Below are 115,343 nucleotides of genomic sequence, written 5' to 3'. Positions count from 1 at the left end.
TCCATGGTTTCAAAATGCTGAAAGTATGCATCTTCTGCTTTTTTCTTTGCTTCTAAATTTTTATTTTCTTTGTATAAAATCATACTTTCATTTAAAATTTGTTTGATTGCTTGGGCTTCTTTTTGATAATCAATCTCTCTAGCATAAACAATAGTACAAAATAAAAAAATTATCAACAAGCTTATTTTTTTAAACACTATTTTACTCCGAAATGATATTCATTTTTAAAATCATAGTCGCAAGTATAGTACTAGCTTTCTTAAATTTAGATAAACATTATCATTATTTATTTCATAATAAATCAGATAAAAATACTACAAAATGCTACTTTTAGCTACAAAATAAGCTAAAAAATTATTATTTTTAAGAGTATTGTTTATTTTTTATTTGTTTTAATCATAAAAATAAGTTTTTCTTTGCTAATATGTGGTGGTTTTAAAAATTCAAGGAGTTTTTGTGCTAGTAATTACCCATGAAAAACCAAGCAAGCTCAAAAAAATGTTAAAAAATTTAGGTTTTTGGGTGATTATAGGAATAATAGCTGGTATTAGCCTTGGTTTATTAGATAAAGAACTTGCACTAGCTAGTAAAATCGGGGTAGATTATTTTATACAAGCTTTAAAATTTTTAATAGGGCCTATTATATTTTTGACTATTGTTTTAGGAGTTGTTAGCCTTGAAAGTCTAAAGCAAGTTGGAAGTATAGGTGCTAAAGCTTTATTATACTTTGAAGTAGTGAGTACTTTTGCTTTAGCTATTGGTATTTTTATGGCAAATATCATGGGACCTGGAAAAGGAATGAATCTTGATCCAAGCACCTTAGATAAAGATAGTGTAGCTCAATTTGTCAATAACAATATAGAAATAAGCGCACAAAATGAAATTTTACATATTTTAAAAGACGCTATACCTACTGATATCATCGCTGCTTTTAGCGAGGGAAAAACCTTGCAAATCTTAGTTATAGCCCTAGCTTGTGCTTTTATTATTTCACTTATGAGAATTGATGAGAGAAAAGCTATACAAAAAACCTTAGAAATAATGCAAAGTTTTGTTTTTAAAATCCTAGAAATCATTATGTATTTTTCTCCTATTGCTGCTTTTTCTGCGATGGCTTTTTTAGTGGCAAAATATGGACTTGATTCTTTGTTAAATTTAGGATATTTACTTGTTGTTATGCTACTTGCTTCTTTGCTCTTTATCTTTGGAGTTTTAGGACTTATTTGTTTTATTGCCAAAGTAAATATTTTTAAATTTATGCGTTTTATTTCAAGAGAAGTTTTGATAGTTTTTGCCACAAGTTCTAGCGAATCAGCATTAGCTCCACTTATGAGAAAGCTTGAAAAAGCAGGAATTTCAAAAGCCACTGTGGGTTTGGTATTGCCAACTGGTTATAGTTTTAATCTTGATTGTACTAATATTTATTTGGCTATGAGTTTGATTTTCCTTGCACAAGCTTTTAATGTAGAGCTTTCTTTAACGCATGAAATTAGCATTTTAATCGTACTAATGATAGCTTCAAAAGGTGCTGTTGGTGTAACTGGTTCAGGTTTTATCATACTAGGAAGTACGCTGGCAGCTTTATCTAATATGCATATTGCAGAAGCTAACAATGGCTTAGGAGCAAGTTTAGGCGAGGTTTTACCAGTAGCTGCTATTTCTATACTCTTGGGTGTGGATAAGTTTATGTCTGAAATTCGTGCAGTAGGAAATTTATGCGGTAATAGCGTAGCAGCTTTAATCGTAGCTATTTGGGATAAACAAATAGACTGGGAAAAGTTTCGCTACGCTCTTGATAATCCTAAAGAATTTACTAATGCGGGTTTTGATTAAAAAACCTCTTTTTGTATTTTTTCTACATATTTTTCTCTTAGTTTTTGGGTATAAAAGCCTACTTTACCATCATTAATCACCTTGCTATCTGCTTTTATAACACCTAAAATCAAAAAAGTAGCCGCAGAAATAAATACCTCATCAGCCTCATATACTTCTTTCATACTAAAAGCTCTTTGATCTACTTTAAGATCAAGTTCTTTGGCAAATTTCAAGATATTTTTACGGCGAATTCCTGGTAAGATTTCATTAGAAAATGGCTTAGTAATTAAAGTTTTATCTTTTATAATAAAAGCTGAACTACTAGAAGCTTCCGTTACTAAAGCATTTTCTACCATAAAAGCTTCAAAAACCTTAGCTTTTATAGCTTCTTCTTTTGCAAGACATTGAGCCAATAAAGAAATTGATTTTATATCCCTTCTTTTCCATCTTAAATCAGCTGTTGAAATAACACTTACCCCATTTTTAGCATACTCATGCTCAATCACCTTGCATTCAAAAGCAAAAGCCATAATAGTAGGTTTTAATCCCTTCAAAAGAGCAAAATTTCTACTAGCAACCCCTCTAGTAACTTGCATATAAAGCCCACCTTCTTTAAGAGAGTTTTTAATGATTAATTGCTCTAAAATATTTTCAAATTCTTCTTTTGTATAAGGAATTTGTAGTTCAATTTGAGCCAAACTACGCTCAAAACGCTCCCAAAATTCTTCTTTGTCAGCTATTTTTGCATTTACCACAGGAACTACTTCATAAATTCCATCTCCAAAGATAAAACCTCTATCAAAAACACTCACTTTAGCTTCACTAGCTTTTACAAACTCATCATTTAAAAACACCACTTCCATTTCTTGCATAAGTCCTCCTTTTAATCAAATAAATCAACAATATCTTTTGGCAAATCAAGCTGATTAGAATAATAAAAATACTTAGCTAAAACTAAAATTCCTATATAAAATTCTATCTTTTCATCCAAAAATTGCTCTATGTAAGCATGGGCATTTTGAATGATTTCTTTTGCTCTATGCGGATTAATTAAATAATAATCAAGCAAAGCTTCTACATTTTCATAATCATCATCAATCAAAGCAAAGTGCTCATTTGGAACTAGCTTTCCTTCCATAAACCAAGTTTCATAGCGCATTTTTGGTGCCAAAACTAAAGAATTTGTTCTCATCGCCCACTTTAAGTTGCTTGCTACATCATTGCCTTCTAAAGAAAGTAAAAATTTAAACTGAGTTTGATAGGCTCTACTGATTTTAAAATTTAAATTTTTAATCCATTTTTCGGCTTGAATTTTTCTACCACCAACATGAGCAATATCGCAACGAGGATTATCAAAATACTTTTCAAAAAATTTAATACGATGAGGCTGATAAATCGCACCTCTAAAAAAAAGCAAGTCTTTTTTATCTTCAAATTGATTTTTATCCTGTATAAAATCAAAATGTCTGTTTTTATCTAATTTTAAAATGATATTATTAAAACCATTTTCAACCGGTCTTGATTTAGCTATACTTGGATATTTAAGATTATAACTAATATCCCCAAGACCTTTAACCCATAAAAAATCATCATCAAAATACTTACTGATTGCATAAGCATCATAAGCATAAGAAGTTTTTTTAAAAGGAAATTTTCCTATTTTTTCATAATTTTCAAATTTTTTTATATCAAAAAAATCATTTTGCAGATTATAATAATTCAAGCGAGTAATAATATTATCTATATTTTTTAATTTTAAAATTTCTTTTAAAATATTTTGCAATTGATTTTGATAAATTTTTCTAGGTATAAAACTCTTAGCTATGCCTTTTACATTCATCATAAATCTAGAATCTGCCATTTTTCTTCCATTTTGATATTAAAATAATATAAATTTTAACACAAGAATTTATTTACAAGACTTAAAATTTAGTTTAATTAAAAACAAAAATGTTAAAATCACAAAAATCACATACTAATTGGGTAAAAAATGAAAATACAAGAATTTATTTTAAAATTTATTTTTAAAGTTTCAAACCAACCAGTCAATCTAAAAGACCTGCTTGAAGCTAATGCTTTATTAAATGAAGGTATGATGGTCGATCCAGCAAAGTTAAATTTTAAATTTAGGGTTTTTAATTCTTACCTTATTTATACTCTTTTTTGTATTGCGATTTTAGTTCCTATGCTTATCATTAGTCATTATTTTTTAACAATTATTGATTTTCATATTAGTATTTTAAGCGCTGTTTTTGTAACCGCTTGTGTTTTTATTGGCTATGATATTTTTAAAATTTACACTAGAAAAGTAATAAGTAAAAGATTATTAAAAAAAGCTTGGGCTTTGCATTTTCCATATTTTGCTTATGAAAAATATTCAAAAATAGCAGAAAATATTTATAACCAAGCCATTAAAGAAGAAATCCCAAAAAACCAACTCGAGCAATATGTTTTAGAAAAAATCATTCAAACACAAGATTAATCTAAAAAGTCTAAAACTTGATTTTGAAAATATAGCACCTCAAGTTGTCTTTGAAGCTCTTTGTTTTCCTCATCTAAAACAAGTTCTTGCGATCTTAAATCCGCTATATCTCTACTTACATAATAAATTTGATTTCTAATATAAATTTGCGGGAAAAATATCAATAAAGCAAATGCTATCATCAAACCTGCATATATTAAATTTTTAGGACTTAAATTTTTACTCTCCTCACTTACTATACTATCTAAAAGTTCATATTTATCTTCCTGATTATACTCTTGGTTTTCTTCAAGTCTTACTTTTTCTTCTAAAATTTTTTGTTCTTGTTTGGCTAGTTTTTCTTTTTCTTTTAATTCCTCTTGGGCTTTTCTTAGTTTTTCTTGTTCGATTTTTTTTTGCTCTTTTAGTTCTTGTTTGAGTTTAGCTTTTTCTTTTCTTTTTTCTTTTAAATCTTGAAATTTTGAAGTGACAAAAACATTGCTTTGAGTAAGAATTTTAGATATTTGAATAGGATCTTTATTTTCTTGTTTTTTTTCTATTTTTCTTACTTCTTGAGTTGATTTGTTACTTTTAAGCGTTTTAGAATTTGCAATATTTTTTTTATCGAATTTTTCTTTTTGCTTTTTGAAAAAATTAAATTGTAATTTAAAAGGCTTTTTTTCTTCTAATTTAACATTAATCAAATCTTCTTTTAAATAAATAGCAGATTGCTTCTTAGGTTTTTCTTCATACTCTTCATCAAAATCTGTAAATTTAGGTCTTTTTTTACGTTGTATTCTATTTTTTAGTATACGATCGCTCTCATTAAAATTTTGCTCATATTCTTCATAAGGCCTACCTTCTTTAATAGCCCTGGAATATTTCAACATTTTTTCACGTATATTTTGCTTTTCTTTTAAAAAATCATCTTCAACCATTATTTACCTAAAATAAAAAATTCTCATTTTTGCACAACTTGATCTGCTATTATAGCTTATTTCTTCTTTGGAGGCACTTATAGCTTTTTTACTTAAAATTTTCCCAAGACTATGTCCTTTGCCACATTCGCATTTTATGGCTCTTTCATCACAAATGCAGTCTTTTTCCCATCTTTTAAAAGTATTTTTTACTATCCTATCTTCCAAAGAATGAAAACTAATAATGGCTAATTTACAATCTTTTAATTTTGCTTTTTCTATGTTTTTAAGCAAGGATTTTAATTCGCCAAGCTCATTATTTACTTCTATGCGTAAAGCTTGAAATACAAGTAAAGCTAAAGACACATTGCGTCCTTTTAGCTTAGCATTTCCTATGATTTGACTTAATTCTTTTGCGCTTGTAATCTCTTTTTGACTTCTTGCATTGATGATTTTTTGAGCAAGCATTGAAGCAACCGGTGTTAAATCTCCATAGTCTTTAAAAATTTGCTCCAAAGCTTCCTTGCTATAAGAATTAACTATTTCTTTAGCGCTTAAAGGATTATTTTGATCCATTCTCATATCTAAAAAATCAGAATTTAGCGAAAAACCCCTATCATTTTTATCAAGCTGTAAAGAAGATACACCGATATCAGCTAAAATTCCTCTTAAGTTTTGCGTTGAAATTTGAGTTAAAATATCTTTAAAACCTATATGGTTAAAACTTATCCTATCTTGAAAATTTTTTAAAAACTCTTTAGAAAAATTTAAAGCTTCTAAATCTTTATCACAAGCAATTAATCTTAATTTTTCATGAGCTTGTAATAATGCCTTAGAATGCCCTCCATAACCCAAAGTGCAATCCAAAAAATCTCCACTATCAAAATCATCAAAAGCATTTAAAACTTCTTGTAATAAAACAGGAATATGTGGACTTTGCAAAATAAACCTTTTAATTTTTTTAGTATAATATCTTAGCAAAGTTTAAAACAAGGTTTTTAATGAATAAAGAAAATATCATTTCTCAAATCAAAATACTTTCTACTTCAATGTTTAAAAAAAATTTTTTTGGAATTTGCCACGGATCGGTTTCAGCAAAACTATCCCAAAGCTCTTTTATTATAAATAAAAATGACACTTTTTTAAATCAACTAGATGAAAAAAGTTTAAGTATTTTAAAATTTGCAAAAAATTATAGCTGGGATGAGGCAAGCAGCGATAGTGAAATCCATAAAAGTATATATGAGAATATACCTGAAGCTAAATTTATATGTTTTGCCTGCCCAACCTATACCTTATCTATGAGTTTAAATCATGATTTTATAACACCTCAAGATTATTTTGGTGAAATTTTTCTAGAAGAAATTCGAGTTTATAATCCTAAAAATTATGAAGATTGGGAGGATAGATCACAAACTGAAATTTATCGTTATATGTTAGAACAAAAACAAAATTTTGTTGTTGTAAAGGGCTATGGTATATTTGCCTATGGTAGAACAAGTTATGAATTAGGTAAAATTATAGATTTAATTGAAAATTCTTGCAAAATTATCCATTTAGCGGAAACAAATTTATCATAATAATTTAAAATTAATCTTTTATTAATCACAAATTATTTATAATTTATAGTTTAATTTATTTAATCAGATTGGGGTAAAAATGCTCACTTGGATGCAGCATCATAAAAAATACTTAGTTGTAACTATTTGGATTAGCGTTATTGCTTTTGTTGGAGCAGGTTTTGTTGGTTGGGGGAGTTATGATTTTAACACCGATAGATCTAGTTCTGTTGCAAAGGTAGGCGATGAAAAAATAAGTTATGATGAGTTTAATCTTAAATATTCTCAATTATTTGGCTATTATTCTCAGCTAAACAATGGCAATTACACACAAGAACAAGCACAAAAAGATGGCTTAGATACCCAAGCCATTAATGAACTTATACAAGAAAAATTACTACTTTCTTATGCTAAAACCTTGGGTTTAAATGTGAGCGAGGAAGAAATTGCTTATGATTTAGCACATCAAAAAATCTTTCATAATGCTTCAGGTGTTTTTGACAAAAATTTATACTATAATCTGCTTGCAAGAAACAACTATACACCAAAAACTTATGAAAAAATCATTCACGATGAGTTATTACTTAAAAAAATCAATACTATTTTAAATTTACAAATCAAACCCAATGAACTTGATATGTTTGGCGCAAGTTTTTTAATGCAAGATAGTTTAAAAGTTCAAGCTATAAAACTTGATAATAAAAACATAACAATGGATGAAAAAGAGTTAAAACAAACTTGGGAGAAAAATAAAGAGCTTTATAAGACGCAAAAAAGTTACGAGCTTGCAACTTATTTTTTAAACCCTGATATAATCAAAATTGATGACAAAGAAATCCAAGCTTACTATGAAGAAAATAAAAATGACTATAAAGATTTTGCAGGGAAAATTCTAAGTCTAGAACAAAGCAAAGATAAAGTTATAAAAGATTTAAAACTTTCTAAACTTAAACTTAAAGCCAATGAAAGCTATGTGGCTTTGAGAAAGAACGAGCTTAGTTTTGATAAAAATATCACAATCAGCGATGCTGATATTTACTATCCTTTAGAAAATATACAAAAAGCTAAAGAAAATGATTTTATTAAGCCTTTTAAATTTGAAAACGGCTATATGATTGCAAAAATTATAAAAATAAATCCTATACAAACTATGACTTTTGAGCAAGCTAAAAACGAAGTAAGTAAACTTTACATTAAAGAAAAAACTAAAGTCTTATTAGAAGAAAAAGCAAAACTCGCCCTAGATAATTTCCAAGGTATAGACATAGGTACTTATAGCCGTGACTCAAGCAAAAATGCAAAAGTGGGTAATATGATGAATGATACTGAATTTAGCGAGTTTTTAATGCATGTATTTGACTCAAACAAAGCTAAATCTTATGTATTATTTGATGATAAAGCAATAGTTTATGAGATCACAAAACAAACTTTAGAAAATAAAAACAAAGAAGAAATTTACAAATTTATCATAGAGCAAAGCGCTAAACAAACTAAACAAGCTTTACTTAAGGAAGAATTATTAAAAAAACTTATAGAATTATATCCAATTCAACGCTATTATAAAGGAAATACAAATTGAATATTTTAGGAATTGATTTAGGCTCAATACAAACTTGCGCCATATTAGCACAAAAAAGCGAAGAAGGACTAAAAGTCATTGGTTTTGGAAAATCAAAATCAAATGGTATAAAAAAAGGAGCAATTACTAATATAGAACTTGCTTCAAAATCCATAGAAGAAGCAGTAGCTGATGCACAAATGATGTCAGGCGTGCATTATGATAAAGTAATTGTATCTATTTCAGGTGCTTATGCAAAAAGTGTAGATAGTATAGGTGTAGTTAATATACCAAATCATGAAATAGGCATTAAAGAAATTCACAGAGCAGTAAGCACAGCAAAGCATACTGCAAATATACCTAGTGGATATGAAATCATTCATGTATTACCTTATAATTTTAAAGTAAATGATCTTGAACATGTAGAAGATCCTTTGGGAATGAGTGGAAATCGCCTTGAAGTTTCTACGCATATTGTAATCTCACAAGAAGTGCATATTAAAAATCTAAAAAAAGCTGTGGAGCTTGCTGATCTTAGAGTAGATAACATCGTTCTTTCAGGATATGCTTCTTCTATTGCTTGCTTTGATGATAGTGAAAAAGAATTAGGCGCTATTTTAATCGATATGGGTGGAGCAGTTTGCGATATGGTCATTCATGCGGGTAATTCTATACGATATAATGAATGCTTACAAATTGGCTCAGTAAATATCACCAATGATTTATCCATAGCTTTACATACCCCGCCAAAAGAAGCAGAAAAACTAAAATTAAATTATGCATCTTTAGCGCAAAATGAAAACTCAATTATACAAATTCCATACATGGGTGATGAAAAAAGAAAAAATGAAGTTTCAGTAGAAGTCATATCCAATGTAATTTATGCAAGAATTGAAGAAACTATTATTATTTTAGCTAAAATGCTAAGCGATAATGCTTGTGCAAATCAAGCAGGAGCAGGTATAGTATTAACAGGTGGAATGACAAAATTTGCAGGACTTGACAAGCTTGCTTCAGCTTATTTTGATAATAAAGCTGTTAGAATAGCGACTGCAAAAAAAGATACTATGGATGGTTTTAAAGAAATTTTTGAAGATGCAGAAAATAGCTGTGCTATAGGTCTTTGTTTATATGGTGGTGGGCATTTTACTCCTTATGAATTAGATTCTAATGAGAAACTAAGATACAAAGGAGAGCCTGAATTTATCAATAAACAAATCAAACAAAATCTTACCATAGATGAAAACGAAGAAGAAAATAAAGATTTTGAAGAAATTTTTCAAGATCAAAAAGAATTTGAAGATGAAAAAACAAAATTAGCAAAAATAGAAACAAAGAAAGATAAAAAAACGAATTTAATGCATAAATTTTGGAATAAATTAATAAACCAGTTCTAATAGGAGACACAATGAGCGAATATCTAGTGGAAGAAATGCAACACGCAAAAGGTGCAAAAATAAAAGTCATAGGCTGCGGTGGCGGTGGCGGTAACATGATAGATCATATGGTAAATATGGGTTTACATGATCTTGATCTTATTTCAGCTAATACTGATGCACAAGCTATAGCTAAATCTTTAGCAAAAACTAGAATTCAACTAGGTGAGAAAAAAACCAAAGGTTTGGGTGCTGGAATGCAACCAGAAATTGGGGCAGAAAGCGCAAGAGAAAGTTTTGAAGAAGTAAAAGCTGCTTTAAGTCAAAGCGACATAGTATTTATTTCAGCAGGACTTGGTGGTGGAACTGGTACAGGCGCAGCTCCTGTTGTAGCACAAGCTGCTAAAGAAGTAGGTGCGCTAACTGTTTCAGTTGTAACTATGCCTTTTGCATTTGAAGGAAAACAAAGAAAAAAATTAGCAGAAGCTGGTTTAGCTGAATTAAAAAAAGAAAGTGATTCTATCATTGTAATCCAAAACGAAAAACTTCTTAGTATACTCCCAAAAAAAGCAGGTATAAAAGAAGCATTTAAACTAGTTGATGATATTTTAGCTAGAGCTGTTAGGGGTATGGTGTCTATCCTTTTAGAAGATGGCGATATTAATGTTGACTTTGCTGATGTTAGAACTGTTATGAGCCACAGAGGTTTAGCACTAATGGGCGTGGGTCATGGAGAAGGTGAAAATGCTATCATGGATGCATTATCAAGTGCTATAGAATCTCCATTATTAGACGGCATGACTATGAAAGGCGTTAAAGGCGTAATCATCCATTATAAAATTGGTCCTGAATGCTCATTGATAGAAATTTCACAAGCTACTCAAAGCATTAGCGATATAGCAGATGAAAACGCAAAAGTAATCTTTGGTGCAACGACTGATGAGAGTATGGGTGATCGCGTTGAAGTTACTATCATTGCTACAGGTTTTGAAGATAAAGCTGAAATAGAAAGTGCTAAAGAACAAGAAGAAAGTAAAAAAAATAGCTATATGAATTTACGTAAGGCTAGCGGTGGATTTGATGAAGAAGTGATTTCTCAGCTTGATGTTCCTGCTTTCTTGCGTCGCCAAATGGATTAATTTTTTAGTAAAAATCCTTATATGAATTCTTCATTATTATGTGATTTTTACGAACTAAGTATGGCTTATGCTTATTTTAAACAAAATATGCATAAGCAAATTGTTTATTTTGAAGTTTTTTTTAGAAAAGCTCCTGATAATGCTTCTTATGCTGTTTTTTGTGGATTAGAACAAATCATAAATCATATTAATCATTTTTCTTTCTCTAAAGATGACATAATTTTTTTAAAAAATACTAAAAAATTTGATGATGAATTTTTAAACTACCTTTCAACTTTAAAATTTAGTGGAGATATACTAAGTGTTAAAGAAGGTAAATGTATTTTTGCTAATACACCTTTAATGATTATCAAAGCACCTATAATAGAAGCTTTATTATTAGAAACTTTCATACTTTTAACCCTAAATCATCAATGTCTAATTGCTACTAAGGCTAGTAGAATTGCTCAAATTGCAAAAGAAAAATTGCTTTTAGAATTTGGCTCTCGTAGAGCTCATGGAGAAAGTGCGGCTTTAAATGGCGCTAGAGCTGCTTTTATAGGTGGTTTTCATGCAAGTGCTTGTACTTTAGCTGGGAAAAAATTTAACATTCCTATTAATGGAACCATGTCTCATGCTTGGGTGCAAATGTTTGATGATGAGCTAAGTGCTTTTAGGGTATATTGTCAAATTTATAAAGATAATATAAGTCTTTTGATTGATACTTATGATTATAAAAAAGGCATTGAAAATGCTATTTTAGTTTTTAATGAGTTAAATGCACAAGATTCTATGCAAAATTATTCTATCCGTATTGATTCAGGAGATTTGCTGAAAATCTCTAAATATATTAGAAAAAAACTAGATCTTGCTAACTTAAAAAAATGCAAAATCATAGCTAGCAATGCTTTAGATGAGTTTATCATAGAAAAATTGCTAAAAAACAAAGCTCCAATCGATGCTTTTGGCATTGGAGAAAAGCTTATTACTTCGGCAAGTTCGCCTATTTTTGGAGCTGTTTATAAGCTTGTTGCATTAGAAAAAAACAATCAAATCATCCCTAAAATAAAAATCAGCGCAAGCTCAAGCAAAACAACCCTACCACATTTTAAAAAACTTATAAGGTATTATAAAAACAATAAAGCAAGTTTTGATATTTTATATACACATGATGAAAGTATTAAAAATTACCAAGGTTATACATATAAAAATTTACATGAGCTTATTTTTAAAGATGGAAAATTAATCTATGGGCTTCCTAACTTGAAAAATATTCAAGAGTATCATAAAAAAAGTGTTGATAGTTTAAATTTTAAACTAAAAAAACTTCAAAATCCGAGTATTTATAAAGTAAAAATTTCTAAAAAGTTACAAAATATGCAAAAAACTTACTTAGAAAAAGATTAATCTTTTTCTCTAAGTTTTACCTCATCTTCTACTTCAAGTAAAAATCTATCTACAAGCTCATCTTCTTTTAATTTTGCCACTACTTCGCCATGTCTTATAACTAAACCTTGATTTTTTCCAAAAGCAATAGCCACATCAGCACCCTTAGCCTCGCCCAAGGCATTTACAACACAACCCATAACACTTATATTTAATGGTTCTTTTATATGTTTAGTTTTTTCTTCCACTATTTTAATCGCTTTAATCAAATCACTTTGAATTCTTCCACAAGTTGGGCATGAGATGATATTTACTCCACTCTTTTGCACTCCACTATCTTGCAAAATCGCTCTTGCTACTTTAATCTCTTCTTCAAGCTCCCCTGTCATAGAAACTCTCATTGTATCGCCTATGCCTTTTAAAAGCAAATTTCCTAAGGCAATCGAGCTTTTAACCGTGCTATGAAATTTAGTTCCTGCTTCAGTAACTCCTAAATGAAATGGATAATCACAAAGTGGTCTTAGAGCTTCATAAGCTTTTATGGTATTTTGCACATCTGAAGTTTTCATAGAAATTTTAATGTCAAAAAAGTCTAAATCTTCTAGTAATTTTATATTATATAAAGCGCTCCCAAGCATAGCCTCTATATTATAACCATACTTATCGCTAAATTGCTTTTCTATAGAGCCATGATTTACCCCTATTCTAATAGGAATTTTTCTTTGTTTACAAGCTTGCACCACTTCTTTGATATTTTCTTTTGAGCCTATATTTCCTGGGTTAATTCTCACCCCATCGATAAATTCAGCACAAAAGACTGCTAGCTTATGATTAAAATGTATATCCACTATTAAAGGCAAGGGGCTTTTTGCTTTGATTTCTTTTAAAGCTCTTGCATCTGCCATATCCAAACAGGCTAAACGCACTATATTTGCACCAGCAAAATAAAGTCTGTTAAGCTGCTCTAAACAACCTTCAATATCTCTTGTTTTAGTAAAAAGCATAGATTGCACTGAAATAGGAGCATCTCCACCTATTAAAACATCACCTACTTTTATTTGTCTTGTTTTGTACCTTGTCATTAAAATCACTCTAAAAATATTTTTAGAGTATTATAGCCCAAAAATGGGCTATATCATTAATCTTTTTTATTTTTATTAAGAGATTTATATTTTATATCTGTATCTCTTGTTAAAAGGGTAAAAATTTGATTTGTCAAATCTTGAGTAAGTTTTTTAGCTTCCATTTGATTTTGCAATGAAAAATCAACTAAAATTTGCTTTGCTTTGTTCTTATCTTTTTTATAAAGACTTAAATATTCTTTTTCCATAGCTTCTTGTTTTAAAGATGTGTCTTTTTCAAATTTAGCATAAGCATTTTTTACGATAGGAGCATATTTATTATAATCACTCATTACAAGAGTTTGCAACTTGCGATAAATCCAATAAATTGATTTATCATCAGCTTCATTTGTTCCTTGTTGATATCCTGCAATAAACTCATCATTACCAAAATAATAAGGCAAATACACACTCAAATCAGCCATTCCTATTGCGACATAATTTAACCTACCTATTTCTTTAGGAAGCCACGGTCTAACTTGCATAATGTGAGATTCATAAGTTCTAAACACACTCACAACACGGTAAATGTTTTCATTTTCATTGAAATTTGCATATGGATCATATTTTGTTCCATCATAGTGCGATCTTAAAGCCTTTTTTAAATCATCCACACTAAGTTTTTGCTCAGGTTGTAAAAACACATTAAAATTAGCACCATTTTTTACATCTTGATTTAAAGATGGATTAAACATTTTTTGTATCCACCACACTCTAGGATAATTATAAGTTAAATCTCTATCATCATTTCTTGTATAAACTTTAAAAAAATCAAAATCCTTATCCACTTTAGGATTATACGCTTTATGTATTATGGCAAAATTTATTAAATTTTTAGAATGCAAGGTATTTTCATCGTTGAATTTTAGTTGTTTTAGCCTACCTTGGTTCGCACTAACAAAATACGAATTATTAGGAATTTTTACAGCCATCCACTGATGTGCTGTGGCACTTTCTAAATACCAAATTTCTTTAGAATCCACAAAAGCTACTCCAAAACCCTCAGCTGCTCCTTGTTTTTCTATAATATCACCCAATAATAAAACACCTTCTTTTGCACTTTTAATTCTTGGAAGCAAAACATCCAAAATATCATCTTCGCTAATGCCATTTTTCTCATTATAAGGATCAAATTTTAAAAGTTCATCTTTTGCATAAATTGATTCAGTAGCGCTTATCCCAACACCCATTTCATTAAAACCAGTAGCACCGTGTAATTTACTTTTCCAATTAGCTATAGTGCTATATTGAAAAGATTTAGTAGGTAAAGGGTAAGTAAAATCATTCATTCCTTGATGTGCTTTAGTGCTATAAATACCTTTTTGATTTTCAACTCTTGGATGGATTAGAAAAACTTGTGCCTTATCTGCTTTACTATCAGCACTTCTTGCAACCAACATAGAACCATCTTTACTTGCTTCATTTGGTACTAAAATAGTAGTGCAAGCTAAAGCATTATTAAACAAAGCACCAAAAAGTACACAATCTGCAAGAAAACTAAACTTTTTCATTTTCTCTCCTTTAAATTTAAGAAATTAAAAAAGTATATTCTTATCAAAATAAATTTAAAATTAAAAATAAAATATTGTTTTTATTATAAAATAATAATTATTTATAAATAAATACATTTTTCAAGAAAAATCAACTGGATCTATATCGCAAGTAATATTTTTAAAATTTAAAGCAAAATGCTCAAATTTTACAAGCTCTTGATGGGTATTAGCACGCAATAATACATAAAAACGCCATTTTTTATTTAGCATTTCAATACCACAAGCACCATGGCCTACTAATTGCACTTGTTTTAATTCTTGAACTTTATTAGCTATAAATTCACATAAATTTAAAGCTTTGTTTTTATTCTCATCTTCAATAATTAGCCTTAAAAGTCTTTTAAATGGAGGGTAAAGCCCGCTCCTAGCATTTAATTCATCTTTTAAAAAACTATCATAATCTTGTATATATTTTTCAAAAAAAGATCTATTTTTAGTTTGTAAAAGCACCCTACCCTCACCCTTTCGACCTGCACGACCTGCTACTTGCATAGCAAGAGCCAAAGTCTCTTCTAAGGCTTTAAAATTAGGTCTAAATAAGTACTCATCAAGACCCAAAATCACACTCAAATCCACGTTGTGATAATCATGTCCTTTAGCAAGCATGGAAGTACCTACTAAAATATCAATTTTTTCTTGGTTAAAATCTTTTAAAATCATATCAAGCTTTTTTACACTACTAATCTCATCACTATCAAATCTTTTTATGATAGGATTAAACTCAGCTAATTCTTTTTCTAAAAGCTCACAAAGCTCTGCTGTGCCCATTTTTTTAGCTTCAAGCATAACTCCATTGCAAGTTGGGCAGGTTTGATCGATTTCTTTAGTGAAATTACAATAATGGCATTTTAATGCATTTTTATTTTTGTGCAAACTCAAAGCAATAGAACAAAAAGGGCATTTAATGGTATTAGCGCATTCTTTGCATAAAATTTGTCTAAAATTTGCCCTTGTAGGTAAAAATACCACGGCTTGCTTTTTATTTCTTAAGCTAATTTTTAATTCTAAAAGCAATTTTGACGAGACACTAAGCTCGCTCTCATCATATAAAAACTGCTTTTTGCTTTCAAAAAAGGTTCCTTTAAGTCTAAAACAAGGATGTTTATAAAAACTTACAACACTTGGGGTAGCTGAACCCAAAAGAACTTTTATATGCATTTTTTTTGCTACAAATAAAGCTAAATCTCTTGCATTGATTTTTGGATTATTAGAAGCTTTATAAGAATTATCATGCTCTTCATCAATAATAATCAAACCCAAATTCTTAAAAGGTAAAAACAAAGCCGATCTAGCTCCCACCACTAAAAGAGCTTTTGAATTTGCTAAATTTTGCAAATATTCTTGCTTTTTTTTCTTAGTAATTTTAGAATGCCACAAGAAAAAATGCTCGCCAAAATACACTTTTAATCTTTTTTGCATTTGTGGAGTTAGAGCGATTTCTGGCATTAAAAGCAAAACCTGCTTTCCTTGCTCTAGATATTCTTTTATCAAGCTAATATAAATTTCAGTTTTACCACTTCCTGTATCACCAAATAGCAAACTAGTTTGTTTAGTTTTTATAAATTCCAAAGCCTCTTGTTGGTTTTTACTTAAACTAGGTACTTTTTCTATATGAATTTTTTCATTTTTATACTCTTTAATGCTTTCAAACATACCTAAAACAAAAGCTATTTTACTAGCATAATAATAAGCAATAAATTGAGCAAGTTCGTATTGATATTGCGTTAGTTTAAAACCTGTTTTTTCCTTTATGGCTTGGGTTTTAAAATCAGGCTTTGAACATTTTTGTAAAATTATAGCTTTGAGATTTTTTTTCCTTGCAAGATCAACTATTACCTCATCTAAAATTTCAAATTCTTCTTCACTTTCATAAGTTAAGGTATCTAAATAATATCCTTTAATAGCAAGTTGATAAAAATTCAAAACCCATAATCCTTACAATTTAAACTCACACATTCTAAAAAAACTTTTTCACTATTATAAGAAAAATCTATGTAATTTTTAGAATTTATAAAAAATCTATATTGAGTATTTGCTATTTTCATCCACGATTTTTTAGATGAAATGATTGGTTTATCTAAAACGCTGTAAGTGCATTGTTTTGTATTTTTATGATTTTGAGAATGAGAACATACAAATAATTTTTGATTTTCGCTATTTATCAAAGCTTCATCTAAAATTGCTGGAAAATCCTTACTTTCTTTAAATAAAAACTGATTTCTAAGTAAAGACAAAGAAGCATTGATAAGCTCCACCTCACTTTTTACTTGAATGAGTTTAGCATCGTTTTTTCCAAAAGAAAAATACGGATAAGCAATTACGCTAAGAATAGCAATAATCATCATACAAAAAACAAGCTCTATCAAAGTAAAAGCTTTTTTTATTTGCATTTATTTTATTTCTTCATCGATAGTATTGATAAGTTTATTGAGTTCTTTTTTTAAGATATAGTTTTCGTAGCTAAGTTTTACAAAAGCATTAATGAAATTTGCAAGCTCTATCTTGCCTGTACCTCCAGAAATTAAAGCAATTTCATCTTCAAGATGATTTGCAAATTCATTACTGCATGTTACAACAAAGTCTTTTGCATAGACATTAATTGTAACTTTTCTTTGGTTATTGTTTGCCAAGAACTGCCTCTATTTTTTTGATCACATCTTCGCTTTCAATATTTTTATTTTTAAGCTCTTCTTCTAAACGTGCGATTTGATTGTTTTTAGCTTCATTTTGTGCTTTTACACTTACTAATTCATTTCTTAAATTTTCATTGATTTCACATACTTCATTATATTTAGCCAAAAGCTCATTTACTTTATCTGTCATTGTGTTGATTATTCTTTCATCATACATATTTTCTTGCCTTTATTGATTTTATATTTAGAGTATTTTAAACACATAATTGTAACAAAAAAAAATTTAATTTTGCATAGCTTTTTGTTTTAAAATTTAAATTTTTACAAAAAATTTTGTGTAAAATTAGCAAAAATACAAGTTAGGAAAATTTATGTTTGAACTTACTAGTGATTTTAAGCCAAGTCCTGATCAAAAACAAGCCATTGATGGTATAGTAAAAAGCATTAAAGCGGGCAATAAATACCAAACCTTGCTAGGTGTTACAGGCAGTGGAAAAACTTTCACTATGGCAAATATCATTAAAAACTTAAACATGCCTACTCTTATCATGAGTCACAATAAAAGCTTATGCGCGCAACTTTATAGTGAATTTAAAGGTTTTTTTGCAAATAATCATGTGGAGTATTTTATAAGCTATTATGATTATTATCAGCCAGAAGCTTATATACCAAGAACGGATGTTTTTATAGAAAAAGATAGTTCCACTAATGAAGATTTAGAAAGATTAAGACTTAGTGCAAGTGCTTCGCTTTTAAGTTATGATGATGTTATTTGTATAGCTAGTGTTTCAGCAAATTATGGTTTGGGAAATCCAAGTGAGTATGTAGGTATGGTTTTAATTTTAGAACTAAATATGCAAATTTCACAAAAAGAACTTTTAAAAAAACTTGTAGATATGGGCTATAAACGCAATGATAATTTCTTTGATAGGGCTGATTTTAGAGTAAATGGAGATATAGTAGATATATATCCAGCTTATTACGAGGATGAAGCTATTAGGCTTGAGTTTTTTGGCGATGAGCTTGAGGCGATGTATCATTATAATGTCTTAGAAAATAAAAAAGGTAAAGATTTAAAAAAATTCATACTTTACCCAACCAGTCAATTTAGCGTAGGTGAGACTAGGCTTAAAGAGGCTATAAAAGGCATAAAAGCTGAATTAAATGAACGCCTTGCTTATTTTGAAAATGAAAATAAACTCGTAGAAGCACAAAGGTTAAAACAAAGAGTAGAATTTGACCTTGAAATGCTTCAAAGCACTGGAATGTGTAAAGGAGTTGAAAATTATGCTTTGCATTTAACAGGGCTTAAAAGCGGCGATACACCTTATACGCTTTTTGATTATTTTGCTATTAAAAACCAAGACTTTTTAGTCATTGTAGATGAATCTCATGTATCTTTACCACAATTTCGTGGGATGTTTGCAGGTGATAGAAGTAGAAAGCAAACTTTGGTTGATTATGGTTTTCGCTTGCCAAGTGCCTTAGATAATAGACCTTTGATGTTTGATGAATTTATTAATAAAAATTGTAAATTTTTATTTGTTTCAGCTACACCTGCACCTTTAGAATTAGAATTAAGCAAAGAAAATATTTTTTATCAAATCATGCGTCCAACAGGGCTTTTAGATCCTAAAATAGAAATCAAAGATAGTGAAAATCAAGTAGAAATTTTATACGATGAAGCTAAAAAAGTTATAGAGCGCAATGAAAGAGTTTTAATAACCGTTTTAACTAAAAAAATGGCTGAAGAGCTTAGTAAATACTACTTAGAACTTGGCTTAAAAGTAAAATACATGCACTCAGAAATTGATGCAATAGAGCGTAATGAAATCATCCGTGGTTTAAGAAGTGGTGCTTTTGATATTTTAATCGGGATTAATCTTTTAAGAGAAGGACTTGATTTACCAGAAGTTTCTCTTATAGCTATTATGGATGCAGATAAAGAAGGCTTTTTAAGAAGTACCACTGCACTCATTCAAACGATGGGACGTGCTGCTAGAAATGTCAATGGAAAAGTATTACTTTTTGCTAAAAAAGTCACAAAATCTATGCAAGAAGCTATCGATACTACCAATGAAAGAAGGACTTTACAAGAAGCTTATAATAAAAAACACAACATTACACCAACCTCAGTAAAAAGAAATATAGAAGAAAGTTTAAAACATGAACTTGAGCAAGGAGAAATTTATCGCAAAGGTAAAGAACTTGAAAAAATGCCTGCAAAAGAACGTGCTAAAATAGTAAAAGAATTAAGAAAACAAATGTTAGAAGCTGCTAAAAATCTTGAATTTGAAAAAGCAGCAATGCTTAGAGATGAGATTAATAAATTAAGAACTTTATAAACTCTTACTATTTAAGATTATTTTCATAATATTTTTAATAAACTAAAAATAAATAATAAATTTAAAGTGAAACTATGCTCAAATTTATTTTGCTTGCCATGTCAATATTTTCTTTCTATGCATGCTCTAATCCAAATGACAAATTTGATGCAATGGGGATTTTTGAAAGTGATGAGATAATTGTCTCTAGTGAAATACAGGGAAAAATTTTAGAATTTAATATCCAAGAAGGACAAAAACTACAAAAAGACCAGATAATAGGAAAAATAGATAGTGTTTCTTTGGAGTTAAAAAAGAAAGAACTTTATCATATTATTGGAGCATTAAAACTACAAAAACTAGATATAAAAAACCAACTCTCACCTTTATTTCAGCAACTCAAAGATACCTTGGTAGATAAAAAACGCTATTATACACTTTTGAAAAATGAGGCAATTTCTCAAAAAGAATACGATGATATTAATGCAAAATATTCATTATTAGAAAAAGAGATCGATGCTAAAAAAGAAAATCTAACTCTTAAAAACGCTTCTATAGATGAACAAATTCAAACCGCATTGACTCAAATTGCTATCTTAGAAGATAGTATTGCTAAAAGCTTTATAATATCTCCTATTTATGGCACTGTTTTAGAAAAGTATGCTTTCGCTGGAGAATTAAGTAAAAATCAAGCGTTATTTAAAATAGCAGATTTATCAAACTTATATCTTAAAGCTTATATCATCAATCAAGATTACAACAAAATAAAGCTTAAAGATAAGGTTAAAATAATTTCTGACACGGGCAAAAGCTATCAAGGTGTTATATCTTATATTTCACAAAAAGCTGAATTTACACCAAAGACCATCATGAGTAAAGACGAGAGAGAAAATCTTGTTTATATGATCAAAATAAATGTCAAAAATGATGGTTATTTAAAAATCGGAACCTATGCCGAAGTACATTTTTACCATGATTGAAGTTAAAAATCTTTACAAAAGTTACAATAATAAGAAAGTTCTAAGTGATATTAATTTTAATCTAAATGATGGTGAAATTTTAGGCATTATTGGAGCAGATGGATCTGGCAAAAGTACTTTGTTAAAAATTTTAAGCACTCTTGTATTGCCCGATACAACAAAAACTAAAATTTATGGATATGATCTAGTAAAAGACTATCAACAAATTAGAAAAATAATAGCCTATATGAGTCCTTGTTTTAGTCTCTATGGTGATCTTAGTATAGATGAAAATATAGATTTTTTTGCCAAAATTCACTCTTGCAATTGGAAAGAAAATTTACAAGAAATATTACTTATATATCAGCAATTACAACAAGTAAAAAATAGAAAAGCAAGCGCTCTTTCTGGAGGAATGAAGCAAAAGCTAGCTCTATGCTGTGCTCTCATTCACAAACCAAAACTTTTAATACTAGATGAACCTACAACTGGAGTGGATCCTTGTTCAAGAAAAGATTTTTGGGATATATTATTGTCTTTAAACAAAAGTATTATCATAACAAGTTCTTATATGGATGAAATTGCAAGATCAGATAAAATCGCTTTTATACAAAATGGTAAATTTATAAGATTAGACAAGCCAAAAACACTATGTGAAAATATTCAATCAGGAATTTATGCTCTAGAAGGAATAAAAATCAAAAACATTATGACAATTTTAAAAAATGATGATAATGTAAAAAATTTTTATGCTTTTAAAGAAAATATTCATATTGTTTTTAAAGAACATACTAATACTTCTAAATGGTTATCTATAATAGAAAAAAAATGCAATCAAAAACTTTCCTTATATAAAACCAATGCAAATCTTGAAGATTGTTTTATGGAATTAAACCATGGATAGTGTTATAAAAACTTCTAATCTTTGTAAATATTTTGGAACCTTTAAAGCAGTAGATGATCTAAATTTTGAAGTTCACAAAGGAGAAATATTTGCCTTTTTAGGAGCCAATGGAGCAGGAAAAACCACTGCTATAAAAATGCTTTGTGGTTTGAGTTTACCAACAAGTGGAAATGCTTTTATTGGCGGATATGATGTATATAGAGATAGTGAAAAAATCAAACAAAATATAGGTTATATGAGTCAAAAATTTTCGCTTTATGAGGATCTAAGTGTTTTTGAAAATATAGAATTATTTGGCACAATATATGGTTTAAGCACTAAAACAATAAGAGAAAACGGAGACTCATTATTAAATTTTTTAAATATATATGCTTATAAAAACAAGATTGTAAAAGATCTATCTTTAGGTTTTAAACAAAAGCTAGCCTTTTGCGTAGCAACTTTACACAAGCCAAAGATTATTTTTTTAGATGAACCCACAAGTGGTGTAGATCCAAAAACAAGAAGGGATTTTTGGGAACTTATTTACAAAGCAAGCAATGAAAATATTTCTATTTTTATCACAACACACTATATGGATGAAGCAGAATATTGCGATAGAGCAAGTATTATGATAGATGGCAAAATCAAAATTTTAGATACTCCCAAAAATTTAAAAAGAACATATAATGCTAAAGATATACAAGAAGTATTTTTTCAATTAGCAAAAGAAGCAAAAAGATCTTAATATGAATATTTTTCTAGCTATTGTTAAAAAAGAGAGTTTGCATATTATAAGAGATAAAAGGACTATGTTGATAGTATTTTTCATGCCTATAGTGCAAATTTTACTCTTTGGTTTTGCACTTAGCATGGAAGTAAACCATATAAAATTTAGCATTTTAAATTTATCAAAAGATAATACTAGTAAACAAATATCTCAAACACTAATAAATAATCCTTATTTTGAATTTATACAAACTTACCACGACATTAAACAAATGCAAGATGATTTTAAAAACTCTAAAATAGATATGACTCTTATATTTGATCATAATTTTGCAAAAAATCAAATAATTCAAATTACAATTGATGCAAGTGATCCTAATAGGGCTAGCATTATCAATGCTTATATTGAAAATATTTTATTAGAACAATTTGATATGCAAAATTTCAATATACGTTTTTTATATAATCCTAGTTCTAAAAGTCAATATGTATTTATACCTGGGCTAATGGGTATGATTTTAATGTTAATTTGCGCGATGATGACTAGCATATCCATAGTGCGCGAAAAAGAAAATCAAACCATGCAAATGCTACTTAGTGCCCCAATAAGACCTTTTATAATTATATTTGCAAAAATGTTACCGTATTTTTTTATTTCTAATATTAGCTTATTTATTATTTTGTTGTTATCGGTTTTTGTTTTAAATATACATATTCAAGGAAATCTTTTTATCTTGCTTTGTTTTTGTATGTTATACATTTTTCTAGCTTTAAGCATAGGGCTTTTTGTATCATGTATAACAAAAACACAAGCAAGCGCTATGTTAATATGTGGAATGGTATTTTTAATCCCTATAATTTTACTTTCAGGTATGATATTTCCCACTGAAAGCATGCCAAAAATTCTAGAATTTTTCACCCATTTGATCCCTGCAAAATGGTTTATCATAGGCATTAAAAAAATTATGTTTATGGATGTTAGTTTAAGCTTTTTATTAAAAGAACTTATTATTTTATTGTCGATGAGTTTTATTTTCCTATTTGCAAGCATTACAAAATTTAAAGATAGGATTGAATAATGCTGTTAAAAGCTTTATTAAAAAAGGAATTTTTACAATTTAAACGTAATAAATTTTTACCACGATTGGTTTTGATTTATCCTTTAGTTCTAATACTTATTATGCCATGGGCAACAAATCTTGAAGTTAAAAATATCAATATAGCAGTAATTGACTGGGATAAAAGCCAGAGTACTAAAAATATAATAAATACTATTGCTAATAACAAATATTTTGACAAAATATACACATTTTCCACATACCAAGATGCTAAAAAATGTATAGAAAAAAACATTTGTGATGCAATATTAGAATTTAACTCAAATTTTGAGCACGATTTTTTCAAAGAAAACAAATTAAATTTATCTCTTTATATTAATGCTATAAATGGAGTAAAAGCCAATATAAGCTTAATCTATATAAATAAAATCATCACTTCAAGCTTAAATTTAAAACAAGACAAAATTAATATCTTAAGCAATTTCAAATTTAATCCAAATCTTAATTACCAACATTATATGATTCCTGCTTTAAGCACTATAGTACTCACTTTACTTTGTGGTTTTTTACCCGCAATTAACATTGTAAGTGAAAAAGAAAAGGGAAATATTGAACAAATAAATGTTAGTCCTATTTCTAAATTTAATTTTATACTAGCCAAGCTCATTATGTACTGGATAATTGGTATAGTTGCCTTTAGTATATGTCTTTTGGTTTCATTTTTTATTTATGATTTGTATCCTAAAAGCAATGTATTGCTACTATGCGCTGTGGTGTTTATTTATATTTTGGCTATTTCTGGATTTGGGATCATCATTTCTAACTATTCCAATACCATAGCACAAGCTATGTTTGTAATTTTTTTCTTCATGATGATTTTTATATTAATGAGTGGACTTTTTACTTCTATACTTTCTATGCCAAAGTGGGCTTATGCTTTAAGCCATCTAAATCCATTAAAATACTTTATAGAATCTTTAAGAATGATTTTTCTAAAAGAAGTTGATATAACAAATTTATATTCTAATTTTATAATACTTGGTATATTTGCGATTATATTTAACTGTTTTGCTATAATAAGTTACAAAAAAAGAAGCTAAAAGCCTTAAAAAGGCTTTTATTTATTTGCTCTTTCTATATATTCTCCACGCACAGTATCAACGCGAATTACTTCCCCTTCTAATACATGGAAAGGAATTTGCACCACTGCGCCTGTTTCTAAAGTAGCTGGTTTTTTGTTTGAACCTTGAGTATCACCTTTGAAATTTGGCGCTGTTTCGATAATTTTAAGCTCCATTACTTGAGGTACTTCCACACCAATTGCTTTTCCATTGTGGAATAAAACATCCACCATGGTTCCATCAAGCATCCATTTTTTAGCTTCACCCACATCTTCATCACTAATTGCAACTTGCTCATAAGTTTGAGTATCCATAAATTGACAATTTTCACCATCATCATATAGATATTGCATTTGTTTTTCTTCTAAATTTGGAGATTCACATTTATCTCCTGCATGGAAAGTTTTTTCTAAAACCTTACCATCGATAAAAGATTTAATTTTAATACGTACAAAAGCAGGACCTTTTCCTGGTTTTACGTGTTGATATTCTACGATTTTAAAAGGAATACCATCAATTTCTATTTTTAAACCTTTTTTTAAATCTCCCATTCCATAAGAAGCCATATATTTTCCTTAATTTTAAAATTAAAAAATAATTGTAACAATTAAGGCTTATAAAAAGCCTTAAATTTCTGCATATTCTGCAAAAATACAAGCATCAACTGCTCTTAATTCCTCAAGCAAAGCTTTTGAAATTTTTGCATCAAGCAAAATCACAGCTAAAGCTTTTCCAAAACCATTTCTACCAAGTCTAAAATCAGCTATATTGACATTATTTTTAGCTAAAATTCCGCTAACATTAGCAATAACTCCTGGTATGTCATTGTTATTTAAAATTATCATTTTCCCTTTTGGTTTAAAATCTACATCAAAACCATTTAACTCTACTATCCTTTGTTCATTTTCACCAAAAATAGTCCCTGAGATAGAAAGGTTAGAATTATCTGTAATTACCTTTATGGTGATTTTGTTACTATAACCACTACTTGGTAAAATACAAGAAGAAAGTTCCACACCCTTGTCTTTAGCTACAAAATGTGCGTTGATATAATTAATATTTTCACCTAAAATTCCTCTTAAAACACTCACTGTTGCAAAAGTTAGCAAAGACTCATTATACTCACTAATTTGTCCTTCACTTTCAAGTTTAATAGCTTTAATAGGAGTTTTATCAAGCTGAGCAGCCAAAAAGCCCATTTTAGAAATAAGCTCAATATAAGGTGCTACAAAACTTGGCAAATCTTCAGTTTTAATTGGTAAATTTAAAGCATTAGGATAAGAAATTCCTCTTGCAGCATTTAAAGCTTGCTCGCATGCTTGGATAGCTATATTTTCTTGACTTTCTAAAGTATTTGCACCAAGATGAGAAGTAACAGAAACATTTTCAAAGTCTAAAAATGGATGATTAGTTGCAGGTTCTTTATTAAACACATCGATACCAAGCCAAGCTATTTTACCACTTTTTAATCCTTCACACAAAGCATCTTCATTATAAAGACCACCTCTAGCACAATTTATCAATCTTACGCCATCTTTCATTTTAGAAATTTCTTCAAAAGAAATCATATCTGTTGTTTCTTTTGTTTTTGGTGTATGTACAGTAATAAAATCACTTTGAGTTAAAATTGTATCTAAAGAATTCACGCACTCAATACCCAAATCAGTCATTTTAGAAGCTACCACATAAGGATCATAAGCTACAACTTTCATACCAAAAGCTTTTGCGCGTACAGCTACTCTTGAACCTATATTACCAAAACCTATAACCCCTAAAGTTTTGTTCATAAGTTCAACACCATACCACTTTTCTCTTTCCCATCTTCTTTGTATTTTTAAAAAATTATGAGCATTTACAAAAGATCTTGCAGAGCATAATAGATGATTCATAGTAAGTTCAACTGCTGCTATGGTATTAGCCGTTGGCACATTCATAACTATAATGCCTTTTTTAGAACATTCATCTATATCAACATTATCAACTCCAACACCTGCTCTAACTAAAGCTTTTAAATTAGAACATGCATTGATAAATTTCAAATCCACATCTGTTGAACTTCTAGTAATAGCCACATCTACATCACTTAATTTTGTTAAAAGCTCATCTTTAGGTAAATGCGCTGCTTCAATAAGTTCTACATCATCAGCTTTTCTTAAAAGCTCCACACCTTTGTCTAATATTGCATCACATACAATAATTTTTTTCATAACCAAACCTCCTTTAATTTTGCATTTATGTTGTAAATTTTTAATTTGTCGATCAGTGCGTTTAAAACTTTTTCATTATTTGTATCTAAATAAATTGCCACTTCATCTTTGCTTTGTGTTAAAGTGTATTTGATAAAAAAAGAATGCAAAGTTTGCTTTAAACAAAACATAGAATAAACATCGTTTTTGTTTACATCGAGCATATAAAATTTTTGTTTTGGTTTTACTACAGAATCATCCATATTAAAACTCATATAAAATTCATTCGCTGCTGGAGAAAAATCATTAACTTTAAGATTTGAAAGTTTATCTTGCCAAGTTTGTGGTAATTCTTTTTTTATCTCATCAAAAGAATATTTAACATTTTGTGAGATAGGTAAATTTCCAACACTTACATATCTCACCATAAAAACAAAAGCAACAATCAAAACTAGGCTTAAAAAGCCTAAAATACCATAAAGGGTATATTTTTTCATTTGTTATTATGAAAGTTGATCTTTGATAATATCACCTAAAGTTACTTTATCATTATCATTGATTTCGTTTAACGCTTCTCTTTCTTTCATTCTTGCAAGACTTTTTACGCTTAAACGAATTCTATTTTTCTTTTCATCAATGAAAACAATTAAAGCTTCTATTGTATCGCCTACTTTTAAACTTGAAAAATCAATATTACCCAAATCTTCTTTGTGAATTAGCGCATCAACGCCCTCTTCAAGCTCAACAAAAATTCCAAAATCCTTAATATCTCTAATTTTTCCTGAGATAATATCATTTACTTGGTGTTTTTGTGCATAAACCTGCACAGGACTTTTTTGCAATTCTTTAGTACTTAAAGAAATTTTTTGATTTTCTTTGTCAAGCTTGATGATTTTAACTTCTATAACATCACCAACTTTATACATATCTTTGCATTTATCGTTTCTATTCCATGAAGCATCTTCATTATGCAACAAACCTTCTAAGTTTGCAATTTTTACAAAGGCACCAAAATTAGTCACAGAAGTAACACTACCTTTTACCACATCACCTACTTTATGTGATTTTAAAAACTCATCAAAAGGTTTTGCTAATAAATTTTTTAAAGAAACTCTAAGTCTTCTTTCTTTAGCATTAATCTCAATTACTTCTACATCAAGCTCTTGGCCTTCACTAATATAATCTTTTGGATTTTTAGCATTTTTATCCCAAGAAATTTCACTTATATGTAAAAATCCTTCTATATCATTTCCCAAATCAACAAAAGCACCATATGGCTCTATATTTGAAACTGTAACCTTAATAGTGTCACCAACCTCTAAACCATCTTTAATTTCATCCCAAGGATCAGGCATAGCAAGTTTGATAGATAAAGAAAGATGTTTTTTATCTTTATCATATTTAATCACTTTTACAGGAACCTTATCACCCTCATTATACAATGAACTAGGATTTACTGGCCCTTTGTAAGAAATTTCACTATAGTGAACCAAACCATCAACACCGCCTACATCAACAAACATACCATAGGTAGTGATTTTTTTAACAATACCTTCTATAATTTCTTCTTGATTTAACACATTTGAGATAATCTCTTTGCGTTTTTTTCTTTCTTCATCTACTATTTTTTTTCTAGAAACTACTATGCTTTGAGCTTCTTTATCAATTTTGATGATTTTAACTTTGAAAGTTTTATTGATGATGTTATTTGAATCTTTAAAGCTACTTTGTGATTTTGGCAAGAAAAATTCTACTCCATTTTCATCCACAGCTACAAAACCGCCTCTATTTTTACCAATGATTTTTACATCAATCATACTTTCATCATCTTTATAATTATCAATAAATTCTTTAACTTTTTGCTTTCTTAAAGCTTTTTTATGAGAAAGTAAAGATCTGCCACCGCGAGAACCCACTATAGCAACTTCTAATGTATCGCCTTCTTTGAAGATAAATTCGCCTTTGTCGTTTTGAATTTCTTCTATTGCCAAAATACCTTCTGATTTTTGCCCTACATTTACAAATACTTCATCGCCTTTAATCGCGACAATTATACCCTGTGTAGTTGCCTCCTCATCAGACTTGAAAGATTCCTCGAGCATTTGCTCAAAATCTTCTTCTATAATAATATCCTCTAGTCTGTTTTGAACTTTTTTGTTCACCTCGCTCATCGTGGTCCTTTGTTTTAAATTTTAATTCTTGATTATAGTATTGTTTTCTTTAAACTTAGTTAATTTTGGTGTATTCTTTGATTTTTTCCAAAACCAAGTCAATTACCCAATCCGGTGTAGAAGCACCTGCACTAATACCGCATTTTTCTTTGCCACTAAACCATTCTTTTTGAATTTCCTTTTCATTTTCGATTAAATAGCTATCCTTGCAGTAATTTTTTGCTATTAAAAAAAGTTGCTTAGTATTAGCTGAATTTTTTCCTCCAACTATTATCATTACATCACTTTTTTTGGCAAGTTCATTGATTGCTTCTTGATTTTTAAAAGTCGCATCACATATGGTATTAAAAACGCGCACTTCCTTAACCCTAAGCATTAAAAAATTCACAATTTCCATAAATTTTTCTATCTTTTTTGTAGTTTGTGATACTACTGCGATTTTAGAAGGTAATTTAATATCAAATAATTCTTTTTCATCAAGAACCACATAAGCTTTAGTGCTTACATAACTTCTAACCCCTTTTACTTCAGGATGATTTTCATCTCCAAAAATCACAACTTCATAACCTTCATTGCTCATTTGCTCACAAATTTTTTGAGGTTTAGTTACAAAAGGACAAGTTGCATCAAAAATTTCTATATCTTTTTGCTTTAATTTTTCTAAATCTTGCTTTGTAATACCATGGGTTCTAATGATAGCTTTTTTTTCTGTGCTTAATTCATTAATATCATTTAATGTTTTAACATTATAATTTTTCCAAAGTCTTGTGATTTCTTCATTATTATGGATTAAAGGTCCTATAGTAGCTGCATCTTTAATCTGCTCGGCTTTTTTAATAGCTCTTTTTACTCCAAAACAAAATCCATAACTTTTTGCTAATTCAATCTCCAAATTTAGCTCCTATTTGCTTTAAAATCTCAATAAAATTTGGAAAAGAAGTTTTGATGCATTCACTATCATCTACTTCCATTCCACATCTTAAACCTAAAATTAAAAAACTCATCGCGATTCTATGATCTCCAAAGCTTTCTATTTTAGCACTTTTAACTTCGCCACCTTCTACTTCAAAACCATCTTCTAATTCTTTTACTTTTATGCCACATTTTTGCAAATTTAATACAATTGATTTGATTCTATCACTTTCTTTTACGCGTAATTCTTTAGCATTTTTTATAATGCTTTTTCCTTTTGCACAAGCAAAAGCTATGGCCAAAGCTGGAATTTCATCAATCAGCCATGCGATATTTTCACTCACACTTACTGCCTTTAAAGGCGCACTTTCAACACAAATTTCTCCAATACTTTCAAAATCTTCATTGGTAATATTATAGGTGATCTTTGCACCCATTTTTTCTAAAATTTTAAAGGCTTCAATGCGTGTTTTATTTAACAAAACATTTTTTAAAACTACTTTTGAATGAGGTAAAATACAAGCAGCTAAGGCAAAGTAAAAGGCTGATGATGGATCATTTGGCACACATACTTCAAATGCTTTTAATTTTTCTTTTAAAGGATTGATTTTGATAAAAGTTTTATCCTCATTTAAATACTCAATGCAAGCCCCCATTTTATTAAGTATAATCTCACTATGATCTCTTGAAAGCTCAATTTCTTTAAAATAACTTTCTTTTTTGGCAAATAAAGCTGCTAAGATTAAAGCTGATTTTACCTGAGCTGAAGCAATATTACTACTAAAATCAAAACCATCTAACTTAGCCCCTTGTATACAAATAGGCGCTAAATTTGCATTAGTTCTTCCATAAATTTTAGCTCCTAAACTCATCAAAGGCTCACTTACACGTCTCATCGGCCTAGCATTTAAATAACAATCCCCGCTAAGTACAAAAAATTCATCTTCAATAGCGCTTAAAAGACCTATCAAAAGTCTCATAGCTGTACCTGAATTGCCACAATCTAAAACACAATTTGGAGATTTTATATATTTTGGAGCTTTAATGCAAATTAATTCATCATTTTCTTCAATCTCAGCTCCCAAAGCTTGAATGATTGCTAAAGTATGTAAAGTATCTTGGGCTTTTAAATAATTTTTAATCTTACAAGTTCCTTGGGTAAGCAAAGAAAAGATAGCAAAGCGATGAGATATAGACTTATCAGAAGCTATATATTCAAGCTCTGCTGTAAAAGAATCAATAGGACTGATTTTCATCGAAGTTTTAAACCATGCTCATCATCTAAAGCTTTGATGATTTTATCAATATACTCAAGGATAATATTATCTTCTAAGGTTTTTTCAAAATCTCTAAATACTAAATTAATAGTCAAGCTATAAAAATCGCCTAAATTCTCATCTGTATATAAATCTACTACTCTAAAACTTTCTAATCTTTCAATATCTAATTTAGCAATAGTGTGTTTGATTTTTTCATATTCAAAACCCTTAGGTATAACTATACTTAAGTCCCTACTCATAGATGGAAATTTAGAATAAGCTTTAGCGGTTTTAAAGTCTTGTTTTAAGCCTTCTAAATCAAGCTCACAAATATAAGTTTTAACCAGATCTCTTTTATTTTCTATACTTAAATGCACTCTACCTATAAACCCTATACGCTTGCCATTTTTATATACATTTGCTTGCTCATATGGACTTAAAAATGCGTATTCTGATTTTTGCAAACTAAACTCACCTATAATGCTCTTTAATTCTGCTAAAAAAGTATAAAAATCTACCAAAATAGGCTTGGCCTTATTTGTGATTTTAGCTTCTTCTTTGTAGCCACTAAAGATCATCGCAAATTTAGCATGCTCATTTGAAAACTCATCAAAAACACTACCACATTCAAAAAGTTTGATTTTCTTTTTTGAATTTCTTAGATTAAAGCTTGCTGCATTTAAAAGGTGATTTATCAAAGTGCTTCTTAAAGTATTAAGTTCATTGGTGATAGGATTAATAAGCTTATTTTTAATGCATTTAAATCCTAATTGACTTAATTCTTCTTCATTATCTAAAACATAATGCACACTTTCAAAATACCCATTACTACTTGCTTTTAATCTTAAATTTTTAAGCTCTTGATAATCAAAATATACTTGATTTAGGCGATTTTTTTCTTTAAATTCTAAAGCTTTTGATGGGATATTATCAATGCCAACAATTCTTACTATCTCTTCACTAATATCAGCTATATTTGCTATATCACTGCGATGAAGTGGGATTTTGATATTAAATTGTTCATCATTTACTACACTTATTTCAAAGCCTAGTTTTTTAAGAATTTTTACTAAATTATTTTTATCTATAGGCATACCAATGATTTTATCAATCTCTGCACCAAAAATACCAATAATATTTGCTTCATTTTCTTTAAAAACTTGTTGACTTCCAGAAAAAACACTCATCGCGCTAATTTTCAAGCACTCATTAAATAAATACTCCATTCCCAAAGAAAGCTTAGGCTCACTACCTCTTAAAGAACGATATATAGTGTCATTTTTCTTTTTATAAAAGGCCATTGCATTTGCTATAGTTTTAGGATGAGTATAGCTTGCTTCTATAATGATGATTTTGCTCTCATCATTGATTTTAAATTTATCTTCTTGCTCTATACCCGCTAAAGCAATCAACTCATCTTTATAATAAACTCCATATTCTCCATGTTCTTGAGTTTTAATTTCTAAAACAATCTTTTCATCGATTTGACAATCTTGACAAAGCTTATGAAAATCATAAGCACAAAAAATCACTCCACTTGCATGAGTTGCATATGTTAAAAGATTTTCTATATTATTATTTTTATATGCTTCAACCAAGGCAAGGCGAATTTGTATCGTAATATTTAGCTTAAATTCTTCTTTAATCTCTAATGCTTTATAAGTAAAAAAGCCTTCAACATCGCTTTGATTTTTAACACTTAGTATTCTTCCTATACCTACGCTATTTTCACTTTCTTTTAAAGGATTTAATTCTTTTAAATTTAAATCAAGTGCTGCGCTTAAATCTCTAGCAACACCATATAAGCTCAAGCAATCTCCACGATTTGGAGTAAGTTCAATTTCAATTAATTCATCATTAAAAAGTTCATAATCATTTAAAGCTTTTCCTAGAACTAATTCCCCCATGCTTTCATCTAAAACCATAATGCCTTCATTGCTTTTTCCAAAACCAAGCTCACTAGAAGAGCAAATCATACCCATAGATTCAACCCCTCTAAGTTTGGCAGGTTTTATCTCAAGTCCATTTGGAAGCACTGCACCCACTAAAGATACGGCTACAAATTGATCTTTATCAACATTTTTTGCACCACAAACAATTTGTAAAATTTCATTCCCAACATCTACTTTGCAAATATTCAATTTATCTGAATTTTCATGTTTAACTTTTTCTAAAACCTTACCTATTACAACTTTTTGGGGAGCTTTGACACTTTTAAAACTATCAACTTCTAATCCTATAGAATTTAAAGTATTTACTATAGTTTGCGTCGATATTTCACTTAAATCAATCCATTCATTTAACCAATTTCTACTAATAATCATCTAAATTGCTCCAATAATCTTAAATCACCTTCAAACATAGAACGCAAATCAGGAATTTTATGTAAAAGCATAGCAAAACGCTCCACACCCAAACCAAAAGCATAGCCACTTACATTTTTATAACCAACAAATTTATAAACATTAGGATCAACAACACCGCATCCTAAAACTTCAAGCCATCCTGTTTGCTTACAAACCCTACATCCACAACCTTTACAAAATACACAAGAAATATCTACTTCAGCAGATGGCTCTGTAAAAGGAAAAAAGCTAGGTCTAAAACGCACTTTTACATCACCAAACATATGTTTTAAAAAATGTTCTAGCATATCTTTTAAATTTGCAAAATTTACCTTATCACCCTCTTCTACCACAAGTCCTTCCACTTGATGGAACATAGGTGTATGGGTAATATCAAAGTCTCTTCTAAAAACTGCACCTGGTGCTATCATTCTAATAGGTGGTTTTTGAGATAGCATAGTTCTAATTTGAACTGGAGAAGTTTGGGATCTAAGCAAGGTTTTATCTTCAAAATAAAAAGTATCTTGCATATCTCTTGCAGGATGATTTTGTGGTAAATTTAATGCTTCAAAATTATGAAAATCATCCTCAATCAAAGGCCCTTTTTCTATGCTGAAATTTAAAGCTGTAAAATATTCTATGATTTTATCCATAGTTTGCATGATTGGGTGCAAAGCACCTGCATTTGAAGTTTCATCAAAAAAGCTAAAATCTTGCACATCTTGTTTCATTTTTTCATTTAAAGCTTTTTCTTCTAATTCTTTTAATTTTATTTGATAAGCTTCATTAAATTCATCTCTTGCTTTATTTAAACCATTAGCAAATTCTTTTTTTTCTTCACCTTGCAAATCTTTTAACTTTGCAAATTCCAAAGTCAAAATACCTTTTTTTCCTAAAACACTTACTTTTATATTTTCAAGTTCTGCTAGAGTACTTGCAGAAGCAATTTTTTCTATCATATCTTGCAATTTTAGCTCCAACTAAATTTTTTTTAAACATTCTAATGTAAAATTATTTAAAATTAGCAAAAATAACAAAAAAAAGGACTATTAAATGAGAGAAAAAACCGTATTTGAACTAATCATAGAAGGAAAAATCCCTGCTAATAAAGTTTTAGAAAGTGAAAAATTTTTAGCCTTTCATGATATTAATCCTAAAGCACCTATTCATATTTTAATCATTCCAAAAGAACATTTTGAAAACTTTCAAGAATTAAGACCTGAATTAATGAGTGAAATGACACAATTTATTCAAGAACTAGCTATTCTTTTAGGGCTTGATAAAAGCGGGTATAGATTAATCACAAATTGTGGAAAAAATAGCGGGCAAGAAGTCTTTCATTTACATTTTCATATGTTAGGTGGATTTGAGCTTCCAAAAAATAAAGAAACCCAAATCAATCCTGAATCACTATTCTAAAAAGAGCTTAACTCTTTTTAGATAGCAGGACCAGCTAATTTAAATTCTGCTCCTTCTTTTACATCTTCATAGCGTTTAAAATTTTCTATAAACATTTTTGCAAGCTTTAATTTGGTTTCCTCATAAGCTTTTTTATCTTCCCAAGTATTAATAGGATTTAATAGCTTGCTTTCTACACCTGCTAATTCTTTTGGAACTGCAAGATTAAATAAATCATAATTTTCAAACTCACAATTTTGTATACTACCATCTAAAATCGCATTAATGCAAGCTCTAGTAACTTTAATGCTCATTCTTTTGCCTACACCATAAGCTCCACCGCTCCAACCGGTATTTACTAGATAAACATTCACATTATGCTTGCTGATTTTTTCGCCCAAAAGTTTTGCATAAACAGTTGGGTGTAATGGCAAAAACACTTCTCCAAAACAAGCTGAAAAAGTCGCAACAGGTTCGGTAATGCCTCTTTCAGTACCTGCTACTTTAGCAGTATAACCACTTAGAAAATAATACATTGCTTGTTCTTTACTAAGCTTACTAACCGGAGGTAAAACACCAAAAGCATCCGCTGAAAGGAAAATAATATTACTAGGATGACCTGCACTAAGACTTGGCTCGTGATTTAAAATATGTTCTATCGGATAAGAAACTCTAGTATTTTCAGTTTTAGAACCATCATTAAAATCAACGCTTAAATCATCTTTTAAAACTACATTTTCTAAAAGTGCATTTTGCTTTATAGCTCCATAAATTTCTGGCTCACTTTGAGGGTCAAGGTTAATACATTTTGCATAACAACCTCCTTCAAAATTAAACACACCCTCATCATCCCAACCATGCTCATCATCGCCTATTAATTTTCTTTTTGGATCGGTTGAAAGAGTAGTTTTACCTGTACCGCTAAGTCCAAAGAAAAGCGCCACATCACCTTTTTCTCCAACATTAGCACTACAATGCATAGGAAGTTTATTTTCTAGCGGAAGCCAGTAATTCATCATAGAAAAAATTCCTTTTTTCATCTCTCCACCATACCAAGTCCCACCAATTACTGCTATATTTTTTTCTATGTTAAAAATGACAAAAACTTCTGAATTTAAACCATCTTCTTCATAGTCTTCATTCACACATTTGCAAGCATTATACACTACAAAATCAGGTTTAAACTCACCAAGCTCTTCTTCTTTTGGACGAATAAACATATTTTTTACAAAATGCGCTTGCCAAGCAATTTGTGTTACAAAACGCACAGCTTTGCGACTTTTTAACGAAGCACCACAATATGCATCTTGGATATAAATATCACTATTACTAAGCTGCTTTTTAGCTTTTGCTAAAAGTTTTTCAAATAATTCCTCGCTAATAGGTTGGTTAATCTTACCCCAAGCAATATATTTTTGTGAAGGATCTTGTTTTACAAAATATTTATCCTTAGGACTTCTTCCGGTAAAAATTCCCGTATCCACACTAAAAGTGCCATTTTTAGTACATACACCTTCATTGCTATTTTTTTCATGTTTTAAAAGCTCATCATAACTAAGATTATGAAAAACTTGCCCGATATTTTCTAAACCTAAATTTTCTAAACCTATCATTTTTGCCTCCTTATTTATAAGTCATTAAAACCTGGCCTTCACTTACACTCTCACCAGCATTTACTAAAAGTTCTGCAATTTCTCCATCTTTACTTGCACTAACTTCAATCTCCATTTTCATAGCTTCAAGCACAGCTACAACTTGACCTGCTTTAACACTGTCATTTTCTTTTACTAAAATTTTAAATACATTTGCATTCATACTCGCAATGATGGCATTAGCACTATCATCTACTTGTGTCTTTTTCACTTCTGTTTTGTCTGAATTTACCTTGACAGCACTTTTAACATTAACATCTCTATCAAAACCTGCACTTACTTCCACATGATATTTATTACCATTAACTGAAACGGTAAATTGATTTTCATTAATAAGACTTGGTTTTAATTTGCTATTTTTTCTAACATTAACCTTAGCTTCGCCTTTTAAGAAAGCTATGCCTTTTTCTTTACAAGCTGCAACGATAAAAATATTTTCTTCACTTGCTTCTAAATTTTCTTTTTCCAATAAGTTTTTAATATAAGCTATACTTTTACTCTCATCTGCATCAGCAATATCTGTAGCTAATTTTGTAGTTGGTTCTAATTTTAATTGCTCGCTTGCAAGCTTAATTACTTCAGGATCTGGAGCAACAGGAGTTTTTCCAAAATATCCTAAAACCATTTTTCCATATCCATCTGCTATTTTTTTCCAAGGACCAAACATTACATTATTAAAAGCTTGTTGAAAATAAAATTGCGATACAGGAGTAACCGAAGTACCATAACCACCTTTTTCTACCACTTCTTGCATGGCTTTTATAACTTGAGGAAATTTATCTAAAATATTATTATCTCTCATCATTTGTGTATTAGCAGTTAATGCTCCACCTGGCATAGGTGAAAAAGGTATTAAAGGATTTACCGCTGTTGCTTCAGGTGGTAGAAAATAATCTTTTAAACAATCTTTTAACACTTCTTCATATTTTAAAATTTTTTCTTCATCCAAACCAAGATCAAAATTACTTCCCTTTAGAGCATGAAGCATAGTTAAAATATCAGGTTGAGAAGTACCACCACTAACAGGAGCAGCAGCCAAATCTATACCATCAATACCTGCCTCTAAAGCTGCTAAATAACATGCTATACTCACCCCTGCAGTTTCATGCGTATGTAATCTTATATGCATATTTTCAGGTAAGTTTTTTCTAGCCATTTTAATAACTTCATAAATTTTATTTGGATTTGAAGTTCCACTTGCGTCTTTAAAACAAATACTATCAAAAGGAATTTGCGCTTGTAGGATTTCTTTTAAAATTCTTTCATAAAAAGGTACATCATGCGCACCTTTACATTTTGGAGGTAAATCCATTAAAGTAATAGTAATTTCATGTTTTAAACCATGCTTAACTATACATTCTCCACTAAATTTTAAATTATTTACATCATTTAATGCGTCAAAATTTCTTATGGTGGTTGTGCCATGTTTTGCAAACATTTTTGCATGTAAGTCAATAATTTCTTTACTACCTGTATCAAGTGCTACGGTATTAACCCCTCTTGCAAGAGTTTGTAAATTTGCTTCTTTTCCAACGATAGCTCTAAATTTATCCATCATTTCAAAGGCATTTTCGTTTAAATAAAAAAATAGGCTTTGAAACCTAGCTCCACCGCCAAATTCAAAATGCTTAATATCTGCTTCTTTAGCTGCTTCTAAAGCAGGAAAAAAGTCATTCATCAAAACTCTAGCACCATAAACAGATTGAAAACCATCTCTAAATGTGGTATCCATCACATCAATTAATTTTTTAGCCATAATTTTTCCTTATTTTTGCATCTTTGCAATTATAACCTTACTTTCTTAAAAAATAAATTTATAAAATTTGGTTTAACATAATGATAATAATCGCAACAGGCGCAACAAATCTGAGTAAAAAATACCATATTTCAAAAATACTTTTACTCATAAATTTAGAAAACAAATTATAGATTTTCATTTTATCTACAAAAAATCCTACAAAAATAGCACTAGTAATAGCTCCAAGTGGGAGCATAAAATTAGAAGTTAATTTATCCAAAATATCAAAAAAACTTAGACCAAAAAAGCTAAAACTATCTCCATAACTAGCACTAAAAGATAAAATACAACTCATCCCTAAAAGAAAAACCACAAAACCTATAAAAACCAAAGCTTTTTTTCTTGAAATTTTATATTCATTCACAAGATAAAAAGTAAAAGGTTCTATCATAGAAACTGCTGAAGTAATCCCTGCAAAAAACAAAGCCAAGAAAAAATAAAAGGCTAAAAAATGCCCAAAGATAGCACCTAAGTTGGAAAATAAAGTCGTTAAAGATATAAATACAAGTCCAGCACCTTCTGCGGGATTGGCATTAAATTTAAATATAAAAGTAAATACAATAAGCCCCATCATTAAGCCTATGCTGATATTTAAAAGCACAATTATGGCTGAACTTGTGATTAAATTTGTATCATCTTTTAATGAAGCTGCGTAAGTAGTAATACAACCTATACCTAAACATAAGGTAAAAAAAGCAAGGCCTAAAGCTGTTAAAACCGAGTTTAGATTAAGTTTAGTAAAGTCAGGATAAAACAAATAAACAAAAGCTTCTTTAAAACCATCTTGAAAAAAGCAATACACTAGCATTAATACAAGCATGATAAATAAACTTGGCATGATCCAAACATTCAGTTTTTCTATACCACTTTTAACCCCTCTTGAGACAACAAACAAGGTAAGAAAAAAAGCAATTAAAAAATACAAACTACTTTCTAAAATACTATTTTGTATTAAATTTCCAAACAAAGCTCCTGCCTCTTGGGTATTACTAGGCAAATAATAAATCGAAGTTATCATGTATTTTAAAACCCAACCCATAATAACAAGATAAAAAGATAATACAAAAATTCCACCAAGCATAAAAAATCCCGCAAATTTCCATTTTTGAGCATATTTAGTTGCTAAGCTTTTATAGGCATTTACAGGATCACTTTGACTTAATCTCCCCATAGCAATTTCAGCCAAAAATACACAAAATCCCACACTAATAGTCAAAAGCAAATACAAAAGCACAAAAGCAAAACCACCATTTTGCCCTACTAAGGTTGGAAATTTCCAAGCATTTCCAAGCCCTATAGCACCACCTGCAACGGCTAATACAAAGCCTATTTTAGAAAATTTATCATTCATTTTAATGCCTTAGAAAAAAAGCTGTCTGGCCATGATTAAAATCACTGCTAATGGAGAAATATATCTTAAAAAGATATACCAAATTTCAAAATACACCCCGCGCATAAAGGGATGAAATAAAATTTGCAAAGCCTCTTTTTTAAGCACAAAACCCACAAAAAACGCTGTAATTAAAGCAGAAATTGGCATTAATAAATTTTGTATGAAAAAGTCTAAAATATCAAAAAAACTTTTTCCAAAGAAATTTAAACTTGGCGCACTTACATGATAAAAAGAAAGTATAGATAAGCTTCCAAGAAAATAAACAATCACACCTACAAAAAGCAAAGCTTTTTTTCTTGAAATTTGATAACGATTTATAAGATAAAAAGTAAAAGGTTCTATCATGGAAATAGCTGAAGTAATCCCTGCAAAAAATAAAGCTATAAAAAAGGCTATGGCTAAAACATTTCCTAAAAATCCTAATTTTGCAAAAAGTGTTGTTAATGATATAAATATAAGCCCTGGACCTTGTTGGGTAGGATCAGCCCCAAATTCAAATATAAAAGTAAATACAATAAGCCCCATCATTAAGCCAATGATAGTATTAATAATAATAATATTTAAAGCACTACTTATAAAATTTGTTTTATCAGGCAAGCTTGCTGCGTAAGTTAAAATCACACAAACACCCAAAGACATACTAAAAAATGCAAGCCCTAGTGCATCTAATATAGAATTAACACTTAATTTTGAAAAATCAGGTACAAACAAAAACTCACTTGCTTTAGAAAAACCATCCATACTAAAAGAATACCCAAGCATTAAAATAAGTAGTATAAATAAACTTGGCATCATCCAAACATTGAGTTTTTCTATACCACTTTTAACACCTTTTGATACTACATAAAAAATAACTATAAATACAAAAGTAAAACATATAAATTGAGATAAAACATCATTAGAAAGTAAATTTCCAAAAATAGCGCCTGCTTCATTTGTATCTTTAGGTAGTTCAAAAAATCCAAAATAAGCATATTTTGCTATCCAACCTATCACAACACTATAAAAAGACACTAAAATAATAGCACCAAGCATAAAAAATCCCGCTAGTGACCATGCCTTTTTATTTTTTGGTGCTAAAGTATAATAAGCATTTACAGGATCTTTTTCGCTAAGTTTTCCTATGCTAAGTTCTGCTAAAAATATTACAAAAGCCACACCCAAGGTTAAAAGTAAATACACCACTACAAAAGCTGAGCCGCCATTGTTACCCACTAAAGTTGGAAATTTCCAAGCATTTCCAAGCCCAACGGCTGAACCTGCCACTGCTAATACAAAACCTATTTTAGAAAATTTTTCATTCATCTTTTAACCTTAAAAAAATAATTGTTTTATCATGATTAAAATCACCGCCAAAGGTGAAATATATCTTACAAAAAAATACCAGCACTCAAAGTATTTACCCCTCATATAAGGATAAAATAAAGTTTGCAAAGCTTCTTTTTTAAGTACAAAGCCTACAAAGATTGCACCAAATAACCCACCCAAAGGCATCATTAAATTTGAAGCTATAAAATCTAATATATCAAAAAAACTTTTTCCAAAAAATTCCAAAGAATCTTTACTCCACTCAATTCCTGATAAAATACACAAACTTCCCAAAAAATACACAATGAAAGCTATAAAAATCAAAGCTTTTTTTCTTGTAAAATTATAAGAATTAATTAAATAAAAGGTTAAAGGTTCTATCATGGAAACTGCTGAAGTAATCCCTGCAAAAAACAAAGCTATAAAAAAAGCTATAGCTAAAATATTTCCCAAAGGTAAAAAGCCAATTGGATCAATATTTGAAAACAAACTCATTAAAGATACAAAAATCAAACCTGGACCTTGCTGAGCTGGATTGCCATTAAATTCAAATATAAAAGTAAATACAATAAGTCCCATCATAATACCAATGATAATATTAATAATAATAATATTAATAGTACTTGTAATAAAATTTGTTTTATCAGGCAAACTTGCAGAATAAGTTATAATCGAACCCACTCCAATAGATAAAGAAAAGCAAGCAAGTCCTAAAGCACTCAAAAACGCCCCTACCCCAAGCTTAGAAAAATCAGGAGAAAACAAAAACTCACTCGCTTTAGAAAAACCATCCATACTAAAAGAATACCCAAGCATTAAAATAAGTAGTATAAATAAACTTGGCATCATCCAAACATTGAGTTTTTCTATACCACTTTTAACACCTTTTGATACTACATAAAAAATAACTATAAATACAAAAGTAAAACATATAAATTGAGATAAAACATCATTAGAAAGTAAATTTCCAAAAATAGCGCCACTTTCTTCTATGCTTTTTGGTAAAGGAAAAAATCCAAAATAAGCATACTTCACAATCCATCCTATAATCACACTATAAAAAGAAACAATCAAAATAGCGCCTATTAAAGAAAAACCGACTATAGACCAAGCTCTTTTGTGTTTTGGTGCTAAAGTATAATAAGCATTTACAGGATCTTTTTCACTAAGTTTTCCTATACTAAGTTCTGCTAAAAATATCACAAAACCTACACCCAAAGTCAAAAATAAATACAAAAGTACAAAGGCTGAGCCTCCATTTTGTCCTACTAAAGTTGGAAATTTCCAAGCATTTCCAAGCCCAACGGCTGAACCTGCCACTGCTAATACAAAGCCTATTTTAGAAAATTTATCATTCATAAAAATAACCTTAAATTTTATAAGCACATAAAAAACATTTAATGTAGCTAAAAAAAACTTTAATTTATTTTAAAATATGCTTATTAATTTAAATTTCAATAATTTTAAAGCTATATTAATATATAATTTCGCTTTTATAAATCACGAGTAGGGATACGCAAGCCGAAAGGATTTAAATTTTATATCGAGGGAATACTATGAAAAAAATCGTATTTTTAATGCTAGCTTTAAGTGGTTTTGCATTCGCTGCTGAAGGCTCTATGAATCAATGGTTAGCTTCTTTTTCTATCTTAGCAGCAGGTTTAGGACTTGGTGTTGCAGCTTTAGGTGGTGCTATTGGTATGGGTAATACTGCGGCAGCAACTATAGCAGGTACTGCTAGAAACCCTGGTCTTGGTGGTAAATTAATGACTACTATGTTTATTGCTTTAGCGATGATTGAAGCTCAAGTTATCTATGCACTTGTTATTGCTCTTATCGCTCTTTATGCTAATCCATTCCAAGCATTAGTAGCAGCTTAATCACAAAAGCCCTTTTAGGGCTTTATGCGGTTATGGTGGAACTGGTAGACACGCCATCTTGAGGGGGTGGTGCGCTCAGCGTGTGCGAGTTCAAATCTCGCTAACCGCACCATTTAAGGAATTTTAAAAAATGGTTTTTTATCTCTTAATTAGCGCAATAGCTTTTTTAATTCTTTTTTTTGCTATTAAAAAATATACACTAAAATTAGATGAGCAAGCCTTACTTGAACCCATTAAAAATGATATCTATCCTGAATTTTGTGATCTTATTAACGAAGAAATAAGAAATATCAAAAACAATCTTTTACAAAACACTTTTACACTTCAAAATGAAAATAATAAAGATGAATTTTTGGAAAATTTAAGCGATATGAGCAGAAAGCTTAACCATATTCAAACTATGAATTTAAGTAAAAAAAGCAATGCTTTGTGGGAAGAAGCTCTTTTTGACTTTTTAAAAGAGCTCGAAAAGCTTAATGAACAATACTTAAAGAATAGTGATGAGATTAATGATTCAATCAGAACTTCTTTGCAAGAAAAATTTTCTAATTTAACAAAAAACTAACACAAACAAATTATTTATTTCAAAAAACACTTTATAATTTTAAGCTATTTTTATAAAGGAAATTCATGTTTGTCAATAAGAAAAAAATCAATGAGCAAATTATTCAATTAGAACAATCTAATCAAGCTTTTCAAGATATACTTAATGCTATTAGCAAAACTATGGCGATGATAGAATTTCAAACAGATGGGACCATCATTAGCGCTAATGAAAATTTTCTAAAAACTATGAATTACTCTCTAGATGAAATTAAAGGAAAACACCATAGTATGTTTTGCTTACCTGAAGTAGTAAAGTCTCAACGCTATGTTGATTTTTGGAGAGATTTAAAAGGTGGTAAATCAAGAAATGGTCTTTTTAGACGCATCGCAAAAGGTGGAAAAGACATTTATCTTGAAGCTAATTATCTTCCTATTTTAGATCAAAATAACAAAGTATATAAGGTTATTAAATTCGCCAATGACATTACTCAAAGGCACTATGAAATGCTTGATTTAAAAAACACCATAGATGCAGCTAATCGTTCTATGGCTATTATTGAATTTAATCCTTATGGAGAGATTTTAAATGCTAATGAAAACTTCACTCAAACTATGGGTTATTCATTAAGTGAAATCAAAGGAAAGCACCATAGTATGTTTTGCGAAGAAAAGTTTAGAAACTCAAAAGAATATACAATTTTTTGGGAAGAATTAAGAAGTGGTAAATTCCAATCAGGAAAATTTATACGCTTTGGTAAAAACAATAAACTAATCCACCTAGAAGCAAGCTATAATCCTATCAAAAATGATGATGGAGAAATTTATAAAGTTATTAAATTTGCAACAGATATTACCGAGCAAGTTGTAAGAGATGAGGAAAAACTAAAACTCATTAGCGAGCTAGCAGAACAAAATGATAATTTAACTCAAGAAGGTGATAGTGTTATAGAAAATACGGTTCAAAATATTCAAAATATTGCCGAGATGATGAATAATAGTAGTAATTTAGTTTCATCATTAAATGAACAATCAGAAGAAATCAAAAATATTATTCAAACTATTAGCGATATAGCAGATCAAACCAATCTTTTAGCACTAAATGCTGCCATAGAAGCAGCGCGTGCTGGAGAACATGGACGTGGTTTTGCTGTGGTTGCTGATGAAGTTAGAAATCTAGCTGAAAGAACTGGACATTCAGTAAATGAAATTACTACTACCATTAATTCTATTAGAAATGTAACAGCTGAAGTGGTACAAAGTATTAAAGATGGTTTAAGTGGTGTAAATCAAAGTGTGGATTTAGCCAAAGAAGCTAGAGAATGTATGGAAAAAATTAGAAACAGCTCAGCTCAAGTAGCACAAGCTATGCAAAATAAATAAGAGTTTTTAGCTTAAAAGCTAAAAACTTTTCCTGCTATAAAGCTTTTTTCTACCTTACCTTGCAAGGTATCATTTGCATATAAACCCTCCCCTTTAAAAGAAAGATTTTCTTCAAATACAACCAAATCAGCATCAAAACCAAGTTCTATTTTACCTTTGTTTAATCCTAAAAATTGCGCTTGATTATAGCTTGTAAAATCACATAATCCTTTCCAAGTTAAAATACCTTCTTTTACTAAATATGTAAAACATAAACTCATATACATAGCTATGGCATTAATTCCAAAGTCTGCTTCATCAAAAGCTAAATCTTTTTTAGTGCTAGGAGTATGCAAAGAGCTTAAGAAAGTAATTTTTTTATCTTGAAGTAATTTTTTAAGACCTGTTAATTCATTTTTTGCTCTTAGTGGAGGTAAAATTTTTGCTTGAGTATTGAAATTTTCACAAGCGTTTTCATCTTTGATTAAATGATGGATTGAAATTTCACTATATTGATCATGTAGTAATTCAAATGATCTTGTAATTGCTAAAGAGTTAAAACAAGCTTTGTTTTTATAAAACTCCACCAATTCTTTCATTTTTGCTACTTCACTAGTCTCAGCTATATCACTAATTCCTATAAGTCCTAATTCAAAACTTGTTTGCCCGTCATTCATCACCCCATGATCATCAAAATTCTCATCAAAACACTTTAAAAACACCGGAGTTGATTTCATATTAGCATATTGCATGCACTGTCTTAAATAATTTGCGCCTAAAGTACTTGAAAGCTCCAAGCCTTTTGCACCCATATCAATTAAGGTGGCGATATTTTTTAATTTTTCTGTTTTATCTAATACATTAATAGTAGGTAAAACATTAATATCTAAAGATTTTAATTTATCAAAATAAAGTGCATAGCCTTGAGTGTTAGCTTCTAAACTATCTTTTAAAACAATAGTCCCTACCCCGCCTTTTAAGCATGCTTTTTCAAGATCATATAATTTATCTATACTAAATTCATTATCAAGCAAACTAACATTCAAATCAATAAACGAAGGAAGCAAAGTTTTGCCTTTTATATCAACAATATGCTCATCATCTTTTAAATCATTAGCAATTTGAGTGATTTTTCCATCTTCTATTTTAAGATCAAGTACTTGTTCACCATAAATTTTTGCATTTTTGATAATCATGATATTTCCTCCTTTGATGACATCAAATCTTTCAAAGATTCCCAAGCATTTTTACCCTCTAGCATTAAAACCACTTCATTAACAATCGGGGCATAAATTTGAAATTGCTTTGATAAGGCATGTATGGCATAAGCAGTTTGCACTCCTTCGGCTACCTCTCCAAGTTCCATTAAAATATCTTTTATGTTTTTACCACTAGCCAAACTCAAACCTACTCTATAATTTCTTGATAGATTGCTTGAAGCTGTTAAAAATAAATCTCCAGCCCCACTAAGTCCTAAAAATGTTTCTTCTTTAGCACTAAAAAACTGCCCAAAACGGTGCATTTCTACTAAACCTCTTGAGACTAAAGAGGCTCTTGCATTATTGCCTAAATTTAAGCCATCACAAACTCCGCTTGCAATTGCTAAAACATTCTTATAAGCACCACAAATTTCAGCACCTTTAACATCAGAACTTGTATAGGTTTTAATATAGTTTGGAAAAAAACTCGCAAATTGATTACAAAGTTCTTGATTTTTACCACTAATAACCAAAGCACAAGGTTTTTTTTCTAGCACTTCGCTTGCAAAAGAAGGTCCACTTAAAAAACAAAGTCTATCACTACTTATGAACTCACCAAAAACCTCATCCATAAATTTTAAACTTTTGCAATCAATGCCCTTAGAAGCTACAAGAATTTTTTGATTTAAATCTTTAAAATTATTTACAAGCCACTCATGTATTCCTTGAGCATATAAAGCAAAAACCAAATATTCATACTCTAAAGCTTCTTTGGTGCTAACAAAATAAGAAAGATCTTTTTCGTGAAAAGAAGTTATCACGCATTCATTTTTAACACTCAATGCATCATATAAAGCACTTCCCCATTTTCCTGCACCAATAACTGCTATTTTCATATTTAACCAAGTTTTGCTTTTAAAATTTCATTTACCTTAGCAGGATTAAACGCACCCTTGCCTGCTTTCATTGCTTGACCAACAAAGAAACCAAAAAGTTTATCTTTACCACTTTTATATTCAGCTACTTTATCTTCATTGTTGGCTAAAATTTCATCAACAATCTTTTCAATAGCACCATCATCGCTTACTTGTTTTAAACCAAGTTTTTCAATAGCATCATCAATTTCAACTTCTGTATTTTCAAACACATAAGCTAAAATATCCTTACCTGCTTTAGCACTAATAACACCTTCTTCTATACGTTTAATTAAAACAGCTAATTTTTCTTGTTTTATAGGTGAGTTTTCTATAGTTAATTCACCTTTTAAAAGTCCCATTAACTCGGTCGTAAGCCAAGTAACACAAAGTTTTGGATTTAATTTTTGATCAATTAAATACTCAAAATATCTACAAAGCTCTAATGAAGAAACAATCACTTCACTATCGCTTTCTTTAATACCTAACTCACTAACAAATCTAGCTTTTTTCTCATCAGGAAGTTCAGGTATATCTTGACTTAGCATTTCATCATCTAAAATTACAGGTAAAAGATCAGGATCAGGAAAATATCTATATTCAGCAGAATCTTCCTTGCCTCTCATACTTCTAGTAACTAAATTAACCGTATCAAATAATCTTGTTTCTTGCACAACTTCTTGATCGTATTTTCCATCTTCCCAAGCTTCACTTTGGCGTTTTACTTCATACTCAATCGCCTTTTGGATAAAACGGAATGAATTTAAATTTTTAATCTCCACTCTAGTATAAAGCTTATCATCACCCTTTGGACGAATACTAACATTAGCATCACATCTAAAACTACCTTCTTGCATATTTGCATCTGAAATATCTAAAAATCTTATAATAGAATGAAGCTTTTTCAAATAAGCCACTGCTTCATCAGAACTTCTAAGTTCAGGCTCGCTAACGATTTCAAGCAAAGGTGTACCTGCTCTATTTAAATCTACTTTTGAAAAATTACTTTCATGTATATTTTTCCCCGCATCTTCTTCTAAATGAGCTCTAGTAATACCTATGCGTTTATTTTCTCCATTTACATTAATAAACAACTCGCCATTTTCTACTATAGGAATGTCAAATTGCGAAATTTGATAAGCCTTTGGTAAATCAGGATAAAAATAATTTTTTCTATTAAAAATACTTTTTTTATTTATAGTTGCATTAACTGCTTTTCCAAATGCTATAGCTTTTTTCACTGCTTCTTGATTTAATACAGGCAAAGCACCTGGTAAAGCTAAACATGTTGGGCATACATTAGTATTTGATTTTTCTCCAAAAGAAGTTGCACATGAACAAAAGATTTTTGTTTTGGTATTTAATTGTGCATGAACTTCAAGTCCTATAACAACTTCAAACATTAAAATTTTCCTTAGAATTTTTTGTTTATTCTAGCGTTTTTTATTTCAAAAAGAGTTTAAAAAAGAATAAAAGAGGAATAATAAAAAAGAAAAAAGCAAAAAATATTTTTTGCTTTTTAAAAATTAATGATGTTCATCAACTACAGTTGCACCTGCTAAATAAACATAAGTTAAAATCATAAAAATAAAAGATTGCAAAAATGCCATAAAAGTTAAAAGCATATAAGCAGGCAATGGCGCAACCCAAGGCACAAGAGCTAAAATAACTGCTAAGAATAAATCATCTCCCTTGATATTACCAAATAAACGGAAAGATAAAGAAATAACTCTTGAAAAATGAGAAACCACTTCTATAGGAAACATTAAAGGTGCTAGAATTTTAACAGGTCCCATAAAATGTGCAAAATACTTAAAAAATCCTTGAGTTCTAATGCCTTCAAAATGATAATATACAAATACTATAATAGCCAAAGAAGCACTAAAATTTAAACTAGCACTTGGAGCTTCAAAACCTGGGATAATTCCTATGATATTACTAAAAAACACCATAAAACCTATAGTTGCAACTAAAGGCAAGTATTTTCTAGCAGCTTCATCACTACCCATGGTATCTCTACCCATGCTTAAAATGCCTTCCATATAAGCCTCAGCTAAATTCTGACTACCTCTTGGGACAATTTGCATGGATCTTGTAGCAAGTTTTGCTAAAATCAAAGAAATCACAACCACTATACCCAAATGAAAAAAGTATGCAAAAGTGTGACTAGAATCTATAAAAGAACTAAATAAAAATAAATCTTTCATTAAAAATCCTTAGCAGAATAAATATTTCAAAGCTAATATTATAAAAAAAAATTGCTTATATTTTAATGAAAATTCATTTTATTAGCGCAAAAATATCCTCCTAAAATCGCACCTGTAAAACCACCTCCAGGAAATATAAAAGCATTAGCAAAATATAAATTTTCTATACTTTTACTTTTGTAATGCAATCTATATTTAGCCCCTTCTTGATCTTGAGAAAATCCATAAATTGCACCCTCATAAGCTTTAGTATATCTTTGTATAGTTTTTGGCGTGGCTAATTCTTGATGGATTAAACATGAACTTAAATTTGGAAAAATCTCATCAAGCCTTTGCACTATGGCTTTTAATACTTCTTCTTTTTTGGTTTTATAATCTTGCTTATTTAAATCCCATTCACTATAATTTGAACTAAAAGCTACAACACCTATGTATCTATCGCTAGCTAAACCACTATCAATTTTAGAATAATTCACAAAAGCCATAGGTCTTTTTTTGATATCTAGTTTTAAAATATTAGTATTTTCATATGAACTATTTAAAAAATCATCTTCAAATATAAAATTACAATAATCCATATTTTCATAAATTTTAGAAATATCTTTATCATAAATAAAATAAGCACTTACCAAAGAACAAGCACGCTGTTTAGACTCTATTGCTTTGATTTCTTGGGTTAAATTTAAATCTTTAAGCAAGTCTTTATATACGATTAAAGGATCACAATTTGCAATGATATTTTGCGCATAGATGGTGTGTTTTTGATTATTTTGAATGTATTCTACTCCATAAGCTTTTTGATCTTTTGTGAGTATTTTAACAACTTCAGCCTTAGCTAAAACCTGTCCTTGATTTTCTTTTATAACCTCAGCCAAAGCATCACTTAAAGCTTGTGAGCCACCTTTAATATATACCCCACCATCATAATAATGCTTTTGAGCAATGCCATGAAAACTAAAAATAAATTCCTTACTATCATGATGATAATAACTCATATTTGCATTTAAAATCTTTTTTAACTTATCATTTTTAATATAAGCATTTAAAACATCATAAACTTTTTTATTAAACAATCTATTTTTGATAAATATCCAAGAAGTGCTAAATGGAAATAACAATAATTCACTTAATTTTAAATCCCAAGGAAACCTTCGAATAGCATAAGCTTGCGTTTTTATAGCTTTAAAATATTTATCAATACCTTTGCATTCTTGTGGAAATTCCTTTTTTAAAACCTCTTTTACTCTTTCTATACCGTGAGGTAAAGTTAGATTATAATTTTTACTTTTAATACTCCATGCACTTGGTAAAGGTAAAATTTCAATTTTATTTTTTATACCAAGTTTTTCAAAAACCAAATGCTTCATGTCAGTTTTTGCTTCACCTAGGTCCATTTCATGAAGCCCCGCATCAATCAAAGCACCTTTTCTTTTAAAACAAGTAGCACAACCACCGATTAAAGAATGCTGTTCTAAAACTAAAACTTTTTTACCATTTCTAGCTAAAAAAGCACCCGCACTTAAGCCTCCAAGACCTGAACCTATAATGATTACATCAAATTTTACATCCATTCTAAAACCTCACGTAATTCTTTGGCTACAAAACATTTTAAACCAAGTTCTTCCATAGGTTTAACCGGCACTATGGCATTTTTAAATTTTTGCATTTTAGCTTCTTTTAAACGCACATCAAGCGAAAATACTTCTTTAATCTCACCATTTAAACTAAGCTCACCCACAAAAACACTATCTTTGCTTAAAGGGCGGTTTTTAAAACTTGAAATAATCGCTGCAACCACCGCTAAATCTGCCGCAGTTTCACTAATTTTCACCCCACCACTTACATTAATAAACACATCATAATGTCCCAAAGGAATTTCAAGCTTTCTCTCAAGTAAAGCTATGAGCATATCTAAACGATTTTTTTCATAGCCTGTTGCACTGCGTTTTGGGTAAGCACTCTCACAAACTAAGGCTTGAATTTCTAGTACTAAAGCTCTGCTTCCTTCCATCACTACACTCAAAGCGCTACCACTTACTGCCTTACCACGCGTAAAAAATCTATTAGCTATGTCTTTAGCACTAATTAAACCCTTAGAAGTCATTTCAAAAATACCAACTTCGGAAATATTTCCAAAACGATTTTTAAAACCTCTTAAAATCCTTATTTCTTTATTGGCATCACCTTCAAAATAAAGCACCACATCTACCATATGCTCTAAAATTCTAGGTCCAGCTATAGCTCCATCTTTAGTAATATGACCTATGATAAAAGTGCTAATATTATTAGCCTTAGAATAGCGCATTAACTCAAAAGTAATTTCTCTAACTTGAGTGATACTACCTGCTGCTGAAGTAATTTTATTAGAATATAAAGTTTGAATAGAATCAATAATTAAAATTTCATAATCTTTTTTAGAAAGCTCGCTTAAAATATCTTCCAAGCAAAGTTCAGTAAGTAAAAATAAATTCTCGCAATTTGCATTCAAACGATCTGCGCGCAGTTTGATTTGAGATTTACTCTCCTCTCCACTTACATAAAGTACTTTTTTACCACTTTTTGCCAAATTGGAAGCAATTTTTAATAAAAGTGTGGATTTTCCAACCCCAGGTGAACCCCCAATTAACACCAAAGAGCCCACAACAAGCCCACCACCTAAAACTAAATCAAGCTCATTATCGTCAGTGCTAATGCGAGTGAAATTTTCTGCTATAACGTCATTTATACATACTGCAGAACTTGGAGTGTTTGAGAGTGAATTTAACTCTTTTAAAACCTTAATTTGTTCTTGCTTTAGCTCAACAAAACTATCCCAAGAACCGCATTCAGGACATTTGCCTAGCCATTTACTTTGCTGATTTCCACAAGCTTGACATTCAAATAAAATATGTTTTTTAGCCATAAATTATGCAAAAATCTCTTCAACTAAAGTTTTAACGTATTCATTAGGATTAAACTCATGAATTTGTCCTAGCTGCTCCCCTACTCCTACATATAAAATAGGAAGCTCAAGTTCTCTTGCTATGCTAAATAAAGCTCCACCTTTAGCGGTTCCATCAAGTTTTGTAATAATCACTCCATCAAGTTTTACTAAATCATTAAAAGCTTTTGCTTGCAAAATTCCTGCCACACCTTGAGTGCCATCAAGTACAAGGATTTTTCTATGAGGAGCTCCCTGCATAGCTTTATCACTTATACGAACAATTTTTTCAAGCTCATTAGCAAGATTTTTTTGATTTTGCAAGCGTCCTGCTGTATCTAAAATAACCCTATCATAGTTTTTTGCCAAAGCTTTAGAAATAGCATCATAAGCAACTGCTGAAGGATCATGTCCTTGTGAAGTAGCTATGATATCTATATCTAATTTTTGCGCCCATAATTTTAACTGCTCTATAGCTCCTGCTCTAAAAGTATCACAAGCTCCAAGTATAACCTTTTCACCATTTTCTTTATACAAATGTGCCATTTTAGCAATGCTTGTGGTCTTACCCACTCCATTTACACCTAAAATCAAATCCACAAAAGGTTTGGCATTAGCAAGTTCTGGCTTATCATAAATAAAATAAGTTCCCATAACACGCTCTAAATCAGCCTTTTTGACCTCATCATTTGGAGGAAGATAGTAAATAATCTCTTCAACTATTTCATACGCCACATCAGCTTCTAAAAGCATTTCTTCAAGCAAATCTTTAGTAATGATTTTATTTGAAGCCTTAACTAAATGAATACTTTCTAAGGTTTTTTTCAAACCATTTTTTAAAAATCCAAACATCACATTATCGCTTTTTGTATATCTATATCTAACATTTCTTCAGGGATTATCCCTAAATACTCTTTAATCTTTTCACCTTTTGTATTAAATAACACCATTGTTGGTACAGAACTGACATTTAAAACTTTAGAAAAAACAAAATTATTCTCTCCTATAGCTACTGGAAATTTAATTTTTTCATCTTCTATAAAAGTTAATATTTCTTGCTCCTTATTCTCTTCTAAAAAAAGCGCTATTACTTCAAATCTATCTTGATATTTATTATTTAAATTATTTAAATGTGGAATTTGAGCCTTACAAGGTGCACACCAAGTCGTAAAAAAAACAAACAACTTAGCTTTAGCTGTATCATCAAAATTAAATGCTTGCTCATGATATTTCACATACATTTTTCTACCATCTAAAAATTTTAAAGTAAAATCAGTATTTTCACTTTGAGTTAAACTTGCATTATCTGTATTTTCAATGCTAGAATTTTCTTTATCACTAGAGCATGAAGCAAAAAATACCGCGATAAAAATTACTAAAAAAATTTTAAATTTCAAGTCTTATCCTTATGATTTTTTAAGCTTAAAAGTATAACATAAAAAGTTAAAAACTTTAAGGAAAGCCTTGATAAAAAACAATTTTAGAATAAAACAAAAATCCAAAATGCATTTAAAATTAAAGTATCAATACAAAAGGGATTTTTTGGTTTTTCAAGAAATAATGAAAATTCTAAATTTATACAAAAATTGTAAAAATATCCTTATATATATCCCTTTAAAATATGAAATTAATCTTTATAAATTCAGGCATTTTCTAACAAAAAAATATCAAATTTTCGTCCCATTTATGCAAGATAAAAGTTTAAAGGTAGTAAAATTAAGATTAGCTCTTGAAAAAAAGAGCTTTGGGGTGTATGAGCCAAAAGATTCTTTTTTGCAAACTCGCATTGATGTTGCGATTATCCCTGTAATAGGCGTAGATGCAAAGTTAGGAAGAATCGGTCATGGTCAAGGTTTTTACGATAGGTTTTTTGAAAGTATTTCTTATAAAAAACCTTTGGTTATTTTTACGCAAATGATCGATGCAAAATCTGATCAATTTTTTAGCCAAGATCATGATATAAAAGGAAATTTTTATATAAACCCTTATAAAAAATATTTTAGGAAAGTTAAAAACAATGATAGAAATATTAGTCGCATTAATAGCCGTTTTTATAGGCGGAGGGATTGGGTATATAGTCGCCAAAAAGATTAATGATGCAAATTTCAATATCTTTTTAGAGCAAGCAAAAGCAAAAGCAAAAGCCATTGAATATGAAGCTGAACTAACACTTAAAGATGCTAAAAATTCGGTTGCTGAAGCTGAATTTGCGGCAAAGAAAAAATTTGATGAAAAAATTCAAAAACTTCAAAAAGAACATTCTATTAAACTAGAAGAGCTTAATAAAAAAGAACAAAATCTTCATTATCAAGAAAAACTTCACGAGGAAAACAAAAACAAGCTGGCAAAAGAACAGCAAGCTATAAAAGCTTTACACGAGGAAAATGAAAATTTAAAACAAAATTATGAAACAAAGCTTAGTGAAGTATTAAAAATTCTTGAGCATTCAGCTGGTCTTACACAAGAAGAAGCAAAAAATATAGTTTTACAAAAAGTAGAAGAAAACTCAAGAGCTGAAATTGCTCATATTGTTAGAAAATACGAAGAAGAAGCTAGAAATGAAGCCAAAAGAAAAGCTAATTTTATCTTAGCGCAAGCTACTTCAAGATTTGCAGGGGAATTTGCTGCTGAAAGATTAATTAATGTGGTAAATATCAAAAATGATGAGCTAAAAGGTCGTATTATAGGTAAAGAAGGAAGAAATGTTAAAACCTTAGAAATGGTTTTGGGTGTTGATATTATCATCGATGATACACCTGGAGCAATTATAGTAAGTTGTTTTAATCTATATAGACGCGCCATTGCTACAAAAGTGATTGAACTTTTAGTTGAAGATGGCAGAATTCAACCTGCAAAAATAGAAGAAATTCATGAAAAAGTTTGCAAAGAATTTGAAGATAATATCTTAGAAGAAGGTCAAACTATAGTAATGGATTTAGGGCTTAATAATATCCATCCTGAAATTGTTAAATTAATAGGAAAATTAAGATATAGAGCAAGTTATGGCCAAAATGCTCTAGCACATTCTTTAGAAGTGGCACATTTAGCTGGAATCATAGCAGCTGAGTGTGGCGGGGATGAAAAATTAGCAAGAAGAGCTGGGATTTTACACGATATAGGCAAGGCTTTAACACATGAATTTGAAGGCTCTCATGTGGATTTAGGAGCTGAACTTTGCAAAAGATATAAAGAACATCCTGTTGTGATTAATGCAATTTATGCTCATCATGGGCATGAAGAAGCTATTAGCATAGAATCAGCTGCAGTTTGTACAGCAGATACACTAAGCGCTGCACGCCCTGGTGCAAGACGTGAAGTTTTAGAAGCCTTCTTAAAAAGAGTGAGCGAACTTGAAGATATAGCAAAAAGTAAAGAAGGGGTTAAAAAAGCTTATGCTATTAATGCTGGTAGGGAAATTAGAGTTATTGTTAATGCAAAATTAGTCAATGATGATGAATCTGTGCTTTTAGCTAAAGAAATAGCTGAAGAGATTCAAGAAAAAGTTCAATACCCTGGCGAAATAAAAGTCAATGTCATCAGAGAGCTTAGAGCGATTGATTTTGCAAGATAAGGTTTTTCATGCAAGAAATGATAGATAATCTAAGTACTTATGGCTATTTGATTTTATTTTTTTATTCTTTTGGTGGAGGTATGGTTGCTATACTTGCTGCAGGAATGCTTTGTGCAAGTTCTACTAAACTTGATTTGCATTTATGTATATTTTTAGCCTTTTTAGCTAATACCATAGGCTCAACCTTGTTGTTTATCTTGGGAAAATACTACAAAAAAGACATAATGCCTTATTTTAAAAATCATAGAAGAAAAATCGCTCTTGCTATGATGAAAATCAAAAAATACGGCGACTTGCTTTTAGTGGTGCAAAAATTTATCTATGGAGTAAAAACCATCATTCCTATAGCAGCAGGTCTTTGTAAATTTAGCTTTGTAAGATTTTTTATCATCAATACCTTAGCTAGTTTGATTTGGGCTGTTATTTTAGGTTATGCTGGTTTTATTTTTGGAAATACCCTAAAAGAAGCTTTTGAAGCATTTGCCAACTATCCTTACATAGCTCCTGTTTTTATAATCACTTTAATTTTTATTATATGGTTATATTTATCACGCTTTTCTAAGAAAAAATGAGTTTAAAATTCTCTATCAAAGAAACTTATAGAGAATTTTTTATTTTATTATTGTGTTTTTTAGCAATTTTTAGTTTAAATCTCATCTATGAGTATAAAAAATATCAAAATTTTAAACTTACTAAGCATTTATTACTTAAAGATAACATTGTTTTGTCTTCTTATGAAAAAACTAATAAAAAAGGTAAAAAATATCAAGTTTTAAAACTCAAAAATTCTGATTTTATTTTTTACACCACTAGCTTTAAAGATCTCAATTTAAGTAAAAATGACATGATAAATCTTAGAATTATCACTAAAAATATTAACTTTAAAGATTATCTTAGTAAAAGTTTTTATGCACCAAGTTATGATTTTAACAAAACTAAAACACAAAAAGAAAATACACTAATAAGATATTTTTTAAATCAACATCAAAATGAAAAAATCAAAGAATTTTACGGTGCTTTATTTTTTGCCAAAAATGTATCAAGTGAGCTTAGAAATGATGTAAATTTTTACAATATCGCACATTTAATTGCTATTAGTGGATATCATTTGGGCTTGTTATTTAGTTTTTGCTTTTTGATTTTTGCTCCTTTATATGCTTTTTTTCATAAACGATATTTTCCTTATAGAAGTTTAAAGCTTGATATTAGTATTTTTGCTTTCTTGCTTTTAGTTTTTTATATATTTTTAATAGATTTTAGCCCTTCTTATACAAGAGCTTTACTGATGAGTCTTTTTGCTTTTTATTTATTTAGTAAAAATATTAAAATACTCAGTTTTAAATTTTTATTTTTAAGTATAGCATTTTGTATTAGCATTTTTCCAAAACTTCTTTTTAGTGTTGGATTTTTATTTTCTATTTTAGGAGTTTTTTATATTTATTTATATTTTCATCATTTTAAAGATCAATTTTCAAATTTTACTCATGTTTTTTTGCTAAATATTTGGACCTTTTTAGCAATGATTATCCCTGTCTTATACTTTTTTCCTCTACTTAGCTTTCAGCAATTTTTAGCCATACCTTTAAGTTTAGTCTTTATAATATTTTATCCTTTGGTTTTAATCTTGCATATTTTTTCTTATGGAAATTTATTAGATTTATATTTAATGCATTTTTTTGAGTTTAAAATGCATGCGATTAATCTATCAATATCTTTTATGTTTTATTGTATTTATTTAATTTTATCTTTAATCGCTATATTTAATAAATACTTAGCTCTTTTTGTAGTTTCTCTTGGGTTTATTCCCTTTATTTTCTTGATTTAAAAGTAAATAAGCCTTTAATCCCAAAAGATAAATAATCCAAGATATATAAATCCACAAAAAGAAAAATAATATTACAGAAAAAGAACCATATACATTTAAATAAGTTTTATTATATACAGCATAATACACAAAAATCATCTTAGAAATATACCAAATCACAGAAGCACCAAAAGAACTAATAAGCAAGGTTTTTAAATCGCCTTTTTTGCTTACTGAACTTGAATAAGATACAAAAAACAATGCCCATATAATCACATAGGGTAAAATCTCAAAAAAATTTAAAGCAATATTAAAATCATCTAAGGTTTTTTGTATAAAACCTGAAATGTAAAAACTCACTCCAAGTCCAAGCGGAGTTAAAGTTGCTAAAGTCCAATAAGAACTTATACTATGCCAAAGACTTTTAGAATCTTCCTCTAAAAGCTTATTAATTACATAATCATAACCTGAAAAAAAAGCCAAAGAAGTCAAAGCCATAGCCAAAAGCCCTATAAGACCTAAATTTACGCTGTTTTTTAAAAAGGTATTGATGTATTGTATGATTAATTCTTGTTGAGTTGGGATTAAAAAAGTAAAAATTAAATTTTTAATTCTTTCTTGATACATTTCAAAACTTGGAATTTGGGTAAAAACCCAAAAACATAAAAACAAAAGTGGTATTAAAGATAAGATAGTATAAAAACTCAAAGCCGCAGCATAATTTAGAATTTCTTTATCTCTTAAAGCTAAAAGAATTTTAAATAAGTTTTTAAAACTCATCAAAGTCCCATTTTGAAAGGATTGAGTATATTATTTGGATCAAATGCTTTTTTGATATTTCTCATTAAGTCCATTTCAGCTTCACTAAAAGCAAGCTTCATAAAAGGAGCCTTTGAAATGCCTATGCCATGCTCTCCACTTAAAGTCCCACCTAAAGAAACTGTAAGCTTAAACACCTCTTCCACAGCTTCATAACCTTTTTTAACTAATTCAGGATTGTTTTTATCGCTTACCATTACATTAGTATGCACATTACCATCGCCAGTATGACCAAAACAAGGGATTTTAAAACCATATTTTTTAGAAATTTCAGCTATGCCTTTTAAAAGCTCAGGTAGTTTTGAACGTGGCACTGTAATATCTTCATTAAGCTTTAAATTTCCATACATTGCTATGCTTTGAGAACAATTTCTTCTAGCAAACCAAATATCAGCTGCTTCTTGTTCATCTTTTGCTATTTTAAACTCTCTTACGCCAGATTCATAAAAACTTTCTTGCAAGATTTTTAAATCTGCTTCAATAGCTTCTTTTACATTACCATCTACATCAGCAATTAAAATCGCACCCGCATCCATAGGTAAACCTTTTTGGAATTTTTGTTCTAATGCTTGTATGCTTAATTGATCTAAAAATTCCATAGATACAGGAGTTACACCTTTAGCTAAAGTTTTATAAACTGCATTCATCGCTTCATCAATACTGTTAAAAATCCCCATAGCTGTCTTTTTAAACTTTGGCAAAGCAACTAGTTTTAAAGTAATCTCGCTAAGCACAGCCAAAGATCCCTCGCTTGCTATTAAAATTCCAGCTAGATTATAACCTGCCACATCTTTTATGGTTTTTTTACCTGCTCTAATGATTTCTCCATTAGGTAAAACTGCTCTTAAAGCCATTACATAATCTTTAGTTATGCCATACTTAGCAGCCCTCATACCCCCTGCATTTTCGCTTACATTGCCCCCTAAAGAAGAATACTCCATACTAGCAGGATCAGGCGGATAAAATAGACCATATTCTTTTACTTTTTCTTGTAAAGCCATATTTATCACACCAGGTTGTACCACTGCGACTAAATTTTCAAGATCAATTTCTAAAATTTTATTCATATGCTTTTCAAAGCTTAGCACCACTCCGCCATTAACAGCCAAGCTTCCACCGGTAAATCCGCTACCTGAGCCCCTAGGAATAACGATGATTTTGTTTTCATTACAATATTTTAAAATTTGACTAATATCATTTTCATCTCTTGGGAAAAGCACTCCATCAGGCAAATAATGCTTTTTAGTAGCATCATAACTATATGCTCTTTTATGGATAGGATCAAAATGCGCATTTTCAACCCCTAAAAGATCTTGAAAGAATTTTTGATGAATTTCTTGCATTATTTTTCTCTAGTTAAGCTAATTAGTTTTTCATAATATACATAATAATTTCCAATGGCCTCATCATTTAAGCTAAAAATATCACTTTTATAACCTGTGATTCTTGAATAAAATGGAATTTGCAAACTTTGAGCTTGAGGTATAGCAAATTCTTCAATCTTGCCAAAGTCTTGACAATCAACTATCTCAGCTTTATTTTCTAAAGCTACTACTAAAAGCCCCACAGCATTTTTTGAACAAAAAGATCTAAAATCTGATCTTCTTGGAGTTTGGCGGTATTCTTGTATCATATGCGCACCAAATAAATCAGGGTGTAAAAAATAAATTCCATTTAATTTTTGAGCTATAAAATCATACACACTTTTATCAGGAGCTATAATCAAAGCTCTATCATATAAATAATTTAAAACTATTTTATCCCCTACTTGTGGCAATACATTTGGCAAAGGCATAGCATCTTGAGCTAGCATATCAAAAACTTTAAATTGTAATTTAACTAAGCCATTTTCACGCCCTATTACACTAGCTCTTGCAATAATTGATTTTTGTGTATCAATTTCATGCACAACTATACCACTTGAGTGCAATAAAATTCTAGGATCATCTTTTATATAACCATAAATATCATCTACTTTTTCAAGTTTTGTTTGTATTAAATCAAAATTTTTAGCTTGTAAAAATGCTAAAAAACAGCAAAGCATTAAGATAATTCTTGACAATTTATACTCCTTAAAAAGTGTAAAAAATAAATTATATTGTTTTTTCCTTACAAAATTGTAAGAAAAATTAAGTAAAATACAAATTTATGTTTAAATTTTAGAAGGCTTTAGATTATCATGAAAAAAATTTTCATATCTTTACTTATATCCATAAAACTTTTTGCTATTTCAAGTGTTGAAGAACTTTCTTGGGAAAATGGCAAAACTTTACTTGATTTTTTACAAGATCATTCTATACCGCTTAATTTATATTATAATCTTGATGGAGAAGATAAAGAACTAAGTGCAGAAATCACAAGTGGTGTTAAATACCAAATGCTAAAAGATGAACAAGGTGAACTTGAGCAAGTTTTAATCCCAATTAGCGATGATTTACAAATTCATATTTACAAAAATATAGAAAATAAATTCGTATTGAGTTTTACTCCTATTTCTTACACTAAAGAAAAACGAACTATTCGCGTAGCTATTAACAACTCAGCTTATCAAGATGTTTATGATGAAAGTGGCAGTGTAACCTTAGCAAGAGCTATGGTGAGAGCTTTTAAAAATAGTGTTAACTTTAAAAATGTCAGAAAAGGCGATAGCGTAGTATTAATTTATGAGCAAAAAAGAAGACTAGGAAGACTTTTTGGCGATATTAATATCCAAGCAGCTTTAGCTAACATTAGAGGCAAAGAATATTCTGTGTTTTTATATAAAGATTCTTATTATAATGCTCAAGGAAAAGAACTTGAAAATTTCTTTTTAACCAAACCTGTTAAATACACAAGAATTTCAGATCGCTTTACTAGGGCAAGATATCATCCTATCTTAAAACGCTATAGAGCGCATTTAGGTATTGACTATGCAGCTCCAACGGGTACTCCAGTTAAGAGCGCAGGAGATGGAACGATTAGTTTTGTTGGGACAAAAGGTGGCTATGGTAAAGTTGTTCAAGTAAAACACATGTCAGGCTATATGACTTTATATGCTCACCTTAGCCGCTTTGCAAAAATCAAACGTGGCCAAAAAGTCAAACAAGGACAAGTAATTGCCTATGTAGGCTCTACTGGTATGAGTACTGGGCCACATTTGCATTTTGGACTTTATCTAAATAACAAAGCAATTAATCCTGAAACCATAGTGAAAATTCCAAAATCAAGCCTAAGCGGTAAAAATAAAGAAGAATTTTTAAAAATGGCAAAAGAGTATGAAAATCGCTTGCAAAGCATTGATGAAAACTATAAAAATCCACCAAAAGAACAAAATATAGAAAATTCTATGGAGCTTTGAGATGATGAATGATTTTTTAGAAGCACAAGAACTTTTAAAAAATATTTCCAAAGATCAAAGCACCTATGAAACCAATGAAGCCCTAAAGACTATCAAAAGATATAACGAAGAGCTTTATTTGCAAACTCTTAAATCTTTTGATACTTACACACTTGCAAATGTAGCTACTATAACACCTGAACATATCTTAGAAGATATTTTAGAACACTTAAGTATTATAAAGATTGCAAAAGCGGTAGAAGAGCTTGAAAGTGATGATGCAACAGACTTAATTAAGCGTTTTGAAGAGCTAAATCCACAAAAAACTTTAGCCATTTTAAACCGCTTAAGCTCAGAAGATAAAGAAGAAATTTTACGCCTTAAAAATTATGATGAAAATACTGCTGGTGCTTATATGCAAACAGAAATTTTCACAGCTTCTATTGATGAGAGTATAGAAAAAGCTATTAAAAGATATAGAATTTTAAAACATTCAGGACAAGTAGATCAAATTTTTCAAGTTTATATCATAGATAATCAAGGAAAGCTTTGCAATGCTATCAACCTAAGCGATCTTTTGCTTTGGGATTTTAAACTAAGTTTTGCAGATATTATTAAAAACAATAATGAAAGATATAAAAGCTATAGCATAAAAGATCATGAAGACATACAAAAGGCTATTGATATAGTGGAAGATTATGATTTGAGTGTTTTAGCAGTTGTAAATGATGATGGAGTGCTTTTAGGTAGAATTACCTATGATGATATCCATGATTTAATCCAAGAAAATGCAACAGAACAAATTTATAACTTAGCCGGAGTTGATGCAGATGTTGAGGAAGAAAGTGCTTTTAAAGCGGCTAAAGCTAGAGCTTTTTGGCTTATGATTAATCTTACTACTTCATTAATCTCAGCTAATATCATTAGCCTTTTTTCAGGTGAAATAGAACAACTTGTAGCCCTAGCAGTACTTATGCCTATCGTAGCTTCCATGGGAGGCAATACAGGCTCACAAGCTTTAGCAGTAACAGTTAGAAAGCTCTCACTCAATGAAGTAGAATTTAAAGATGCTAAAAAAGTTATATTAAGAGAGAGTGGAATTTCTTTACTCAATGGATTTATATTTGCTAGTATTATGAGCATTATAGCTTTCATATGGTTTAAAACAGCTCTTTTGGGACTTGTTATAGCCTTATCAATGCTAATTAATCTAGCCTTAGCCGGTTTTGTAGGTTCTTTTGTACCTCTAACTTTGAAAAAATTTAAAATCGATCCTGCGGTAGGATCAAGTGTAGTGATTACTGCGATTACTGATGGTTTGGGATTTTTTAGCTTCTTACTTTTAGCAAAAATGATTTTATTATAAAAAAGGGAAATTATGTCAAGCATTACATATAAAGGTCAAATTATAGAACTTGCAGGAATTGAATTAGAAGTTGGAGATAATGCTCCAAGGGTAGTTCTAAGAACCAAAAATCTTGCCCCAGTAGAAATAGCACCACCTGGGAAAACTCAAATTTTATTAACTCTACCCAGCTTAGATACACCAGTATGTTCAAAACAAGCCAAAGAAACCAATAAAAGACTAGCTTCTATGAAAAATATTGAAGTTATTATTGTTAGTATGGATTTACCTTTTGCTATGGATCGTTTTTGTGCTACCGAAGGAATTGATAATATTATAACCGCAAGTGATTTTGCCTTTAAAGATTTTGGCATAAACTATGGGGTATTAATAAATGATAGTATATTTGCAGGATTGCTAGCAAGAGCAGCTTTTGTAATTAAAGATGGAAAAATAGTATACAAACAGCTTGTAAAAGAGCTGATGGGAAAAATCGATTTTAAAGATTTAGAACTTTTTATGCATAGAAATTATGGTTACCCTTTGAATTAACCTTCAAAGTTTGTAACCACAAAATCTTCTTTTGGAGCTTCAATAAAGCACGATTTTTCTTTCAAAAAAAGCAAATCCACATGCCCTACAGGGCCATTTCTATTTTTACCTATAATGAGCTCAGCCTTTTCTTGCACAGGATTTGGCATAAATTTTCTCTCATAAGTCTTGCCTTCATTTTTGGCTTTATTTTCTCTTTCTTTTTCTTCTTGCTCTCTATAAACTTCATCTCTATATACAAATAAAATCGTATCTGCATCTTGTTCTATAGCACCACTTTCTCTTAAATCACTAAGCATAGGACGCTTGTTTGCTCTACTTTCTAATGAACGATTTAATTGCGAAAGTGCCACTACTGGCATATTTAATTCTCTTGCTAAAAGCTTTAAACCTCTTGAAATTTCACTCACTTGCAAATGCCTATCATTAAAAGCTGAATTACTCATCATAAGACCGATGTAATCAACTACGCAAAGCTCGATACTCTCATCTTGAGCTTTAATTTTGCGTAAAATCGAACGAATATCAGCTATACTAGCATAACCGCTATCATAAATATAAAGATTTTTTTGTGCATATTCATTACAAGCATCACCCACCCTACTCCACTCATCATCATTTAAATCTGCGATTAGAATTTTTTGCAAAGGAATGGAAGTTTTTGCACTGATTAATCTTTGCATGATTTGTGTAGCAGGCATTTCTAGTGAAAACATTACAACGCCTTTATTTTGTCTTAGTGTTTTTTCTATAAAATTTAAACAAATTGTAGTTTTTCCCATACCAGGGCGTGCAGCGATGATTACAAGATCGCCAGGTTTAAAGCCTTTTGTCATTTTATTAAGCTCACTAAAGCCTGTATCAAGTCCCAAAATATCTTTGTTTTCAGCTTCTTTTTGCTTTTTAAACTCATCCATAAGCTCAGACATAACCATAGTCATATCTTTAATACTATTACTATTTACACGGTTGGTGAGATTAAAAATCTCTTTGCCTATTTCATCTGAAATTTGAGAAATGCTTTTATCTTCATTTACCCTTGTAGGTATAGTATAAGCAAAATTTAAAAGTTGGCGTCTAATAGACTTTTCTCTTAGCTCATAAGCATATTTACTCACATCTGCTATAGAAGTAGTGGCTAAAACTTCAGCTAAAATTTGCTCATCTATTTTTTTATGTTTTCTTATAAAACTTGCACTTATAGGCTCGCCTGCATTCACACAAGCTAAAATAGCTTTATAAATATCTTGATGAGCTTTGAGTGAAAAATCATTAATCTCAATATCTGAAGAAATACTAAAAAAAGAATCTTCACTATATATACAAGAACTTAAAATCGCCCTTTCAAGATCTAAATCAAAATGCTCATTATTTTGACTCATATTCACTCCAAATTATAAATTTGCAAATAAATCAGTTGATAAATACCGCTCGGCTGTATCATTTAACATAGTCAAGACTTTTTTATTTGGATTTTCTAAAGCAATTTTTCTAGCCATATATACATTTGCCCCGCTTGAAATTCCTGCCATTATGCCGTTTTTACCAAGCTCTAAGGCTGTATTTATAGCATCTTCATTGCTTACACAAACTATCTCATCTATGATTTTTTGATTTAAAATTTTAGGGATAAAATTTGCACCTATACCTTGAATTTTATGGCTTGCAGCGGTATTTTGGCTCAAAAGTGGTGAAGATGCGGGCTCTAAAGCTATGATTTTGATATTAGGATTGTGTTCTTTTAAAATTTCTCCTACCCCACTAATAGTTCCGCCTGTGCCAAAACCTGCTAAAAAAATACCAAGATCAGGTAAAACTTTTAAAATTTCTAAAGCGGTATTTTTTCTATGTGCGTTTTTGTTGTTGATATTTTCAAATTGACTTACCATAAACGAATTTGGAATTTCACTCAAAAGCTCATTAGCTCTATCAAGCGCTCCTTGCATACCTTTGCTTGCCTGAGTAAGCTCTAACTTTGCACCAAAAAAACTCATCATTTTTCTACGCTCAATACTCATAGACTCAGGCATAGCTATAATAAGTTTAAGCTTTAAGCTTGCACAAATCATTGCTAAAGCTATGCCGGTATTTCCACTTGTAGCTTCTATAATGGTTGTTTCTTGATTGATCTTACCTTCACTTAAAGCTTGTTTTATCATCTCTACAGCCGCTCTATCTTTTATAGAATGACTTGGATTAAAATACTCACATTTAGCATAAAGATTTGGAGCAAATTCTTTTAAAGAAACAATCGGGGTATTACCTATACAATCTAAGATATTCTTATAAATTGACATTGTTTTCCTTCTAATTTTTTAAAACAATATCAAAAGAAAATTAATACTTAATCTATGAAGAAAAAACGCAAAAGTTAGAAACTTTTGCGCAAAGAATTATTTTTTAGCTTTTTTAGCAGTTTTAGCAGCAGCAACTGCGTCTTTAAGGTTTTTACCTACTTTAAATTTAGCAACTTTAGTAGCAGGTACTTTGATAGTAGCACCAGTGCTTGGTACTCTAGCTTCTCTAGCAGCTCTTTCAGCTACAGAAAATGTACCAAAACCGATAAAGCTAATGCTATCACCTTTAGCTAATACATCAGTAATAGTAGCGATTACTGCATCAGTAGCTGCAGTTGCATCTTTTTTAGTTAGCCCAGCAGTTTGAGCAACTTGAGAAATAAAATCTGCTTTAGTCATAAAAAGCTCCTTGATTAAAAATGATTGTTAAGTTTAACACATTTATCAAGCTTTTGCAAGAGGTTTAAACCCAAATCACAAAGAAAATTATGTTAAAAAAATGTTTTTGCTAAATTTATTACCACATCAGGCTTTAAATCTTTCATACATTTATGGTGTTTTAAAGGGCAAACCTTTTGCATACAAGGCATACAAGCTAAATTTAAATGTGCTATTTTAGCATTTTCTTGCCAAGGCGAGGTTTGACTAAATTTAGTAGAGCCAAAAACAGCCACCGTTTTTACCCCATAAGCTGCACCTATATGCATAGGACCACTATCATTTGTGATGAGCAAATCAAGCATAGAAATATTTTTACATAAAGTATAAATACTAGTTTTACCACAAAGATTTTTTGCCCTTATGCCTTCTTTTAAAAGAAAATGCTCAATTTCATTACAAATTTCTCTCTCACTTTCTACTCCAAAGATTAAAATTTTATGAGTGGAGCTAAATTCTTTTGCCACCCTTGCAAAATAGCTCGCTTCCCATCTTTTAGCACTTCCAAAATGCGCACCTGCATTTATACCCAAAAGTTTTTGAGTTGATTTTGCTTTTATAGGGAGTTTTAAAACATTTGAAGTGGCTTTAAAATTTAAAGCTTTTTCTATGAAATTTAAGTATTTTAAGACTTGATGTTCTTCTTTTAGAATATTTTTATCAAAATAAAATCTTTTTTTTGCTTTGATTAGATTTAAAATGATCTTGCTTGAAAATGCTGAGCGAAACGAAAAAGCTAGATCAAAATTACCAATGTTTTTTCTAGCTTGTAAAATTTGCTTATATCTTTGCTTTTTATTTTCTACTAAAATTTGAGCATTCTCAAAGCGTTTAAAAAGCTCTGTACTCACAAAAGAACCATAAAAAGTAAATTTAGCTTGGGGGTATTTTTCTTTTATAGCATAAATAGCCGCACTAGCCATCACCGCATCGCCAAGCCAAGTAGGAAGGTTGATAAAAATATTCATGATTTTCCTTAAAATAAAAGCTATAATTATATCAAAAAATAAAGAGCTAACATGAGTCAAATTTCCATCATACTGCCAACTTATAATGTAGAAAAATATATAGCTAGGGCATTAGAAAGTTGTATTAACCAAACTTTTAAAGATGTAGAAATCATTGTGGTAGATGATTGCGGTAATGATAAAAGTATAGATATAGCTAAAGAATATGCTAGTAAAGATGATAGAATAAAAATCATACATGATGAAGAAAATTTAGGAACCTTTGCCAGTAGAAATATAGGCGTATTAAATGCAAAATCAGATTTTATAATGTTTTTAGATCCTGATGATTATTTAGAGCTGAATGCTTGTGAGCTTGGGTTTGAAAAAATTAAAAATGTAGATATGGTAGTGTTTGATGCGTATATACATAGAGTAAAATTTAAGAAATTTTATAGATTTAAACAAGATGAGCTTTTTAATAAAGATGATTTTTTGGAATTTTTACTTAAGCAAAAACATTTTTGTTGGAGTGTTTGGGCAAAAATATATAGAAAAAATTTGATATTGCAAAGTTTTGAATATGTTGATTTCAAAGAAAGGCTTTGCTATGGGGAGGATGTGCTTTTTAATTATATAAATTTTATGATTAGTGAAAGTTTTTTTATATCGAAAGAATGTATATACCGCTATGAATTTAATGAAAACGGTAGATATGAAAACAAAAATAAAGAAATTTTATGGCAAAATTACGAGCATAAAAAGCAAAGTTTAAAATGCATTAAAAAATTAGCTAATATTTTTTCACATAAACATTTTAATGAAAAAATATTAGAAGTTTTAGAAAAAGAAATTTTAGGGTTAGAGGGTAGAGTTTGGAAAAAGTAAAAGTTTTTATCATCAATCTAGAACGCTCAGAAGATAGAAAAAATTTTATGCAAGAACAGATTCAAAAACTCTTCACATGCAATCCGAATTTAAAAAATCAACTAGAATTTGAATTTTTTAAAGCCATCGATGGTTCTAAAAATGAGCATTTGCAATTTAAAAACCACTTCCCATGGTGGTGTCAATTTGTACTTGGACGCGAACTTAGCGATAGTGAAAAATCATGCTTTGCATCCCATTATAGTTTATGGAAAAAATGCCAAGAACTTAATAACCCTATCATCATTTTAGAAGATGATGTTATTTTTAGTGATGAGTTTTTAAACAACTCAAATATTATCACTATTCTACAAAAAAGTAGTTTTTCATATATAAAATTACATTATTTATTTGATAAAAATATTCAACACTATAAAGATAATTTCTACATAAGTTTTTCTAATACTAGTGGAGCGCAAGGATATTATTTAAAACCCGAAGCTGCTCGCCTCTTTATATATTATTCAAAATTTTGGTACAAACCTGTTGATGATTTTATGGATTTATATCTTAATAAAAATTATAATGTAATTTATAAACCTATATTACTTCAGCACACTGAGCTTATCTCAACAATTAAAGAAAGAAGCAAAAAAATTTCTTTTTTTAAAAAAATAACAAGGGAAATTTTTAGACTATTATTTCAAATTCAAAATTACATAGGTTATGCTATTTTTACTTTAAGGAAAAAATAAATGAAAACAATACTAATTACCGGTGGCAGTGGTTTTTTAGGTTCAAATTTATGTCAAAGATTGGTAGATGATAATCATATAATTTGCGTAGATAATAACTATACAGGTAGAATGGAAAATATCAACCATTTATTATCACACCCAAATTTTACTTTTATACATCATGATATTTGTAATCTGCTTAAAATCGAAACAAAACTAGATCAAATATATAATTTTGCTTGTCCGGCTTCCCCTCCAGCTTATCAAGGAAGTCATGCTATAAAAACAACTAAAACTAGTGTATATGGTGCTATTAATATGCTAGAATTAGCAAAAGAACATAAAGCAACCATCATGCAAGCTTCTACTTCAGAAGTTTATGGAGATCCTCTTATTCATCCACAAAGTGAAGATTATAGAGGCAATGTTAATCCTATAGGCATTAGAGCTTGTTATGATGAGGGTAAAAGATGTGCTGAAAGCTTGTTTTTTGATTATCATAGACATGAAAATGTCGATATAAAAGTGATAAGAATTTTTAATACTTATGGTCCAAATATGGATCCAAATGATGGTAGAGTTGTGAGTAATTTTATATGCCAAGCTCTAAGCGGGAAAGATATTACTATATACGGAGATGGTTCTCAAACAAGATCTTTTTGCTATGTAGATGATTTAATTGATATTATTATTAAAGTAATGAATTCGCCAAAAGATTTTCAAGGACCTATAAATACAGGGAATCCAGGTGAATTTACAATCAAAGACTTAGCACAAAAAGTTATAGAAAAAACAAATTCTAAATCACAAATCATTTATAAAGATCTTCCGCTAGATGATCCTACTCAAAGACGTCCAGACATAACTTTAGCAAAATCTAAATTTGATTGGGAACCAAAGATAAATTTAGATAAGGGTTTAGATAAAACTATAGAATATTTTAAAAAAAATATAAATTATTTTAAAGGTTAATATATGAATATAGCTATTATAGGAACAGGATATGTAGGTTTGCCAACAGGAGTTGGACTAGCAGAATTAGGCAATAAAGTTATTTGTATTGATAGAGAAATATCAAAAATAGAAGCATTAAAAAATAATAAATTAACTATATACGAAGATGGCTTAGAAGAATTGTTTTTAAAAAACACCAAAAATGGAAATTTACAATTTAGTACTTCTATGAAAGAAGGTGTTGAAAATGCTGATGTAGTTATTATAGCTGTTGGTACTCCTCCACACCCTGTAACAAAAGAAGCTGATATGAAGTATATTCATGCTGCCGCAACTGAATTAGCTGATTATTTAAAAGATTATACAGTAGTAGCTACTAAATCAACTGTTCCGGTGGGTACAGGAGATGATATAGAAAGTTTAATTAGCAAAAAAAATCCAAATGCAAAATTTGACGTTGTATCTTTGCCTGAGTTTTTAAGAGAAGGTTTTGCTGTATATGACTTTTTCAATCCTGATCGTATTGTAGTTGGAACTAACTCAGATCAAGCAAAAAAAGTTATTGAAAAACTTTATGAGCCTTTTAAATATAAAAGTAAATTACTTTTTGTAAGTAGAAGATCTTCAGAGACGATCAAATATGCTTCTAATGCTTTTTTAGCTATTAAAATTCATTATATCAATGAAATGGCTAATTTTTGCGAAAAAGCAGGAGCGGATATTTTAGAAGTAGCCAAAGGAATGGGACTTGATGAGAGAATTGGCAATAGATTTTTAAATCCTGGACCAGGTTATGGAGGTTCTTGTTTTCCAAAAGATACCCAAGCTATGGCTTTTATGGGTAAACAAAATGATGTAGATTTAAGTTTAATAAATGCAGCTATAAATGGAAATGAAAAAAGAAAAGAAACAATAGCTCATAGAATTTTAAATTTAGTAGAGGATGTTAAAAATTCTAAAATTGCTATTTTAGGTTTAGCTTTTAAAGATGGCACAGATGATTGCAGAGAATCTCCTGCTATAGATATAATATTTAAGTTATTAGAACAACACGCTTGTATACAAGCTTATGATCCCAAAGCTATGGATCTTGCAAAAAGTATTTTACAAGACAAAATTAAGTATTGCTCAAATGCATACGAAGCTTGTAAGGATGCAGATTTACTTGTGATATTAACTGAGTGGAGTGAATTTAAAGATATTGATTTAGAAAAATTAGCTAGTATTATGAAAGATAAAAAGATTTTTGATTGTAGAAATTTACTAGATAAACAAAAAGCTTTAAGTCTTGGTTATAAATATGAAGGTATAGGGAGATGAGAAATGTTTAAAATAAAAAAAGATATTAAAAGCAATTACTATGAAAAAAAAATTACCTTTGCTAATATATCGGTTTTTCAAAAAACAAAAAACATATACAATGCTGGTAAATATGATATTGTTCTTAAAAAAATTAAATTTTTAAATTTTACAATATTCAAACAAATTCAATTACACTTACCAATTAATCATTTTAATCACAAGCGATTGCAAAATAAAAAAATAAATCAATATATTTTATCAAGTGAAAATATGCAATTTACTTTTTCAAATAAATTAAAACAAATTTTAACTACTGATATGCTATATAGCCTAGTTAAAAATTTAGACAACGAAAGTATTAAAACAATCAACACTATATTATATCGATTAAAAAACATTAACAAAGAATGTGATTTTGTCTTTGCAAATGATGATGAAGTTAATAAATTAAAAGATATTGAACAAAATTTCTTAAGGCAAATTATTACAATAAATAATGAAACTTATTTTTATAATGGTTTTTTCCTTCCTATAAATCATTTTGAAGCAAGTGTATTTTTCTACAAACACAATATAGATTGTTTTCAAAAAAACACCCTCAGTAAAATACACAAAAAAAGTATAATCGATGTTGGTGGATATATAGGGGATAGCGCTATAGTTTTTGAAAAAGAATTTCCACATAGTAATATATATTGTTTTGAGGCAAGTCAAAATAACTACAATCTTCTATTAAAAACATTAAAACTTAATAACTCTCAAAAAATTACTGCGATCAATAAAGGATTAGGTTCTGAAAACAAAACCATAAAACTCTCTTTTGCTGGAAGTTGTTCTACTTTATGCAGTGAAAATTCAGACAAATATGAAAATACTGAAATAATTACTCTTGATGATTATGTTAAAACCAACAATATTGAAGTAGGTTTGATAAAAGTTGATATAGAAGGCTTTGAGCAAGATTTTTTAAAAGGTGCCCTAGAAACCATAAAAAACCATAAACCTGCATTAATATTAAGTATCTATCACAATATTGATGATTTTTTCAATATAAAACCGTTTATAGAAGAATTAGATTTAGGCTATACATTTAAGATAATTAAACCAGTAGATGGTAGTATCTCCCTTGAAACAATACTACTATGTGAAGTTAATTAAAAGGTCATTTGATGAATTGCAATCCTTTGGTTAGTATAATTATACCTATTTATAATGTAGCACCCTATTTAAAACAATGTTTAGATAGCGTTATAAATCAAACTTACAAAAATTTAGATATTGTTTTGGTAGATGATGGAAGCGATGATGAAAGTTTACAAATATGCTTAGATTACGCACAAAAAGATGATAGAATTTTTATTGTTTCTAAAATAAACTTTCACCAAGGATCTGCTAGAAATGTTGGATTAGAGTTTATAAAAAATAGTGATTTAAGAAAATTTTGTGAAGGTAAAACAACTTCAATCAAAAGTATTGAAAAGACTAATACTTTTGAAAAAGTATATAAAAAAATAAATAAAGACAAACTAAATTCATTTATAGAAATAAAATCTAAAAATTTTGTAAAAATTAATATTGAAAATATTAATGATATTATAATTCAAGAACTTCCAAATAGATTTGTTCATTTTATTGACTCAGATGATTATTTTGAGCTAGAGTGTATTGAATATTGCATAAAAAACTTAAATCAATCAGAATTAATTATGCATAGTTACATAACTTACAATGAATTTGACAAACAAATAACACAAAAAAATAAAAATATTACCTTTAAAACATATAAATCTGGAATAAATTTCCTAAAAAAACGCTCAATTTATCACTACTATTTATGTTGGTCATATTGTTTTAATACAAATATTTTAAACAAGTATAATCTACGATTTACCCACGGAATTCATGCTGAAGATGATGAATTTGGTATTTTTTTATTATCTTTAGCAAACAATGTTGTTTTTACAAGTAAAGAATTAATAATATATAGAATAAGAGAAAATTCTACTATGACTAGTGAAAATATCGAACAATTTCCTATTAAACTACCTAAATTTTTACTTCCATTAAAGCAATATTTTAAATCTTACAAAGAATTAAGATCTTATTTTAGGTCTTATAGTCATTTAGTTATAGCTTGCAATATATTACATTTTATAAGAGAAACAGAAAGTAAAACAGTTAAAAAAATTTTAAAAAGATATTTTTTAAACTACATTACAGGATATGCTTTATATCATTCAAAAAAAAGATATCTAAATGTAAATGAATTGCTAAAGAATAATAAAATTAATATTAATAAATTAAGAATTTACTTAATACTTAGATCTTACTTCAGACATCCACTAAAAATATTCAAAAAAAAGAAAACATAAATGTATCATATCATTTTTAGTGCTGACGAAAATTATATAAAATATACAGCTGTTTTGATTACAAGTATTGTTAAAAATACAAATAAAAATAAATTTTATCTAAAAGAAAATAAATATTATTTCCATATTTTAAGTAACTTTATCAGTGATAATACAATAAAAAAAATTCAGAGTTTAGAAAAAGAACTTAATGATATTTTCCCCTGCATAATACAAATTCATATTCTAAGCGATAAAAATTTTAAGAGTTATCCTATTAGTGGGGCCGCCCATAGCTCAAAATTACCTTATTATAGATTAAAATTAAGTTCTATATTAGAAGAACAAATAGATAAATGCTTATATTTAGATTCTGATATGTTGTGTTTGTGTGATATAAGAGAAATTTTTACCATTAATTTAGAAGGAAAAATAGCAGGAGTTGTAGGAGATCCTGGTTCTAAAAAATTTAAAATTAAATTTAAAGAATATGGTAAGAAAAAAGTTTTATATTTTGGTAAAAATTATTTTAACTCAGGTTTTCTACTCATCAACTTAAAAGAATGGAAAAAAAACGGTATAGAACAAAAATGTGAAAATTTAGCTAGCAAAAGCTACTATATAAAAGCAGCAGATCAAGATCTATTGAATGCTACTATAAAACCACAGTATCAATTAAAATTAGATTTCTCTTATAATTTCAACATAAAAACACTACTTTATGTAATATGCAAAAATGAAAAACCTAATAGGCTTAACTACACAAGAGAGGAATTTATTGAAAGTGCAAAATCACCCAAAATTCTACACTACGGAGAAAAGCCTTGGAAATTTTTAAAATCATACACAGATTTACAAGGTAAAAATATAAATGATTATTGGTGGCAAATAGCTGAAAAAACACCTATTTTTAATAAAGAACTACTTGAACAAAAAACAAATATTAAAGATCATTTACTTTATAGCGCTTTGGGACTTGAGCTTTTAAAAGCTATAAAAAGTTTTAATTTTGTAAAAATATCATCTTTGATTCACAATACAAACCAAGATAAATGTTTTATGTATAATGTGCAAATCATTCATAATGAAATCTTTGGTTTATGCTGTATGCTTGGAGAAATAGTCTTATATGCAAGAAGAAACAATAAAAATACTTTTAATGTATTATTAAAAGCGTTTAAAATTCTTAATGAGTTTAAAAAATATGCCAATAAAATCAAATAATTAATAAATCTTTCCATTTTTGCATAACTTTTTCTTTAGAAAATTTATTACAAATATTTTCCTTAGCAGCTTGTCCCATTTGCTCTCTTAAGCCCTTATCATCCATAAGCAAACAAAGTTTATCTGTAAAATCATGTAAATTGCCATCTTGGATTAAAAATCCGCTTTTTTTATTATCAATGATATCACTAGGCCCTGTATTTATATCAAATGCAACACTTGGGATACTATAATTTGCACTTTCAATTAAAACCATTCCAAAACCTTCAGAATAACTAGTCATTGCATAAATACTTGCTTTTAGGTATTCTGTTTCTATATTTTTATTAAAAGGTAATAAAATTACAGAGTGTTCTAATTTTTTTAGTTTTATCTTATAAAGCAATTCTTCTTTCAAAATCCCATCACCCACAATATGGAGTTGCCATTCTCTAAATTTCTCACTCCTTTGTATCGTTTCCCAAATATCTATAAGCCTGAAAAAACCTTTTTCTTGAGTAAACCTACCAATACTTAAAACAACTTTTTGAGACAAATCACTTTTTTTAGAAGATATAAAAGGTAAAAAATTAGGAATTATTTGAATATTTTTATGCCATTTATTCCATTTTTCAAGTTCTTTTGATGAAAGTATAATAATTGCATCAAAATAATCAAAAATTCTCTTTTTTCTCTTAGGAGCTTTAATGTGCCAAATTCTAAAATACTTTAAAGTTTTATTCTTGAAAAAAGGTAAAAAATACCCATCATTAGCTACAATTATTTCTTTATTTCTTTGTCTAAAATAGAAAATCATTTTTAATGATAGAAAATAGCGACAAAAAATTTTTAGAAATATTTTTTTAATTCCTCTTGCATTTTTTAAATTAAATGCACTTAAGTAAGTTATTTTTACCTTTTCATCAAGCTCATAAGCAGTATTTGGTTGACTTTTATAAAAACTAAAAATTTCAACTTCATAATCAAAAGAAAAAGCATTAGCAAGATTTACACAAACCCTCTCTCCACCACCACTTTCTGTAATATCTTTTAAAAAAATATTAATCTTTTTCATTTTTGCAAACTTGATCATAAAGTTTCATATATCGAAAAAAAGCACCATTTGCATTTAAAATAGCAATCACAAATCCCTTATATCCATATAAAAAACCTTTTCTAAAAAAATAGTCCTTTATAAAAGTAAAAATAAATCTCAGTATGGCCTTTGTGGCACTCGGTTTTTTATTATATTTAAATTTTTCTTGCGCAGAGTATGAAGTATAGAGATTCATTTTACTTATTATTTCACTCATCTGATCGCATGTAAAATGCCTCAAACCATTTTGCAACTTAATCTTTTTGCTATCTTCATGTAAAATCAAACTTTCATGTACCAAATTTTCATTAAAACTAGTATGGGTTTTATTAAACACCCGCATTACATGATCAGGCCACCACCCACAAGCTTTAATCCACTCTCCATTATATAAATTTTCTCTTGGTAAGGCTATGATATCTTCTTTATTAGGCTCGATTTTCCTTAGCTCTTGTAAAAATTCTTTCTTAGCAAGCTCATCTGCGTCAATATTAAAAATCCAATCATTACTAGCATAACTTATGGCTAAATTTTTCAAAGGTCCAAAACCTATAAATTTATGCTGATAAATCTTGATATTTTTATAGTTTTTACTAAATTCATAAGCAATTTTCAAAGTATCATCATTGCTATCATTTTCTATCAAAACTATCTCGCCAAATTCTTGCAAAGATTCCAAGCAAGCTTTTAAGGTTTTTTGAGCATTTTTAACAATCATTATCACACTAATTTGCTTTAAATCCATTTTAAATCCTACAAATACAACTCATGATTGTATCTTTTAAATCTCTTATGAAAGAAAAAATACTCATCAGGTTTAAATTTAATCATCTCTTCACAACACTTTGCTTGATACTTAGTAAGCTCTTCTATACTTGCTTTACTTGCGTCTAAAGCCTTAAAAGTTTTTACAAAAAATTTCTCATCTTTTTGATACACAAAACAAGGTAAAATCATAGCATTTGTTTTTTTGGCAAGCACACTTGCACCTGCTATAAAATTTACTTCTTGGTTAAAATATTGTATTTTTACACTTTCACCATCTACCGCATCTTGATCGGTTAAAATTCCAAGCGATCTGCCTTCTTTTAAGGCTTTTAGCATTTTTTTAAGACCACCCTTTTTTTCTATAAGCTCTATGTTAAATTGCGTGCGATTTTTACTTAAAATTTTATCCATTATCATACTATCAAGCGCTCTTCCAACTATGGAAATTCCTTGAAATTTAGCCCCAAAAGATAAAGCCAAAAGTTCCCAGTTACCATAATGAGCCGTAGTTACGATCAAGGGTCTTTTACTTTGCATTATATTTAAAATTTGCTCCTCATCATCAAAGCAAATTTTATTGATGATTTCTTCTTTACTTGCATTTTGATTTTTGATAAAATCAATCCCAAATTTAGCAAAATTTTTATAGATATTAAGACTAGTTTCATCACGCCATTTTTGATCTTTTTCAGGAAAGCAAATTTTTAAGTTTGTATCAATGATTTTGCGGTGTTTGTGATTAAGCCTATAAGTGATTAGAGCAACCAAATTTACAAAAGAGTTCAAAAGCTTTGAAGGTAAAATCTTCACAAGAGTTTTTAATATATAAAAAAGACTTAGATATACATAATTTATCATTTTTCTAAAAGCTCACAAGCTAGTTTAAAAATATCTTTTTCATCGATATTTTGTATGCAAAAATCACTTCTATCAAATTTAAATTTAACATTAGTATCAAATTTTTTGCCCGCACTTATGGTTTTATTAATCTGAGTTTCAATGCACACACGACTATCCCATGTAGCGCCAAATATAGTTATAGAAGGTTTATTTAGCGCAAAAGCTAAATGAGTAGGTCCACTATCATTACCTATAACCAAATCACTTATCTTTGTCATGCATATTAATTCTTTTAAAGATAATTTTGGCAGTTGAATTAATGCTTGAGTTGAAGAATTAACAATTTGACTTAATTGAATTAATTCCTGTGATAAGTAATATTCTTTTTGATTGCCCCAACAAAGATAAATATTAATTTCTGAAAAAGTATTTACAAGCATTTTACACAATAATGCCATTTTCGTTATAGAATATATTTTATTATCCTCTGCAGAACCAACATGGATTAATATATTTTTTAAATTTTGATTAAAATCAATTCTTTGAATCAATTCATCTTTAATCTCCTCATCCAAAGGAAAAACTGCTTGTTTATGATAAATTTCTTTATAATCAAATTCTTCATTAAAAGCATAGTGCACAAGAGATAAATACCGAATGTACACATTTTCATTATAACTTGCATCAAATTTTTGGCTATAAAAATTATGCGCAAAAGTTTCCCTTAAACCATTTTTATCAAAACCAAAAACATTAGAGCCTAAAATTCTACTGACCACAGCTGATTTAATCAAACCTTGCAAGTCAATCACAACATCATATTTATTTTGCCTGGCTTCAAAAAGTATTGCAAAGGTTTCTTTGAATTTTTTATCTTTTAAAGGTAACACATAAAGTTCATCTATCAAAGGATGATCTTGTAATAAATTAGCAAATCTTTTATCGACAAACCAATGAATTTCAATATTTTTGTTTATTTTTTTAATAAACTGCAAAACGATCGCAGATTGAATAATATCGCCCAAAGCAGAAAGTCTTACAATTGCTATTTTCATTTTATATTAAACCTAATTTTAAATTTTCTGTTATGATTTTAACAAAGATTTTTTTAAAAAAAGGTTTATCATGCAAGAATATATTTGCGTTTTTGATTGTGAGAGCATTCCTGATGTAGAGTTGATAAAACATCTTTATGATTTTAATGGCGATGATTTAAGCATTAGCAAGCAAGCCTTAGAAAGACAAAAAGAAGAAAGCGGGAGTGAATTTTTACCTCTGCCTTTTCATAAAGTTGTAAGCATTTGTGCGGTGATTGCAGATAAATTTGGAAATTTCATCAAAGTTAATAAAATCAAGGGCGAAAATGAAAAGCAAATGCTAGAAGAGTTTTTTAACTTCATAGACAAGCACCAACCCCGCCTTGTAAGTTTTAATGGTAAAAGCTATGATATGCCTTTGCTTGTTATAAGAGCATTAAAATACAATATCAACGCAAGTGCTTATTTAGACGCAAGCGATAAATGGAATAACTACAAAAGTAAATTTGTAGAAAATAAACATTGTGATTTATTAGAATCTTTAGGAAGTTTTGGTCAAAAAGGCTTAAGACTTGACACACTTTGTGTTATGGCAGGACTTCCTGGAAAATATGATGTGCATGGAAATGAGGTATTAGAACTCTTTTATCAAAACAAATTAGAAAAAATTCACGAATACTGTGAAAGTGATGTGTTAAACACTTATATGCTATTTTTAAAATACGAACTCATCAAGGGCAACTTAACCCAAGAAGATTATCTTAATATTTTAGAAAATTTCAAAGAAGAACTTTTGCAAAAACATAGTGATAAAAGCTATCAAAAGCCATTTTTAGAGGCCATAGAAAAAGAAAAGAACAAGTTTTAAATTAATTAAGAAAAGTATATTAAAATAACTATTATTAAATATCACAAAAAGGATAAAAATGAAAATTTTAATCACCGGTGGCGCAGGATACATAGGCTCTCATACTTTAAAACAATTTTTAGAAACAAATCATGAAATTTGTGTATTAGATAATCTTTCAAAAGGTAGCAAAAAAAGTTTGGATGAACTTTCTAAAATCAGACCTTTTAAGTTTTTTGAGCAAGATTTAAGCGATTATGCTGGGATTAAAAAACTTTTCAAAGAAGAAAATTTTGATGCGATTGTGCATTTTGCAGCTAGCATTGAAGTTCCTGAAAGTATGGAAAATCCTTTAAAATACTATATGAACAATACCGCAAATACAAGTAATCTAATCCAAACTTGTTTAGAAACAGGTGTGAAAAAATTCATTTTTTCTTCAACCGCAGCTACTTATGGAGAACCACAAACTCCTATTGTAGATGAGCAAAGTCCATTAGCACCGATTAATCCTTATGGACAAAGCAAACTAATGAGTGAAAAAGTCTTACAAGATGCTAATATGGCTAATCCTGAATTTAAATACTGCATTTTAAGATACTTCAATGTAGCAGGTGCTTGCATGAGTTATCCTATAGGTCAACGCTATCCAAAAGCTACTTTACTTATCAAGGTTGCTGCTGAAGTAGCCACAGGAAAAAGAGAAAAACTTTATATTTTTGGCGATGATTATAATACTAAAGATGGTACTTGTATTAGAGATTTTATCCATGTTGATGATATTTCAAGTGCGCATTTAGCTGCTTTAGAATACCTAGAAAACAATGAAAGTAATATTTTCAATGTAGGCTATGGGCATGGCTTTAGCGTAAAAGAAGTTATTGAAACCATGAAAAAAGTAAGTGGAGTAGATTTCACAGTAGAACTTGCACCAAAAAGAGCTGGGGATCCTTCTGTGCTTATTTCAAATGCGGATAAAATCAAAACTCTAACTAATTGGAAACCAAAATATGATGATTTAGAATTAATCTGTAAAAGTGCTTATGAGTGGGAAAAACAGTGTTAAAAAAACTTTTTTTCATACTCAATGCTCATGATAAGAAATTTTTATTTGCCTTACTAATTTTTTCTATTTTTATAGGATTTATAGAAAGCTTTGCTATTTCTTTGATCATGCCTTTTGTATCGGTAGCGAGTAATTTTGAGCTTTTAGAAAAAAGCTCCTATTTTCAACCTATCTATGAGTATTTTAATCTACCAAGCTATAAGATTATTGCTTATTTTGGCTGTATATTAATCGCCTTTTATATTTTTAGAGCCTTTTTAAATGCCTTTTATTTTCATTTGCTTGCGCGTTTTTCTAAAGGGCGCTATCACAGCCTTGCTTGTCGTATTTTTGATAAATACTTACATCTTGAATATGAAAATTTTACTAATAAAAATCAATCAGAACTTTTAAAAACTATCACTCAAGAAGTATTTCATTTAAGTACTTTAATTAGTGCATTTTTACTTATGCTAAGTGAAAGCTTTGTGGTGTTTTTGCTTTATACTTTATTGCTAATTATCAACTATAAAATCACCCTAGCTTTAAGTGCTTTTTTACTTTTAAATGCTTTTATTTTGATTAAAATCCTCTCACCCTTGGTAAAAAAAGCTTCCATAGCTAGAGAAGAGGCGATGAAAAATTATTTTGAAATTTTAAATGCAAATTTAAACAACCTTAAAATCATCAAACTCAAAACCAAAGAACAAAGCACACAAAAGCTTTATGAAATTCAAAGTGGGCTTTTTGCCAAAGCAAACATTAGCAATGAAAGCATGTCAAGCATACCTAGAATTTACCTTGAAGGTATAGGTTTTTGTATGCTTTGTTTTATTGTAGTGTATTTAGTTTTAAGATATGAAAGTGATATTTCATCTATCTTAGCAACCATTACTATTTTCGTAGTAGCTCTTTATAGGCTTATGCCAAGTGCTAATCGTATCATCACAAGTTACAATGAAATCACATATTATAAAAACTCTTTAGATATTATTTATAATATGCTTAATGAAAAAGAAGAAAAGTTAGGCGATGAAAGTATTGAATTTAAAGAAAAAATCGTTTTGAAAAATCTTTTCTTTGCTTATAAGGGTAAGAAAAATTTATTTAAAAATTTAAATTTTGAGCTTAAAAAAAATGAAAAAATCGCTTTTATAGGTAAAAGTGGAAGTGGTAAAAGTACTTTAGTTGATCTTATCATAGGGCTTTTAAAACCAAGCGATGGAGCTATTTTTGTAGATGGAATTAAGCTTGATGAGAGCAATATAAAAAGTTTTAGAAGTAAAATTGGCTACATACCTCAACAAATTTATCTTTTTAATGATTCTATTGCTAAAAATATTAGCTTTGGAGAAGAAGTGGATGAAGCACTTTTGCATAAGGTGATCAAACAAGCTAATCTTGAAAGCTTTGTAAATTCACTTGAAGATGGAGTGCATACTAAGGTGGGTGATTCAGGTTCGTTTTTAAGTGGAGGCCAAAGACAAAGAATAGCCATAGCAAGAGCGCTTTATCAACAACCTGAAATTTTAGTTTTAGATGAAGCAACTAGTGCTCTTGATCAAGAAAGTGAAGCAAAAATCATGGAAGAAATCTATAAAATTTCAAAAGATAAAACCCTCATCATCATAGCTCATAGACTTTCAACTATACAAGGTTGCGATAGAGTATTTGAAGTAAAACATGGACATTTAAAGGAACAAGTATGAAAATCACTTTCATCATAGCTACTTTAAATTCAGGTGGCGCTGAAAGAGTATTGGTCACTTTAGCTAATGAGCTTTGCAAAAATCATGAAATAAATATTATTAAATTTCACAAAGAAGACTCTTTTTACAAGCTTGATCCAAAAATCAAACTTTTTACCCTAGAGCAGTTTGACTTTTCCACTCTTTATAATAAAATAGCCTCACGCATTAAAAAATTCAAAGCCTTAAAACAAGCACTTAAAGAGCATAAAAGCGATATTTTTATCTCATTTTTAGATACCACTAACATCGCTTGCGTTTGGGCAAATAAAGGTTCTAATACACCTTTAATCATTAGCGAGCATAGCTCTTATACTTATTTAAAATCTAAAATTTGGAAATTTTTACGCCGTATAAGTTTTCCTCATGCAAATGCTCTAACCGTGTTAAGTAATGATGATAAAAATTATTATGAAAACTTTGTTAAAAAAGTTATCAATATGCCAAATCCTTGTCATTTTAGCCCTATTAAAGAAAATTTAGAAAAAGAAAATAATGTCATTTTCGTAGGCAGACTTGATCATAATAAAAATGCTTCTATGTTTTTAAAAGCCATAGCAAGGCTAGATACAAATTTACAAAAACAATACAATTTTTTCATAGCAGGCGATGGAGAATTAAGACAAGATTTAGAACAAGAAGCTAAGAATTTAAATATCAAGGTTAATTTTTTAGGTAAAGTTGAAAATATGCAAGAGCTTTATAAAAAAGCAAAAATAATCTGCCTTTGCTCTTTCATAGAAGGCTTGCCAACAGTTTTACTTGAAAGTTTATATTATCAAGTAGCACGCATTAGCACTAAATACACGAGCGGCCATAAAGATTTAATTGATAATGGAAAAGATGGATTTTTAGTAGATTTAGATGATGAAAAAGCTTTAAGCGAAAAACTCGCCCTTTTAATGCAAGATGAAAATTTAAGAAAAACACTAGCGCTTAATGCACAGCAGCGATGTAAAGATTATGAAGTGGCCAATGTAGCACAAAAATGGCTTGATTTGATCAAAGAAGTAAGGGTTTAACATGAAAAAACTAGCAATTTTTATTTATTCTTTAGGAAGTGGTGGTGCTGAAAGGGTTGTATCTACGCTATTGCCTGTATTAAATTTAAAATATGAAGTGCATTTGATTTTAATGAATGATAAAATATCATATGATATTCCTGAAGTTAATATCCACTATCTTGAAAAATCAAGTCCAAGTGAAAGTAACTTAGCTAAATTTTTAAAACTACCCTTGCTAGCTATGAAATACAAAAAACTTTGTGAAGATTTAAAAATCAACTTGCAATTTGTATTATTAAATAGACCTAATTATATTGCGTTAATGGCAAAATCCCTAGGACTTAAATCAACCCTTATTATCAATGAATGCACCACTCCAAGTGTAATTTATAAACATAATAATCTAAATTCTTTTATCAATAAATTTCTTATTAAAAAACTTTACAATAAAGCAGATTTAATCTTAGCAAATTCTATAGGAAACAAAGAAGATTTAATACAAAATTTCAATATAGAGGCTAAAAAATGTGATATTTTATACAATGCCATAGATTTAGAAAGCATTATAGAAAAATCTAAAGAAGCAATCGACTTTAAAGAACCTTTTATACTTAGTGTTGGCAGACTTGATCATGGTAAAAATCATGCTATGCTTATAAGAGCTTATGCAAAAGTTAAAACTGATTTAAAATTAATCATTTTAGGCGAGGGTATTTTAAAAGATGAGCTTTTGGCTTTAATAGAAACTTTAAATTTAAAAGATAAAGTCTTTTTACTAGGTTTTGACAAAAATCCTTATAAATACATGAGCAAATGTGACTTTTTTGCTTTTGCTTCAAGTTTTGAAGGCTTTTCTAATGTTTTAATCGAATGCCTAGCTTGTAATACTGCCGTGCTTTGCACTGATCATAAAAGTGGCGCAAGGGAGCTATTTTTAGATGATGAGTTTGGACTTTTAGTAAAAGTAGATGATGAAAAAGCCATGCAAGAAGGCTTAGAAAAAATGTGCAATGATGAAGCATTAAAAGCTTCATATAGACAAAAGGCTTTTTTACGTGCAAAAGAATTTGATAAAATTAGTATAGCAAAGCAATTATTTGAATTTTTCAACAAGGCATAAAATGAAACTACGACAAAATTTCACTGATAATAATTCTATAAAATATACCTGTATTTTAATCCTTATAGCCTTTGCTTTTAGTGTTTTGTGTAGATTATACTGGGTAGCTTGGGCAAGTGAGTTTTATGAGTTTTTCTTTAATGATCAACTTATGATTACTACTAATGATGGCTATGCTTTTGCAGAAGGTGCAAGGGATATGATAGCAGGTTTTCATCAACCCAATGACTTATCTTATTTTGGAAGCTCACTTTCTACTTTAACTTATTGGCTTTATAGTATTTTACCTTTTAGCTTTGAAAGTATTATTTTATATATGAGTACTTTTTTTGCTTCTTTGATTGTTGTGCCTATTATATTAATCGCAAGAGAATATAAACTCACTACCTATGGCTTTATAGCAGCCTTACTTGCAAGCATAGCAAATAGTTACTATAACCGCACTATGAGTGGGTATTATGATACTGATATGTTAGTTTTGGTTTTACCAATGCTTATTTTACTTACTTTTATAAGATTAACTATCAATAAAGACATTTTCACCCTACTTTTAAGTCCAATTTTCATCATGATTTATTTGTGGTGGTATCCGTCAAGTTATTCTTTAAATTTTGCTATGATAGGACTTTTTGGACTTTATATTTTAGTATTTCATAGAAAAGAAAAGATTTTTTATCTAGCTATTGCTTTGATGATCATAGCTTTAAGTATGCTAGCATGGCAATATAAACTTGCTTTGATTGTATTATTATTTGCTATTTTTGCTTTTAAAGAAGAAAAAATTAATTTTTATATGATTTGGGCTTTGATTTTTATTAGCATTTTGATTTTACATTTAAGTGGCGGCTTAGATCCTGTTTTATATCAACTTAAATTTTATGTTTTCAAAGCTTCTGATGTACAAAATTTAAAAGATGCTGCCTTTGTGTATTTTAATGTCAATGAAACCATTATGGAAGTAAATACTATCGATCCTGAAGTATTTATGCAAAGAATTAGCTCTAGTGTTTTAGTATTTATCCTTTCTTTTATAGGTTTTATCTTACTTTGCAAAGATCACAAAAGTATGCTTTTGGCTTTACCTATGCTTGCACTAGGTTTTATGGCTTTAAGAGCTGGACTTAGATTTACCATTTATGCAGTTCCTGTGATGGCTTTGGGTTTTGGGTATTTTTTATATGTATTTTTTAATTTTTTAGAAAAAAAACAAATCAAACTTAGTCTAAGAAATAAAAATATCTTACTCATACTCATTGCATTTTTTAGCATAAGCCCTGCTTTGATGCATATTTATTATTATAAATCCTCTACTGTTTTTACTTCTTATGAAGCTAGTATTTTAAATGATTTAAAAAATAAAGCTCAAAGAGAAGATTATGTCGTTGCTTGGTGGGATTATGGTTATCCAATACGCTATTATAGCGATGTAAAAACCTTAATCGATGGTGGAAAACACCTAGGAAAAGATAATTTTTTCTCATCTTTTGTCTTAAGTAAAGAGCAAATTCCAGCAGCCAATATGGCAAGACTTAGCGTAGAATACACTGAAAAATCTTTCAAAGAAAACTATCCTGATGTTTTAAAAGCCATGGTTAAAGATTATAACCAAACAAGCGCTAAAGATTTTTTAGAAAGTTTAAATGATAAAAATTTTAAATTTGATACCAATAAAACTAGAGATGTATATATTTACATGCCTTATAGAATGCTGCGTATCATGCCTGTGGTGGCACAATTTGCAAATACAAATCCTGACAATGGAGAGCAAGAAAAAAGTTTATTTTTCTCCCAAGCTAATGCTATAGCTCAAGATAAAACCACAGGTTCTGTTATGCTTGATAATGGAGTAGAAATCATTAATGATTTTAGAGCCTTAAAAGTAGAAGGTGCAAGCATACCTTTAAAAGCTTTTGTGGATATAGAATCCATCACTAATGGCAAATTTTATTACAATGAAATTGATTCAAAAGCTCAAATTTATTTGCTCTTTTTAAGAGAATACAAAAGCTTTGTGATTTTAGATGAGAGTCTTTATAATAGTGCTTATATACAAATGTTTTTATTAAATCAATATGATCAAGATTTATTTGAGCAAGTCACTAATGATGCAAGAGCAAAAATTTATAGGCTAAAAAGATGAAAATAGGAATTTTAACCCATAGCGCAATGAGTGTGTATTATTTTCGTCTTGCACTCATTAGAGCTTTAGAAAAAAATAATCATGAAGTTATAATCATCACTCCAAAAGATGATTTTGCTATTAAGTTACAAGAGCTAGGCTATAAGGTTTGCTTTTATGATTTAGCTAGATCAAGCGTTAACCCTTTAGTCGTTTTTAAAAATCTACTTAGTTTAAAAAATACACTCAAAAGTTTAAATTTAGATCTTTTACAAACAAGTGCCCACAAAAGCAATACAACAGGTGTCATAGCAGCTAAAATGGCGGGCATTAAATACACTTTTGGTTTGGTTGAGGGCTTAGGAAGTTTTTATATAGATGATGATTTTAAAAGCAAATTAGTAAGAATGAGTATTAATTTACTTTATAAAATTTCTTTTAAACTTGCTAATGGTTTTATTTTTGTCAATGAAAGCAATGCTTTATTTATGAAAAATTTAGGCTTAAAAGAAGAAAAAATCAAAATCATCAAATCCGTAGGGCTAAATTTAAAACAATTTTTACCTTTAAAAATTAGCACAGAAGAAAAACAAGCTTTTTTAAAAGAGCATAATATGCTTGATAAACCTATCGTTTTAATGATTTCAAGAGCGCTTTGGCATAAAGGTATTAAAGAATTTTATGAAGCAAGTCAAATTTTAAAAGATAAGGCAAATTTTGTTTTAGTGGGTGGAAGAGATGATAATAAATCTTGTGCACCATTAGAATTTTTAAACTCAAATGATGTTTTTTATCTTGGTGCAAGAAGTGATATTGCACATTTATTAAATTTATGCGATATTTTTGTTTTACCAAGCTATAAAGAAGGCTATCCAAGAACGGTTTTAGAAGCACAAGCTTGTAAAAAAGCGTGCGTGGTAAGTGATGCTGAGGGTTGCATTGAGGCAGTGGATAATGCCATAGATGGTTTAATTTGTAAATGCAAAGATAGTAAAGATTTAGCCGAAAAAATCGCAGTTTTACTAGAAGATGAAAAACTAAAAAATACTTTAGCACAAAATGCTTTTCTTAGAGCGCAAAATTATGATGAAAATATCATAGCTTTGAAATATCTTGATTTTTATAGGGGTTTTATAAATGTATAAAAATGGTTTAAAACGTGTTTTTGACTTTTTTTTGGCTTTGATTTTATTGATTATTTTTTTACCCTTTATAGTGCTTATTGGCATTGTTTTAAAAATCGTTCAAGGAAGTGTGCTTTTTAAACAAGCAAGACCAGGATTAAATGAAAAAATTTTTTATATTTATAAATTTAAAACTATGAGCGATGAAACCGATGAAAATGGAGAATTACTTCCTGATGAATTACGCTTAAAGCCTTTTGGCAAACTAGTTAGAAGCTTGAGCTTAGATGAATTACCACAGCTTTTTAATGTATTAAAAGGCGATATGAGCTTCATAGGCCCAAGACCTTTACTTGTAGAATACTTGTCCTTATACAATCAAGAGCAAAAAAAACGCCACGATGTAAGACCAGGCATTACAGGTTGGGCGCAAATCAATGGACGCAATGCTATTTCTTGGGAGCAAAAATTTAAATATGATGTAGAATATGTGCAAAATTGCTCTTTTTTATTTGACCTTAAAATCTTTTTTATGACCATTATTAAAGTTTTAAAAAGAAGTGGGGTTAATAAAGAAGGAGTAGCTACAACGGATAAATTCAATGGACACAACTAAAAGTATTTATATATATGGTTCTAGTGGGCATGGTTTAGTCTGTGCTGATGTAGCTAGAAATTTAGGATATGAAAAAATCATCTTTTTGGATGACAATAAAGGCTTAAAATATCACTCCAACTTAGAAAAACACGATATGTTTATTGCTATTGGTGCAAACTCTATTAGAGAAAAACTTTTCAAAAAAGCAAAAGAAGATGGATTTAGATTAGTAAATTTGATACACAAAAGTGCTATTATTAGCCCAAGTGCTTTTTTAGATGATGAGGGTATTTTAATCATGCCAAATGTCGTAGTTAATGCTAAAGCTAGCATTGCAAAAGGTGTAATTTTAAATACTGCTTGTGTAATTGAGCATGAGTGTTTTGTAGATGAGTTTAGCCATATTAGCGTTGGAGCTAAACTAACAGGAAATGTAAAAATAGGAAAGCGTTGTTTTTTGGGAGTTAATTCAAGCGTTATTCCTTGTATGAGTTTAAATGATGATATAACTTTAGGTGCAGGAGCGGTTGTGGTTAAAAACTTAACTTCTAAAGGCATCTATGCTGGAGTTCCTGCTAAGAAAATAAAGGAGGTAAAATGAGGTTTTTTCTATCAGCACCACATATGAGTGGAAAAGAATTAGAATACATACACAAAGCTTTTGAAAGTAATTATATAGCACCTTTGGGTGAGTTTGTTAATGCCTTAGAACAAAGTATTAAAGATTATACAAAAAGTTCTAACGCACTTGCTCTAAATGCAGCCACTGCAGCCATTCATCTAGCTTTAAGAGTTTTGGGTATTAAAGAAGGTGATGTAGTTTTAGCTTCAAGTTTTACTTTCATAGCTTCAGTAGCACCTATTTCTTACATGAATGCTACGCCTGTGTTTATTGATTGTGATGAAACTTATAATTTAGATGTAAATTTATTAAAAAAAGCTATCAAAGAAAGTCCTAAAAAGCCAAAAGCTCTCATTTTAACACACCTTTATGGTAATGCTTCTAAAATGGATGAGATTGTCCAAATTTGTAAAGAAAATGAGATTTTTTTAATCGAAGATGCTGCTGAAGCTTTGGGAAGTTTTTACAAAAATAAAGCTTTAGGTACTTTTGGGGATTTTGGAGTATATTCTTTTAATGGTAATAAAATCATCACAACAGGTGGTGGTGGCATGCTTGTAAGTGAAAATCATACCAATCTTGAAAAAGCAAGATTTTATAGCACTCAAGCTAGAGAAAATTGTCTTCATTATGAGCATAAAGAATATGGTTATAATTATAGAATGAGTAATATCTTAGGTGCAATCGGCACTGCTCAAATGGAAGTTTTAGAAGAAAGAGTAAGTAAAAAGCGTGAAATTTATAGCTGGTATAAAGAATTTTTAAGTGGCACCTTTACTTTTCTAGATGAACTTGAAAATACCAAGTCAAATCGCTGGCTAAGTACTGCTTTACTTGATTTTGATTTAAATAAATTTAATACTTATGAAAAACATTGTATATGTGAAAATAAAAATGTTCAAATTCAAGATAAAATTTTAAAAATCATACAAGTTTTAAAAGATAATAAAATCGAAAGTCGCCCGCTTTGGAAACCAATGCATTTACAAGAACTTTACAAAGGTTGCGATGCTTACTTAAATGGCAATAGTGAGTTTTTCTTTAGCAATGGAATTTGCCTTCCAAGCGCAACTACTATGAGTAAAGCCGATGTAGAGGAAGTTTCTACTTTAATCTTAAACACCTTAAAGGACTAAGATGGATTATAAAAGCAAACGCTTAGGTTTTTTCCTAGGCGCTGATATTTTACTTTTTGTTATAAGTATTTATTTGTCTTTTTCTTTACGCTTTAGTGCAGACATTCCAAGTGAATTTTATGAAGGTATGTTTAAAAGTGCGGTGATTTTGATTTTACTTAAAATCATTTTTCTAGCTTTTTTTAGAATTTATCAAGTTGCTTGGAGATTTTTCTCACTTAATGAAGCACGTAAATTAGTTATCGCTTTAGCTTTAGCTGAACTTGTATTTTTAGCAATTTATTATTTTTATGATGATTTTTTTAATCCTTTTCCAAGAAGCGTTATAGGAATAGACTTTGTTTTATCTTGTATGCTAATTGGAAGTTTGCGTATAAGCAAAAGAATGATAGTTGATTTTAGAAAACCAAAATATAACGAAGAACATCCTTGTATAGTAGTTGGTGCCACTTCAAAGGCTTTGCATTTATTAAAAGGAGCCAAAGAAGGGAGCTTAGGACTTTTTCCTGTAGCTGTGGTAGATGAGCGTAAAAATTTAATAGGTACTTATTGTGATAAATTTATAGTTGAAGAAAAAGAAGCAATTAGAAAATATACCACTGAAGGAATTCATACTGCTATCATTGCTTTAAAACTTGAGCAAGAAGAACTCAAAAAGCTTTTTGATGAGCTTATTGCTTATGGGATTAATGATATAAAACTTTTTTCTTTTACACAAAATGAAGCAAGAGATATAAGCATCGAAGATTTATTAGCACGCAAGCCAAAAGATTTAGATAATGCTTGCGTGATTGATTTTATCAGAGATAAGGTAGTTTTAGTTAGTGGGGCTGGTGGGACTATAGGAAGCGAGCTTTGCAAACAATGCATTAAATTTGGTGCAAAACACTTAATCATGCTTGATCATAGCGAGTATAATTTATATAAAATCAATGAAGAATTAAGCTTGCATAAAGAAAAAATTGAGCCTATTATGATGAGTATATTAGACAAAGAAGCGTTAGAAAAACTTTTACAAGAAAAAAATATAGATTTGATTTTACATGCAGCAGCTTATAAACACGTGCCTTTGTGTGAGCAAAATCCACATTCAGCTATTTTAAATAATATCATAGGTACTAAAAATTTAATCGATCTTGCAAAAACTTACAAGGTTGCTAAATTTGTTATGATAAGCACTGATAAAGCTGTAAGACCAACTAATATCATGGGTTGTACAAAAAGAATTTGTGAGCTTTATGCGCTAAGTTCAAGTTGTGAAAATTTTGAAGTAGCTTGTGTGCGTTTTGGTAATGTTTTAGGCTCAAGTGGAAGTGTTATACCTAAATTTAAAGCTCAAATTGCAGCTAATGAACCACTTACTCTTACTCATCCTGATATAGTGCGTTATTTTATGCTTGTGGATGAAGCTGTACAACTTGTTTTACAAGCTGCGGCTATTGCCAAAGGTGGGGAGTTATTTGTGCTTGATATGGGTGAACCTGTTAAAATCATGGATTTAGCTAAAAAAATGCTTTTACTTTCTAATAAAAAGTTAGAAATTAAAATCACTGGACTAAGAAAAGGTGAAAAACTTTACGAAGAGCTTTTAATCCATGAAGATGATTTGAAAACTCAATATGAAAGTATATTTGTTACCACTAGTGAAATTAAAGATTTAAAAATTTTAAATCAAGAAATAGAAAGATTACTCCAAAGCACAGATCCTGCAAAAGTTTTAAAGGAAATTGTGCCTGAGTTTAATCACAATAAAAATGGAGAGTGATTAAATTCTAATTTTATTTTTAAATGGTATAATATAAACTTTTAATTGATTAATAAAAATAAAAACGATACAATTACACTTTTATGTAATTACATCAAGACAAAGGAAAAAAAGTGAAGTTATTAGTAGTTGATGATAGTTCTACCATGAGAAGAATAATCAAAAACACTCTTGTAAGATTAGGCCACAAAGATGTTTTAGAAGCTGAACATGGAGTTGAAGCTTGGGATTTGCTTTCACAAAATGATGACATAAAAATTTTAATTACTGACTGGAATATGCCTGAAATGAATGGCTTAGAACTAGTAAAAAAAGTAAGAGCGGAAGAAAAATATGCTGATATGCCTATTATCATGGTAACTACAGAAGGTGGTAAGGCAGAAGTTATCACAGCTTTAAAAGCAGGTGTAAATAACTATATTGTAAAACCTTTTACACCTCAAGTATTAAAAGAAAAACTTGAAGATGTTTTAGGAACAAACGAAGGCTGATTATAAGTTTTTATGCAAACACATTATTACGAACTTTTTTTTCAAACAGATAAGGAATATTTAGATTTATTCCTTGATCTTGTTTTTTCTCTAGATATAGATGCCATAGAAGAAAAGAATGATGGCGTTTATATACGATCAGAAGAAGATATAAAACTCATTCAAATAGCCTTGCAAAGCTTTCATCAAAAATTATGTGAAAAATTTAACACTAAGATTTATTTTCATTCTACTTTAGAAAAAAAAGAAAATAAAAACTGGATAGAAGAGTATAAAAAAGGCATACAAGCTTTAACCATTGACAATATCCACATTCACACGACTTGGCAAGAAGCTATACAAGATAAAATCAATATCATTATAGACCCTGCCCTAGCTTTTGGCTCAGGACATCATGAAAGCACTTACACTTGTATAGAATTTTTACAAAAATACACAGATGATTCTAAATTTTGCTTAGATGTAGGCTGTGGAAGTGGGATTTTAAGTATCATCATGGCAAAGCTTGGAGCTAAAGTGCAAGCTTGTGATACAGACGAGCTAGCCGTAGTTGCAAGCAAGGAAAATGCAAAATTAAATCAAGTTAGCTTTGATGATATTTGGGTAGGTTCTATTAATAAAAGCTTACATAAATATGATATAGTTGTGGCAAATATCATTGCTGATATTTTAATCATACTAGAAAAAGATCTTAAAGAAAAAACCAAAGAAGGTGGAATTTTAATCTTATCTGGTATTTTAAACAAATATGAAGAAAGAATTAAAGATAAATTCAAAGATTTGACTTTGTTAGAATGTAAACACAAAGGAGAGTGGTTGAGTTTAGCTTACAAAAAGGAAACAAAATAATGAATAAAAAACCAAACGAACCAAAAGATAATCCAAACAATAATAGCTTTTTTAATAAAAATCCTATTTTTATTTTCGCTATTTTTGCCATTGTGATGATTCTTTTATTTAAAGGATTTTCAGATGATGGTAGCATGGGTATTATGGGCGGAGAAAATACCAAAAAAGTTACTTATTCTGAATTAAAAACTTTAATTGAAAACAATCAAATTGCCCAAGTTAACATAGGTCAAACTACCATAAAAGCAGTGTCTAAAGCAGGAAATATGGTATATATTACTAAAAAAGTTCCAAATGATGCTACTTTTGTGCCTTTACTTGATTCAAAAGGCGTTTCTTATGGAGCTTTTAATGAAAGTAATTGGTTTATAGATATCTTGCTTTCTTGGGTTTTACCGGTATTTATTTTCTTTGGTATATGGATGTTTTTAGCCTCTCGTATGCAAAAAAATATGGGCGGATCTATACTTGGTATAGGAAGCTCCAAAAAGCTTGTAAATTCAGAAAAACCAAAAGTTAAATTCAATGATGTTGCAGGTGTTGAGGAAGCAAAAGAAGAAGTTAAAGAAATAGTTGATTTTCTAAAATATCCTGAAAGATATATCAATCTTGGAGCAAAAATTCCAAAAGGACTTTTGCTTGTAGGCCCTCCAGGTACCGGTAAAACTTTACTTGCAAAAGCAGTGGCAGGAGAAGCTGATGTACCATTTTTTAGCGTCTCAGGTTCATCTTTCATAGAAATGTTTGTGGGTGTTGGAGCTAGTAGGGTTAGAGATTTATTTGAAAATGCTAAAAAAGAAGCTCCAGCTATTGTATTTATAGATGAAATTGATGCTATAGGCAAATCACGTGCAGCAAGTGGTATGATGGGTGGAAATGATGAAAGAGAGCAAACTTTAAATCAACTTCTAGCAGAAATGGATGGCTTTGGTACTGAAAGCTCGCCAGTAATCGTACTAGCAGCGACAAACCGTCCTGAAGTCTTAGATGCAGCATTACTTAGACCGGGACGTTTTGATAGACAAGTTTTGGTAGACAAGCCTGATTTTAAAGGCAGATGTGATATTTTAAAAGTTCATATGAAAGATGTTAAAATTTCACCTGAAGTAAAAGTAGAAGATATCGCAAGATTAACAGCAGGTCTTGCAGGTGCTGATTTAGCAAATATCATTAACGAAGCAGCTTTACTTGCAGGTAGAGATTCTAAAAAACATGTAGAACAAAAAGACTTAGTTGAAGCAGTAGAAAGAGCTATAGCAGGACTTGAGAAAAAATCACGTAGAATTAATGATAAAGAGAAAAAAATCGTAACTTATCATGAATGTGGCCATGCTTTAATCGCTGAAACCACAAAAGGTGCTAAAAAAGTAAGTAAAGTTTCTGTTATACCGCGTGGTTTAGCAGCTTTAGGATATACGCTCAATACTCCTGAAGAAAATAAATTTTTAATGCAAAAACATGAGCTTTTGGCTGAAGTTGATGTACTTTTAGGTGGACGTGCAGCTGAAGAAATTTTCATTAAAGAAATTTCAACCGGTGCAAGCAATGACCTTGAACGTGCAACTGACATCATAAAAGCTATGATTTCTATGTATGGTATGAGTGAAATTGCAGGTTTAATGGTGCTTGAAAAACAAAGAAATACTTTCTTAAGTGGTGGACAAACTATCAAAGATTATTCTGATAAAATGGCTCAAGATTTAGATGAGTATGTGAAGAAAACCTTAGATGAACGCTATGCGGGTGTAAAAGAAATTTTAAAAACTTATAGCGGTGCTATAGAAGTAATGGTACAAGCACTTTATGAAGAAGAAACTATTGATGGTACTAAAGTAAGAGAGATTATTAAAAACTATGAAGAAGAAAACAATCTTCCAACGCGCTTAGAAGAAAAAGAGCAAGAAGTTACTAAGGATAACTAATGAAAACAAATTTTATTGCAAAGGCTGGCTGGAATTTACTTATAATTCTAGCTATAGTTTTTGCAATAGCTCAATTTATATGGGGATTTTCTTGGCTTTTATGGTGTATTTTTATACTTTTTGCTTGCCTTTTTAGAGCTAGTAAAATCGATTATATAGCAGATCCAAATACTATCATAGCTCCTATAGAAGGAAAAATAAAATGCATTAAAACAAGCTCATATAAAGAGCTTGGCGAATGCATAGAAGTGCAAATTATAAACAATATCATCCATCAAGGCAGCATCATAGCTCCACTTAATATGGATATAGAAGAAACTAGACCAAGACACGGACTTTTTTTATGTCCATTTATGAAAAATACAAATTTAATGGGCGAAAGAATGCTATTTTTAGCACGTTCTAAAGGCAAACAATGGGCATTACGCATCATTTTTGGCGCCTTAAATAGAAAAGTTCATATTGATGATTTTGGTCATCATTTAAACCATGGACAAAATATAGGTTTTATGTTTGATGGCAGTGTGAGTTTATTGCTTCCAAAAGATACTAGAATTTGCGTAAATGAAAACGATAAAGTACGCATTGGTGCATTGGTAGGGTATTTAAATCCATGAATTTTAAACTAATTTATATTTTACCTAATCTTTTTACAGCTGCTTCCATATTTTTAGGCATTATTTCAGTGATTGCTTCTATTAATCAAAATTTTGATAAAGCATTAATTTATATCATTTTATCATTAATTTGTGATGGTTTAGATGGACGCGTTGCAAGAGCTACTAATTCTACTTCTAAATTTGGAGTTGAGTTTGACTCACTAGCAGATTTAATAGCCTTTGGTGTTGCACCTGCTATGCTTTTTTATATGAGTATAGGTTATGAATATGATCGTTTTGGCTCCTTAATAGCTGGTTTATTTGTAGTTTTTGGCGCTATACGCTTAGCAAGATTTAATGTCACCACAGGTACTTATGAACCTTCAGTTTTTATAGGACTTCCTATACCAACAGCTGCAGTTGTAAGTGCTTTATGGGTAAGTGCTTATTTATATTATGATTTTTTACGTGATTTTTCTTTGATGATAGTATGTATTCAAATGCTTTTAGCTTTTTTAATGGTAAGCAATATAAGATATCCAAGTTTTAAAAAAATTGATTTAAAACGGGCAAATGTTTTAAAAGTATTAATCCTTTTAGTAATCTTATTTTCCATGCTTTATTTGTATTTTTTAGAAAGTGCGTTAATCGTCGCAAGCTTATATGTACTTTATGGAATCATTCGAAGCTTTTTTACTCTAGCTCGTAAATTTAAAAAAGATTAAAATTTTATTTTCACTTCACTTTTTAACAATATACTTCTCATTATTTTCAAAAAGGAGTAAAAATGAATAAAAACAAATTATTCAGACAAATTCACATTTACATTAGCTTATTTTTCTTACCACTAGCATTTTTATATGCTGTTACTGGTTTTGCTTATATAGCTGGTTTTGATGGGGAAAGTGGAGCTAAAATTCAAACTCAAAAAGTTCAAGCTATTATCCAAGAAGGCGCTGAAGCTGAATTTTTAATTGATTTTTTAAAGAAAAATAACTTAAAACTTCCTTCATCTTTAGAACCAAAACTTAACAAAAAAGGCGATGGAATAGAGCTTGGCACTATAAACTATACTGCAAGTATTGTCAAAATAGATGAAAATAATTATGAAATTATCACAAAAGAAAGAAGTTTACTTGGAAATATGATTTTACTTCACAAAGATAAAGGTATGTGGTATTTTTCTGTTCTTGGACTAGCTTTTGCACTTGCTATGATAATCCTTTATATTTCAGGACTTTTAATCACTATCATAGCTATACGCAAAGACAGGGGCAAACAAATCGCAGTTTTAGGTGCTGGTTTTGTTATAACTTTAATTATAGCTTATCTTAGTGTATAAATTTAAGGTATATCTTATAATCAATAAGATATACTTTCCCTTTTAATACGGACAGATGGGTGAGTGGCTGAAACCACACCCCTGCTAAGGGTGCAGATCTTAACGGGTCTCGAGGGTTCAAATCCCTCTCTGTCCGCCACCTTATAAAATTCATTTCCTTTCATCTATTTTAATAATTTTTACTGTTATAATTATAATAAATTTAAAGGCAAGCTTCACATACTATGCAAATTTATGCTTCTATTGATTTGAAATCTTTTTACGCTTCAGCTGAATGTGTTTTAAGAAATTTAAATCCTTTAACAACCAATCTCATTGTAGTAGATGAATCAAGAACAGATAAAACCATCATACTAGCAGTTTCACCTGCACTAAAAACTTACAATATACCTGGTAGATTAAGACTTTTTGAGTTTAAACAAAAAATCCACTCAATCAACCAAGAAAGATTAAAACAAACTCAAAAACACTGCTTTAAAGCTAAAAGTTTTGATACATTAGAACTTAAAAATGATTTAAATTTAGAACTAGATTACATCATCGCCAAGCCCAGAATGGCTACTTATATAGAATTTAGCACAAAAATATACAGTATTTATTTGAAGTATTTTGATGCAAAAGATATCCATATATACTCTATTGATGAAGTTTTTATTGATCTTAGTTCTTATCTTGAAAAATACAAACTTTCAGCTTATGAGTTACTTACTAAGGTTTTACTTGATATTTTACACACAAGTAAAATCACTGCAACAGCAGGTATAGGCACAAATTTATACTTAGCTAAAATTGCTATGGATATACTTGCTAAAAGACAACAAGTAGATGAAAATGGCTTGCTTATAGCCTTTTTAGATGAAAAATTATACAGATATAAATTATGGCAGCATAAACCTTTAAAAGATTTTTGGCGTATAGGTAAAGGCATTGCCTTAAAACTTGCAAATTTAAACATTCATACTATGGGAGATCTTGCAAGATTTTCTTTAAAACACGAAGCTTTGCTTTATAAACACTTTGGTGTTAATGCTGAATTATTAATCGATCATGCATGGGGTATTGAAACTTGCACGATGAAAGATATTAAAAATTACAAATCACAAAATCACTCTAAAGTCATGGCTAAGGTTTTACCTTTTGCATATGATAATAATCAAACAATAAAGGTTTTAAAAGAACTTGTCGATCATTTAGTGCTTGAACTTATACAAAATAACCTTAAAACAAATCATATCACGCTAGATATACAATATGATAAAAGCAATTTAGAAAATTCAAACCTTTTAGCTTCTTATAAAGGAGCTATTGCTAAAGATAATTATGGAAGAACTATACCTAAAAATGCTCATGGAAGTATAAATTTAGAAAATTTTACCCATTCTTTAAAAATCATCAATAAAAAAGCCTTGGAACTTTTTTATAAAATCAGCAATAAAAACTTAAGCATTAGAAAAATCAGCTTAAGTTTAAATAATATCACAGATAAAGCTCAAGAAAATTTCCAAGAATTAAATTTATTTAGTGATTTTAATGCAATTTTGCAAGAAAAAAATCAACTTGAAAAAGAAGAAAAACTTCAAAAAGCAAGACTTCAAATCATGCAAAAATTTGGTAAAAAGGCTATTTTAAAAGCTTCAAGCTTGGATGATGAGACTAAAGAAATTACTTCTTTAATAGGAGGTCATAATGCATGATGATTATAAAGATATAATAAATATAAAATATCAAAAATCAAAACAATTCCCACCAATACCAAGAGAAAAAAGAGCGGCGCAATTTGCTCCATTTTCAGTGCTAAATGGTTTTAGTAAAGCGATTTTAAAAACGCAAAAAGATATGGAAAAAGCATTAGAAAATAGCAAATATCAAGAAGAAAGCTAAGTTCTTCTTGATAAAATTTTATTTTGTATTAGAGTATTTTTCAAACTCTCCACTTTCATCAATTTCATTGCCATAAAGTTTGTGTAATTCATAGTAGTATTTTACAAATTCCTTACACTCTTCATCAAGTGGTAAAAACACCTCATCTTCTAAAACACAAAACTCATCTAAATAATTTTTAGCATCTTCTTTTAACATATAATGTCTTGCTAATTTATAGTAATTTTGCATAAACACAGCTTTAAAGGCTTCATAAGCTTCTTCATCAAATTTAATGTTTAATTTCTCATTTGCAAAAGATAACACCCCTGATTTAAACAACAATGATAAATGAATCAAACCTTCTGTATAATAAGGCTTAACCTCCTCTACTCTTTGCCAAGCAATCAATCCTATAGCCCTTTTAATAAGCTCATAAAATACAGGAAGCTTTAAATCATCTTCTTCATGTAAAAAGAAATTCACAAGCCCACCCGCAGTAGCTTTAAACTCTTCTATATTTTTAAACACACCACTTTCATTCATTTTCTTTTCGCTATCATTTGCCACAAAGAAAATATGCCCAAACTCATGACCTATGGTAGAAACTTCATAAATTCTTTTCCATAATTTTTCATTGTAAAATAAAATTTCTCTACCATAATCTAAAAATTCTTTTTCAAATACCATAGAAGAAAGCTTCATAAAAGGCTTGGTTTTAGCATTTTCATAAACATAATTTAAAAAAGCAAAGATCTTTTTGCCTGCTATATTGCTTACATACTCATCATTTGGTACTACTTGAGCAGAAAAAAGTCCCTTAAGCTCTGCTCCATAAAAAATCATAGGCATACAAATATAAAGCTGAGTTTTCTCAAGATTAAAATTTACCTCATCAAACAAAGCTTCATCTTCTTCATCTAAATTTGCATACACCATTGCAAAACTTTCTTTGATTTTATCTTTAAACTCACTCCCATTAAAATCACTCATATCTTCTAAGCGTATATCCCACTCAAGTGCTACTGCATGCGTATAAGAGTCTTCATAATATTCTAAAGGATGGCCAATTTGCAATGGACATTTTACTTCCATCCATGCAAGCTCTGCTTCTTGCCATTTTTTAACCACTTCATTATTATCTTTTTCACAAAATGCAAATTTTAATCTTTCTATATAGTCAATATAAGCATTTTTTTCATCATCTAACGCACAATTTCTTAGTTTTTCTAAAAGTTTATCAAACTCATATTCAAGCTTTAAAACCTCATTTTCAAAAGCCTTTGCATAAGGTAAAAATCTCCAAAGTGTTCCTATTTTAACTAAAGCTCCATAGCTTCTTTCACAAATTTCACCATCTTGATTAAGCTGATAAAGCTCATTTTGCTTTAAAAACTCCAAAGCATCGCTTAAATTTGGAAATTGTTCTTTTAAGATTTTATTATTTGTATCTAAAATTTGCTTACTCCAAACAAGCTCAAAAGAATTCATAACTACACCTATATTATGCACACCTTGAACTAAAGCCAAATAAAACTCATCAAGTAAATTTTTACTCTTAATCTCATCAATTAAATCTTGATGTTCTACTTCATAAAAGGCTCTTACCAAAGAAAAAACTTTATATTTTATTTGAGAAATTTCTTCTTCATTTAAACCTTTTTTCTCAAGCTCTTGGACTAAATTTTCCTCTTTTAAATCCACCAAACGACGCAACATTGCCAAAACATTGCTTTTTTCGTTTTCAAGATTAGTTAGTTCTAAAGCTCTATCTATCAAAGGATGACTTTGATTAGTTTGAAGTATATTATAAAGACTATTGATATTTTGTTTCCTATTTTTCACAATTTTTGCTATTTGCTTAAAATCATTCATTTTTTACCTTTCTTTATTTTTAAAACTTAATTATAATGTTTTTTTTAAAACACAAGGAGAATGTATGAAAGATATGGGAGAACCTAAGCTAAGAGTTATAGCTATGCCAAGCAATACAAACCCCGCTGGTAATATCTTTGGTGGTTGGATCATGTCACAAATTGATCTAGCCGGAGCCATTGCTGCAAGAGAACTTTCCCCACAAAGAGTTGTCACGGTTGCGGTAGATAAAATCATTTTTAAAGAGCCAATTTTCGTAGGTGATTTGGTATCTTGCTATGCAAAAATCATCAAAGCAGGTAATACATCCATCACCGTAGAAGTAGAAGTAGTTACTCAAAGAGCTAATGAATATGGCCGTGTGTATTGTATGCATGTAACTTCAGCTGTAGTAACTTATGTGAGCGTAGATAAAGATGGAAATAAATTTCCTATTGATGCGGATTTAAAAAGATTGCACGGCTTTTAATATGTTTTATTGTATTTTTAAAAAACTTTTTATATCATCACAAAAAACTTTCTAAGGCTTATATATGCGTGGATATAAAATATTTTCTGGTTCGGCAAATGAAGAATTTGCTAAAAAAATCTCAAAATACCTTTCATTGCCTCTAAGCAATGCGGGTGTAAAGCGTTTTAGCGATGGTGAAATTAGCATTCAAATAGATGAGAGCGTGCGTGGTAAAGATGTGTTTATCATTCAAAGTACTTGTGCTCCAACAAATGATAATCTAATGGAACTTTTAATCATGACAGATGCTCTGCGCCGCTCAAGTGCAAGCTCTATCACAGCTATCATCCCTTATTTTGGCTATGCTAGGCAAGATAGAAAAGCAAGCCCTAGGGTGCCTATTACTGCAAAATTAGTAGCAAATCTTATAGAATCAGCAGGAGTAGATAGAGTAGCTACCATAGACTTACATGCTGGACAAATTCAAGGCTTTTTTGATATACCTGTGGATAATCTTTATGGAAGTATTATTTTTAATGATTATATTAAAAATAAAAACTATAAAAACCCTATCATCGCAAGTCCTGACATAGGTGGTATAGCAAGAGCTAGAAGCGTAGCAAAAGCTTTAGGACTTGATATCGTTATAGTAGATAAAAGACGCGAAAAAGCTAATGAAAGCGAAGTGATGAATGTCATCGGAGATGTAAAAGATAAAGAAGTGATTTTAGTAGATGATATCATCGATACAGCAGGAACCATAGTAAAAGCTGCTGAAGTATTTAAAAGCAAAGGCGCAAAGTCAGTCATAGCTTGCTGTACTCACCCTGTGCTTAGCGGCGTAGCTTATGAAAGAATAGCCAAAGATGCGCTTGATGAGCTAGTAGTAACTGACACTATACCTTTAAAACAACAAATGGATAAAATCAAAGTCTTAAGCGTAGCACCTATTTTTGGTGAGGTAATACGCAGAGTTTATCACAATGAAAGTGTGAATTCTTTATTTGTATAAATTCTTTGCAAGGATTACCTTGCAAAGAAAATCTAAACTTCAAATAATTCTACAATTTTATATTAATTAAAACTATATTTTGCTATAATTAACAAATTATTATTAATTAAGGAGTTATTATGATTAAAAATTTAATCTTAAATTTTGGTAGAACTATACTTGATATAGCGGCTGCATTAAGCTTTATTATAGCGATTATTTATTCTATTGCGCTGATGTTTACTCTAGGATTTATAGTAGGTCTAGTAACACTTGTTGGATCTTTGGTTGCGATATTTTTAAGCTTTTTTGTAATTTATCTTGTCATAGATATAAGAGATGCACTAGTTAATAAAAACTAAATTACTGGTGGAGACGAGGGGAATTGAACCCCTGTCCAAAAATAAAACAACCACGGCATCTACATGCTTAGCAAAGGTGAAAATTTCATCTAGCCAAACTCACCTTCCAAAATTTCAAGCTAGACTAAGACTTTAACTTCAATCAAAACTTGTCAAATTTCAATCTACACTATCAAAAATGACCAAATTCTAAGCTAGATAGTATCACTTAAAATTCAGGCTCAACTGAACTTACGCAGCTTTAGCGTAAGCAGGAGCAAATTTAACGTTGTTTGCGTTTAATTTTAATTTGAGCTTTATACGCTTTGCTCAAAGCGACATGCCACCAAGGCCACTCTACTCCTGTCGAAGCCAAGTCGTCCCCATTATTTAGAAATTTTATCTGGAACATTTGCAATTTGAGGGTTAAATACGCTTAAAAAAGAAGCATTTTTTTCATAATCACTGCAATATCTATCAAGCTGCTCACCCACTAAAAACATCCAATCCACAAATTCATCGCTAGCAGGCCCATCAAATTTAGCTGCTTCTTGCATAATTTCCTCACAAAATGTGCAAAAATTTGCAATCTCATCTAAATTTAATCTTTTAGCAGCCCAAACCACGTTGTGGATATTTTGCTCTAAGTCTTTTAAAGCTTCTTTGTATTTTGAGCTATCACTGCTTAGCTTTACTATCAAAGGCTCTAAAACATCGCAAAGACTTCTAAAAAAATACAAAAAGCGCTCGATTTCTTCAAGCTCGTAATCTAACTCTAATTGCTCTAAAATTCCCATAAAAACTTCTATAATCTAAGTTTAAATGTTTATTTTAGCAAATTTTAGATAAAATTAAAATTTCTTACAAAATAAAATGGAAAAAATATGGATAGAATCGTAGAGATTGAAAAATTCTCCCCTGATGAAACTTATGAAACAAGCCTTAGACCTTCAAATTTTGACGGCTACATAGGACAAGAAAACATTAAAAAAAATTTAGAAATTTTCATCAAAGCTGCTAAAAAAAGAAATGAATGTCTAGATCATATCCTTTTTAGTGGGCCTGCAGGACTTGGTAAGACAACTTTAGCAAATATTATCTCATATGAAATGAATGCAAATATCAAAACTACCGCTGCACCCATGATAGAAAAAAGCGGGGATTTAGCTGCGATTTTAACTAACCTTAGTGAAGGAGATATTTTATTTATCGATGAAATTCATCGCTTAAGCCCTGCCATAGAAGAAGTGCTTTACCCTGCTATGGAAGATTTTCGTCTTGATATCATCATCGGCAGTGGACCTGCTGCACAAACAATCAAAATCGATTTGCCCAAATTTACTTTAATAGGTGCTACTACAAGAGCAGGTATGCTAAGCAATCCTTTACGCGATCGCTTTGGTATGCAATTTCGCTTGGAATTTTATAAAAATGAAGAGCTTGCTATCATTTTAGAAAAAGCAGCTCTAAAGCTTAATAAAACTTGTGAAAAAAAAGCTTCTTTAGAAATAGCCAAACGCAGTCGCTCAACCCCAAGGATTGCTTTAAGATTGCTTAAGCGTGTAAGAGACTTTGCTGATGTAAATGATGAGGAAATCATTAGCGAAAAAAGAGCTAAAGAAGCGCTTGATTCTTTAGGGGTAAATGAGCTTGGTTTTGACGCGATGGATTTAAGGTATTTAGAGCTTTTAACTGAAGCTAAAAGAAAACCTATAGGACTTTCTAGTATAGCTGCAGCATTAAGTGAGGATGAAAACACCATAGAAGATGTGATAGAGCCATATTTACTAGCAAATGGTTATATAGAAAGAACAGCCAAAGGTCGTATTGCAAGCTTAAAAAGTTTTGATGTTTTAAAATTAAAATACAACAAGGGTTTATTTGATGAAAAGTAGTAATTTTTTCTTAATTAGCTTTATTTTATTTATTTTATTTTGGGTGCTTTTTTTATTTAAACCTTTTTTGATGAATATAGCCATAGCAAGTTTAATGGCTGTTTCTACTTCTAATGTTAATGTTAAATTCTTAAATATATTCAAAGGTAAAAAAGTCATAGCAGCAGCAGCTACCACTGCTTTTATGTTAGCTTTATTTTTTATACCTTTTGTATATGCTATTATAGAACTTGCAAAAGCAGCTAGCGGTTTTAATATAAGTTATATTCATAATACCATAGAATATTTTAAAAATTATTCTTTGCACCTACCTGAATCTCTAAGCTTTATAGAACCAAAAATCAAAGAAGCGCTAGCAAGTATTGATTTAAATTCCATCTCTAAAGATGTTTTAACCTATCTTTCAAGCGCAACTAAATTTGGGACTAAATTTCTAACTGATATGGTGTTAATTTGTGTGTTTTATTTCTTTGCTAATCTTTATGGAGCCCAACTCATTGGCTATATCAAAACCATAGTACCTATGAAAAAAGAAGAAACTCAAGGCATTTTAAGTGAAGTGAGTAATGTAATGTCTGTTGTGTTTTATTCTATGGTGCTAAATGCCATTTTGCAAGGAGTGCTTTTTGCTATCATTACTAAATTTTATGGTTATGATGCGATTTTAATGGGGATATTATTTTGCTTTAGCTCTTTAATCCCTGTTGTAGGCGGGGCATTAGTTTATGTGCCTGTTTCTTTATATGAATTTGCCAATAACAATCTAAGCGGTGCTTTAGTGATTTTCATTTATAGCGTGGTAATGATATCTTTTATCGCAGATACTTTAGTAAAACCTTATATCATTAAATGGATTAATGAAAAACTTGTTCAAATTCCAACGCAAATTAACGAACTTTTAATTTTCTTTGCGATGATAGCAGGAATTTCAAGTTTTGGTTTTTGGGGTATTATCCTTGGACCTGCTATTTTAACTTTCTTTATTTCTACTTTAAAATTATATGTGATTTTAAAAGAAAAGCATTTTGTATAAAAGCGATTATTTTTCAATAATCGCTAAAATTTCTTCTTCGCTTGTGAATTTTTTATTATATTTTATCACTAAAAATTTAGAGTTTTTATACACATCTAAAACTCCATTTATGCCTTTAATCATATTTAAATCATGTTTTGTTTCTAAAGATAAATAGACATTTTTAAAATCTGCTGGACTTTGTAAAAACAAAAGCAACACAAACCAAATCAAAGACAAAGCTATCAAAATAAAAGCAAGAGAAACTAAACTAAAATGGTGTAAAAAATACCCTCCAACAACACCACCTAAAAAGCTTCCAAAATAGCCAAAAGCATTAAACACACCCAAAGCTGCACCTTTTTCATTTACCTTAGCAAATTTACTCGCACAGCTTTGCATAATAGGCTCATGTAAATTAAATCCTATAAAAAACACTACAACACCCACCATAAACACTAAAGCATTATGCGAAAAAGCAAATATAATATAAGCAATGATAAAAAATGCCACACCTAAAAGCAATATCTCTTTACTTAAGCCTCTTTTTTCTCCCAAAGATCCTGATAAACCCATAGCTAAAAACCCAAGCACCATAGAGCTAACATAAACATGCCATAAATTCTCACTTGGATAATTAAACTCATGCACCAAAACCAAAGGAATACTTAAAAACGCAATACTCATAAGCATTTTTTGCATACAATTAGTAAGATTCATCAAAGCTAAGTTTTTTTCTTTTAAAAGTTTTTTTAATGGGGTTTTAGTATTTTCATGTACTATTGTATGCTCTTTTGGTACAACGCTAAATAAAAGCACGATACAAATTAAACTCAAAATCGCACTTAAATCAAACAAACTTGAAAGTCCAAATTTAGCACTCATTAAAGGAGAAAGCACCAAAGAAGCTGCAAAAGAAAGTCCTATAAATGAACCCATGATAGCCATAGCCTTACCACGATTTTCTTCATTAATAAAATCGCTTATCATAGCAGTAGCTACTGCTCCTATGGCTCCTGCACCTTGTAAAAGCCTTCCAAACATCATCGTATAAATATCATCAGCATATGAACATACCAAAGAACCTATAATAAACACCACAAGTCCTATTAGCATAGTTTTTTTACGCCCTATTTTATCTGAAATGATTCCAAAAGGAACTTGCAATGCCATTTGAGTTAGAGCATACACACCTACCAAAAGCCCTACTAAAAACTCATTGGCTCCTTTTAAATTTAAAGCATATAAACTTAAAACCGGCAAAACTATAAACAATCCAAAAAATCTAGTTCCTACAATAAAAGACAAAGGTAAAACGGTTTTTAACATCTTTTCTCCTTATAAAGGATAATTTTACTATGATTTTGATAAACTTTTTTTAAAGTCAAAACAAAAAGAGTAATTTATGAAGAAAAAATTGAAAATCATTCTAGCAACTTCTAACGCACACAAAGTAGAAGAAATCAAAAAATTTTTAACTACTTATGAAATTTATGCCTTAAATGAAATCATCACCCCTTTTGAAATCATCGAAGATGGCACGAGTTTTAAAGAAAATGCTTTGATAAAATCTAAAGCTATTTTTAATGCTTTAGGCAAAAAGCAAGATGAATTTATCACCTTAAGTGATGATAGCGGTATAAGCGTAGAGGCTTTAGACAATGCACCGGGGATTTTTTCTGCAAGATACTCTCAAGAAGGCACTGATGAGGCCAATAGAAACAAACTCATCCAAGCCTTACATGAAAAAAATCTACATCAAAGTAAAGCTTTTTACACTGCAGCCATAGCCATAAGTTCAAAATATGGACATTTTAGTACGCATGGATATATGCATGGCCTTGCTATTGATACTCCAAGGGGTAATAGTGGCTTTGGATATGATCCTTTATTTATCCCAAAAGGTTTTGATAAAACCTTAGGTGAATTAGATGAGCAAGTAAAATTAAAAATTTCACACCGCTCGCAAGCACTAATGTTTGCTACTTACATCTTAAGAGCATTAGAAAAAATGGAGCATTAATGAAACAATTTATAAAATATATGCTTATTGCTTTTGGGCTTTATGTGATTTGGATGTTGCTTTATTATAATTTTGCTTAAGATAATGATAGCTTAAAATAAAACTTGGTAATAAAAAAAGCGAACCAAATAAAAGCAAACTCATAGCCAAAACTGTAAGCAAGCCAAAATAAATCGTCGGGATAAAATTACTACTAATCATCACTAAAAAGCCTAAGATAATCGTAACGCTAGTATAATAAATCGCACTTCCTATACCTATATGTGAAGCTTTTATAGCCTCTTCTAAGCTTTTATGTTTTAATTCTTCTTTAAAACGATGAATATAATGAATCATATCATCAACCCCTATTCCTATACAAATAGCAGCTATGGTAATACTCATAATATCAAGTGGTATATTGAAAACACCCATTAAGCCAAATACCAAAGCCAAAGGTATGAGATTGGCCAAAATCGCTACAAAAGCATAAACAAAACTTCTAAAAATCACCACAAATAAAGCAAAAATCACAAGCACCACAAAGGCTAAAGTGTCAAATTGTGATGAAAAAAGACTTTGAAGCATATTATTATACAAAGGCATAATACCACTGATTTTAACCTCTACATTATCTTTTTGTAAAAGTTCTTTTAAGTCTTTTTCAAGCTGTTTTAAAAAAGCATCGCGTCTTAAATTTGGATCACTATCTAGCATACGCACGCTAAATCGCAACTCATTATTTTCTACACTTACAAAAGGGGTTAAAACTTGCTTTTTAAAATTCTCATCTAAATTTTCATATAAAAACGCTAAAGCAAAATCATCTAAAGCCTTACCATCATTAATACTTTTTCCAAGCTCTAGCAAACTTTGCAAGCTAAGCACAGAACCTACATATTTTTGCTTACTTAAAAACTCATGAACCTTAGCAGCTATTCTTGTTTTTTCACTACTAAAAAAATACCTATCATCTTTAGCTAAATCATCAAATTCTTGCTCAAACTCATCTAAGCTTTCATTTTGTTTTGGATCTTGCTTAAACTTAACAATCACATCTAAAGGCATAGTTCCGCCTAGCTCTTTATCTATAATCAACAAACCTTGTTTAATCCTAGAACTATCTTTAAAATAACTCACAAAGCTATTTTCTACTTTAATTTGTAAAATTCCATACAAAGCAAAAGCCACACAAAATAAACTTATGCCATAGATCACTTTTCTATGTTTTAAACTTGCATTTGCACAAAAACTTAAAAATTTCAACGAATTTTGATTAAGCTCTTTAAAATTTAAACGTGGCATTAGTACCAAAATACTTGCAAAATAAATATAAGCTAAAATCAAACTCACGCTAATACCAAGACTCATCATAATGCCAAGTTTGATAATAGGCTCAATATCTGAAAAGACAAAACTTAAAAACCCAACAACTGTGGTTAAAATAGCAAAAAAACTAGGACTTGCTTTATCAAGCAAGGTTGAGAGTAAAAGCTTATAAACGCTAGCTTTTGGGTGTTTGTGTAAATTTTCTATAAAATGCACGATTAAGTGTATCACAACAGAAACGGTGATAATAAGCACTAAAGCTACATAGTTTGAAGACACCACAGTAATATCAAAGCCCAAAAGTGCGAAAATCCCGCTTGAAGTAAAAAGCGAAACCACACAAATTCCCAAAGCCAAAAACACCAAGCGCAAAGAGCCAAAAAACCACCAAAGCGCTATAAATAAAAGCCCTATTAAACTAAGACCATAAATTTTTAAATCACTTTTTACATAATTAATCATATCATTAGCGATCATTTCTACACCGCCAAGGTGCAAAAAGTCTCCATTTTGACTATATTTAGATACTATTTTAGTAATTTCTTCTAATCTTTTGGCACTAAATTCTCTTGAGTTTTCTTGGTGTTTTTTAATCAAGGCTCTAAAATGCTCTTTTTCATTTTCACTTTTTGCATTATCTCTTGAATTAATCAAGTCATTATAAACAAGATCAGGTGCTAGATAAATCAAAATTCCTGTTGTTTTTCCATCTTTTGAGATGATATTATTTTTATAAAAGGGTTGGTTTAAAATTTCTTTTTTAGCTAGATTAACATCCACATCTTGACTAAAAATATTAGGTATATTTTGGATAAGCTCTTTTAACTCTTTACCTTTAGAACTTGCAAGTAAAGGCGCATTAGTGATAGAAAATACCTTTTGCACACCATTGATTTTTTCTAAATCAAGAGTTAAATTTTTTATAGTTTCTAAATTTTCTTTAGCAAAAATATCTTTATCTTTAGGAGCAAAAGCAAGCATTAAAAAATTATCATTGCCATAACGTGCTGAAACTTCTCTATATAGTTTCAAACCCTCATCATGCTCTAAAAGCAAGCTTTCAGCACTTGCATCAACACTTAAATTTTTAGCAAAAAAACTAAAAAATATACAAAAGATTAAAGTAATCCCCAAAGTTAGCTTTGGGAAATTAAGAAAGATTTTTAAAATTTTACTTAGCATTATTTAGAAAAATCAACACTAGAAAGCTTTTCAAGCAAGGTTTTAAAATCGCCATTTTGTAAGACATCTTTAAATTGTGAGCGATAAGTTTGTATAATACTTATACCAAAAATATCTACATCATAAATTTGCCAATCATTATTTTTATCATAAAATTTAAAAATTACAAAATTTTCTTTGCCATCTACTATCATAGAAGTTTTCAAAAAAGCTCTTTTATTTTTTTCTTCTAAATTAATCACTTTTAATTTTTGAGAATCATACAAAGCAAGCTTATCTGTGAAACTTTTTTTAAGGTTTTTTTCAAAAGCTTTGTTAAATTCATTTTTTTCATTTTCACTTAATTTTTCATATCTTGTAGAAAGACTAAGCTTAGCCATAAGCTCATAATCAAAAACACCATCAAATAAAGCAAAGATTTTTTCCGCCGCTTTAGCTTTATCGTTTTTATTTTGATCTAAAATTTTTAAGCTCTCATCAATTTTTTCTTGCATAGTTTTAGAAATATCTTGCAAATTTAAAGCGAATGCAAATACTACACTAAAAAGCAAAACTATGATTTTTTTCATTTTATCTCCTTATTTGATGAGTTCTTGGCGTCTTTGTTCATACGCATCGCGTATAAAAGTATAATAATCTACACTATTTTGGTAAATATCATCTATTTTTTCATACTCAAAACTTAATTCATTGAGTTTTAATGCAGCATTTACGCCTGCTCCAACCCAAAAATTCTCAATATATCCCTCAGGCACCATAAACCAATTTACAGGCAAAGCTAAAGCATCTCTTACATTATAAGGACCTAAAAGTGGAAGCACTAGGTGTGGTCCACTACCTACTCCCCATTTGCCCAAAGTCGTTCCAAAATCAGCCTCATAACTTTTTAAAGGAGTTTTGCTCGCACTATCTAACAAACCAAATCCAAAAATCACATTCACACAAAATCTTCCAAATTCCTCGCCAGCTTTTCTAAATTCTAAACTTAAAAGGTGATTGATAAATCTAAAAGGTGATCTTGTGGTATCAAAAGCATTTTTTACCCCTGTTCTTATAAAACTTGGAGTAACACTTTTGTAAGAAAGTGCAACCGGTCTTAAAAAATAAGTATAAAGATCATAATTAAATTTACTCATAGCTTTATTATAGCTGTAAAAGCTATCTTTGACTTCTTTTTTTTGATATTCTTGTTCAAAATCTTCAAAGTCATTTGCTAAAATCAAAGTATTAAAAAATAAACACAAACTTAGTATGTATTTTAACAAGCTTTTCCTTTTAAAATTTCATAAATTGAAATCGTAAATTATACAAAAATTAAAATAAATTTTTACATTAAAATACTTTTAAAATATTCTTTAAAAAGATTAAAAATTTTTATTTACCTATAAAATAAGTCTTAGAAAATATGCAAAAAATACAAATTTATTTTTGCTTTTAAAAATAAGCTATAATTTTTTCAAAATTTACTATTAAAAGGATAAAAAATGAAAAAAATTTTCACCCTGCTTTTTTTGTGTATTTTCGGCTATGGCGCTGATGTAAATATCGCTGCAGCTGCAAATGTAGCTTATGCTTTTAAAGCCTTACAAAAAGAATTTCAAAAAGAAAACCCTGATATTAGTATCAATGTAAGCTTAGGTGCTAGTGGAAATTTAGTTTCGCAAATCAAAAATGGAGCACCATTTGATATATTTATGGCTGCAAATATGAAATTTGCACAAAGCTTGTATGATGATAATTTTGCTAGTACAAAACCTATTATTTATGCTAAAGGAGCTTTAGCTTTACTCAGTGTTAGAATGGATTTAAGCAAAGGCTTAGACACACTTAAAGAAGAAAAAGTCAAAATCATCACCATAGCTAATCCCAAAGCTGCTCCTTATGGTCAAGCTAGTATAGAAACTTTACAAAATGCTAAAATTTATGAGCAAACAAAAGCTAAAATCATCGAAGCAAAATCCATAGGAGAAGCACTTACTCAAACACTAAAAGCAGCTGATGTGGGTTTTATAGCAGCAAGTGCTTTATATGAAGATACACTAAAATCTTATAAACTCCAAGAAGGAAAAAATTATATTTTAATCAATCCAAAACTTTATGAGCCAATCAATCAAGGTATTATCATCACTTCTTATGGTAAAGATAATGCCAAAGCTAAGAAATTTTATGATTTTATTTTAAGCAAAAAGGCTAAGGAAATTTTCAAAGCTTATGGCTATAATATCCCATGATTAAAGCTAAAATAAATACTATAAAAAATCATGAAAATATAAACTGGGTAGAATTTCTTATAAAAAAACATAAATTATATATGCTTGCTTTAGAACTTGATGAAAAAGCAAGCATTGATCAAGAAGTTTTACTTGCTTTTAAAAGTAGCGAGTGCTTGCTTAGTAAAAAAAATTTAGAAAACTCATTTTTAAATACCTTTTATGCAAAAATCATTGATATTTTTCAAGGGCAAATCATCACTATCGTAAGATTAGAAAATGAAATTTGCACTTTTGAAGCTCAAATTAGCACCCATGAGTTTTTAGAACAAAATTATCAAAAAAATGATTTTATATTTGCTTATGTACATCCTAGTGCTTTATTTATCAAAGAGTATTTATGCTAAAACTTGATTTTGAAAAAATCTTTAAAAATAAAGAAAAAGAATTTAAACTTAAGGTTAAATTTGAAGTTAAAGAAGGAGAATTTTGTGCTATTTTTGGAAAAAGTGGCAGTGGTAAAACTACACTTTTAAGAATTTTAGCAGGTTTTGAAAAAGCGCAAGGAATTTGCATTTTTAATAATACGATATTTTTTGATGATAAAAACTTTCTAAGCCCACAAAAAAGAAAACTTGGCTTTGTTTTTCAAGATTATGCTTTATTTGAAAATATGAATGTAGAGCAAAACTTACTTTTTGCCAAAAAAGATCTAAAATTTGCTAATGAACTTTTAGAACTTTTAGATTTAAGCAAACACAAAAAAAGTCATATTTTAGAACTAAGTGGAGGACAAAAACAACGCGTAGCTTTAGCAAGAGCCATTATGCAAAAACCCAAACTTTTACTTTTAGATGAACCATTTAGTGCCCTAGATAATGAGATAAAACTACACTTACATGATTATCTTTTAAATATACATAAAATTTATAAAATCACTACTATTTTAATCAGTCATGATGTAAGTGAAGTTTATAAACTAGCCAATAAAGTCATCATTTTAGAAAATGGAGCTATCATTAAAGAAGGCTCGCCTAGTGAAGTTTTTTTAAAGACGCAAGGCTCACAAAAATTTGCTATAAAAGCACGCATTTTAAAACTACAAAAACAAGATAGCATATTTATAGCCATACTTGCCATAGGTAATCAAATCAGCCAAGTAGCGCTAAGTCCTTTAGAAGCTAAAGATTTTAAAGAAAATGATGAAGTGCTTTTGAGCCAAAAAGCTTTTGCGCTAAATTTAAGCAAGTGTTAAAATTATCACGATAATGATATTTTTAACATATAATTTTACAAATAAACAAACTTTAAACAACTTTAATATATAATTCCAAACTTCAAAATGTTATTAATTTCCAAAGGAGTTTTAATGTTAAATTTCACGGGGGGGGGGAATTGAGAATTCTCAATCAAGCATATCCTCTTTAAAAACATCAAACAATATTTCTTTTACTAAGAAAACCTTCTTATCTTTAGCAACTATATCTTTTTTAGCAACTTGTGCTAATGCTAGTATAACAACTATAGGCGATAAAGCTTCTAATGGTAGTATTACTATCACTAAAGCTAAAAGCACTACAAACAATAACAACAAACAAGTAAAAAATTCTAAAAGTATTAGTGGTGGCGGATGTAGTAACAGTGGTAATTGTACTATAAGCAATGCGCAAACAGGAACAGTAACCATAAACGGAAGTGACAATAACTCATTAACTATCACAGATACAGGTAGTATAAATGCAAATGGTAGTAACGCTATCAATGTAAGTCAAGGCGCTACTAATGTAACTATCAATAATGCAGGTAATGTTAATGGTGGAACTAATAATAGTGGTGCTGCAATTAATATAGGACATAATAATGGTGGCTCAACTATTAAAGATTTTACCAATAGTGGAACAATAGGTGATGGAAGTAATAAATTTGCTATTACTGTTTGGGGTAAAAATGATAACAAATCAACAATTGAAAAATTTGACAACTCAGGTTTAATACAATCAGGGAATGGTGAAGCAATATATTTGGGTAATACCACTATAACTAATTTTACTAATGGTGGAACTATTAAATCCACAAGTGGAGTTGGCGTTAATATAGCAAGTGGAACTACTATATCTAACTTAGAAAATACTGGTACTATTAATGGAAGTGATGGTATTAAAGTTAATAGTGCTACATTGCAAAATTTAGAAAACAGTGGGACTATAAGTGGTAGTGTTAATGGTGTTAAGGTTGAGGGTAATGGTGCTATAGATACTATTATTAATCGTGGTACAATCTATGGAAATAGTACAGGGATTTATGCCATAAAAAAAATAAATACTATTCAAAATTACGGCACGATAAAAGGAAATGGAGCTGATGCTATTCGTATAGGTGCTGGTTCTACAATTGATAATATAACCAATCATGGTGTGATAGAGGGGAATAGAGGAGGAATATATGCTTTTAATAATTCATATATAAAAACAGCTATTAACTCAAGCACTGGTACTATTATAACTCATACAGAAGGATATAATATTGACAATCAATTATATGCTTTAGGAGTTTTTGGTGGACTTTATGGATCTCCTCAAACAGATTATTTAAAAAATGAAGGTTTAATTTTATCTGCTGGTGCAGGTATGGGAGCTAGTTATCATAATAAAAAAAATGTTCAGACTATAGAAAATTCTGGAACAATTGTATACAATAAGGGGCAAAACAATGGACATGAAAGCTGGGGAACAGGTGCTGGTATATATAATTACAATGCTCACACAACTTTGATTAATAACTCAGGAATTATGCATGTTCTTAATGGTATTTGGCTTAGGAATAGCTCCACAGCAGAAACCATTCTTAACTCAGGAACTATCAACGCTTACAACCGCGGTCTTATGTTGCAAGGTGGTAAAGTTGATACTATTAAAAACACTGGAACCATTATAGCAGGAAATCTTGCAGTAGATATTGGTAGTAATGCAGGTACTGTTACATTTGAAGGAAAAAATTCTTTTGTAGCAGCTGATGGAATTACAGCTGTTGGAAGCTATAGAACAACTGACTCAATAGCACTAAAAGATGGTGCTACAATTGCAGCAATAAATTTTAATGAAGATAGAACAGCTTATACTTTTGATTATGAAGGTTTAGCTTTATTAAATCAAGGTACTATAAATAAAAGCATTAGTCTTGATGGTGGATCTAAAATCATAGGAATACTTCGTAATAGTGGCAACATCAAAGAAGGCATTAGCCTTGACAAAGAATCTAAAATCATAGGAGCTCTTCATAATAAAAACACCATAGGTGGTAATATATCTTTAAATGATAAATCCTATATCACTTCAATCAATAATGAAAAAACCATACAAGGCTCTATAGACTTAAAAAACAAATCTCATATAGATAGTATTATCAATAGTGGAACCATAGATGGTGGTATTAAACTAAACGATAGCACTATAGGTTCTATTACAAACAATGAAGGTGCTAAAACTGATTTAGACTTAAGTAATAACTCAGTAGTAGGAACTATTACTAATAATGGGGATATGTTAATTAGTAGAGATGAAACTTCATCTATAGGTACATTTGCTAATAATGGTAATTTAAAA

Annotated in this window: 110 protein-coding genes, 2 tRNA genes, 1 other RNA gene and 1 pseudogene (1 of these 114 running past the window's edge); 63 read left to right on the top strand and 51 right to left on the bottom strand. The window is 29.6% G+C overall.

Features of this window, described 5'->3' with window-relative positions:
• Window positions 1-200 carry the 5' end (the start) of an FTR1 family iron permease gene (locus tag L8V77_RS04480; RefSeq protein WP_263702269.1) on the bottom strand. 1,879 nt of this gene lie to the left of the window's left edge, so the window shows 200 of its 2,079 coding nt (coding positions 1-200); the start codon lies at window positions 198-200; its stop codon lies beyond the left edge, outside the window.
• Between the two features lie 298 nt (window positions 201-498).
• Here L8V77_RS04480 and L8V77_RS04475 point away from each other — a divergent pair, with 298 nt between their 5' ends.
• Window positions 499-1,833 (top strand): cation:dicarboxylate symporter family transporter, encoded by a 1,335-nt coding sequence (locus L8V77_RS04475; protein ID WP_263706910.1) that lies wholly within the window; start codon window positions 499-501, stop codon window positions 1,831-1,833.
• Here the strand turns inward: L8V77_RS04475 and L8V77_RS04470 are convergent.
• Complete coding sequence (locus L8V77_RS04470; RefSeq protein WP_263702178.1) at window positions 1,830-2,687, bottom strand: D-amino acid aminotransferase; 858 nt, start codon at window positions 2,685-2,687, stop codon at window positions 1,830-1,832. The two genes, L8V77_RS04475 and L8V77_RS04470, sit on opposite strands and share 4 nt — an antisense overlap.
• An 11-nt stretch (window positions 2,688-2,698) precedes the next feature.
• On the bottom strand, window positions 2,699-3,676 hold the full coding sequence (locus tag L8V77_RS04465) for a glycosyl transferase family 90 (protein ID WP_263706899.1): 978 nt from the start codon (window positions 3,674-3,676) through the stop codon (window positions 2,699-2,701).
• 129 nt (window positions 3,677-3,805) lie between these two features.
• Here L8V77_RS04465 and L8V77_RS04460 point away from each other — a divergent pair, with 129 nt between their 5' ends.
• Complete coding sequence (locus tag L8V77_RS04460) at window positions 3,806-4,297, top strand: hypothetical protein (RefSeq protein WP_263706898.1); 492 nt, start codon at window positions 3,806-3,808, stop codon at window positions 4,295-4,297.
• Here L8V77_RS04460 and L8V77_RS04455 read toward each other — a convergent pair.
• Window positions 4,294-5,214, bottom strand: coding sequence for a hypothetical protein (locus L8V77_RS04455; RefSeq protein WP_263706897.1), 921 nt, complete (start codon window positions 5,212-5,214; stop codon window positions 4,294-4,296). The genes L8V77_RS04460 and L8V77_RS04455 overlap by 4 nt on opposite strands.
• Before the next feature lie 3 nt (window positions 5,215-5,217).
• Entirely contained in the window at window positions 5,218-6,135 is a 918-nt protein-coding gene (gene rsmH / locus L8V77_RS04450; protein WP_263706896.1) for a 16S rRNA (cytosine(1402)-N(4))-methyltransferase RsmH, read from the bottom strand.
• Between the two features lie 59 nt (window positions 6,136-6,194).
• On the opposite strand from rsmH, the gene L8V77_RS04445 reads away from it, so the two are divergent.
• The 5 genes from L8V77_RS04445 to L8V77_RS04425 all read left to right on the top strand — a co-directional run bounded on the left by L8V77_RS04445 (window position 6,195) and on the right by L8V77_RS04425 (window position 12,211).
• Entirely contained in the window at window positions 6,195-6,773 is a 579-nt protein-coding gene (locus L8V77_RS04445; protein WP_263706895.1) for a class II aldolase and adducin N-terminal domain-containing protein, read from the top strand.
• A 79-nt stretch (window positions 6,774-6,852) separates the two neighbouring features.
• On the top strand, window positions 6,853-8,331 hold the full coding sequence (locus L8V77_RS04440) for a peptidylprolyl isomerase (protein WP_263706894.1): 1,479 nt from the start codon (window positions 6,853-6,855) through the stop codon (window positions 8,329-8,331).
• Window positions 8,328-9,707: a cell division protein FtsA gene (gene ftsA, locus L8V77_RS04435; RefSeq protein WP_263706893.1), complete on the top strand. Its 1,380-nt coding sequence runs from the start codon at window positions 8,328-8,330 to the stop codon at window positions 9,705-9,707. The genes L8V77_RS04440 and ftsA overlap by 4 nt, the downstream gene beginning before the upstream one ends.
• 11 nt (window positions 9,708-9,718) lie before the next feature.
• Window positions 9,719-10,825: a cell division protein FtsZ gene (gene ftsZ / locus L8V77_RS04430; protein WP_039626779.1), complete on the top strand. Its 1,107-nt coding sequence runs from the start codon at window positions 9,719-9,721 to the stop codon at window positions 10,823-10,825.
• 21 nt (window positions 10,826-10,846) lie between these two features.
• Window positions 10,847-12,211, top strand: coding sequence for a nicotinate phosphoribosyltransferase (locus tag L8V77_RS04425; RefSeq protein WP_263706892.1), 1,365 nt, complete (start codon window positions 10,847-10,849; stop codon window positions 12,209-12,211).
• Here the strand turns inward: L8V77_RS04425 and ispG are convergent.
• From ispG to L8V77_RS04395, 6 genes are all read right to left on the bottom strand, one after another.
• Window positions 12,208-13,272 carry a flavodoxin-dependent (E)-4-hydroxy-3-methylbut-2-enyl-diphosphate synthase gene (gene ispG / locus L8V77_RS04420; RefSeq protein ID WP_412175039.1) on the bottom strand — a complete coding sequence of 355 codons (1,065 nt, stop codon included), beginning with the start codon at window positions 13,270-13,272 and terminating at the stop codon, window positions 12,208-12,210. The two genes, L8V77_RS04425 and ispG, sit on opposite strands and share 4 nt — an antisense overlap.
• A gap of 56 nt (window positions 13,273-13,328) precedes the next feature.
• A complete protein-coding gene (locus L8V77_RS04415; RefSeq protein WP_263706891.1) occupies window positions 13,329-14,822 on the bottom strand; it encodes a C69 family dipeptidase in 1,494 nt (497 codons plus the stop codon).
• 120 nt (window positions 14,823-14,942) lie between these two features.
• Entirely contained in the window at window positions 14,943-16,787 is a 1,845-nt protein-coding gene (locus tag L8V77_RS04410; RefSeq protein WP_263706890.1) for a primosomal protein N', read from the bottom strand.
• Window positions 16,784-17,254 carry a type II secretion system protein gene (locus L8V77_RS04405; RefSeq protein WP_263706889.1) on the bottom strand — a complete coding sequence of 157 codons (471 nt, stop codon included), beginning with the start codon at window positions 17,252-17,254 and terminating at the stop codon, window positions 16,784-16,786. The genes L8V77_RS04410 and L8V77_RS04405 overlap by 4 nt, the downstream gene beginning before the upstream one ends.
• A complete protein-coding gene (locus L8V77_RS04400; protein WP_012661889.1) occupies window positions 17,255-17,494 on the bottom strand; it encodes a hypothetical protein in 240 nt (79 codons plus the stop codon).
• Window positions 17,481-17,714, bottom strand: coding sequence for a hypothetical protein (locus L8V77_RS04395; RefSeq protein ID WP_012661890.1), 234 nt, complete (start codon window positions 17,712-17,714; stop codon window positions 17,481-17,483). The genes L8V77_RS04400 and L8V77_RS04395 overlap by 14 nt, the downstream gene beginning before the upstream one ends.
• A 154-nt stretch (window positions 17,715-17,868) precedes the next feature.
• Here L8V77_RS04395 and uvrB point away from each other — a divergent pair, with 154 nt between their 5' ends.
• The 6 genes from uvrB (at window position 17,869) to L8V77_RS04365 (ending at window position 24,550) form a co-directional block, all read left to right on the top strand.
• Complete coding sequence (gene uvrB / locus L8V77_RS04390; protein ID WP_263706887.1) at window positions 17,869-19,842, top strand: excinuclease ABC subunit UvrB; 1,974 nt, start codon at window positions 17,869-17,871, stop codon at window positions 19,840-19,842.
• Window positions 19,843-19,916: 74 nt separating this feature from the next.
• On the top strand, window positions 19,917-20,801 hold the full coding sequence (locus tag L8V77_RS04385) for an HlyD family secretion protein (RefSeq protein WP_263706886.1): 885 nt from the start codon (window positions 19,917-19,919) through the stop codon (window positions 20,799-20,801).
• A complete protein-coding gene (locus L8V77_RS04380; protein WP_263706884.1) occupies window positions 20,794-21,684 on the top strand; it encodes an ABC transporter ATP-binding protein in 891 nt (296 codons plus the stop codon). The genes L8V77_RS04385 and L8V77_RS04380 overlap by 8 nt, the downstream gene beginning before the upstream one ends.
• Window positions 21,677-22,411 (top strand): ABC transporter ATP-binding protein, encoded by a 735-nt coding sequence (locus tag L8V77_RS04375; RefSeq protein ID WP_263706883.1) that lies wholly within the window; start codon window positions 21,677-21,679, stop codon window positions 22,409-22,411. Before L8V77_RS04380 ends, L8V77_RS04375 begins: the two co-directional genes overlap by 8 nt.
• A 1-nt stretch (window position 22,412) precedes the next feature.
• Complete coding sequence (locus L8V77_RS04370; protein ID WP_263706881.1) at window positions 22,413-23,471, top strand: ABC transporter permease; 1,059 nt, start codon at window positions 22,413-22,415, stop codon at window positions 23,469-23,471.
• Window positions 23,471-24,550, top strand: a complete 1,080-nt coding sequence (locus L8V77_RS04365) for an ABC transporter permease (protein ID WP_263706879.1) — start codon at window positions 23,471-23,473, stop codon at window positions 24,548-24,550. The genes L8V77_RS04370 and L8V77_RS04365 overlap by 1 nt, the downstream gene beginning before the upstream one ends.
• Window positions 24,551-24,567: 17 nt before the next feature.
• Here the strand turns inward: L8V77_RS04365 and efp are convergent, their stop codons facing one another.
• Genes efp through pheS form a run of 8 tightly spaced genes read right to left on the bottom strand, consistent with a single transcriptional unit; the run spans window position 24,568 to window position 34,412 of the window.
• Window positions 24,568-25,137 (bottom strand): elongation factor P, encoded by a 570-nt coding sequence (gene efp, locus L8V77_RS04360; protein ID WP_039618934.1) that lies wholly within the window; start codon window positions 25,135-25,137, stop codon window positions 24,568-24,570.
• A gap of 60 nt (window positions 25,138-25,197) precedes the next feature.
• A complete protein-coding gene (gene serA, locus L8V77_RS04355) occupies window positions 25,198-26,778 on the bottom strand; it encodes a phosphoglycerate dehydrogenase (protein ID WP_263706877.1) in 1,581 nt (526 codons plus the stop codon).
• Complete coding sequence (locus tag L8V77_RS04350) at window positions 26,775-27,254, bottom strand: hypothetical protein (protein ID WP_220555329.1); 480 nt, start codon at window positions 27,252-27,254, stop codon at window positions 26,775-26,777. Before L8V77_RS04350 ends, serA begins: the two co-directional genes overlap by 4 nt.
• A gap of 6 nt (window positions 27,255-27,260) precedes the next feature.
• Window positions 27,261-28,928, bottom strand: coding sequence for a 30S ribosomal protein S1 (locus L8V77_RS04345; RefSeq protein ID WP_263706875.1), 1,668 nt, complete (start codon window positions 28,926-28,928; stop codon window positions 27,261-27,263).
• A gap of 55 nt (window positions 28,929-28,983) precedes the next feature.
• A complete protein-coding gene (locus L8V77_RS04340) occupies window positions 28,984-29,820 on the bottom strand; it encodes a 4-hydroxy-3-methylbut-2-enyl diphosphate reductase (protein WP_263706874.1) in 837 nt (278 codons plus the stop codon).
• Entirely contained in the window at window positions 29,810-31,096 is a 1,287-nt protein-coding gene (gene aroA / locus L8V77_RS04335; protein ID WP_263706873.1) for a 3-phosphoshikimate 1-carboxyvinyltransferase, read from the bottom strand. The genes L8V77_RS04340 and aroA overlap by 11 nt, the downstream gene beginning before the upstream one ends.
• Window positions 31,093-33,423 (bottom strand): phenylalanine--tRNA ligase subunit beta, encoded by a 2,331-nt coding sequence (gene pheT / locus L8V77_RS04330; RefSeq protein WP_263706872.1) that lies wholly within the window; start codon window positions 33,421-33,423, stop codon window positions 31,093-31,095. The genes aroA and pheT overlap by 4 nt, the downstream gene beginning before the upstream one ends.
• Window positions 33,420-34,412 (bottom strand): phenylalanine--tRNA ligase subunit alpha, encoded by a 993-nt coding sequence (gene pheS / locus L8V77_RS04325; RefSeq protein ID WP_039668703.1) that lies wholly within the window; start codon window positions 34,410-34,412, stop codon window positions 33,420-33,422. Before pheS ends, pheT begins: the two co-directional genes overlap by 4 nt.
• An 85-nt stretch (window positions 34,413-34,497) precedes the next feature.
• Here pheS and L8V77_RS04320 point away from each other — a divergent pair, with 85 nt between their 5' ends.
• Window positions 34,498-34,863 (top strand): histidine triad nucleotide-binding protein, encoded by a 366-nt coding sequence (locus tag L8V77_RS04320; protein WP_240379776.1) that lies wholly within the window; start codon window positions 34,498-34,500, stop codon window positions 34,861-34,863.
• A gap of 17 nt (window positions 34,864-34,880) precedes the next feature.
• On the opposite strand, the gene pckA is transcribed toward L8V77_RS04320, so the two are convergent.
• Genes pckA through L8V77_RS04295 form a run of 5 tightly spaced genes read right to left on the bottom strand, consistent with a single transcriptional unit; the run spans window position 34,881 to window position 42,352 of the window.
• Window positions 34,881-36,455 (bottom strand): phosphoenolpyruvate carboxykinase (ATP), encoded by a 1,575-nt coding sequence (gene pckA / locus L8V77_RS04315; protein WP_263706871.1) that lies wholly within the window; start codon window positions 36,453-36,455, stop codon window positions 34,881-34,883.
• A gap of 10 nt (window positions 36,456-36,465) precedes the next feature.
• Entirely contained in the window at window positions 36,466-38,250 is a 1,785-nt protein-coding gene (locus L8V77_RS04310) for a biotin/lipoyl-containing protein (RefSeq protein WP_263706869.1), read from the bottom strand.
• Window positions 38,251-38,308: 58 nt separating this feature from the next.
• Window positions 38,309-39,643, bottom strand: coding sequence for a sodium-dependent transporter (locus L8V77_RS04305; protein WP_263706867.1), 1,335 nt, complete (start codon window positions 39,641-39,643; stop codon window positions 38,309-38,311).
• 9 nt (window positions 39,644-39,652) lie between these two features.
• The gene (locus L8V77_RS04300; protein ID WP_263706866.1) at window positions 39,653-40,990 is read right to left on the bottom strand and encodes a sodium-dependent transporter; all 1,338 of its coding nucleotides are present in this window, start codon (window positions 40,988-40,990) and stop codon (window positions 39,653-39,655) included.
• A gap of 9 nt (window positions 40,991-40,999) precedes the next feature.
• Window positions 41,000-42,352, bottom strand: a complete 1,353-nt coding sequence (locus L8V77_RS04295; RefSeq protein ID WP_263682350.1) for a sodium-dependent transporter — start codon at window positions 42,350-42,352, stop codon at window positions 41,000-41,002.
• Between the two features lie 197 nt (window positions 42,353-42,549).
• Between L8V77_RS04295 and L8V77_RS04290 the strand changes: the two genes are divergently transcribed.
• The 5 genes and pseudogenes from L8V77_RS04290 (at window position 42,550) to L8V77_RS07690 (ending at window position 44,799) form a co-directional block, all read left to right on the top strand.
• The gene (locus L8V77_RS04290) at window positions 42,550-42,873 is read left to right on the top strand and encodes a F0F1 ATP synthase subunit C (RefSeq protein ID WP_012661906.1); all 324 of its coding nucleotides are present in this window, start codon (window positions 42,550-42,552) and stop codon (window positions 42,871-42,873) included.
• A gap of 26 nt (window positions 42,874-42,899) precedes the next feature.
• A tRNA-Leu gene (locus L8V77_RS04285) sits at window positions 42,900-42,985 on the top strand.
• 18 nt (window positions 42,986-43,003) lie between these two features.
• Window positions 43,004-43,438: a hypothetical protein gene (locus L8V77_RS04280; protein WP_263663465.1), complete on the top strand. Its 435-nt coding sequence runs from the start codon at window positions 43,004-43,006 to the stop codon at window positions 43,436-43,438.
• Between the two features lie 65 nt (window positions 43,439-43,503).
• Window positions 43,504-44,271: pseudogene (locus tag L8V77_RS07695) on the top strand (PAS domain-containing protein); the annotation flags it as partial.
• Complete coding sequence (locus L8V77_RS07690) at window positions 44,251-44,799, top strand: methyl-accepting chemotaxis protein (protein WP_412175022.1); 549 nt, start codon at window positions 44,251-44,253, stop codon at window positions 44,797-44,799. The pseudogene L8V77_RS07695 and the gene L8V77_RS07690, both read left to right, overlap by 21 nt.
• Before the next feature lie 11 nt (window positions 44,800-44,810).
• Here the strand turns inward: L8V77_RS07690 and L8V77_RS04270 are convergent, their stop codons facing one another.
• The 8 genes from L8V77_RS04270 to L8V77_RS04235 all read right to left on the bottom strand — a co-directional run bounded on the left by L8V77_RS04270 (window position 44,811) and on the right by L8V77_RS04235 (window position 53,415).
• Complete coding sequence (locus L8V77_RS04270; RefSeq protein WP_263706864.1) at window positions 44,811-45,974, bottom strand: metal-dependent hydrolase; 1,164 nt, start codon at window positions 45,972-45,974, stop codon at window positions 44,811-44,813.
• Window positions 45,971-46,873: an NAD(P)H-dependent glycerol-3-phosphate dehydrogenase gene (locus L8V77_RS04265; RefSeq protein WP_263706862.1), complete on the bottom strand. Its 903-nt coding sequence runs from the start codon at window positions 46,871-46,873 to the stop codon at window positions 45,971-45,973. Before L8V77_RS04265 ends, L8V77_RS04270 begins: the two co-directional genes overlap by 4 nt.
• A 2-nt stretch (window positions 46,874-46,875) precedes the next feature.
• Window positions 46,876-48,294, bottom strand: a complete 1,419-nt coding sequence (gene gatB, locus L8V77_RS04260; protein ID WP_263706861.1) for an Asp-tRNA(Asn)/Glu-tRNA(Gln) amidotransferase subunit GatB — start codon at window positions 48,292-48,294, stop codon at window positions 46,876-46,878.
• 123 nt (window positions 48,295-48,417) lie between these two features.
• Window positions 48,418-49,098: a F0F1 ATP synthase subunit A gene (locus L8V77_RS04255; protein WP_039668715.1), complete on the bottom strand. Its 681-nt coding sequence runs from the start codon at window positions 49,096-49,098 to the stop codon at window positions 48,418-48,420.
• A gap of 62 nt (window positions 49,099-49,160) precedes the next feature.
• On the bottom strand, window positions 49,161-50,669 hold the full coding sequence (locus tag L8V77_RS04250; RefSeq protein ID WP_263706859.1) for a phytoene desaturase family protein: 1,509 nt from the start codon (window positions 50,667-50,669) through the stop codon (window positions 49,161-49,163).
• On the bottom strand, window positions 50,660-52,000 hold the full coding sequence (gene radA / locus L8V77_RS04245) for a DNA repair protein RadA (protein WP_258108000.1): 1,341 nt from the start codon (window positions 51,998-52,000) through the stop codon (window positions 50,660-50,662). The genes L8V77_RS04250 and radA overlap by 10 nt, the downstream gene beginning before the upstream one ends.
• A gap of 3 nt (window positions 52,001-52,003) precedes the next feature.
• Entirely contained in the window at window positions 52,004-52,870 is an 867-nt protein-coding gene (gene ftsY / locus L8V77_RS04240) for a signal recognition particle-docking protein FtsY (protein ID WP_263663458.1), read from the bottom strand.
• Window positions 52,870-53,415: a TlpA family protein disulfide reductase gene (locus L8V77_RS04235; RefSeq protein ID WP_263706856.1), complete on the bottom strand. Its 546-nt coding sequence runs from the start codon at window positions 53,413-53,415 to the stop codon at window positions 52,870-52,872. Before L8V77_RS04235 ends, ftsY begins: the two co-directional genes overlap by 1 nt.
• A gap of 67 nt (window positions 53,416-53,482) precedes the next feature.
• Here L8V77_RS04235 and L8V77_RS04230 point away from each other — a divergent pair, with 67 nt between their 5' ends.
• From L8V77_RS04230 to L8V77_RS04215, 4 genes are read left to right on the top strand one after another with little or no spacing between them, the layout of a single operon-like run.
• Window positions 53,483-54,112 (top strand): 5-formyltetrahydrofolate cyclo-ligase, encoded by a 630-nt coding sequence (locus tag L8V77_RS04230; RefSeq protein WP_214124961.1) that lies wholly within the window; start codon window positions 53,483-53,485, stop codon window positions 54,110-54,112.
• On the top strand, window positions 54,036-55,589 hold the full coding sequence (gene rny, locus L8V77_RS04225) for a ribonuclease Y (RefSeq protein WP_039628788.1): 1,554 nt from the start codon (window positions 54,036-54,038) through the stop codon (window positions 55,587-55,589). Before L8V77_RS04230 ends, rny begins: the two co-directional genes overlap by 77 nt.
• An 8-nt stretch (window positions 55,590-55,597) precedes the next feature.
• Window positions 55,598-56,161 (top strand): DedA family protein, encoded by a 564-nt coding sequence (locus L8V77_RS04220; RefSeq protein WP_263706854.1) that lies wholly within the window; start codon window positions 55,598-55,600, stop codon window positions 56,159-56,161.
• Entirely contained in the window at window positions 56,158-57,414 is a 1,257-nt protein-coding gene (locus tag L8V77_RS04215) for a ComEC/Rec2 family competence protein (protein WP_263706853.1), read from the top strand. The genes L8V77_RS04220 and L8V77_RS04215 overlap by 4 nt, the downstream gene beginning before the upstream one ends.
• On the opposite strand, the gene L8V77_RS04210 is transcribed toward L8V77_RS04215, so the two are convergent.
• Genes L8V77_RS04210 through L8V77_RS04200 form a run of 3 tightly spaced genes read right to left on the bottom strand, consistent with a single transcriptional unit; the run spans window position 57,361 to window position 60,265 of the window.
• Window positions 57,361-58,173, bottom strand: coding sequence for a YihY/virulence factor BrkB family protein (locus tag L8V77_RS04210; protein ID WP_087685400.1), 813 nt, complete (start codon window positions 58,171-58,173; stop codon window positions 57,361-57,363). The two genes, L8V77_RS04215 and L8V77_RS04210, sit on opposite strands and share 54 nt — an antisense overlap.
• On the bottom strand, window positions 58,173-59,555 hold the full coding sequence (locus L8V77_RS04205; RefSeq protein ID WP_263706852.1) for an FAD-linked oxidase C-terminal domain-containing protein: 1,383 nt from the start codon (window positions 59,553-59,555) through the stop codon (window positions 58,173-58,175). The genes L8V77_RS04210 and L8V77_RS04205 overlap by 1 nt, the downstream gene beginning before the upstream one ends.
• Window positions 59,555-60,265 carry a plasminogen-binding N-terminal domain-containing protein gene (locus tag L8V77_RS04200; RefSeq protein ID WP_412175041.1) on the bottom strand — a complete coding sequence of 237 codons (711 nt, stop codon included), beginning with the start codon at window positions 60,263-60,265 and terminating at the stop codon, window positions 59,555-59,557. The genes L8V77_RS04205 and L8V77_RS04200 overlap by 1 nt, the downstream gene beginning before the upstream one ends.
• Before the next feature lie 126 nt (window positions 60,266-60,391).
• Between L8V77_RS04200 and L8V77_RS04195 the strand changes: the two genes are divergently transcribed.
• The 3 genes from L8V77_RS04195 to tpx are packed head-to-tail and all read left to right on the top strand — an operon-like array spanning window position 60,392 to window position 63,425.
• A complete protein-coding gene (locus L8V77_RS04195) occupies window positions 60,392-61,549 on the top strand; it encodes a peptidoglycan DD-metalloendopeptidase family protein (protein ID WP_263663451.1) in 1,158 nt (385 codons plus the stop codon).
• A gap of 1 nt (window position 61,550) precedes the next feature.
• A complete protein-coding gene (mgtE, locus tag L8V77_RS04190; protein WP_263663450.1) occupies window positions 61,551-62,894 on the top strand; it encodes a magnesium transporter in 1,344 nt (447 codons plus the stop codon).
• Between the two features lie 12 nt (window positions 62,895-62,906).
• A complete protein-coding gene (gene tpx / locus L8V77_RS04185) occupies window positions 62,907-63,425 on the top strand; it encodes a thiol peroxidase (protein ID WP_263663449.1) in 519 nt (172 codons plus the stop codon).
• On the opposite strand, the gene L8V77_RS04180 is transcribed toward tpx, so the two are convergent.
• The 4 genes from L8V77_RS04180 to L8V77_RS04165 all read right to left on the bottom strand — a co-directional run bounded on the left by L8V77_RS04180 (window position 63,422) and on the right by L8V77_RS04165 (window position 67,128).
• Window positions 63,422-64,807 (bottom strand): replicative DNA helicase, encoded by a 1,386-nt coding sequence (locus L8V77_RS04180; RefSeq protein WP_039618998.1) that lies wholly within the window; start codon window positions 64,805-64,807, stop codon window positions 63,422-63,424. The two genes, tpx and L8V77_RS04180, sit on opposite strands and share 4 nt — an antisense overlap.
• A 12-nt stretch (window positions 64,808-64,819) precedes the next feature.
• On the bottom strand, window positions 64,820-65,722 hold the full coding sequence (gene cysK, locus L8V77_RS04175) for a cysteine synthase A (RefSeq protein WP_263663448.1): 903 nt from the start codon (window positions 65,720-65,722) through the stop codon (window positions 64,820-64,822).
• Window positions 65,723-65,818: 96 nt separating this feature from the next.
• Window positions 65,819-66,121, bottom strand: coding sequence for an HU family DNA-binding protein (locus L8V77_RS04170; protein WP_039619003.1), 303 nt, complete (start codon window positions 66,119-66,121; stop codon window positions 65,819-65,821).
• Between the two features lie 92 nt (window positions 66,122-66,213).
• On the bottom strand, window positions 66,214-67,128 hold the full coding sequence (locus L8V77_RS04165; RefSeq protein WP_263706851.1) for a glycosyltransferase family 9 protein: 915 nt from the start codon (window positions 67,126-67,128) through the stop codon (window positions 66,214-66,216).
• Between the two features lie 51 nt (window positions 67,129-67,179).
• On the opposite strand from L8V77_RS04165, the gene L8V77_RS04160 reads away from it, so the two are divergent.
• Genes L8V77_RS04160 through L8V77_RS04130 form a run of 7 tightly spaced genes read left to right on the top strand, consistent with a single transcriptional unit; the run spans window position 67,180 to window position 74,542 of the window.
• Window positions 67,180-67,995: a glycosyltransferase family 2 protein gene (locus L8V77_RS04160; protein ID WP_263706849.1), complete on the top strand. Its 816-nt coding sequence runs from the start codon at window positions 67,180-67,182 to the stop codon at window positions 67,993-67,995.
• On the top strand, window positions 67,983-68,729 hold the full coding sequence (locus L8V77_RS04155; RefSeq protein WP_263706847.1) for a glycosyltransferase family 25 protein: 747 nt from the start codon (window positions 67,983-67,985) through the stop codon (window positions 68,727-68,729). Before L8V77_RS04160 ends, L8V77_RS04155 begins: the two co-directional genes overlap by 13 nt.
• Window positions 68,730-69,683, top strand: coding sequence for a UDP-glucuronic acid decarboxylase family protein (locus L8V77_RS04150; protein ID WP_263706846.1), 954 nt, complete (start codon window positions 68,730-68,732; stop codon window positions 69,681-69,683).
• A 3-nt stretch (window positions 69,684-69,686) separates the two neighbouring features.
• On the top strand, window positions 69,687-70,985 hold the full coding sequence (locus L8V77_RS04145) for a UDP-glucose dehydrogenase family protein (protein ID WP_263706845.1): 1,299 nt from the start codon (window positions 69,687-69,689) through the stop codon (window positions 70,983-70,985).
• Window positions 70,986-70,988: 3 nt separating this feature from the next.
• The gene (locus L8V77_RS04140; RefSeq protein ID WP_263706844.1) at window positions 70,989-72,125 is read left to right on the top strand and encodes an FkbM family methyltransferase; all 1,137 of its coding nucleotides are present in this window, start codon (window positions 70,989-70,991) and stop codon (window positions 72,123-72,125) included.
• 11 nt (window positions 72,126-72,136) lie between these two features.
• Window positions 72,137-73,339 (top strand): glycosyltransferase family 2 protein, encoded by a 1,203-nt coding sequence (locus L8V77_RS04135; protein WP_263706843.1) that lies wholly within the window; start codon window positions 72,137-72,139, stop codon window positions 73,337-73,339.
• Window positions 73,340-74,542: a glycosyltransferase family 8 protein gene (locus tag L8V77_RS04130; RefSeq protein WP_263706841.1), complete on the top strand. Its 1,203-nt coding sequence runs from the start codon at window positions 73,340-73,342 to the stop codon at window positions 74,540-74,542.
• On the opposite strand, the gene L8V77_RS04125 is transcribed toward L8V77_RS04130, so the two are convergent.
• Genes L8V77_RS04125 through waaC form a run of 4 tightly spaced genes read right to left on the bottom strand, consistent with a single transcriptional unit; the run spans window position 74,535 to window position 78,280 of the window.
• The gene (locus tag L8V77_RS04125) at window positions 74,535-75,596 is read right to left on the bottom strand and encodes a glycosyltransferase family 4 protein (protein ID WP_263706840.1); all 1,062 of its coding nucleotides are present in this window, start codon (window positions 75,594-75,596) and stop codon (window positions 74,535-74,537) included. The genes L8V77_RS04130 and L8V77_RS04125 overlap by 8 nt on opposite strands.
• Window positions 75,583-76,362 carry a glycosyltransferase family 2 protein gene (locus tag L8V77_RS04120; RefSeq protein ID WP_263706839.1) on the bottom strand — a complete coding sequence of 260 codons (780 nt, stop codon included), beginning with the start codon at window positions 76,360-76,362 and terminating at the stop codon, window positions 75,583-75,585. The genes L8V77_RS04125 and L8V77_RS04120 overlap by 14 nt, the downstream gene beginning before the upstream one ends.
• Window positions 76,363-76,370: 8 nt before the next feature.
• Entirely contained in the window at window positions 76,371-77,243 is an 873-nt protein-coding gene (locus L8V77_RS04115) for a lipid A biosynthesis lauroyl acyltransferase (RefSeq protein WP_263663440.1), read from the bottom strand.
• Entirely contained in the window at window positions 77,240-78,280 is a 1,041-nt protein-coding gene (waaC, locus tag L8V77_RS04110; RefSeq protein ID WP_263663439.1) for a lipopolysaccharide heptosyltransferase I, read from the bottom strand. The genes L8V77_RS04115 and waaC overlap by 4 nt, the downstream gene beginning before the upstream one ends.
• 70 nt (window positions 78,281-78,350) lie before the next feature.
• Between waaC and L8V77_RS04105 the strand changes: the two genes are divergently transcribed.
• The 20 genes from L8V77_RS04105 to L8V77_RS04010 all read left to right on the top strand — a co-directional run bounded on the left by L8V77_RS04105 (window position 78,351) and on the right by L8V77_RS04010 (window position 98,474).
• On the top strand, window positions 78,351-79,130 hold the full coding sequence (locus L8V77_RS04105; RefSeq protein WP_263663438.1) for a 3'-5' exonuclease: 780 nt from the start codon (window positions 78,351-78,353) through the stop codon (window positions 79,128-79,130).
• Window positions 79,131-79,188: 58 nt separating this feature from the next.
• Complete coding sequence (gene galE, locus L8V77_RS04100) at window positions 79,189-80,175, top strand: UDP-glucose 4-epimerase GalE (protein ID WP_263663437.1); 987 nt, start codon at window positions 79,189-79,191, stop codon at window positions 80,173-80,175.
• Window positions 80,169-81,863 carry an ABC transporter ATP-binding protein gene (locus tag L8V77_RS04095; protein WP_263663436.1) on the top strand — a complete coding sequence of 565 codons (1,695 nt, stop codon included), beginning with the start codon at window positions 80,169-80,171 and terminating at the stop codon, window positions 81,861-81,863. The genes galE and L8V77_RS04095 overlap by 7 nt, the downstream gene beginning before the upstream one ends.
• Entirely contained in the window at window positions 81,860-82,924 is a 1,065-nt protein-coding gene (locus tag L8V77_RS04090) for a glycosyltransferase (protein WP_263663435.1), read from the top strand. The genes L8V77_RS04095 and L8V77_RS04090 overlap by 4 nt, the downstream gene beginning before the upstream one ends.
• A 1-nt stretch (window position 82,925) precedes the next feature.
• Window positions 82,926-84,026, top strand: a complete 1,101-nt coding sequence (locus L8V77_RS04085; protein ID WP_263663434.1) for a glycosyltransferase — start codon at window positions 82,926-82,928, stop codon at window positions 84,024-84,026.
• Window position 84,027: 1 nt separating this feature from the next.
• Window positions 84,028-86,166 (top strand): STT3 domain-containing protein, encoded by a 2,139-nt coding sequence (locus L8V77_RS04080; protein ID WP_263706837.1) that lies wholly within the window; start codon window positions 84,028-84,030, stop codon window positions 86,164-86,166.
• A complete protein-coding gene (pglA, locus tag L8V77_RS04075; RefSeq protein ID WP_263706834.1) occupies window positions 86,163-87,290 on the top strand; it encodes a N,N'-diacetylbacillosaminyl-diphospho-undecaprenol alpha-1,3-N-acetylgalactosaminyltransferase in 1,128 nt (375 codons plus the stop codon). Before L8V77_RS04080 ends, pglA begins: the two co-directional genes overlap by 4 nt.
• The gene (gene pglC, locus L8V77_RS04070; protein ID WP_263706833.1) at window positions 87,283-87,885 is read left to right on the top strand and encodes an undecaprenyl phosphate N,N'-diacetylbacillosamine 1-phosphate transferase; all 603 of its coding nucleotides are present in this window, start codon (window positions 87,283-87,285) and stop codon (window positions 87,883-87,885) included. The genes pglA and pglC overlap by 8 nt, the downstream gene beginning before the upstream one ends.
• Window positions 87,872-88,468, top strand: coding sequence for a UDP-N-acetylbacillosamine N-acetyltransferase (pglD, locus tag L8V77_RS04065; RefSeq protein ID WP_114640582.1), 597 nt, complete (start codon window positions 87,872-87,874; stop codon window positions 88,466-88,468). The genes pglC and pglD overlap by 14 nt, the downstream gene beginning before the upstream one ends.
• The gene (gene pglE, locus L8V77_RS04060) at window positions 88,465-89,625 is read left to right on the top strand and encodes a UDP-N-acetylbacillosamine transaminase (RefSeq protein ID WP_263706832.1); all 1,161 of its coding nucleotides are present in this window, start codon (window positions 88,465-88,467) and stop codon (window positions 89,623-89,625) included. The genes pglD and pglE overlap by 4 nt, the downstream gene beginning before the upstream one ends.
• Window position 89,626: 1 nt before the next feature.
• The gene (pglF, locus tag L8V77_RS04055; protein ID WP_263706831.1) at window positions 89,627-91,390 is read left to right on the top strand and encodes a UDP-N-acetylglucosamine 4,6-dehydratase (configuration-retaining); all 1,764 of its coding nucleotides are present in this window, start codon (window positions 89,627-89,629) and stop codon (window positions 91,388-91,390) included.
• A gap of 113 nt (window positions 91,391-91,503) precedes the next feature.
• Window positions 91,504-91,881 carry a chemotaxis response regulator CheY gene (locus L8V77_RS04050; protein ID WP_039619063.1) on the top strand — a complete coding sequence of 126 codons (378 nt, stop codon included), beginning with the start codon at window positions 91,504-91,506 and terminating at the stop codon, window positions 91,879-91,881.
• Between the two features lie 12 nt (window positions 91,882-91,893).
• A complete protein-coding gene (locus L8V77_RS04045; RefSeq protein WP_263706830.1) occupies window positions 91,894-92,730 on the top strand; it encodes a 50S ribosomal protein L11 methyltransferase in 837 nt (278 codons plus the stop codon).
• Complete coding sequence (gene ftsH, locus L8V77_RS04040) at window positions 92,730-94,652, top strand: ATP-dependent zinc metalloprotease FtsH (protein ID WP_263706829.1); 1,923 nt, start codon at window positions 92,730-92,732, stop codon at window positions 94,650-94,652. Before L8V77_RS04045 ends, ftsH begins: the two co-directional genes overlap by 1 nt.
• The gene (locus L8V77_RS04035; RefSeq protein WP_263706828.1) at window positions 94,652-95,269 is read left to right on the top strand and encodes a phosphatidylserine decarboxylase; all 618 of its coding nucleotides are present in this window, start codon (window positions 94,652-94,654) and stop codon (window positions 95,267-95,269) included. The genes ftsH and L8V77_RS04035 overlap by 1 nt, the downstream gene beginning before the upstream one ends.
• Window positions 95,266-95,976, top strand: a complete 711-nt coding sequence (gene pssA, locus L8V77_RS04030) for a CDP-diacylglycerol--serine O-phosphatidyltransferase (RefSeq protein ID WP_257399294.1) — start codon at window positions 95,266-95,268, stop codon at window positions 95,974-95,976. The genes L8V77_RS04035 and pssA overlap by 4 nt, the downstream gene beginning before the upstream one ends.
• 62 nt (window positions 95,977-96,038) lie before the next feature.
• Entirely contained in the window at window positions 96,039-96,593 is a 555-nt protein-coding gene (locus tag L8V77_RS04025; protein ID WP_263682382.1) for a PepSY-associated TM helix domain-containing protein, read from the top strand.
• A gap of 49 nt (window positions 96,594-96,642) precedes the next feature.
• Window positions 96,643-96,732 (top strand) — tRNA-Ser (locus L8V77_RS04020).
• Window positions 96,733-96,817: 85 nt separating this feature from the next.
• The gene (locus L8V77_RS04015) at window positions 96,818-98,287 is read left to right on the top strand and encodes a DNA methylase (protein WP_263706825.1); all 1,470 of its coding nucleotides are present in this window, start codon (window positions 96,818-96,820) and stop codon (window positions 98,285-98,287) included.
• Complete coding sequence (locus L8V77_RS04010) at window positions 98,280-98,474, top strand: hypothetical protein (protein ID WP_263679088.1); 195 nt, start codon at window positions 98,280-98,282, stop codon at window positions 98,472-98,474. The genes L8V77_RS04015 and L8V77_RS04010 overlap by 8 nt, the downstream gene beginning before the upstream one ends.
• A gap of 18 nt (window positions 98,475-98,492) precedes the next feature.
• Here L8V77_RS04010 and ciaB read toward each other — a convergent pair whose 3' ends face one another.
• Window positions 98,493-100,328, bottom strand: coding sequence for an invasion protein CiaB (ciaB, locus tag L8V77_RS04005; RefSeq protein WP_263706823.1), 1,836 nt, complete (start codon window positions 100,326-100,328; stop codon window positions 98,493-98,495).
• 64 nt (window positions 100,329-100,392) lie between these two features.
• Here ciaB and L8V77_RS04000 point away from each other — a divergent pair, with 64 nt between their 5' ends.
• The 3 genes from L8V77_RS04000 to L8V77_RS03990 all read left to right on the top strand — a co-directional run bounded on the left by L8V77_RS04000 (window position 100,393) and on the right by L8V77_RS03990 (window position 102,132).
• On the top strand, window positions 100,393-100,797 hold the full coding sequence (locus L8V77_RS04000) for an acyl-CoA thioesterase (protein WP_039619080.1): 405 nt from the start codon (window positions 100,393-100,395) through the stop codon (window positions 100,795-100,797).
• Between the two features lie 64 nt (window positions 100,798-100,861).
• Window positions 100,862-101,791 carry a ribose-phosphate pyrophosphokinase gene (locus tag L8V77_RS03995; RefSeq protein WP_039619082.1) on the top strand — a complete coding sequence of 310 codons (930 nt, stop codon included), beginning with the start codon at window positions 100,862-100,864 and terminating at the stop codon, window positions 101,789-101,791.
• 119 nt (window positions 101,792-101,910) lie between these two features.
• Window positions 101,911-102,132, top strand: a complete 222-nt coding sequence (locus L8V77_RS03990; protein ID WP_263706821.1) for a hypothetical protein — start codon at window positions 101,911-101,913, stop codon at window positions 102,130-102,132.
• 5 nt (window positions 102,133-102,137) lie between these two features.
• Here the strand turns inward: L8V77_RS03990 and ssrA are convergent.
• Together ssrA and L8V77_RS03980 are read right to left on the bottom strand one after the other, a co-directional pair.
• Window positions 102,138-102,496, bottom strand: a transfer-messenger RNA (tmRNA) gene (gene ssrA / locus L8V77_RS03985).
• A gap of 1 nt (window position 102,497) precedes the next feature.
• Window positions 102,498-102,908 carry a hypothetical protein gene (locus L8V77_RS03980; RefSeq protein ID WP_039619086.1) on the bottom strand — a complete coding sequence of 137 codons (411 nt, stop codon included), beginning with the start codon at window positions 102,906-102,908 and terminating at the stop codon, window positions 102,498-102,500.
• Window positions 102,909-102,995: 87 nt separating this feature from the next.
• On the opposite strand from L8V77_RS03980, the gene ruvB reads away from it, so the two are divergent.
• Both ruvB and L8V77_RS03970 read left to right on the top strand, forming a co-directional pair.
• On the top strand, window positions 102,996-104,006 hold the full coding sequence (ruvB, locus tag L8V77_RS03975; RefSeq protein WP_039619088.1) for a Holliday junction branch migration DNA helicase RuvB: 1,011 nt from the start codon (window positions 102,996-102,998) through the stop codon (window positions 104,004-104,006).
• Window positions 103,996-105,039 carry an AI-2E family transporter gene (locus tag L8V77_RS03970; RefSeq protein ID WP_263682388.1) on the top strand — a complete coding sequence of 348 codons (1,044 nt, stop codon included), beginning with the start codon at window positions 103,996-103,998 and terminating at the stop codon, window positions 105,037-105,039. Before ruvB ends, L8V77_RS03970 begins: the two co-directional genes overlap by 11 nt.
• A 6-nt stretch (window positions 105,040-105,045) precedes the next feature.
• Here the strand turns inward: L8V77_RS03970 and L8V77_RS03965 are convergent, their stop codons facing one another.
• Window positions 105,046-106,347 carry an MFS transporter gene (locus tag L8V77_RS03965; RefSeq protein WP_263706820.1) on the bottom strand — a complete coding sequence of 434 codons (1,302 nt, stop codon included), beginning with the start codon at window positions 106,345-106,347 and terminating at the stop codon, window positions 105,046-105,048.
• 88 nt (window positions 106,348-106,435) lie between these two features.
• On the opposite strand from L8V77_RS03965, the gene rdgB reads away from it, so the two are divergent.
• Window positions 106,436-107,041 carry an RdgB/HAM1 family non-canonical purine NTP pyrophosphatase gene (gene rdgB / locus L8V77_RS03960; protein WP_263706909.1) on the top strand — a complete coding sequence of 202 codons (606 nt, stop codon included), beginning with the start codon at window positions 106,436-106,438 and terminating at the stop codon, window positions 107,039-107,041.
• A 24-nt stretch (window positions 107,042-107,065) separates the two neighbouring features.
• On the opposite strand, the gene L8V77_RS03955 is transcribed toward rdgB, so the two are convergent.
• From L8V77_RS03955 to L8V77_RS03945, 3 genes are read right to left on the bottom strand one after another with little or no spacing between them, the layout of a single operon-like run.
• Window positions 107,066-109,531, bottom strand: coding sequence for an efflux RND transporter permease subunit (locus tag L8V77_RS03955; protein ID WP_263706818.1), 2,466 nt, complete (start codon window positions 109,529-109,531; stop codon window positions 107,066-107,068).
• Window positions 109,531-110,100, bottom strand: coding sequence for an ABC transporter substrate-binding protein (locus tag L8V77_RS03950; RefSeq protein WP_047208573.1), 570 nt, complete (start codon window positions 110,098-110,100; stop codon window positions 109,531-109,533). Before L8V77_RS03950 ends, L8V77_RS03955 begins: the two co-directional genes overlap by 1 nt.
• A 9-nt stretch (window positions 110,101-110,109) precedes the next feature.
• The gene (locus tag L8V77_RS03945; protein WP_263706816.1) at window positions 110,110-110,796 is read right to left on the bottom strand and encodes a VacJ family lipoprotein; all 687 of its coding nucleotides are present in this window, start codon (window positions 110,794-110,796) and stop codon (window positions 110,110-110,112) included.
• A 219-nt stretch (window positions 110,797-111,015) separates the two neighbouring features.
• Between L8V77_RS03945 and modA the strand changes: the two genes are divergently transcribed.
• Genes modA through L8V77_RS03930 form a run of 3 tightly spaced genes read left to right on the top strand, consistent with a single transcriptional unit; the run spans window position 111,016 to window position 112,996 of the window.
• Window positions 111,016-111,762 (top strand): molybdate ABC transporter substrate-binding protein, encoded by a 747-nt coding sequence (gene modA, locus L8V77_RS03940; RefSeq protein ID WP_263706815.1) that lies wholly within the window; start codon window positions 111,016-111,018, stop codon window positions 111,760-111,762.
• Window positions 111,759-112,148 carry a hypothetical protein gene (locus tag L8V77_RS03935; RefSeq protein WP_263706811.1) on the top strand — a complete coding sequence of 130 codons (390 nt, stop codon included), beginning with the start codon at window positions 111,759-111,761 and terminating at the stop codon, window positions 112,146-112,148. The genes modA and L8V77_RS03935 overlap by 4 nt, the downstream gene beginning before the upstream one ends.
• Window positions 112,142-112,996: an ABC transporter ATP-binding protein gene (locus L8V77_RS03930; protein WP_263706810.1), complete on the top strand. Its 855-nt coding sequence runs from the start codon at window positions 112,142-112,144 to the stop codon at window positions 112,994-112,996. The genes L8V77_RS03935 and L8V77_RS03930 overlap by 7 nt, the downstream gene beginning before the upstream one ends.
• A gap of 150 nt (window positions 112,997-113,146) precedes the next feature.
• Here the strand turns inward: L8V77_RS03930 and L8V77_RS03925 are convergent, their stop codons facing one another.
• The gene (locus L8V77_RS03925) at window positions 113,147-113,503 is read right to left on the bottom strand and encodes a hypothetical protein (protein ID WP_263706809.1); all 357 of its coding nucleotides are present in this window, start codon (window positions 113,501-113,503) and stop codon (window positions 113,147-113,149) included.
• Between the two features lie 259 nt (window positions 113,504-113,762).
• Here L8V77_RS03925 and L8V77_RS03920 point away from each other — a divergent pair.
• Window positions 113,763-115,343, top strand: a 1,581-nt coding sequence (locus L8V77_RS03920) for a beta strand repeat-containing protein (protein ID WP_412175136.1), incomplete at its 3' end; no start/stop codon positions are given.

The organism is Campylobacter sp. IFREMER_LSEM_CL2127, from assembly GCF_025771745.1.
Taxonomy (GTDB): Bacteria; Campylobacterota; Campylobacteria; order Campylobacterales; family Campylobacteraceae; genus Campylobacter_D.
Note: the sequence above shows the minus strand (reverse complement) of the source record. Positions and strands in the feature narration are given on the sequence as shown.

Coding starts and splice junctions, on each gene's coding strand:
- L8V77_RS04475 (WP_263706910.1), top strand. CDS start 499: ATGTTAAAAAATTTAGGTTTTTGGGTGATTATAGGAATAATAGCTGGT.
- L8V77_RS04470 (WP_263702178.1), bottom strand. CDS start 2,687: ATGCAAGAAATGGAAGTGGTGTTTTTAAATGATGAGTTTGTAAAAGCT.
- L8V77_RS04465 (WP_263706899.1), bottom strand. CDS start 3,676: ATGGCAGATTCTAGATTTATGATGAATGTAAAAGGCATAGCTAAGAGT.
- L8V77_RS04460 (WP_263706898.1), top strand. CDS start 3,806: ATGAAAATACAAGAATTTATTTTAAAATTTATTTTTAAAGTTTCAAAC.
- L8V77_RS04455 (WP_263706897.1), bottom strand. CDS start 5,214: ATGGTTGAAGATGATTTTTTAAAAGAAAAGCAAAATATACGTGAAAAA.
- L8V77_RS04445 (WP_263706895.1), top strand. CDS start 6,195: ATGAATAAAGAAAATATCATTTCTCAAATCAAAATACTTTCTACTTCA.
- L8V77_RS04440 (WP_263706894.1), top strand. CDS start 6,853: ATGCTCACTTGGATGCAGCATCATAAAAAATACTTAGTTGTAACTATT.
- ftsZ (WP_039626779.1), top strand. CDS start 9,719: ATGAGCGAATATCTAGTGGAAGAAATGCAACACGCAAAAGGTGCAAAA.
- L8V77_RS04425 (WP_263706892.1), top strand. CDS start 10,847: ATGAATTCTTCATTATTATGTGATTTTTACGAACTAAGTATGGCTTAT.
- ispG (WP_412175039.1), bottom strand. CDS start 13,272: ATGACAAGGTACAAAACAAGACAAATAAAAGTAGGTGATGTTTTAATA.
- L8V77_RS04415 (WP_263706891.1), bottom strand. CDS start 14,822: ATGAAAAAGTTTAGTTTTCTTGCAGATTGTGTACTTTTTGGTGCTTTG.
- L8V77_RS04405 (WP_263706889.1), bottom strand. CDS start 17,254: ATGCAAATAAAAAAAGCTTTTACTTTGATAGAGCTTGTTTTTTGTATG.
- L8V77_RS04395 (WP_012661890.1), bottom strand. CDS start 17,714: ATGTATGATGAAAGAATAATCAACACAATGACAGATAAAGTAAATGAG.
- uvrB (WP_263706887.1), top strand. CDS start 17,869: ATGTTTGAACTTACTAGTGATTTTAAGCCAAGTCCTGATCAAAAACAA.
- L8V77_RS04385 (WP_263706886.1), top strand. CDS start 19,917: ATGCTCAAATTTATTTTGCTTGCCATGTCAATATTTTCTTTCTATGCA.
- L8V77_RS04380 (WP_263706884.1), top strand. CDS start 20,794: ATGATTGAAGTTAAAAATCTTTACAAAAGTTACAATAATAAGAAAGTT.
- L8V77_RS04375 (WP_263706883.1), top strand. CDS start 21,677: ATGGATAGTGTTATAAAAACTTCTAATCTTTGTAAATATTTTGGAACC.
- L8V77_RS04370 (WP_263706881.1), top strand. CDS start 22,413: ATGAATATTTTTCTAGCTATTGTTAAAAAAGAGAGTTTGCATATTATA.
- L8V77_RS04365 (WP_263706879.1), top strand. CDS start 23,471: ATGCTGTTAAAAGCTTTATTAAAAAAGGAATTTTTACAATTTAAACGT.
- efp (WP_039618934.1), bottom strand. CDS start 25,137: ATGGCTTCTTATGGAATGGGAGATTTAAAAAAAGGTTTAAAAATAGAA.
- serA (WP_263706877.1), bottom strand. CDS start 26,778: ATGAAAAAAATTATTGTATGTGATGCAATATTAGACAAAGGTGTGGAG.
- L8V77_RS04350 (WP_220555329.1), bottom strand. CDS start 27,254: ATGAAAAAATATACCCTTTATGGTATTTTAGGCTTTTTAAGCCTAGTT.
- L8V77_RS04345 (WP_263706875.1), bottom strand. CDS start 28,928: ATGAGCGAGGTGAACAAAAAAGTTCAAAACAGACTAGAGGATATTATT.
- aroA (WP_263706873.1), bottom strand. CDS start 31,096: ATGAAAATCAGTCCTATTGATTCTTTTACAGCAGAGCTTGAATATATA.
- pheT (WP_263706872.1), bottom strand. CDS start 33,423: ATGATTATTAGTAGAAATTGGTTAAATGAATGGATTGATTTAAGTGAA.
- L8V77_RS04320 (WP_240379776.1), top strand. CDS start 34,498: ATGAGAGAAAAAACCGTATTTGAACTAATCATAGAAGGAAAAATCCCT.
- pckA (WP_263706871.1), bottom strand. CDS start 36,455: ATGATAGGTTTAGAAAATTTAGGTTTAGAAAATATCGGGCAAGTTTTT.
- L8V77_RS04310 (WP_263706869.1), bottom strand. CDS start 38,250: ATGGCTAAAAAATTAATTGATGTGATGGATACCACATTTAGAGATGGT.
- L8V77_RS04305 (WP_263706867.1), bottom strand. CDS start 39,643: ATGAATGATAAATTTTCTAAAATAGGCTTTGTATTAGCCGTTGCAGGT.
- L8V77_RS04300 (WP_263706866.1), bottom strand. CDS start 40,990: ATGAATGAAAAATTTTCTAAAATAGGTTTTGTATTAGCAGTGGCAGGT.
- L8V77_RS04295 (WP_263682350.1), bottom strand. CDS start 42,352: ATGAATGATAAATTTTCTAAAATAGGCTTTGTATTAGCAGTGGCAGGT.
- L8V77_RS04290 (WP_012661906.1), top strand. CDS start 42,550: ATGAAAAAAATCGTATTTTTAATGCTAGCTTTAAGTGGTTTTGCATTC.
- L8V77_RS04280 (WP_263663465.1), top strand. CDS start 43,004: ATGGTTTTTTATCTCTTAATTAGCGCAATAGCTTTTTTAATTCTTTTT.
- L8V77_RS04270 (WP_263706864.1), bottom strand. CDS start 45,974: ATGATTATCAAAAATGCAAAAATTTATGGTGAACAAGTACTTGATCTT.
- L8V77_RS04265 (WP_263706862.1), bottom strand. CDS start 46,873: ATGAAAATAGCAGTTATTGGTGCAGGAAAATGGGGAAGTGCTTTATAT.
- gatB (WP_263706861.1), bottom strand. CDS start 48,294: ATGTTTGAAGTTGTTATAGGACTTGAAGTTCATGCACAATTAAATACC.
- L8V77_RS04255 (WP_039668715.1), bottom strand. CDS start 49,098: ATGAAAGATTTATTTTTATTTAGTTCTTTTATAGATTCTAGTCACACT.
- L8V77_RS04250 (WP_263706859.1), bottom strand. CDS start 50,669: ATGGATGTAAAATTTGATGTAATCATTATAGGTTCAGGTCTTGGAGGC.
- radA (WP_258108000.1), bottom strand. CDS start 52,000: ATGGCTAAAAAACATATTTTATTTGAATGTCAAGCTTGTGGAAATCAG.
- ftsY (WP_263663458.1), bottom strand. CDS start 52,870: ATGTTTGGATTTTTAAAAAATGGTTTGAAAAAAACCTTAGAAAGTATT.
- rny (WP_039628788.1), top strand. CDS start 54,036: ATGATAGAAATATTAGTCGCATTAATAGCCGTTTTTATAGGCGGAGGG.
- L8V77_RS04220 (WP_263706854.1), top strand. CDS start 55,598: ATGCAAGAAATGATAGATAATCTAAGTACTTATGGCTATTTGATTTTA.
- L8V77_RS04215 (WP_263706853.1), top strand. CDS start 56,158: ATGAGTTTAAAATTCTCTATCAAAGAAACTTATAGAGAATTTTTTATT.
- L8V77_RS04210 (WP_087685400.1), bottom strand. CDS start 58,173: ATGAGTTTTAAAAACTTATTTAAAATTCTTTTAGCTTTAAGAGATAAA.
- L8V77_RS04205 (WP_263706852.1), bottom strand. CDS start 59,555: ATGCAAGAAATTCATCAAAAATTCTTTCAAGATCTTTTAGGGGTTGAA.
- L8V77_RS04195 (WP_263663451.1), top strand. CDS start 60,392: ATGAAAAAAATTTTCATATCTTTACTTATATCCATAAAACTTTTTGCT.
- mgtE (WP_263663450.1), top strand. CDS start 61,551: ATGATGAATGATTTTTTAGAAGCACAAGAACTTTTAAAAAATATTTCC.
- tpx (WP_263663449.1), top strand. CDS start 62,907: ATGTCAAGCATTACATATAAAGGTCAAATTATAGAACTTGCAGGAATT.
- L8V77_RS04180 (WP_039618998.1), bottom strand. CDS start 64,807: ATGAGTCAAAATAATGAGCATTTTGATTTAGATCTTGAAAGGGCGATT.
- cysK (WP_263663448.1), bottom strand. CDS start 65,722: ATGTCAATTTATAAGAATATCTTAGATTGTATAGGTAATACCCCGATT.
- L8V77_RS04170 (WP_039619003.1), bottom strand. CDS start 66,121: ATGACTAAAGCAGATTTTATTTCTCAAGTTGCTCAAACTGCTGGGCTA.
- L8V77_RS04165 (WP_263706851.1), bottom strand. CDS start 67,128: ATGAATATTTTTATCAACCTTCCTACTTGGCTTGGCGATGCGGTGATG.
- L8V77_RS04160 (WP_263706849.1), top strand. CDS start 67,180: ATGAGTCAAATTTCCATCATACTGCCAACTTATAATGTAGAAAAATAT.
- L8V77_RS04150 (WP_263706846.1), top strand. CDS start 68,730: ATGAAAACAATACTAATTACCGGTGGCAGTGGTTTTTTAGGTTCAAAT.
- L8V77_RS04145 (WP_263706845.1), top strand. CDS start 69,687: ATGAATATAGCTATTATAGGAACAGGATATGTAGGTTTGCCAACAGGA.
- L8V77_RS04140 (WP_263706844.1), top strand. CDS start 70,989: ATGTTTAAAATAAAAAAAGATATTAAAAGCAATTACTATGAAAAAAAA.
- L8V77_RS04135 (WP_263706843.1), top strand. CDS start 72,137: ATGAATTGCAATCCTTTGGTTAGTATAATTATACCTATTTATAATGTA.
- L8V77_RS04130 (WP_263706841.1), top strand. CDS start 73,340: ATGTATCATATCATTTTTAGTGCTGACGAAAATTATATAAAATATACA.
- L8V77_RS04125 (WP_263706840.1), bottom strand. CDS start 75,596: ATGAAAAAGATTAATATTTTTTTAAAAGATATTACAGAAAGTGGTGGT.
- L8V77_RS04120 (WP_263706839.1), bottom strand. CDS start 76,362: ATGGATTTAAAGCAAATTAGTGTGATAATGATTGTTAAAAATGCTCAA.
- L8V77_RS04115 (WP_263663440.1), bottom strand. CDS start 77,243: ATGATAAATTATGTATATCTAAGTCTTTTTTATATATTAAAAACTCTT.
- waaC (WP_263663439.1), bottom strand. CDS start 78,280: ATGAAAATAGCAATTGTAAGACTTTCTGCTTTGGGCGATATTATTCAA.
- L8V77_RS04105 (WP_263663438.1), top strand. CDS start 78,351: ATGCAAGAATATATTTGCGTTTTTGATTGTGAGAGCATTCCTGATGTA.
- galE (WP_263663437.1), top strand. CDS start 79,189: ATGAAAATTTTAATCACCGGTGGCGCAGGATACATAGGCTCTCATACT.
- L8V77_RS04090 (WP_263663435.1), top strand. CDS start 81,860: ATGAAAATCACTTTCATCATAGCTACTTTAAATTCAGGTGGCGCTGAA.
- L8V77_RS04085 (WP_263663434.1), top strand. CDS start 82,926: ATGAAAAAACTAGCAATTTTTATTTATTCTTTAGGAAGTGGTGGTGCT.
- L8V77_RS04080 (WP_263706837.1), top strand. CDS start 84,028: ATGAAACTACGACAAAATTTCACTGATAATAATTCTATAAAATATACC.
- pglA (WP_263706834.1), top strand. CDS start 86,163: ATGAAAATAGGAATTTTAACCCATAGCGCAATGAGTGTGTATTATTTT.
- pglC (WP_263706833.1), top strand. CDS start 87,283: ATGTATAAAAATGGTTTAAAACGTGTTTTTGACTTTTTTTTGGCTTTG.
- pglD (WP_114640582.1), top strand. CDS start 87,872: ATGGACACAACTAAAAGTATTTATATATATGGTTCTAGTGGGCATGGT.
- pglE (WP_263706832.1), top strand. CDS start 88,465: ATGAGGTTTTTTCTATCAGCACCACATATGAGTGGAAAAGAATTAGAA.
- pglF (WP_263706831.1), top strand. CDS start 89,627: ATGGATTATAAAAGCAAACGCTTAGGTTTTTTCCTAGGCGCTGATATT.
- L8V77_RS04045 (WP_263706830.1), top strand. CDS start 91,894: ATGCAAACACATTATTACGAACTTTTTTTTCAAACAGATAAGGAATAT.
- ftsH (WP_263706829.1), top strand. CDS start 92,730: ATGAATAAAAAACCAAACGAACCAAAAGATAATCCAAACAATAATAGC.
- L8V77_RS04035 (WP_263706828.1), top strand. CDS start 94,652: ATGAAAACAAATTTTATTGCAAAGGCTGGCTGGAATTTACTTATAATT.
- pssA (WP_257399294.1), top strand. CDS start 95,266: ATGAATTTTAAACTAATTTATATTTTACCTAATCTTTTTACAGCTGCT.
- L8V77_RS04025 (WP_263682382.1), top strand. CDS start 96,039: ATGAATAAAAACAAATTATTCAGACAAATTCACATTTACATTAGCTTA.
- L8V77_RS04015 (WP_263706825.1), top strand. CDS start 96,818: ATGCAAATTTATGCTTCTATTGATTTGAAATCTTTTTACGCTTCAGCT.
- L8V77_RS04010 (WP_263679088.1), top strand. CDS start 98,280: ATGCATGATGATTATAAAGATATAATAAATATAAAATATCAAAAATCA.
- ciaB (WP_263706823.1), bottom strand. CDS start 100,328: ATGAATGATTTTAAGCAAATAGCAAAAATTGTGAAAAATAGGAAACAA.
- L8V77_RS04000 (WP_039619080.1), top strand. CDS start 100,393: ATGAAAGATATGGGAGAACCTAAGCTAAGAGTTATAGCTATGCCAAGC.
- L8V77_RS03995 (WP_039619082.1), top strand. CDS start 100,862: ATGCGTGGATATAAAATATTTTCTGGTTCGGCAAATGAAGAATTTGCT.
- L8V77_RS03990 (WP_263706821.1), top strand. CDS start 101,911: ATGATTAAAAATTTAATCTTAAATTTTGGTAGAACTATACTTGATATA.
- L8V77_RS03980 (WP_039619086.1), bottom strand. CDS start 102,908: ATGGGAATTTTAGAGCAATTAGAGTTAGATTACGAGCTTGAAGAAATC.
- ruvB (WP_039619088.1), top strand. CDS start 102,996: ATGGATAGAATCGTAGAGATTGAAAAATTCTCCCCTGATGAAACTTAT.
- L8V77_RS03970 (WP_263682388.1), top strand. CDS start 103,996: ATGAAAAGTAGTAATTTTTTCTTAATTAGCTTTATTTTATTTATTTTA.
- L8V77_RS03965 (WP_263706820.1), bottom strand. CDS start 106,347: ATGTTAAAAACCGTTTTACCTTTGTCTTTTATTGTAGGAACTAGATTT.
- L8V77_RS03955 (WP_263706818.1), bottom strand. CDS start 109,531: ATGCTAAGTAAAATTTTAAAAATCTTTCTTAATTTCCCAAAGCTAACT.
- L8V77_RS03950 (WP_047208573.1), bottom strand. CDS start 110,100: ATGAAAAAAATCATAGTTTTGCTTTTTAGTGTAGTATTTGCATTCGCT.
- modA (WP_263706815.1), top strand. CDS start 111,016: ATGAAAAAAATTTTCACCCTGCTTTTTTTGTGTATTTTCGGCTATGGC.
- L8V77_RS03935 (WP_263706811.1), top strand. CDS start 111,759: ATGATTAAAGCTAAAATAAATACTATAAAAAATCATGAAAATATAAAC.
- L8V77_RS03930 (WP_263706810.1), top strand. CDS start 112,142: ATGCTAAAACTTGATTTTGAAAAAATCTTTAAAAATAAAGAAAAAGAA.